At 71.7% G+C, this 115,343-nt stretch carries 96 protein-coding genes, 1 pseudogene and 1 riboswitch (1 of these 98 running past the window's edge); of the genes and pseudogenes, 50 read left to right on the top strand and 47 right to left on the bottom strand.

Going from position 1 to position 115,343, the window contains the following annotated elements; genetic code table 11:
• Nucleotides 1-1,075 carry the 3' portion of an RNA polymerase sigma factor gene (locus R2D22_RS09730; protein ID WP_318102689.1) on the top strand. It extends 473 nt beyond the left edge of the window, so only the last 1,075 of its 1,548 coding nucleotides appear in the window; its start codon lies beyond the left edge, outside the window; the stop codon is at nt 1,073-1,075.
• Between the two features lie 146 nt (nt 1,076-1,221).
• On the top strand, nt 1,222-2,133 hold the full coding sequence (locus R2D22_RS09725) for a S1 family serine peptidase (protein ID WP_318102688.1): 912 nt from the start codon (nt 1,222-1,224) through the stop codon (nt 2,131-2,133).
• A gap of 98 nt (nt 2,134-2,231) precedes the next feature.
• Here R2D22_RS09725 and R2D22_RS09720 read toward each other — a convergent pair whose 3' ends face one another.
• Nucleotides 2,232-2,462: a DUF7455 domain-containing protein gene (locus R2D22_RS09720; RefSeq protein WP_318102687.1), complete on the bottom strand. Its 231-nt coding sequence runs from the start codon at nt 2,460-2,462 to the stop codon at nt 2,232-2,234.
• Between the two features lie 436 nt (nt 2,463-2,898).
• Here R2D22_RS09720 and R2D22_RS09715 point away from each other — a divergent pair, with 436 nt between their 5' ends.
• From R2D22_RS09715 to R2D22_RS09700, 4 genes and pseudogenes are all read left to right on the top strand, one after another.
• On the top strand, nt 2,899-5,016 hold the full coding sequence (locus R2D22_RS09715; RefSeq protein WP_318102686.1) for a DNA gyrase/topoisomerase IV subunit B: 2,118 nt from the start codon (nt 2,899-2,901) through the stop codon (nt 5,014-5,016).
• Between the two features lie 95 nt (nt 5,017-5,111).
• Nucleotides 5,112-5,411 (top strand): annotated as a pseudogene (locus R2D22_RS09710) (response regulator transcription factor); the annotation flags it as partial.
• A 119-nt stretch (nt 5,412-5,530) separates the two neighbouring features.
• On the top strand, nt 5,531-6,070 hold the full coding sequence (locus R2D22_RS09705) for a DUF485 domain-containing protein (protein ID WP_318102685.1): 540 nt from the start codon (nt 5,531-5,533) through the stop codon (nt 6,068-6,070).
• Nucleotides 6,067-7,674, top strand: coding sequence for a solute symporter family protein (locus tag R2D22_RS09700; protein WP_318102684.1), 1,608 nt, complete (start codon nt 6,067-6,069; stop codon nt 7,672-7,674). The genes R2D22_RS09705 and R2D22_RS09700 overlap by 4 nt, the downstream gene beginning before the upstream one ends.
• A 48-nt stretch (nt 7,675-7,722) precedes the next feature.
• Here the strand turns inward: R2D22_RS09700 and R2D22_RS09695 are convergent, their stop codons facing one another.
• Together R2D22_RS09695 and R2D22_RS09690 are read right to left on the bottom strand one after the other, a co-directional pair.
• Nucleotides 7,723-8,403, bottom strand: a complete 681-nt coding sequence (locus tag R2D22_RS09695; RefSeq protein ID WP_318102683.1) for a response regulator — start codon at nt 8,401-8,403, stop codon at nt 7,723-7,725.
• Nucleotides 8,400-10,124 carry a sensor histidine kinase gene (locus tag R2D22_RS09690; protein ID WP_318102682.1) on the bottom strand — a complete coding sequence of 575 codons (1,725 nt, stop codon included), beginning with the start codon at nt 10,122-10,124 and terminating at the stop codon, nt 8,400-8,402. Before R2D22_RS09690 ends, R2D22_RS09695 begins: the two co-directional genes overlap by 4 nt.
• A 231-nt stretch (nt 10,125-10,355) precedes the next feature.
• On the opposite strand from R2D22_RS09690, the gene R2D22_RS09685 reads away from it, so the two are divergent.
• Nucleotides 10,356-11,414, top strand: a complete 1,059-nt coding sequence (locus R2D22_RS09685; protein ID WP_318102681.1) for a CobW family GTP-binding protein — start codon at nt 10,356-10,358, stop codon at nt 11,412-11,414.
• Here the strand turns inward: R2D22_RS09685 and R2D22_RS09680 are convergent.
• Nucleotides 11,411-13,867, bottom strand: a complete 2,457-nt coding sequence (locus tag R2D22_RS09680; RefSeq protein WP_318102680.1) for a DNA gyrase/topoisomerase IV subunit A — start codon at nt 13,865-13,867, stop codon at nt 11,411-11,413. The genes R2D22_RS09685 and R2D22_RS09680 overlap by 4 nt on opposite strands.
• 180 nt (nt 13,868-14,047) lie before the next feature.
• Between R2D22_RS09680 and R2D22_RS09675 the strand changes: the two genes are divergently transcribed.
• The 4 genes from R2D22_RS09675 (at nt 14,048) to R2D22_RS09660 (ending at nt 18,836) form a co-directional block, all read left to right on the top strand.
• Nucleotides 14,048-15,412, top strand: a complete 1,365-nt coding sequence (locus R2D22_RS09675; RefSeq protein ID WP_318102679.1) for a M16 family metallopeptidase — start codon at nt 14,048-14,050, stop codon at nt 15,410-15,412.
• Between the two features lie 26 nt (nt 15,413-15,438).
• Nucleotides 15,439-16,806, top strand: a complete 1,368-nt coding sequence (locus R2D22_RS09670) for a M16 family metallopeptidase (RefSeq protein ID WP_411977131.1) — start codon at nt 15,439-15,441, stop codon at nt 16,804-16,806.
• A gap of 200 nt (nt 16,807-17,006) precedes the next feature.
• Nucleotides 17,007-17,169, top strand: a riboswitch (cyclic di-AMP (ydaO/yuaA leader).
• 13 nt (nt 17,170-17,182) lie between these two features.
• Entirely contained in the window at nt 17,183-17,953 is a 771-nt protein-coding gene (locus tag R2D22_RS09665) for a M23 family metallopeptidase (protein ID WP_318102677.1), read from the top strand.
• A gap of 199 nt (nt 17,954-18,152) precedes the next feature.
• The gene (locus R2D22_RS09660; RefSeq protein WP_318102676.1) at nt 18,153-18,836 is read left to right on the top strand and encodes a GntR family transcriptional regulator; all 684 of its coding nucleotides are present in this window, start codon (nt 18,153-18,155) and stop codon (nt 18,834-18,836) included.
• Nucleotides 18,837-19,078: 242 nt separating this feature from the next.
• Here the strand turns inward: R2D22_RS09660 and R2D22_RS09655 are convergent, their stop codons facing one another.
• Nucleotides 19,079-19,360, bottom strand: coding sequence for an HPr family phosphocarrier protein (locus tag R2D22_RS09655; protein WP_318102675.1), 282 nt, complete (start codon nt 19,358-19,360; stop codon nt 19,079-19,081).
• Between the two features lie 175 nt (nt 19,361-19,535).
• Between R2D22_RS09655 and R2D22_RS09650 the strand changes: the two genes are divergently transcribed.
• The 7 genes from R2D22_RS09650 to R2D22_RS09620 all read left to right on the top strand — a co-directional run bounded on the left by R2D22_RS09650 (nt 19,536) and on the right by R2D22_RS09620 (nt 30,389).
• Nucleotides 19,536-22,751, top strand: a complete 3,216-nt coding sequence (locus tag R2D22_RS09650) for a bifunctional acetate--CoA ligase family protein/GNAT family N-acetyltransferase (protein WP_318102674.1) — start codon at nt 19,536-19,538, stop codon at nt 22,749-22,751.
• Nucleotides 22,752-22,807: 56 nt separating this feature from the next.
• Nucleotides 22,808-23,392 carry a DUF5998 family protein gene (locus tag R2D22_RS09645; RefSeq protein WP_318102673.1) on the top strand — a complete coding sequence of 195 codons (585 nt, stop codon included), beginning with the start codon at nt 22,808-22,810 and terminating at the stop codon, nt 23,390-23,392.
• Complete coding sequence (locus R2D22_RS09640) at nt 23,392-24,603, top strand: alkaline phosphatase family protein (RefSeq protein ID WP_318102672.1); 1,212 nt, start codon at nt 23,392-23,394, stop codon at nt 24,601-24,603. The genes R2D22_RS09645 and R2D22_RS09640 overlap by 1 nt, the downstream gene beginning before the upstream one ends.
• Before the next feature lie 49 nt (nt 24,604-24,652).
• A complete protein-coding gene (locus R2D22_RS09635; protein WP_318102671.1) occupies nt 24,653-25,306 on the top strand; it encodes a thymidine kinase in 654 nt (217 codons plus the stop codon).
• Between the two features lie 91 nt (nt 25,307-25,397).
• On the top strand, nt 25,398-28,013 hold the full coding sequence (locus R2D22_RS09630; protein WP_318102670.1) for a YfhO family protein: 2,616 nt from the start codon (nt 25,398-25,400) through the stop codon (nt 28,011-28,013).
• A 39-nt stretch (nt 28,014-28,052) separates the two neighbouring features.
• Nucleotides 28,053-29,018: a glycosyltransferase family 2 protein gene (locus R2D22_RS09625; RefSeq protein WP_318102669.1), complete on the top strand. Its 966-nt coding sequence runs from the start codon at nt 28,053-28,055 to the stop codon at nt 29,016-29,018.
• Nucleotides 29,019-29,060: 42 nt separating this feature from the next.
• Nucleotides 29,061-30,389, top strand: a complete 1,329-nt coding sequence (locus R2D22_RS09620; protein WP_318102668.1) for a polysialyltransferase family glycosyltransferase — start codon at nt 29,061-29,063, stop codon at nt 30,387-30,389.
• A gap of 27 nt (nt 30,390-30,416) precedes the next feature.
• Here the strand turns inward: R2D22_RS09620 and R2D22_RS09615 are convergent, their stop codons facing one another.
• Nucleotides 30,417-31,193 carry a VOC family protein gene (locus tag R2D22_RS09615; RefSeq protein WP_318102667.1) on the bottom strand — a complete coding sequence of 259 codons (777 nt, stop codon included), beginning with the start codon at nt 31,191-31,193 and terminating at the stop codon, nt 30,417-30,419.
• 295 nt (nt 31,194-31,488) lie between these two features.
• Here R2D22_RS09615 and R2D22_RS09610 point away from each other — a divergent pair, with 295 nt between their 5' ends.
• Entirely contained in the window at nt 31,489-32,316 is an 828-nt protein-coding gene (locus R2D22_RS09610; protein ID WP_318102666.1) for a sulfurtransferase, read from the top strand.
• A 61-nt stretch (nt 32,317-32,377) separates the two neighbouring features.
• Here R2D22_RS09610 and sepH read toward each other — a convergent pair whose 3' ends face one another.
• Nucleotides 32,378-33,460 carry a septation protein SepH gene (sepH, locus tag R2D22_RS09605; RefSeq protein ID WP_318102665.1) on the bottom strand — a complete coding sequence of 361 codons (1,083 nt, stop codon included), beginning with the start codon at nt 33,458-33,460 and terminating at the stop codon, nt 32,378-32,380.
• A 432-nt stretch (nt 33,461-33,892) separates the two neighbouring features.
• On the opposite strand from sepH, the gene R2D22_RS09600 reads away from it, so the two are divergent.
• Nucleotides 33,893-34,735: a hypothetical protein gene (locus R2D22_RS09600; protein WP_318102664.1), complete on the top strand. Its 843-nt coding sequence runs from the start codon at nt 33,893-33,895 to the stop codon at nt 34,733-34,735.
• 3 nt (nt 34,736-34,738) lie between these two features.
• Here R2D22_RS09600 and R2D22_RS09595 read toward each other — a convergent pair whose 3' ends face one another.
• Nucleotides 34,739-36,061, bottom strand: a complete 1,323-nt coding sequence (locus tag R2D22_RS09595) for a D-arabinono-1,4-lactone oxidase (RefSeq protein ID WP_411977130.1) — start codon at nt 36,059-36,061, stop codon at nt 34,739-34,741.
• Nucleotides 36,018-37,283, bottom strand: a complete 1,266-nt coding sequence (locus tag R2D22_RS09590; RefSeq protein WP_318102662.1) for an MFS transporter — start codon at nt 37,281-37,283, stop codon at nt 36,018-36,020. Before R2D22_RS09590 ends, R2D22_RS09595 begins: the two co-directional genes overlap by 44 nt.
• Nucleotides 37,284-37,433: 150 nt before the next feature.
• On the opposite strand from R2D22_RS09590, the gene R2D22_RS09585 reads away from it, so the two are divergent.
• Both R2D22_RS09585 and R2D22_RS09580 read left to right on the top strand, forming a co-directional pair.
• Nucleotides 37,434-38,561: a ferrochelatase gene (locus tag R2D22_RS09585; RefSeq protein ID WP_318102661.1), complete on the top strand. Its 1,128-nt coding sequence runs from the start codon at nt 37,434-37,436 to the stop codon at nt 38,559-38,561.
• Between the two features lie 8 nt (nt 38,562-38,569).
• Nucleotides 38,570-39,415: an inositol monophosphatase family protein gene (locus R2D22_RS09580; protein WP_318102660.1), complete on the top strand. Its 846-nt coding sequence runs from the start codon at nt 38,570-38,572 to the stop codon at nt 39,413-39,415.
• A 132-nt stretch (nt 39,416-39,547) separates the two neighbouring features.
• Here R2D22_RS09580 and R2D22_RS09575 read toward each other — a convergent pair whose 3' ends face one another.
• Nucleotides 39,548-39,721 carry a hypothetical protein gene (locus R2D22_RS09575; protein WP_318102659.1) on the bottom strand — a complete coding sequence of 58 codons (174 nt, stop codon included), beginning with the start codon at nt 39,719-39,721 and terminating at the stop codon, nt 39,548-39,550.
• 349 nt (nt 39,722-40,070) lie between these two features.
• Between R2D22_RS09575 and R2D22_RS09570 the strand changes: the two genes are divergently transcribed.
• From R2D22_RS09570 to R2D22_RS09555, 4 genes are all read left to right on the top strand, one after another.
• Complete coding sequence (locus R2D22_RS09570; protein ID WP_318102658.1) at nt 40,071-40,724, top strand: response regulator transcription factor; 654 nt, start codon at nt 40,071-40,073, stop codon at nt 40,722-40,724.
• A 4-nt stretch (nt 40,725-40,728) separates the two neighbouring features.
• Complete coding sequence (locus R2D22_RS09565; RefSeq protein ID WP_318102657.1) at nt 40,729-41,967, top strand: sensor histidine kinase; 1,239 nt, start codon at nt 40,729-40,731, stop codon at nt 41,965-41,967.
• Nucleotides 41,968-42,361: 394 nt separating this feature from the next.
• The gene (locus R2D22_RS09560; protein WP_003955561.1) at nt 42,362-42,658 is read left to right on the top strand and encodes a DUF4193 domain-containing protein; all 297 of its coding nucleotides are present in this window, start codon (nt 42,362-42,364) and stop codon (nt 42,656-42,658) included.
• A gap of 13 nt (nt 42,659-42,671) precedes the next feature.
• Entirely contained in the window at nt 42,672-43,610 is a 939-nt protein-coding gene (locus R2D22_RS09555) for a hypothetical protein (protein ID WP_318102656.1), read from the top strand.
• Nucleotides 43,611-43,652: 42 nt separating this feature from the next.
• On the opposite strand, the gene R2D22_RS09550 is transcribed toward R2D22_RS09555, so the two are convergent.
• The gene (locus tag R2D22_RS09550; RefSeq protein ID WP_318102655.1) at nt 43,653-44,123 is read right to left on the bottom strand and encodes a DUF3093 domain-containing protein; all 471 of its coding nucleotides are present in this window, start codon (nt 44,121-44,123) and stop codon (nt 43,653-43,655) included.
• A gap of 58 nt (nt 44,124-44,181) precedes the next feature.
• On the opposite strand from R2D22_RS09550, the gene R2D22_RS09545 reads away from it, so the two are divergent.
• The 4 genes from R2D22_RS09545 (at nt 44,182) to R2D22_RS09530 (ending at nt 46,945) form a co-directional block, all read left to right on the top strand.
• On the top strand, nt 44,182-44,766 hold the full coding sequence (locus R2D22_RS09545; protein ID WP_318102654.1) for a PaaI family thioesterase: 585 nt from the start codon (nt 44,182-44,184) through the stop codon (nt 44,764-44,766).
• A complete protein-coding gene (gene dut, locus R2D22_RS09540) occupies nt 44,766-45,278 on the top strand; it encodes a dUTP diphosphatase (protein WP_318102653.1) in 513 nt (170 codons plus the stop codon). Before R2D22_RS09545 ends, dut begins: the two co-directional genes overlap by 1 nt.
• Nucleotide 45,279: 1 nt before the next feature.
• A complete protein-coding gene (locus tag R2D22_RS09535) occupies nt 45,280-46,056 on the top strand; it encodes a DUF3710 domain-containing protein (protein ID WP_318102652.1) in 777 nt (258 codons plus the stop codon).
• A gap of 157 nt (nt 46,057-46,213) precedes the next feature.
• Nucleotides 46,214-46,945: an ABC transporter ATP-binding protein gene (locus tag R2D22_RS09530; RefSeq protein WP_318102651.1), complete on the top strand. Its 732-nt coding sequence runs from the start codon at nt 46,214-46,216 to the stop codon at nt 46,943-46,945.
• Nucleotides 46,946-46,969: 24 nt separating this feature from the next.
• On the opposite strand, the gene R2D22_RS09525 is transcribed toward R2D22_RS09530, so the two are convergent.
• Nucleotides 46,970-47,371 (bottom strand): YciI family protein, encoded by a 402-nt coding sequence (locus R2D22_RS09525; RefSeq protein ID WP_318102650.1) that lies wholly within the window; start codon nt 47,369-47,371, stop codon nt 46,970-46,972.
• A gap of 186 nt (nt 47,372-47,557) precedes the next feature.
• Between R2D22_RS09525 and R2D22_RS09520 the strand changes: the two genes are divergently transcribed.
• The 4 genes from R2D22_RS09520 (at nt 47,558) to R2D22_RS09505 (ending at nt 52,083) form a co-directional block, all read left to right on the top strand.
• Complete coding sequence (locus tag R2D22_RS09520; RefSeq protein WP_318102649.1) at nt 47,558-50,128, top strand: sensor histidine kinase KdpD; 2,571 nt, start codon at nt 47,558-47,560, stop codon at nt 50,126-50,128.
• Nucleotides 50,129-50,189: 61 nt separating this feature from the next.
• Complete coding sequence (locus tag R2D22_RS09515) at nt 50,190-50,876, top strand: response regulator (protein WP_318102648.1); 687 nt, start codon at nt 50,190-50,192, stop codon at nt 50,874-50,876.
• Between the two features lie 43 nt (nt 50,877-50,919).
• A complete protein-coding gene (locus R2D22_RS09510; protein WP_318102647.1) occupies nt 50,920-51,318 on the top strand; it encodes an OB-fold nucleic acid binding domain-containing protein in 399 nt (132 codons plus the stop codon).
• Nucleotides 51,319-51,321: 3 nt separating this feature from the next.
• Entirely contained in the window at nt 51,322-52,083 is a 762-nt protein-coding gene (locus R2D22_RS09505) for a DUF3159 domain-containing protein (protein ID WP_318102646.1), read from the top strand.
• 75 nt (nt 52,084-52,158) lie between these two features.
• On the opposite strand, the gene R2D22_RS09500 is transcribed toward R2D22_RS09505, so the two are convergent.
• Complete coding sequence (locus tag R2D22_RS09500) at nt 52,159-52,839, bottom strand: potassium channel family protein (RefSeq protein ID WP_318102645.1); 681 nt, start codon at nt 52,837-52,839, stop codon at nt 52,159-52,161.
• A complete protein-coding gene (locus R2D22_RS09495) occupies nt 52,839-53,507 on the bottom strand; it encodes a potassium channel family protein (RefSeq protein ID WP_318102644.1) in 669 nt (222 codons plus the stop codon). Before R2D22_RS09495 ends, R2D22_RS09500 begins: the two co-directional genes overlap by 1 nt.
• Before the next feature lie 234 nt (nt 53,508-53,741).
• Here R2D22_RS09495 and R2D22_RS09490 point away from each other — a divergent pair, with 234 nt between their 5' ends.
• Nucleotides 53,742-55,793, top strand: coding sequence for an APC family permease (locus R2D22_RS09490; RefSeq protein WP_318102643.1), 2,052 nt, complete (start codon nt 53,742-53,744; stop codon nt 55,791-55,793).
• Between the two features lie 58 nt (nt 55,794-55,851).
• Entirely contained in the window at nt 55,852-57,180 is a 1,329-nt protein-coding gene (locus R2D22_RS09485) for a class I SAM-dependent RNA methyltransferase (RefSeq protein WP_318102642.1), read from the top strand.
• 211 nt (nt 57,181-57,391) lie between these two features.
• On the opposite strand, the gene R2D22_RS09480 is transcribed toward R2D22_RS09485, so the two are convergent.
• The 9 genes from R2D22_RS09480 to R2D22_RS09440 all read right to left on the bottom strand — a co-directional run bounded on the left by R2D22_RS09480 (nt 57,392) and on the right by R2D22_RS09440 (nt 69,307).
• Nucleotides 57,392-59,017 carry a sodium:solute symporter family transporter gene (locus R2D22_RS09480; protein ID WP_318102641.1) on the bottom strand — a complete coding sequence of 542 codons (1,626 nt, stop codon included), beginning with the start codon at nt 59,015-59,017 and terminating at the stop codon, nt 57,392-57,394.
• Nucleotides 59,014-59,304, bottom strand: coding sequence for a DUF485 domain-containing protein (locus R2D22_RS09475; RefSeq protein WP_318102640.1), 291 nt, complete (start codon nt 59,302-59,304; stop codon nt 59,014-59,016). The genes R2D22_RS09480 and R2D22_RS09475 overlap by 4 nt, the downstream gene beginning before the upstream one ends.
• 155 nt (nt 59,305-59,459) lie before the next feature.
• Entirely contained in the window at nt 59,460-60,809 is a 1,350-nt protein-coding gene (locus R2D22_RS09470) for an NAD(P)/FAD-dependent oxidoreductase (protein ID WP_318102639.1), read from the bottom strand.
• Nucleotides 60,810-60,864: 55 nt separating this feature from the next.
• Complete coding sequence (locus R2D22_RS09465) at nt 60,865-62,412, bottom strand: long-chain-fatty-acid--CoA ligase (RefSeq protein WP_318102638.1); 1,548 nt, start codon at nt 62,410-62,412, stop codon at nt 60,865-60,867.
• 119 nt (nt 62,413-62,531) lie between these two features.
• A complete protein-coding gene (locus R2D22_RS09460; RefSeq protein WP_318102637.1) occupies nt 62,532-63,995 on the bottom strand; it encodes an aldehyde dehydrogenase family protein in 1,464 nt (487 codons plus the stop codon).
• 26 nt (nt 63,996-64,021) lie between these two features.
• Nucleotides 64,022-65,119, bottom strand: coding sequence for a Zn-dependent alcohol dehydrogenase (locus R2D22_RS09455; RefSeq protein WP_318102636.1), 1,098 nt, complete (start codon nt 65,117-65,119; stop codon nt 64,022-64,024).
• A 57-nt stretch (nt 65,120-65,176) separates the two neighbouring features.
• Nucleotides 65,177-67,516: an AMP-binding protein gene (locus R2D22_RS09450; RefSeq protein WP_318102635.1), complete on the bottom strand. Its 2,340-nt coding sequence runs from the start codon at nt 67,514-67,516 to the stop codon at nt 65,177-65,179.
• Nucleotides 67,517-67,681: 165 nt separating this feature from the next.
• Nucleotides 67,682-68,380, bottom strand: a complete 699-nt coding sequence (locus R2D22_RS09445; RefSeq protein WP_318102634.1) for a transporter — start codon at nt 68,378-68,380, stop codon at nt 67,682-67,684.
• Nucleotides 68,381-68,407: 27 nt separating this feature from the next.
• Nucleotides 68,408-69,307 (bottom strand): phytanoyl-CoA dioxygenase family protein, encoded by a 900-nt coding sequence (locus R2D22_RS09440; protein ID WP_318102633.1) that lies wholly within the window; start codon nt 69,305-69,307, stop codon nt 68,408-68,410.
• Between the two features lie 204 nt (nt 69,308-69,511).
• On the opposite strand from R2D22_RS09440, the gene R2D22_RS09435 reads away from it, so the two are divergent.
• A complete protein-coding gene (locus R2D22_RS09435; RefSeq protein WP_318102632.1) occupies nt 69,512-70,102 on the top strand; it encodes a TetR/AcrR family transcriptional regulator in 591 nt (196 codons plus the stop codon).
• A gap of 72 nt (nt 70,103-70,174) precedes the next feature.
• On the opposite strand, the gene R2D22_RS09430 is transcribed toward R2D22_RS09435, so the two are convergent.
• The 3 genes from R2D22_RS09430 to R2D22_RS09420 are packed head-to-tail and all read right to left on the bottom strand — an operon-like array spanning nt 70,175 to nt 72,973.
• Complete coding sequence (locus R2D22_RS09430; RefSeq protein ID WP_318102631.1) at nt 70,175-70,948, bottom strand: gamma-glutamyl-gamma-aminobutyrate hydrolase family protein; 774 nt, start codon at nt 70,946-70,948, stop codon at nt 70,175-70,177.
• Nucleotides 70,945-72,315 carry a glutamine synthetase family protein gene (locus R2D22_RS09425; RefSeq protein ID WP_318102630.1) on the bottom strand — a complete coding sequence of 457 codons (1,371 nt, stop codon included), beginning with the start codon at nt 72,313-72,315 and terminating at the stop codon, nt 70,945-70,947. Before R2D22_RS09425 ends, R2D22_RS09430 begins: the two co-directional genes overlap by 4 nt.
• On the bottom strand, nt 72,308-72,973 hold the full coding sequence (locus R2D22_RS09420; RefSeq protein ID WP_318102629.1) for a hypothetical protein: 666 nt from the start codon (nt 72,971-72,973) through the stop codon (nt 72,308-72,310). Before R2D22_RS09420 ends, R2D22_RS09425 begins: the two co-directional genes overlap by 8 nt.
• 172 nt (nt 72,974-73,145) lie before the next feature.
• Here R2D22_RS09420 and R2D22_RS09415 point away from each other — a divergent pair, with 172 nt between their 5' ends.
• The 4 genes from R2D22_RS09415 (at nt 73,146) to R2D22_RS09400 (ending at nt 78,022) form a co-directional block, all read left to right on the top strand.
• Nucleotides 73,146-74,117, top strand: coding sequence for an alpha/beta hydrolase (locus tag R2D22_RS09415; protein ID WP_318102628.1), 972 nt, complete (start codon nt 73,146-73,148; stop codon nt 74,115-74,117).
• Between the two features lie 201 nt (nt 74,118-74,318).
• On the top strand, nt 74,319-75,983 hold the full coding sequence (locus R2D22_RS09410) for a flavin-containing monooxygenase (protein ID WP_318102627.1): 1,665 nt from the start codon (nt 74,319-74,321) through the stop codon (nt 75,981-75,983).
• Nucleotides 75,980-76,342: a hotdog domain-containing protein gene (locus R2D22_RS09405; RefSeq protein WP_318102626.1), complete on the top strand. Its 363-nt coding sequence runs from the start codon at nt 75,980-75,982 to the stop codon at nt 76,340-76,342. Before R2D22_RS09410 ends, R2D22_RS09405 begins: the two co-directional genes overlap by 4 nt.
• Before the next feature lie 210 nt (nt 76,343-76,552).
• Nucleotides 76,553-78,022: an MFS transporter gene (locus R2D22_RS09400; RefSeq protein WP_318102625.1), complete on the top strand. Its 1,470-nt coding sequence runs from the start codon at nt 76,553-76,555 to the stop codon at nt 78,020-78,022.
• A gap of 83 nt (nt 78,023-78,105) precedes the next feature.
• Here the strand turns inward: R2D22_RS09400 and R2D22_RS09395 are convergent, their stop codons facing one another.
• The 4 genes from R2D22_RS09395 to R2D22_RS09380 form a co-directional block, all read right to left on the bottom strand.
• Nucleotides 78,106-80,499 (bottom strand): SpoIIE family protein phosphatase, encoded by a 2,394-nt coding sequence (locus tag R2D22_RS09395; RefSeq protein WP_318102624.1) that lies wholly within the window; start codon nt 80,497-80,499, stop codon nt 78,106-78,108.
• Nucleotides 80,500-80,887: 388 nt separating this feature from the next.
• The gene (locus R2D22_RS09390) at nt 80,888-81,286 is read right to left on the bottom strand and encodes a type II toxin-antitoxin system VapC family toxin (protein ID WP_318102623.1); all 399 of its coding nucleotides are present in this window, start codon (nt 81,284-81,286) and stop codon (nt 80,888-80,890) included.
• On the bottom strand, nt 81,283-81,567 hold the full coding sequence (locus tag R2D22_RS09385) for a hypothetical protein (protein WP_318102622.1): 285 nt from the start codon (nt 81,565-81,567) through the stop codon (nt 81,283-81,285). The genes R2D22_RS09390 and R2D22_RS09385 overlap by 4 nt, the downstream gene beginning before the upstream one ends.
• Before the next feature lie 263 nt (nt 81,568-81,830).
• Complete coding sequence (locus R2D22_RS09380) at nt 81,831-83,303, bottom strand: MFS transporter (RefSeq protein ID WP_318102621.1); 1,473 nt, start codon at nt 83,301-83,303, stop codon at nt 81,831-81,833.
• A 143-nt stretch (nt 83,304-83,446) separates the two neighbouring features.
• Here R2D22_RS09380 and R2D22_RS09375 point away from each other — a divergent pair, with 143 nt between their 5' ends.
• Complete coding sequence (locus R2D22_RS09375) at nt 83,447-84,016, top strand: TetR/AcrR family transcriptional regulator (protein ID WP_318102620.1); 570 nt, start codon at nt 83,447-83,449, stop codon at nt 84,014-84,016.
• On the opposite strand, the gene R2D22_RS09370 is transcribed toward R2D22_RS09375, so the two are convergent.
• On the bottom strand, nt 84,009-85,385 hold the full coding sequence (locus R2D22_RS09370; protein WP_318102619.1) for a class II 3-deoxy-7-phosphoheptulonate synthase: 1,377 nt from the start codon (nt 85,383-85,385) through the stop codon (nt 84,009-84,011). The two genes, R2D22_RS09375 and R2D22_RS09370, sit on opposite strands and share 8 nt — an antisense overlap.
• Before the next feature lie 220 nt (nt 85,386-85,605).
• On the opposite strand from R2D22_RS09370, the gene R2D22_RS09365 reads away from it, so the two are divergent.
• On the top strand, nt 85,606-87,159 hold the full coding sequence (locus R2D22_RS09365; protein WP_318102618.1) for an anthranilate synthase component I family protein: 1,554 nt from the start codon (nt 85,606-85,608) through the stop codon (nt 87,157-87,159).
• The gene (locus R2D22_RS09360) at nt 87,156-87,755 is read left to right on the top strand and encodes an anthranilate synthase component II (RefSeq protein WP_318102617.1); all 600 of its coding nucleotides are present in this window, start codon (nt 87,156-87,158) and stop codon (nt 87,753-87,755) included. The genes R2D22_RS09365 and R2D22_RS09360 overlap by 4 nt, the downstream gene beginning before the upstream one ends.
• Here the strand turns inward: R2D22_RS09360 and pdxR are convergent.
• Nucleotides 87,739-89,136 carry a MocR-like pyridoxine biosynthesis transcription factor PdxR gene (gene pdxR, locus R2D22_RS09355; protein ID WP_318102616.1) on the bottom strand — a complete coding sequence of 466 codons (1,398 nt, stop codon included), beginning with the start codon at nt 89,134-89,136 and terminating at the stop codon, nt 87,739-87,741. The genes R2D22_RS09360 and pdxR overlap by 17 nt on opposite strands.
• A gap of 170 nt (nt 89,137-89,306) precedes the next feature.
• Between pdxR and trpD the strand changes: the two genes are divergently transcribed.
• Complete coding sequence (trpD, locus tag R2D22_RS09350; RefSeq protein ID WP_318102615.1) at nt 89,307-90,365, top strand: anthranilate phosphoribosyltransferase; 1,059 nt, start codon at nt 89,307-89,309, stop codon at nt 90,363-90,365.
• Nucleotides 90,366-90,457: 92 nt separating this feature from the next.
• Here the strand turns inward: trpD and trpC are convergent, their stop codons facing one another.
• From trpC to R2D22_RS09300, 10 genes are all read right to left on the bottom strand, one after another.
• The gene (gene trpC / locus R2D22_RS09345) at nt 90,458-91,267 is read right to left on the bottom strand and encodes an indole-3-glycerol phosphate synthase TrpC (RefSeq protein ID WP_318102614.1); all 810 of its coding nucleotides are present in this window, start codon (nt 91,265-91,267) and stop codon (nt 90,458-90,460) included.
• Nucleotides 91,264-92,919: an FAD-binding oxidoreductase gene (locus tag R2D22_RS09340; protein ID WP_318102613.1), complete on the bottom strand. Its 1,656-nt coding sequence runs from the start codon at nt 92,917-92,919 to the stop codon at nt 91,264-91,266. The genes trpC and R2D22_RS09340 overlap by 4 nt, the downstream gene beginning before the upstream one ends.
• The gene (locus R2D22_RS09335; RefSeq protein ID WP_318102611.1) at nt 92,916-93,593 is read right to left on the bottom strand and encodes a DsbA family oxidoreductase; all 678 of its coding nucleotides are present in this window, start codon (nt 93,591-93,593) and stop codon (nt 92,916-92,918) included. Before R2D22_RS09335 ends, R2D22_RS09340 begins: the two co-directional genes overlap by 4 nt.
• Nucleotides 93,590-94,873, bottom strand: coding sequence for a flavin-dependent oxidoreductase (locus tag R2D22_RS09330; protein WP_318102609.1), 1,284 nt, complete (start codon nt 94,871-94,873; stop codon nt 93,590-93,592). Before R2D22_RS09330 ends, R2D22_RS09335 begins: the two co-directional genes overlap by 4 nt.
• Entirely contained in the window at nt 94,870-96,108 is a 1,239-nt protein-coding gene (locus R2D22_RS09325) for a monodechloroaminopyrrolnitrin synthase PrnB family protein (protein ID WP_318102607.1), read from the bottom strand. Before R2D22_RS09325 ends, R2D22_RS09330 begins: the two co-directional genes overlap by 4 nt.
• Before the next feature lie 79 nt (nt 96,109-96,187).
• Nucleotides 96,188-97,675, bottom strand: a complete 1,488-nt coding sequence (locus R2D22_RS09320; protein WP_318102605.1) for a beta-ketoacyl [acyl carrier protein] synthase domain-containing protein — start codon at nt 97,673-97,675, stop codon at nt 96,188-96,190.
• Nucleotides 97,676-97,757: 82 nt separating this feature from the next.
• Nucleotides 97,758-98,675, bottom strand: coding sequence for an SDR family oxidoreductase (locus tag R2D22_RS09315; protein WP_318102603.1), 918 nt, complete (start codon nt 98,673-98,675; stop codon nt 97,758-97,760).
• A 72-nt stretch (nt 98,676-98,747) separates the two neighbouring features.
• The gene (locus R2D22_RS09310; protein ID WP_318102601.1) at nt 98,748-100,169 is read right to left on the bottom strand and encodes an MFS transporter; all 1,422 of its coding nucleotides are present in this window, start codon (nt 100,167-100,169) and stop codon (nt 98,748-98,750) included.
• The gene (locus R2D22_RS09305) at nt 100,156-101,670 is read right to left on the bottom strand and encodes a 4-hydroxyphenylacetate 3-hydroxylase family protein (RefSeq protein WP_318102599.1); all 1,515 of its coding nucleotides are present in this window, start codon (nt 101,668-101,670) and stop codon (nt 100,156-100,158) included. The genes R2D22_RS09310 and R2D22_RS09305 overlap by 14 nt, the downstream gene beginning before the upstream one ends.
• 60 nt (nt 101,671-101,730) lie before the next feature.
• Nucleotides 101,731-102,972: an FAD-dependent monooxygenase gene (locus tag R2D22_RS09300; RefSeq protein WP_318102596.1), complete on the bottom strand. Its 1,242-nt coding sequence runs from the start codon at nt 102,970-102,972 to the stop codon at nt 101,731-101,733.
• A 127-nt stretch (nt 102,973-103,099) separates the two neighbouring features.
• Here R2D22_RS09300 and R2D22_RS09295 point away from each other — a divergent pair, with 127 nt between their 5' ends.
• From R2D22_RS09295 to R2D22_RS09275, 5 genes are all read left to right on the top strand, one after another.
• A complete protein-coding gene (locus R2D22_RS09295) occupies nt 103,100-104,032 on the top strand; it encodes an AraC family transcriptional regulator (RefSeq protein ID WP_318102595.1) in 933 nt (310 codons plus the stop codon).
• Nucleotides 104,033-104,498: 466 nt separating this feature from the next.
• Complete coding sequence (locus R2D22_RS09290; RefSeq protein WP_318102594.1) at nt 104,499-105,593, top strand: baeRF3 domain-containing protein; 1,095 nt, start codon at nt 104,499-104,501, stop codon at nt 105,591-105,593.
• Between the two features lie 46 nt (nt 105,594-105,639).
• Complete coding sequence (locus R2D22_RS09285) at nt 105,640-106,143, top strand: DUF1269 domain-containing protein (RefSeq protein ID WP_318102591.1); 504 nt, start codon at nt 105,640-105,642, stop codon at nt 106,141-106,143.
• A 179-nt stretch (nt 106,144-106,322) separates the two neighbouring features.
• Nucleotides 106,323-107,696: a cryptochrome/photolyase family protein gene (locus R2D22_RS09280; protein ID WP_318102590.1), complete on the top strand. Its 1,374-nt coding sequence runs from the start codon at nt 106,323-106,325 to the stop codon at nt 107,694-107,696.
• Between the two features lie 205 nt (nt 107,697-107,901).
• Nucleotides 107,902-109,410 carry an SDR family oxidoreductase gene (locus R2D22_RS09275; RefSeq protein WP_318102589.1) on the top strand — a complete coding sequence of 503 codons (1,509 nt, stop codon included), beginning with the start codon at nt 107,902-107,904 and terminating at the stop codon, nt 109,408-109,410.
• A gap of 11 nt (nt 109,411-109,421) precedes the next feature.
• Here R2D22_RS09275 and R2D22_RS09270 read toward each other — a convergent pair whose 3' ends face one another.
• From R2D22_RS09270 to R2D22_RS09250, 5 genes are all read right to left on the bottom strand, one after another.
• Nucleotides 109,422-110,429, bottom strand: coding sequence for a GNAT family N-acetyltransferase (locus R2D22_RS09270; RefSeq protein ID WP_318102587.1), 1,008 nt, complete (start codon nt 110,427-110,429; stop codon nt 109,422-109,424).
• A gap of 28 nt (nt 110,430-110,457) precedes the next feature.
• The gene (locus tag R2D22_RS09265; protein ID WP_318109667.1) at nt 110,458-111,711 is read right to left on the bottom strand and encodes an MFS transporter; all 1,254 of its coding nucleotides are present in this window, start codon (nt 111,709-111,711) and stop codon (nt 110,458-110,460) included.
• A gap of 50 nt (nt 111,712-111,761) precedes the next feature.
• Nucleotides 111,762-113,057 carry an MFS transporter gene (locus R2D22_RS09260; protein WP_318102585.1) on the bottom strand — a complete coding sequence of 432 codons (1,296 nt, stop codon included), beginning with the start codon at nt 113,055-113,057 and terminating at the stop codon, nt 111,762-111,764.
• Nucleotides 113,054-113,821: a 2OG-Fe dioxygenase family protein gene (locus tag R2D22_RS09255; RefSeq protein ID WP_318102584.1), complete on the bottom strand. Its 768-nt coding sequence runs from the start codon at nt 113,819-113,821 to the stop codon at nt 113,054-113,056. Before R2D22_RS09255 ends, R2D22_RS09260 begins: the two co-directional genes overlap by 4 nt.
• Nucleotides 113,822-113,898: 77 nt before the next feature.
• Nucleotides 113,899-115,191, bottom strand: a complete 1,293-nt coding sequence (locus R2D22_RS09250; protein ID WP_318102582.1) for an ATP-grasp domain-containing protein — start codon at nt 115,189-115,191, stop codon at nt 113,899-113,901.
• Nucleotides 115,192-115,343: the final 152 nt, after the last annotated feature.

Here is a 115,343-nt window from a genome sequence, read left to right as displayed (position 1 = left end):
CGCCTCCAAGAAGGACGCCGACGAGATCGTCGAGGGCGAGGAGCTGCTCGAGGACGTCGCGCCCGGCAAGGGCGAAGAGGAAGAGACCGAGGGCGAGAGCAAGGGCTTCGTCCTGTCCGACGAGGACGAGGACGACGCGCCCGCCCAGCAGGTCGCCGTCGCCGGAGCCACCGCCGACCCGGTCAAGGACTACCTCAAGCAGATCGGCAAGGTCCCGCTGCTCAACGCCGAGCAGGAGGTCGAGCTCGCCAAGCGCATCGAGGCCGGTCTGTTCGCCGAGGACAAGCTGGCGAACTCCGACAAGCTGGCGCCGAAGCTCAAGCGCGAGCTGGAGATCATCGCCGAGGACGGCCGCCGCGCCAAGAACCACCTGCTGGAGGCCAACCTCCGACTGGTGGTCTCGCTGGCCAAGCGCTACACCGGCCGCGGCATGCTCTTCCTGGACCTGATCCAGGAGGGCAACCTGGGTCTGATCCGCGCCGTCGAGAAGTTCGACTACACCAAGGGCTACAAGTTCTCCACGTACGCCACCTGGTGGATCCGTCAGGCGATCACCCGCGCCATGGCCGACCAGGCCCGAACCATCCGTATCCCGGTGCACATGGTCGAGGTCATCAACAAGCTCGCGCGCGTCCAGCGCCAGATGCTCCAGGACCTGGGCCGCGAGCCCACCCCGGAGGAGCTGGCCAAGGAACTCGACATGACCCCGGAGAAGGTCATCGAGGTCCAGAAGTACGGCCGCGAGCCGATCTCGCTGCACACCCCGCTGGGCGAGGACGGCGACAGCGAGTTCGGCGACCTGATCGAGGACTCCGAGGCGGTCGTCCCGGCCGACGCGGTGAGCTTCACGCTCCTCCAGGAGCAGCTGCACTCGGTGCTCGACACCCTCTCCGAGCGCGAGGCCGGCGTGGTCTCCATGCGCTTCGGTCTCACCGACGGTCAGCCGAAGACGCTGGACGAGATCGGCAAGGTCTACGGCGTGACGCGTGAGCGCATCCGTCAGATCGAGTCGAAGACGATGTCGAAGCTGCGTCACCCGTCGCGCTCGCAGGTGCTGCGCGACTACCTCGACTAGGAGCACCGCGCGCCGCGACGCGCCACGCTTCAGGGCCCGGTTCCCCGGAAAGGGGGAACCGGGCCCTTCGGTTGTGCGGGGGTGCGTGGACTGGGTAGCTGCACGACTCTGGGTGAACCGAGAACACCGGAGAGTCAGGAGCCTTCATGCGTCGTCCCATCGCTCGTGCCATGACCGGCGTGCTCGGCCTTGTCTCGGCGGCGGCCGGAGTGCTGGCCGCCCCGGCGCCCGTGGCCGCCGACAGCGTGATCGTCGGGGGCGAGCCTGTGGAGGTCGCCGACACGCCGTGGGTCGTGGCGCTCTCCAGTCGTGACCGGTTCGGAGGTACGCGGGCCGGGCAGTTCTGCGGAGGCGTGGTCGTCGCGCCGACGCGGGTGCTCACCGCGGCGCATTGCCTGGGCCGTGAGGTGCTGGGCGGGGCGCCGGAGGACGTGCCGGACTTCAAGGTGATCGCGGGGCGCACGGAGCTGACGGACCAGGGCGGTCAGGAGATCGGGATCTCCGGCACCTGGGTCAACCCGGAGTACGACCCGGCGACGAACGCGGGCGACCTGGCCGTGCTGACCCTGCGGAGCGCGCTGCCGAGCTCGTACGTGATCGGCACGGCCGGCGCGGGGGACGCCGCCTACAAGCCCGGCACGGGCGCGTCGGTGTACGGCTGGGGTGACACGACGGGGAACGGCACGTACGCCTCGTCACTGCGCGCGGCGCGGGTCCAGGTGCTGGAGGACGCGGCCTGCGAGCGGGCCTACCCGGGCAACGCGAACGGCGAGTACCTGGCCGCGGTCATGCTGTGCGCGGGCGATCCGCTGGGCGGCAAGGACGCCTGCCAGGGGGACAGTGGCGGGCCGCTGGTGGCGATGGGCCGACTGATCGGCCTGGTGTCGTGGGGGAGCGGGTGCGGGGAGGCGGCGAACCCCGGGGTCTACACCCGGATCTCCGCGGTGCTGCCGCCCGACCTCACGAAGGAGCCGGTGCCCGATCTGACGAAGGAGCCCGCGCCCGGCCCGGCGAAGGAGCCGGCGTCCCGCCCTGCCGGGAAGCCCGCCGCGCGATGACGACGCGGGCACGAGTACGGGCGGCCGCCCCCTGGAATGCGGGGGCAGCCGCCCGTCGTCCGGTCACGACCGGCTCTGCTCGTCGTGGACGCGAGGCGTCAGCGGTCCTCGTCGACCGTGTGGGCCGGCACATCGGTGAGCCGGTCCGTCTCGTCCTGTATCTCTGCGGCGATCTTCTTGAGTTCCGGCTCGAACTTGCGCCCGTGGTGGGCACAGAAGAGCAAGTCACCGCCGCTGGTCAGGACGACGCGCAGGTATGCCTGGGCGCCGCAGCGGTCGCAGCGGTCAGCGGCCGTCAGCGGGCTCGCGGGGGTCAGAACAGTAGTCACGTCGCCTCTTCTCTAGCTCGACGAGCTGTCGTACCAGGGTCAACATCCAACCAGGCCGAAAACGTTCCCGCTCGTGGCTTTTCCTCGAAATTTCTTGGTCAAGGTGGCTGTCTGCTGCCGGTTGGCGGCGAATGAGCCGTATTGCGTCGCTCTACGGGTTTCGCATTGCTGTGTGTCGATCGGTCCTCCCGGCGGGGTTGCCGGTTGTTCATGAGGACGTGCCCGGAGCCTAAATGGTTCATGCCTGGAAGGGAACGTGATGTTCACGTCACCCCTTCGAGGGATCGAACACGCATACGACTCTGGACTAGCATGGGAAATCACGAGGGTGGCGTGACAACGGCTCTACCAGGCCTCGGTACCCTCTGACCGGCGACCGACGCCGGGGCCTTTACCCCCACAGGGCCAGATTCAAATTCAGCGAGGAGCGAACCGCGTGACCGCCGAGACGTCCGTGCCGTCCAGTGCGCTGCTGACCGCAGACCGTGACGGTTCCAACTACACCGCGCGGCACCTGCTCGTACTCGAAGGGCTCGAAGCGGTCCGCAAGCGCCCCGGTATGTACATCGGGTCCACCGACAGTCGCGGTCTGATGCACTGCCTCTGGGAGATCATCGACAACTCCGTCGACGAGGCGCTCGGCGGCTACTGCGACCACATCGACGTCGTGCTGCACGACGACGGGTCCGTCGAGGTCCGGGACAACGGCCGTGGCATCCCCGTCGACGTCGAGCCCAAGACCGGGCTCTCCGGCGTCGAGGTCGTCATGACCAAGCTGCACGCCGGCGGAAAGTTCGGCGGCGGCTCGTACGCGGCCTCCGGAGGTCTGCACGGCGTGGGTGCCTCCGTCGTGAACGCCCTCTCGGCCCGGTGCGACATCGAGGTGGACCGCAACGGCGCCACGCACTCGATCAGTTTCCGCCGCGGCGTCCCGGGCATCTTCACCGAGCAGGGCCCCGACAGCCCCTTCGACCCGGCGAACGGGCTGCTGAAGGGCAAGCGCATCCCCAAGACCCGCACCGGTACCCGGACGCGCTACTGGGCGGACCGGCAGATCTTCCTCAAGGAAGCCAAGCTCAACCTGGAGACGCTGCACCAGCGCGCCCGCCAGACCGCCTTCCTGGTGCCCGGCCTGACCATCGTGGTCCGCGACGAGCGCGACCTGGACGGCGTGGGCAAGAGCGAGGAGACGTTCCGCTTCGACGGCGGCATCAGCGAGTTCTGCGAGTACCTCGCCCAGGACAAGGCCGTCTGCGACGTGCTGCGGCTGAGCGGCCAGGGCACCTTCAAGGAGACCGTTCCGGTCCTCGACGACCGGGGGCACATGACGCCCACCGAGGTCACCCGTGAACTCGGCGTGGACGTCGCGCTGCGCTGGGGCACCGGGTACGACACCACGGTGCGGTCGTTCGTGAACATCATCGCGACGCCCAAGGGCGGCACGCACGTCTCCGGCTTCGAGCAGGCGATCACCAAGACGGTCAACGAGGTGCTGCGCTCGGCCAAGATGCTGCGCGTCGCCGAGGACGACATCGTCAAGGACGACGCCCTGGAGGGCCTCACCGCCGTCGTGACCGTACGGCTCGCCGAGCCGCAGTTCGAGGGCCAGACCAAGGAGGTGCTCGGCACCTCGGCCGCCCGGCGGATCGTCGCCAACGTGGTCGCCAAGGAGCTGAAGGCCTTCCTGACGTCCACCAAGCGCGACGCCAAGGCGCAGGCCCGGGCCGTCCTGGAGAAGGCCGTGGCGGCCGCTCGCACGCGGATCGCGGCGCGCCAGCACAAGGACGCCCAGCGCCGGAAGACCGCGCTGGAGTCCTCCTCGCTGCCCGCCAAGCTCGCGGACTGCCGCAGCGACGACGTGGAGCGCAGTGAGCTCTTCATCGTCGAGGGAGACTCCGCGCTCGGCACCGCCAAGCTCGCCCGGAACAGCGAGTTCCAGGCCCTGCTGCCGATCCGCGGCAAGATCCTCAACGTTCAGAAGTCGTCCGTCTCGGACATGCTGAAGAACGCCGAGTGCGGCGCGATCATCCAGGTCATAGGAGCGGGTTCCGGCCGCACCTTCGACATCGACGCCGCCCGCTACGGCAAGATCGTGCTCCTCGTCGACGCCGATGTCGACGGTGCGCACATCCGCTGCCTGCTGCTGACCCTGTTCCAGCGCTACATGCGGCCCATGGTGGAGGCCGGGCGCGTCTTCGCGGCCGTCCCGCCGCTGCACCGCATCGAGCTGGTCCAGCCCAAGAAGGGCCAGGACAAGTACGTGTACACGTACTCGGACAACGAGCTGCGGCAGACCCTGCTCGAGTTCCAGCGCAAGAACGTCCGCTACAAGGACGCCATCCAGCGCTACAAGGGTCTCGGCGAGATGGACGCGGACCAGCTGGCGGAGACCACGATGGACCCCCGGCACCGCACCCTGCGCCGGATCAACATCGGCGATCTGGACTCGGCCGAGCAGATCTTCGACCTGCTCATGGGCAACGACGTGGCACCCCGCAAGGAGTTCATCACCAGCTCCGCGGCGACCCTCGACCGTTCGCGCATCGACGCCTGAGTCGTCGACGCCCGGGTCGTCGACGCCCGCGTCCGTCCTCCGTCGACCCCGTCCACCTGGGGGTGGAGCCGCAAGGTCCATCCCCAGGTGGACGGGACGGCGTGGAGGCCATCCGGCGTATCCGCGCCGAGCACCCCGGCACCGAGGTCGTCGTGCTCACCACGTACGCCGACGACGAGTCGCTCTTTCCCGCTCTGCGGCAGCGCCGCCTGCTGGAACAGCTCATGACCCAGTCGGGGACCTCCGGCGGACTTTCCAACCAGGAGATCGCCGGGCGGCTGCGCATCTCCACGGCGACCGTGAAGACCCACATCAACAACCTCTTCGCCAAGACCGGGGTGCGCGATCGCGCCCAGGCGGTCCGATATGCGCATCAGCGCGGGATTGTCAGGTGACCCCGGGATTCCGTCACCTGATGGGGTGAAGTGAGAGGGGAGAAGAGTCCGAGATCTTCCCGCTCTGTCCATCCTTGGGCACGCGGCCGAAACGGTTCGCTGACAAGGAGAGTTCACCGGTGGAGAAGCAGGAAGGGCCGAGCGTCCCGGAGGGGCGGATCGACGATCCCTGGTACGACGCGCTCGCGTCCGGATGGGGAGAGCCGGCCGCCACGGCCGCTCCGGACGAGGCCGCCGGGCCGCCCGGGCGAGTGCCGCGGCAGCACGTCCGCACCGCCGCCGACATCTACCTGGAAGTGCAGCGCAGCGCCGCCTTCCAGGAAGTGCGCGGCCGCTACCGGCGGTTCGTCTTCCCGGCCGCCGTCGCCTTCCTGGTCTGGTACTTCGCCTACGTCGTCGCGGCCACCGTGGCCCCGGACCTGATGGCCCGGCCCGTCGTCGGCGCGGTGAACGTGGCGATGGTCGCCGGACTCGGCCAGTTCCTCAGCACCTTCCTGCTGACCTGGGCGTACGCCCGGCACGCCCGGCTGCGCCGGGACCCGGCGGCGCTCGAACTGCGCTGGGACACCCAAGAGATGACACGAGGGATGGCGCACGGGGCGACGCCGGGCACGCAGCCCGGCACGACGCAGGGGACGGTACGGGGGACGGCGTCGTGAGCGGTTCCCATCAGACCCTGGCGCTGGTGCTGTTCAGCGCTTTCATCGCGGTCACCCTGGCCATCACCACCTGGGTGAGCCGGAACCGGCGCGGCTCGGCGGAGGAGTTCTACGCGGGCGGACGGCTGTTCTCGCCCATGGAGAACGGATTCGCCATCGCCGGCGACTACATGTCCGCGGCGTCCTTCCTCGGCATCTCCGGCCTGATCGCCCTCTTCGGCTACGACGGCATGCTCTACTCCGTCGGCTTCCTGGTCGCCTGGCTGGTCGTACTGCTGCTGGTCGCCGAACTCGTCCGCAACTGCGGCCGGTTCACCCTCGCCGACGTCGTCGCCGCCCGCATGGCCGAGCGGCCCGTACGCATCGCCGCCGGCACGTCCTCCGTCACCGTGTCGGTGCTCTACCTGGTGGCGCAGATGGTCGGCGCGGGCAGCCTGGTCGCCCTGCTGCTAGGTGGCACCAGCGGCGCCGCCCGCTCCTGGACCGTGATCGGCGTCGGCGCGCTCATGGTGATCTACGTGTCCCTCGGTGGGATGCGCGCCACCACCTGGATCCAGATCGTCAAGGCCGTTCTCCTCATGGCGGGCTCGGTCGCGCTGACCGTGCTCGTCCTGGTCCGCTTCCACGGCGACTTCGGGCAGCTGCTCCTCACCGCCGCCGAACGCAGCGGCCACGGAAGGGACTTCCTCGGACCGGGCCTGCGCTACGGAGGCGACTGGACGGCGAAGCTCGACTTCATCAGCCTCGGGCTGGCCCTCGTGCTCGGCACCGCCGGCCTGCCGCACATCCTGTCCCGCTTCTACACCGTGCCGACCGCTGCCGCGGCCCGCCGCTCGGTCGTCTGGTCGATCGGCCTGATCGGCAGCTTCTACCTGATGACGATCGTCCTCGGCTTCGGCGCCGCCGCGATCATCGGCCCCGACGCCGTCCGCGCGTCGAACGCCGCGGGCAACACCGCCGTGCCGCTGCTCGCGCTCGATCTCGGCGGCGGCGCGGGCTCCACCGGCGGCACCGTACTCTTCGCGATCGTCGCCGCGGTCGCCTTCGCGACGATCCTCGCCGTCGTCGCGGGCATCACCCTGGCCTCGTCCGCCTCCGTCGCCCACGACCTGTACGCGACGCTGCGCCGCCGCCGGGGCAACCACGCCGGGAAGAAGCCGTACAGCGAGGTCGCGGTCGCGCGGGCCGCGGCGGCCGGGATCGGCGTGGCCGCGATCGGCCTGGGGCTGCTCGCCCGCGACCTCAATGTGGCGTTCCTGGTCGGCCTCGCCTTCGCGGTGGCCGCCTCCGCGAACCTGCCGGTGCTGCTGTACTCGCTGTTCTGGCGGAACTTCACCACGCGCGGCGCGGTCTGGTCCGTGTACGGAGGGCTGGTCCCGGCCGTGCTGCTCGTGGTGCTCTCGCCGGTCGTCTCCGGCAGCCCCGAAGCACTGTTCCCCGGCGTGGACTTCCATGTCTTCCCGCTGCAGAACCCCGGGCTGGTCTCGATCCCGCTGGGCTTCCTGGCCGGCTGGATCGGTACGGCCACCTCGCCCGAGGCCCCGGACGCGGCCAAGCACGCGGAGACCGAGGTCCGGGCGCTCACCGGGGCGGGCGCGGTCTGACGGCAGCGGACCGCGCACGGCCTCGGGGGCACGCACCTCGGACGTGGCTCAGGCGGACGCGACCCAGACGTACCGGTGCTCGGGCCGGCCCGTCTCCCCGTACCTGAGCGACAGCCGTACGCGGCCCGAGCGCTCCAGGAGCTTGAGGTAGCGCTGCGCGGTCTGCCGGCTCACCCCCGCCCGCTCGGCGATGTCCTGCGTGGACAGCGCCCCGTCGGCGGACAGCAGTACCTGACGGACCAGTTCGGCGGTCGTCGGCGAGTGCCCCTTGGGCAGCTCGGGGGCGGTCGACCCGGCCGACAGGGCCCCGAAGATCCGGTCCACCTCGGCCTGTTCCGCCTCGCCGCCGCCGTCCAGGGTGCGGCGCAGCCCCGCGTACGCCTCCAGCCGGGCGCGCAGCCCCGCGAAGGTGAACGGCTTGACCATGTACTGCAGCGCGCCGTGGCGCATCGCCGCCTGGACGGTGGCCACGTCACGGGCGGCCGTCACCATGATCACGTCGGTGTGGCGGCCGTGACCGCGCAGTTCACGGACCACGTCCAGGCCGTTCCCGTCCGGCAGGTAGTGGTCGAGGAGGATCAGGTCCACCGGAGTGTCGTCGAGACGGGCGAGCGCCTCGGCGGCCGAGTGGGCGCTCCCGGCGACGTGGAAACCGGGAACCTTCTCCACGTACGCGGCGTTGATCCGCGCGACGCGCACGTCGTCGTCGACGACCAGGACCTCGATCACCGGGCCTCCTCCGCCGTGCCGACCACGGTGCCGGCCTGCGTGACGACCGCGGTCACCACGCCGGGAGCCGCAGGGTCCTCGCCCGGCGCCTCGGGCGCGTCCGTGAGGGCCTCCGGCAGGACGACGGTGAACTCGGCGCCGCCGTCGGCCGCCGCGCCCACGCGGGCGCTGCCGCCCCGCCGCTCGGCCAGCCGGCGCACCAGCGGCAGCCCCAGGCCGCGCTTGCCGTGCGACGGGGGTTCCTTGGTCGTCCAGCCCTCGGTGAAGATCAGCTCGCGGTGCGCGTCCGGGACACCCGGGCCGCTGTCCGTGACCCGCAGCACCGCCGCACGGCCCTCCGCGTGAAGCGCGACCTCGATCCGGGCGTCTGCGGTACCGGCGGCCGCGTCCAGGGCGTTGTCGACGAGGTTGCCGACGACGGTGACGAGCTCGCGCGGGTCGACCACGCGGTCCGGCAGCAGACTGTCGGCCGCGATCCGGAGCGAGACGCCCCGCTCGGCGGCCACGGTGGCCTTGCCGACCAGGAGCGCGGCGACCAGCGGATCGTGGACCCGCTCCGTCACCTGCTCGGCGGTGGCCCGGTGGACGCCGACCACCTCCGTGACGAACTCGACCGCCTCGTCGTGCATCTCCAGCTCCAGCAGCCCGAGCAGGGTGTGCATCCGGTTGGCGTGCTCGTGGTCCTGGGCGCGCAGGGCGTCGATCAGGCCCCGGGTGGAGTCCAGCTCGCGGCCGAGCCGCTCCAGCTCGGTGCGGTCGCGCAGGGTGGCGACGGCGCCGCCGTCGTCCGTGGGCATCCGGTTGGCCACGAGCACGCGGTGGCCGCGCACGGTCACCAGGTCCCGGCCGGTGACCCGGCCGGCCAGCACCTCGGCGGTCCGGCCGGCGCCGAGCACCTCCTCCAGCGGCCGCCCGGCCGCCTCCGGGCCGACGCCGAGCAGCCGCTGTGCCTCGTCGTTGACCAGCCGGATCCGGCCCGCCCTGTCGAGCGCGACGACGCCCTCGCGGATGCCGTGCAGCATCGCCTCGCGCTCGGCGAGCAGCGCGGCGATGTCGGAGAACGCCAGGTCACGGGTCTGCCGCTGGAGGCGGCGGGAGATCAGGTAGGCGGCGAGCGCGCCCACGGCCAGCGCGCCGCCCGCGTACGCGAGCAGCCCGGGGATCGCGGCCAGCAGACGGTCCCGCACGCTGTCGTACTCGATGCCAACGGAGACGGCGCCCACGATGTCCCCGCCGGCGTCGCGCAACGGGGCCTTGCCGCGTGCGGAGCGGCCCAGGGTGCCGCTGTCGATCTCCATGACCTCGTGGCCCGCCAGCGCGGCGCTCGGGTCCGTGGAGACGACCTTGCCGATCTGCGCGGGGTCGGTGTGCGACCACCGCACGCCTCGGGTGTCCATCACGACGACGTACTCGGCGCCGGTCGTCCGCCGGATCCGCTCGGCCTCCGCCTGCACCGGCCCGTCCGCGCGGGGCGGCGTCCCGACCAGCTCGGCGGCGGTGCGCGGGGACGCGGTGGTCTCGGCGATGGCGAGCGCGCGGCGCATCGCCTGGTCGTCCAGCTGGGCGCTGAGCGGGGCCAGGAACAGCCCGGTGGCCAGCACGGTCACGCCGGTCGCGATGGCCAGCTGCATGAGCAGGACCTGCGCGAACATCCGCCGCGGCCAGCCCAGCCGACGGCGCCGCGCACCGGTGGCCGCGGCGGCGGAGGCGGATGAGGTCATGGGAGGAACGGTAAAGGGCCGCAGACGACGACCGGAAATCTCCCGCCGAGGCCCGAGGCCCGAGGCCCGAGGCCCGAGGCCCGAGGCCCGGGCGCCTCTCGGTCCAGCCGCCCCCGCCCACGCCGTCGCCTCGCCCCGGAGCCTTCCCGGCCCCGGCGCCCCGCCGACCTATCCTGGAGCGTCCGGCCGCGGGGTCGGACGGATCCGTGGCGGAGAGTGAGAGGCACCCCTTTGAGCACGCAGCAGATTCCCGTCGTCGTCCTCGCGGGATTCCTCGGCTCCGGCAAGACCACCCTGCTCAACCATCTGCTGCGCAGCGCCCGCGGAACACGCATCGGCGTCATGGTCAACGACTTCGGCGACATCGGGATCGACGCGATGACCGTCGCCGGTCAGGTCGGCTCCACGGTGTCGCTCGGCAACGGGTGCCTGTGCTGCGCCGTCGACGCGAGCGAGCTCGACACGTACCTGGAGGTGCTCACCCGCCCCGAGGTCGGCCTCGACGTGATCGTGATCGAGGCGAGCGGGCTCGCCGAGCCGCAGGAGCTCGTCCGGATGGTCCTGGCCAGCGAGAACGAGCGGATCGTGTACGGCGGGCTGGTCCAGGTCGTGGACGCGGCGGAGTTCGGCGCCACCCGCGAGCGGCACCCGGAGACCGACCGCCACCTCGGCATCGCCGACCTCGTCGTGATCAACAAGGCCGACCGGGTCGGCGAGGAGGCGCTCGCGGTCGTACGGGACACCGTCGGCGGCCTCGCCGGGCGCGCCGCGGTGATCAGCGCCGCGTACGGACGCGTCGATCCGGAGCTGCTCTTCGACCGGGTCGTGCCCGAGGGCGAGATCGAGGGCCAGATGTCCATCGAGGACATCCTGTACGCGGACGAGGACGCGCACGCCCACCCCCACGCGGCCTACGAGACGCTCTCGCACGCCTCCGCCGTCCCGCTGCACCCCCGCCGCCTGATGGCCTTCCTGGACTCCCGCCCCGAGGGCCTCTACCGGATCAAGGGCTTTGTCGACTTCGGCGCCGCCGACCCGGCGAACCGGTACGTCGTGCACGCCGTCGGCCGGTTCCTGCGCTTCTACCCCGAGCCCTGGCCGGCCGGCGAGGACCGCCTCACCCAGCTCGTCCTCATCGGCTCCGCCGTCGACGCCGCCGCCCTGCGCAAGGAGCTGGCGTCCTGCGCGCAGAACGGCCCGCAGGACGCCCCCGACGAGCAGAGCATGTGGGGCGTCCTGCGGTATGTGCCTCGCTCGGAGGAGGAACCCTCCGAGGTTCTGCCGGACTAGCTCGCCGGCCCCGCCAGGACCGCGACCGAGCCGGCCAGGGGGGTGCCCGAGCCGTCCCGGCGCGGGTCGGGCTCGGGGAGCTCCGCCGGGGTGCCGTTCTGCTGGGCGGCTCGGGCCGGGGCCGCGCCCGCCCAGGCCAGGACCAGGACGTCCTCGCCCTTCAGGAAGCGCTGGCAGCGGACGCCGCCGGTCGCGCGGCCCTTGCGCGGGTACTGGTCGAACGGCGTCAGCTTCGCCGACGTGCCGGCCGAGGCGTCCAGCGTCCCCGTCGCGCCGGCGACCGTGAACACCACCGCGTCCGCCGCCGGGTCCACCGCGGTGAACGAGAGCACCTCCGCGCCCTCCGCGAGCTTGATGCCCGCCATGCCGCCCGCCGGGCGGCCCTGCGGCCGGACCTGGGAGGCCTGGAAGCGCAGCAGCTGCGCGTCGGAGGTGATGAAGACGAGGTCCTCCTCGCCGGTGCGCAGTTCGGTCGCGCCGACGATGCGGTCCCCGTCCTTGAGGGTGATGACCTCCAGCTCGTCCTTGTTCGCCGGATAGTCCGGCACCACGCGCTTCACCACGCCCTGTGCCGTGCCGAGCGCCAGGCCCGGCGAGGACTCGTCGAGCGTGGTCAGGCAGACGACCGTCTCGTCCGCCTCCAGGGACAGGAACTCCGCCAGCGGCGCGCCGCCCGCGAGGTTCGGCGCCGCCGCGGTGTCCGGGAGCTGTGGCAGATCGATCACCGCCAGCCGCAGCAGCCGCCCGGCCGAGGTCACCGCGCCGACGTCGCCGCGCTGCGTGGCCGGCACCGCCGAGACGATCACGTCGTGCTTGGCCCGCTTGGCGTCCTCCGGCGCGGACAGCTCCGCCGTCGCCGTGCGGGCGAGCAGCCCGGTGGAGGACAGCAGCACGCGGCAGGGGTCGTCCGCGACCTCCAGGGCCACCGCCGCGACCGGCGCGCCCGCCGACTCCAGCAGGACCGTGCGCCGGTCGGTGCCGAACTTCTTCGCCACCGCGGCCAGTTCCGCCGAGACCAGCTTGCGCAGCTCGGAGTCGGACTCCAGGATCCCGGTCAGCTCGTCGATCTCGCCGGTGAGCCGGTCCCGCTCGGTCTCCAGCTCCAGGCGGTCGAACTTGGTGAGCCGGCGCAGCGGGGTGTCCAGGATGTACTGCGTCTGGATCTCGCTCAGCGAGAAGCGCTCCATCAGGCGCTCCTTCGCCTGTGCGGAGTTCTCGCTCTCCCGGATCAGCCGGATGACCTCGTCGATGTCCAGCAGGGCCACCAGCAGGCCCTCGACCAGGTGCAGCCGGTCCCGCTTCTTGCCGCGGCGGAACTCGGAGCGCCGCCGGACCACGTCGAAGCGGTGGTCGAGGTAGACCTCCAGGAGCTCCTTCAGGCCCAGCGTCAGCGGCTGGCCGTCGACCAGCGCCACGTTGTTGATGCCGAAGGACTCCTCCATCGGCGTCAGCTTGTACAGCTGCTCAAGAACCGCCTCCGGCACGAAGCCGTTCTTGACCTCGATGACCAGCCGCAGGCCGTGCGACCGGTCGGTGAGGTCCTTGACGTCGGCGATGCCCTGGAGCTTCTTCGAGCCGACCAGGTCCTTGATCTTGGTGATGACCTTCTCGGGGCCGACCGTGAACGGCAGTTCCGTGACGACGATGCCCTTGCGGCGGGCCGTCACGTTCTCGATCGTCGTGGTGGCGCGGATCTTGAAGGTGCCCCGGCCGGACTCGTACGCGTCCTTGATGCCGGACAGGCCGACGATCCGGCCGCCGGTCGGCAGGTCGGGGCCGGGCACGAAGCGCATCAGCGCCTCGAGGTCCGCGTGCGGGTACCGGATGAGGTGCCGGGCGGCCGCGATCACCTCGCCCAGATTGTGCGGCGGCATGTTCGTCGCCATGCCGACCGCGATCCCGGAGGCGCCGTTGACCAGCAGGTTCGGGTACGCCGCCGGCAGGGCGACGGGCTCCTGCTCCTGGCCGTCGTAGTTCGGGGTGAAGTCGACGGTGTCCTCGTCGATCGACTCCGTCATCAGCAGCGCCGCGGCGGCCATCTTCGACTCGGTGTACCGCATGGCGGCCGGCGGGTCGTCGTTGCCGAGGGAGCCGAAGTTGCCGTGGCCGTCGACCAGCGGGACGCGCATGGAGAAGGGCTGCGCCATGCGCACCAGCGCGTCGTAGATCGACGCGTCACCGTGCGGGTGCAGCTTGCCCATGACCTCGCCGACGACGCGGGCGCACTTCACGTACCCCCGGTCGGGCCGCAGGCCCATCTCGGACATCTGGTAGACGATGCGGCGCTGCACCGGCTTCATGCCGTCGCGTGCGTCGGGCAGGGCGCGCGAGTAGATCACCGAGTACGCGTACTCGAGGAAGGAGCCCTGCATCTCGTCGACGACGTCGATGTCGAGGATCCTCTCCTCGAACGCGTCGTCCGGCGGCGGTGTCTTCGTGCTGCGGCGGGCCATCGCGGCTGCGGCTCCTTCACCAACAAGGTTGATCTGACGCGGACCATTGTGGACCGTCGCACCGACAACGCAGACCGCGACCCGGAAGAGGGACAGTCCGATGCCCCGGGAACTTCGCGAGGTGCCGGTGCGCTTGCATACAGTGGCAGGACTCTTCCACACGCGATCGAAGGGACGTACATGCCCATGGGTCACACGGCCACCGCCCAGGCCGGCTCCGGCGGCCTGACAGCGACCGAGCACCGGCTGGCCAACGGCCTGCGCGTGGTGCTCTCCGAGGACCACCTGACCCCGGTCGCCGCGGTCTGCCTCTGGTACGACGTCGGCTCGCGCCACGAGGTACCCGGCCGCACCGGCCTCGCGCACCTCTTCGAGCACCTGATGTTCCAGGGTTCGAAGCAGGTCTCGGGCAACGGACACTTCGAGCTGGTGCAGGGCGCCGGCGGCTCGCTCAACGGCACCACGAGCTTCGAGCGCACCAACTACTTCGAGACCATGCCCACGCACCAGCTGGAGCTCGCGCTCTGGCTGGAGGCCGACCGCATGGGCTCGCTGCTCGCGGCCCTGGACGACGAGTCGATGGAGAACCAGCGCGACGTCGTCAAGAACGAGCGCCGCCAGCGCTACGACAACGTGCCGTACGGCACCGCCTTCGAGAAGCTCACCGCGCTCGCCTACCCCGAGGGCCACCCGTACCACCACACGCCGATCGGCTCGATGGCCGATCTGGACGCCGCCACCCTCGAGGACGCGCGGAACTTCTTCCGCACCTACTACGCGCCGAACAACGCGGTGCTGTCGGTCGTCGGCGACATCGACCCGGAGCAGACCCTCGCCTGGATCGAGAAGTACTTCGGCTCCATCCCGTCCCACGACGGCAAGCAGCCGCCGCGCGACGGCACGCTCCCGGAGACCATCGGCGAGCAGCTGCGCGAGGTCGTCGAGGAGGAGGTCCCGGCCCGCGCGCTGATGGCCGCCTACCGGCTCCCGCACGACGGCACCCGCGAGTGCGACGCGGCCGACCTGGCCCTCACCGTCCTCGGCGGCGGCGAGTCCTCCCGGCTGCACAACCGGCTGGTCCGCCGCGACCGCACGGCCGTCGCGGCCGGCTTCGGCCTGCTGCGGCTGGCCGGCGCGCCCTCGCTGGGCTGGCTGGACGTGAAGACGTCCGGCGGCGTCGAGGTGCCGCAGATCGAGGCGGCCGTCGACGAGGAACTGGCCCGGTTCGCCGCCGAGGGCCCGACGCCCGAGGAGATGGAGCGCGCCCAGGCGCAGTTGGAGCGCGAGTGGCTGGACCGGCTCGGTACGGTCGCGGGCCGCGCCGACGAACTGTGCCGGTTCGCGGTGCTGTTCGGGGACCCGCAGCTCGCGCTGACCGCCGTGCACCGCGTGCTCGAGGTCACCGCCGAGGAGGTGCAGGCGGTCGCCAAGGCCCGACTGCGCCCCGACAACCGCGCGGTGCTCGTGTACGAGCCGGTCACCGCGGGCCAGGGCGACCAGGCCGGAGAGAGCGACAGCGACGAGGAAGAGGGAGCCGACCAGTGAGCGACGCTGCCGCGTCTTTGACCAGCATGGAGTTCCACCCGCAGCCGCAGCCGGGCGTCGCCCGCCCGTGGGCTTTCCCGGCCCCGGAGCGCGGCGCGCTCGACAACGGACTGACGGTGCTGCGCTGCCACCGCCCCGGCCAGCAGGTGGTGGCCGTCGAGATCGTCCTCGAAGCCCCGCTGGACGCCGAGCCGGACGGCCTGGACGGCGTCGCCACGATCATGGCGCGGGCGCTGTCCGAGGGCACCGACAAGCACTCCGCGGAGGAGTTCGCCGCCGAGCTGGAGCGCTGCGGCGCCACGCTCGACGCGCACGCCGACCACCCGGGCCTGCGGGTCTCCCTGGAGGTTCCGGTCTCCCGGCTGCCCAAGGCGCTCGGACTGCTCGCCGAGGCGCTGCGCGCGCCCGCGTTCGCCGACACCGAGATCGAGCGCCTGGTGCGGAACCGGCTCGACGAGATCCCGCACGAGACGGCCAACCCCGCCCGGCGCGCGGCCAAGCAGCTCTCCAGGGAGCTGTTCCCGGCCGGTTCGCGCATGTCGCGTCCGCGCCAGGGCACCGAGGAGACCGTCGGCGCGATCGACGCCGCCGCCGTGCGCGCCTTCTACGAGGCGCACGTCCGGCCCGCCACGGCGACCGCCGTGGTCGTCGGCGACCTCACCGACGTCGACCTGGACGCCGTCCTGGCCGACACCCTGGGCGACTGGACCGGCGACACGGTCGAGGCGCGTCCGATGCCGCCGATCACGGCGGACGACACCGGCCGGGTGATCATCGTCGACCGGCCCGGCGCGGTGCAGACCCAGCTGCTGATCGGCCGCATCGGCCCGGACCGGCACGAGCGCGTGTGGCCGGCCCAGGTGCTCGGCGCGTACTGCCTCGGCGGCACCCTCACCTCCCGGCTCGACCGCGTGCTGCGCGAGGAGAAGGGCTACACCTACGGCGTCCGCGCCTTCGGCCAGGTGCTCCGCTCCGACGGCCAGGGGCACGGCGCCTCGATGCTCGCCATCAGCGGTTCCGTCGACACCCCCAACACCGGCCCGGCACTTGACGACCTGTGGAAGGTGCTGCGCACCCTCGCGGCCGAGGGTCTGACGGACGCCGAGCGGGACGTGGCGGTGCAGAACCTGGTGGGCGTCGCGCCGCTCAAGTACGAGACCGCGGCGTCCGTCGCCGGCACGCTCGCCGACCAGGTCGAGCAGCGTCTTCCGGACGATTTCCAGGCGCAGTTGTACGCCCGGCTGGCCGAGACGGGCACGGTCGAGGCGACCGCCGCGGTCGTCAACGCCTTCCCGGTGGACCGGCTCGTGACCGTCCTCGTCGGCGACGCGGCCGAGATCGAGGAGCCGGTACGGGCGCTCGGCATCGGCGAAGTCACCGTCGTGACGGGCTGATTGAGCCGGTTCGCGGACCACGCGAGGACCCCGACGTCACGTTACGTCGGGGTCCTCCCCTTTGTCCGGTTCGATGTGGAACGTAATCATCTGCCCTGTGGGATGCGCTACAAACGGGCGTGTCTGTTTGGTGATTGAAAGATGGTCCGCTTAGCGTCGATCCGGCTGTTCGGCGTTGCACAAGCCGCATCCGCGGCAACGGACAGTCATCGCCGAGTCCCCGAAGGCGCGAGCCTGGGGAGCCGGGGACCCACGCAGTCCCTGGGGTGAATCGGACGCCTTCGCCTTCGGGTGGAGGGGCCCGTAGGAGACCTTCCTGCTCCGAACCCGTCAGCTAACCCGGTAGGCGAGAAGGAAGGAAAGGATCAGCCACTACATGGCGTTCACCCGTGCCACCGGGAAGCATCGTGGTCCGAGCCGTCTGGCGCGCCGCAGCGCGGGCATCGCCGGCGTCGCGACCCTCGCCACCACCGGCGTCATCGGAACCCTCGCCTCCCCGGCGCTCGCCGCCGACACGGACGTCCGCGCGCTCGAGGACACCGGCCTGACGCAGGCCATCGCCGTGGACTCGCTCGCGGACAGGATCGACGCCCAGGCCGCCGCCCAGGAGCGGGAGGCCTTCGAGGCCGCCGCCAAGGCGAAGGCCGAGGCCGAGGCGAAGCGCAAGGCCGAGGCCCGCGCCAAGAAGCTCCGCGAGGAGAAGGAGCGCGCCGCCCGCGAGGCCGAGCGCAAGCGCCTGAACTCCTTCCGGCTGCCCGTCGCCGGCTCGTACGTCACCACGGGCTACAAGGCCGGCGGCTCGCTCTGGTCCTCCGGTAGCCACTCGGGCATCGACTTCCACGCCGCCTCCGGCAGCACCGTCGTCTCCGTCGGCTCCGGCACCGTCGTCGAGGCCGGCTGGGGCGGCGCGTACGGCAACAACATCGTGATCCGGATGAACGACGGCACGTACACCCAGTACGGCCACCTCTCCTCGATCGGCGTCTCGGTCGGCCAGTCCGTCGTGCCCGGCCAGAAGATAGGAATCTCCGGCTCGACCGGTAACTCGACCGGACCGCACCTGCACTTCGAGGCCCGCACCAGCCCCGACTACGGCTCCGACATCAACCCGCTCGCGTACCTGCGCGCCCGCGGCGTGAACGTCTGATCCCAGGAGATCTCTCCTCTCCGGTCACGGAGAAAAGCCCCGGCTCGTACGGAGTCGGGGCTTTTTGGTGGCCAAAAGATATCCAGGGTTCACGGGGGCCCGTCGGAAATACCGCTCCGCTGCAATAGAGTCACCGAAGAGTCGGCGAACAGACGCCCGTCGGATGGGTTTCGCGCGGATCGAGGCGGAGGTCGGACACATGCGCATTCCCGCGCATTCGGTATGCACGGCGATCCGGGACGACATCGTCTCCGGGGTCTTCGAGCGCGGCAGCCGGCTGACCGAGGAGCAGCTCGCCCGTCGGTACGGGGTCTCCCGCGTCCCGGTCCGCGAGGCGCTGCGCACCCTGGAGTCCGAGGGCTTCGTGGTGACCCGGCGGCACGCCGGCGCGCATGTCGCGGAGCCCACCGAGCAGGAGGCGGCCGACCTGCTGGACGTCCGCGCGCTCCTGGAACCGCTGGGCGCCGCGCGCGCCGCCCAGCGCCGCACCGACGCGCACCTCAAAGTGCTGCGTGGCCTGGTCAGGCTGGGCCAGGAGCGGGCCAGGCGGGGCCAGGGCGAGGACCTGCGCTCGCTCGGCGGCTGGTTCCACGAGACGCTCGCGCAGGCCTCGGCCAGCCCCGCGCTCGCCGCACTGCTCACCCAGCTGCGGCACAAGATCGCCTGGATGTACGCGGTGGAATCCTCCGGCCGGCCGGTGGAGACGTGGGCCGAGCACGGCGCGATCGTGGACGCGGTGGCCCGCGGCGACGCGGAACGCGCCAGGGCGCTCACCGCGCTGCACGCGGAGCGCACCCTTCCGCTCCACCGGCTGCGGCATCCGGAGCGGACCCGTGTGAGGTCTTCGCAACATGCCGTAAACACCGCGGGCTCCGCGCATTAACAGGGGCACTGTATACAAAGAAGCATCATCGGGTGGGCCGGTATTTGGGCTGCCTGAATGCGGCTGCCCGAATGCGGCTGTCGGAATTGCGGCCGTCCGGAATTGCTCCTGGTGAATTCGTTGTGGACGGATGGGGCGTGCAGCGCAGTAGTCCGCACAGTCCGCGGAAAAGCGCGAGCCGCCTCGCCGGAATTCCGGTACGGGACGGCTCGCGATGCCGGGCGCGAAGGCCCGAGGGTGGGTCAGACGGTCTCGGGCAGCTCGTCGAGACCCTCGGCGACCAGCTTCGCCAGGCGGTCCAGGGCGGCCTCGGCGCCCTCGTCCTCCGAAGCGAGCACGATCTCCTCGCCGCCCTGGGCGCCCAGGCCCAGGACCGCGAGCATGGAGGCGGCGTTGACCGGGTTGCCGTCCGCCTTGGCGATCGTGACCGGGACGCCGGAGGCCGTGGCGGCACGGACGAAGATGGAGGCGGGGCGGGCGTGCAGGCCCTCGGCCCACCCGACGTTGACGCGGCGCTCGACCATGGTGTTGTCCTTCGGGTCTCAGGAGTTGTCTAGACCAGTCTCTCACGGGTCGCGCGGTGCCCGTGCCGACCCTCGTCCCGGTGTCGCCGGGCTCTGGCGATCCTCCTCACCTTGCACGGAGCCGACCGGGTGCGCGACCGGTGCCCGCGTCGTACCCCGGCCGTAGGCTGACGCCATGCAGACGCCGTCGGAACACGCGTACCCCGACCACTGGGAGGCCGACGTCGTGCTGCGCGACGGCGGCACCGCGCGGATCAGGCCCATCACCGTCGATGACGCCGACCGGCTGGTCAGCTTCTACGAGCAGGTGTCGGACGAGTCGAAGTACTACCGCTTCTTCGCGCCGTACCCGCGTCTCTCCGCCAAGGACGTCCACCGCTTCACCCATCACGACTACGTGGACCGGGTGGGGCTCGCGGCCACCGTCGGCGGGGAGTTCATCGCCACCGTCCGGTACGACCGCATCGACGAACGGGGCCGGCCGGCCGCGGCCCCCGCCGACGAGGCCGAGGTCGCGTTCCTCGTGCAGGACGCCCACCAGGGGCGCGGCGTCGCCTCCGCGCTGCTCGAGCACATCGCGGCGGTGGCGCGGGAGCGGGGCATCCGCCGGTTCGCCGCGGAGGTGCTGCCCGCGAACACCAAGATGATCAAGGTCTTCACGGACGCCGGCTACACGCAGAAGCGGAGCTTCGAGGACGGCTCGGTACGGCTCCACCTCGACCTGGAGCCCACCGACCGGGCCCTCGCCGTGCAGCGCGCCCGCGAGCAGCGCGCCGAGGCGCGGTCCGTGCAACGGCTGCTCGCGCCGGGCTCGGTCGCGGTGGTCGGCGTCGGCCGCGCGCCCGGCGGGGTCGGCCGCGCGGTGGTGCGGAACCTGCTCGAGGCGGACTTCGCCGGACGGGTGTACGCGGTCAACAAGGCGCTGGAGGAGGGCGGTGGGGCCGAGCTGGAGGGCGTGCCCGCGTTCCGGTCGGTCCGCGAGATCGGCGAACCGGTGGACCTCGCCGTCGTCGCCGTCCCCGCCGAGCGGGTGCCGGAGGTCGTCGCCGACTGCGGGGAGCACGGAGTGCAGGGCCTCGTCGTGCTCTCCGCGGGGTACGCGGAGAGCGGCGACGAGGCGGGCCGGCGGCGGCAGCGCGAGCTGGTCCGACAGGCCCGCTCGTACGGGATGCGGATCATCGGGCCGAACGCGTTCGGGATCATCAACACAGCGGCGGACGTCCGGCTCAACGCCTCGCTGGCGCCGCAGCCGCCGGCGGCGGGGCGGATCGGTCTCTTCACCCAGTCCGGCGCGATCGGCATCGCGCTCCTCGCCGGGCTGCACCGGCGCGGGGCCGGGCTCTCCTCGTTCATCTCGGCGGGCAACCGGGCGGACGTGTCCGGCAACGACTTCCTCCAGCACGGGTACGACGACCCGGCGACGGACGTCGTCCTGCTGTACCTGGAGTCGATGGGGAACCCACGGAAGTTCACCCGGCTCGCGCGGCGGACGGCGGCGGTCAAGCCGGTCGTGGTCGTCAAGGGCGCGCGGCACAGCGGCAGCGCGCCGCCCGGACACCGGGTGCCGGCGACGCGGATCCCGTACGCCACGGTCTCCGCGCTGCTGCGGCAGGCCGGTGTGATCCGCGTCGACACGGTCACCGAACTGGTCGACGCGGGGCTGCTGCTCGCCGGCCAGCCGCTCCCGGCGGGGCCGCGGGTGGCCATCCTCGGCAACTCGGAGTCCCTCGGCCTGCTCACGTACGACGCGTGCCTGACGGAGGGACTGCGTCCGCTCCGGCCGCTGGACCTCACGACGTCGGCGACTCCGGACGACTTCCGCGTCGCGCTGGCGAAGGCGCTCGCGGACCCGCTGTCCGACGCGGTCGTCGTCACGGCGATTCCGTGGGTCGGCGAGAACGGGGTCACCGAGTCCGGCGAGGGCGAGGTCCTGGCGGCCGCCCTCCGCACCGCCGTCGCCACCGCCCCGCCCCCGGCGAAGCCGGTCGTCGTCGTCCACGTCGAGATGGGTGCCCTCGCCGAGGCCCTCTCGGCCGCCGCAAGCACCGCGCCGCGCGCGGCGGGACGCGGTGGCGCGGACGCCCAGCCGCCCGCGGACGCCCAGTCGGGCCACGCCCCGGCGTCGGCGCCCGACACCGCAGGCAGCGCAGCGACCCCGCCGGCATCGGGCGGGGCCTCCGCCTCGGGTGCAGCTCCGAGGGCGGGCGACGGCTTTGCAGGTACGGGCGCGGGCGGCGCGTCGCCGACGGCGGGCGGGGCTTCCGCCTCCGGTCCGGCTTCGGGTACCGGAGACACCTCCGCCGGTACGGGCGCGGGCGGCGCGTCGACCCCGCCGGCGTCCGGCGGCGACTCCGCCTCCGGCGCGGCTTCCGCGTCGTCGCCCGGTGCCTCCGTCCCCGTCGGCGGCCCCACGCCGGGCCGGCCGCTGCCGCCTTCGCCGGGCATTCCTCCTCGCCCGACGTACGCACCCTCCGTCGGCGGCCCCGCCACACCCGCCGCCCCCGCCGCCACCCCCGCCCCCGGCAACATCCCCGCCTACCCCGCCGCCGAGCGGGCCGTGCGGGCGTTGGCCGAAGCGGTGCGGTACGGGCAGTGGCGGCGGCAGGCCGCGGAGCCGGGGCGGGTGCCCGAGTTCGAGGACATCGACGAGGCCGGCGCCGCCGCGCTCATCGAGCGGCTGCTCGGCGACGACCCGGGCGACAGCGGCGTGACGCTCGGCGTCGACGAGGCGAGCGAGCTGCTCGGCCGGTACGGAATCCCCGTACGGCCCACCCTGCCCGCGCCGACCCCCGACGCCGCCGTCGCCGCCGCGGCGCGGCTGGGCTACCCGGTCGCCCTCAAGACGACCGCCCCGCACCTGCGGCACCGCCCCGACCTCGGGGGCGTTCGGCTCGACCTGCCCGACGGGGAGCAGTTGCGCGCCGCGTACGCCGAGCTCACCGAGGTGCTCGGCAAGCCGGAGGAGCTGAAGCCCGTCGTGCAGGCGATGGTGCCCCGCGGCGTCGACACCGTCGTCCGCGCCGCCATCGACCCCGCCGTCGGCGCCGTCCTGTCCTTCGGACTCGCGGGCGCACCCTCCGAGCTGCTGGGCGACACCGCCCACCGCCTCGTCCCCGCCACCGACCGCGACGCCGCTGAGCTCGTCCGGTCCATCCGGACCGCCCCGCTCCTGTTCGGCTGGCGCGGCTCCGCCCCCGTCGACACCCCCGCTCTGGAGGAGCTGCTGCTGCGGCTGTCCCGGCTGGTCGACGACCACCCCGAGGTCGTCTCGGTCGCCCTCGAACCCGTCGTCGTCGCGCCCCGGGGCGTGTCCGTGCTCGGCGCCACCGTCCGGCTCGCCCCGCCCCCGGTCCGCTCCGACCTCGGCCCGCGCACCCTCCCCAGCTATTGACGAGCCCGCTCGCGAGCCAGCCGGAGCGGCCCCCGCGACGGATTAGGATGGAGTCCATGGCGAAGACCGGTACGACGACCCAGGGGCTGCGCGCGGCGATCGAGCGCAGCGGCTATTACCCGGCCCTCGTGGCCGAGGCGGTGGAGGCCGCTGTCGGCGGCGAGGCGATCGCGTCGTACCTGGTGCACCAGGAGACCACGTTCGACGCGAACGAGGTCCGGCGCCACGTCACCGTCCTCGTCCTGACGGCCAACCGTTTCATCGTCAGCCACACCGACGAGCAGGCCGCCGACGACAGCTCCCCGACGCCGTACGCGACCACCTCCACCGAGTCGGTCAAGCTGGACCGGATCTCCTCCGTCGTCGTCAGCCGGGTCGTCGCCAACCCCGAGTCGTACAAGCCCGGCACCCTGCCCCGCGAGGTCGTGCTGACCATCGGCTGGGGCGCCGTCTCCCGGATCGACCTGGAGCCGGCCGCCTGCGGCGACCCGAACTGTGACGCCGACCACGGCTACACCGGCTCCTCCACCGCCGACGACCTGAGCCTGCGGGTCAGCGAGGCCGGCGACGGCCCGGACACCGTGGCCCAGACGCTCGCCTTCGCCCAGTCCCTCTCCGAAGCCACCGCGGCGACCCGCTGATGGTCCAGCCCACCACGCTCGCCGCCGGCTGGCCCGACGAGCCCCTGCCGCTCGCGCTCGACACCGCGCCGGTCCCCGCGTACGGCTCCGGCTCGCTCGCCGACCTGCTGCCGACCCTCGTCGCCGGCCAGGGCGTGCCCGAGTTCGAGCCGCGCATCGCCGAACTCACGCCCGCCGACCGCAACTGCGTCTTCCTGATCGACGGCCTCGGCTGGGAGCAGATCAAGGCGCACCCGGACGAGGCCCCGTACCTGACCTCGCTCCTCGGCACCTCCCGCGGCGGCACCGGCCGCCCCGTCACCGCCGGCTTCCCGGCCACCACCGCGACCTCGCTCGCCTCGGTCGGCACCGGACACGTGCCCGCCCAGCACGGCCTGCCCGGCTACACCGTCCGCAACCCGGACACCGGCGAGCTGATGAACCAGCTCCGCTGGCGGCCGTGGACCTCGCCGCACGTCTGGCAGCCGTACCCGACGGTCTTCCAGCTCGCCCACGCGGCCGGCGTGCACACCGCGCAGGTCTCCGCCCCGGCCTTCCAGGACACCCCGCTCACCAAGGTCGCGCTGAGCGGTGGAACGTTTTTCGGCCGGCTCTCCGGCGAGGAGCGCATGGACACGGCCGCCGAGCAGCTCGCAGCCGGTGATCGCTCGCTGGTCTACACGTACTACAGCGAACTCGACGGCGCCGGACACCGCTTCGGCGTCGACTCCGACGCCTGGCGCGGCCAGCTGATGTTCGTCGACCGCCTCGTGCAGCGGCTCGCCGAGCAGCTCCCGCCGCGCAGCGCGCTGTACGTCACCGCCGACCACGGCATGGTGGACATCCCGTTCGACGAGCAGTCCCGCATCGACTTCGACGAGGACTGGGAGCTGCGCGCCGGCGTCGCCCTGCTGGGCGGCGAGGGCCGCGCCCGCCACGTCTACGCCGTGCCGGGCGCCGAGGCCGACGTGCTGACCTGCTGGCGCGAGGTGCTCGGCGAGCAGTTCTGGGTGGCGAGCCGCGAGGAGGCGCTCGAGGCGGGCTGGTTCGGGCCGCCCGGCGCCTGCGACGAGCGCGTGTACGGGCGGATCGGCGACGTCGTCGCGGCCGCCCACGACGACGTCGTGATCACCGCCTCCGTCAACGAGCCGAACGAGTCGGCCATGGTCGGCATGCACGGCTCGATGACGCCGGCCGAGCAGTTCGTCCCGCTCCTCGAAGTCCGTTCCTGACCTTTCCCGCCCCCTTTGCCTTCCAGACCCGAAAGGTCGTCGCATCCCCATGCCCGAGCTGGTGTTCTTCTCCGGAACGATGGACTGCGGAAAGAGCACCCTCGCTCTTCAGATCGAGCACAACCGCTCCGCGCGCGGACTGCAGGGCATGATCTTCACGCGGGACGACCGGGCGGGCGAGGGGAAGCTGTCCTCGCGGCTCGGGCTGGTGACCGACGCCGTGGAGGCGGCGGAGGGCTTCGACTTCTACGCCTACATCGTCGACCGGATGTCCAAGGGCGGCCGGTGCGACTACGTCATCGCGGACGAGGCGCAGTTCCTCGCCCCCGGGCAGATCGACCAGCTCGCGCGGGTCGTGGACGACCTGGAGCTCGACGTGTTCGCCTTCGGGATCACCACCGACTTCCGCTCCAAGCTCTTCCCCGGCTCGCAGCGCCTCGTCGAACTCGCCGACCGGGTCGAGGTGCTCCAGGTCGAGGCGCTGTGCTGGTGCGGTGCCCGGGCCACGCACAACGCCCGTACGGTCGGCGGCCGCATGGTCATCGAGGGCGCCCAGGTCGTCGTCGGGGATGTGAACGCCGGCGACGAGGTGGGGTACGAGGTGCTGTGCCGTCGCCATCACCGCCGCCTGATGACGGCCGCGACCGCGCGCGCCGCGGTCCTCTCCCCGGACGTCCTGCCCGTCGCCCACGACGAGGCCTGACGCACGCGCCGCACCCGGAGTTCATCTCCGGTGCGCCCGTGGCTCGCCCGGCGATCGGGTACGGGTCGCACGGCCGGGCGGTAATGTCCGGGTGCCCCCTGTCGTACAGACCGCTCCCGACCGCGACGCCCTCGCTCCCAGCGCGTCCCCGCCGGCGCCGGCCGAACCACAGCGGGGGCGGCTACGAGCTGCGGCCGGGGCCTCCGGGCTGACCTGCGTGGTGCTCTGCCTCGCCGGGCTGCTGGCCGGGACGTACCCGTTCGGGCCGACCACCCGCAACATCGTCGACCTGGGGCAGCAGTACCTGCCGTACCACGCGTACTGGCGGAAGCTGCTGCTCGGGGAGGCGGACGGGGACCTGTTCCTGAACTGGAGTTCCGGCTTCGGCTCGAACTTCCTCGGCGATGTCGGGACCTACCTGAGCAGCCCGTTCGACCTGATCGTGGTGCTCTTCCCGGCCGACCGGATCGAACTCGCCCTCTACGTCGTCACCGTCGCCAAGATCACCGCGGCCGGCGCCGCCATGGCGTACCTGCTGCTGACGCTGCGCCGCGGCCCCTGGCCGGTCGCGGCCGTGCTCGGCGCCGCGTACGCGCTGTCCGGCTGGACCTTCAACTACGGCGCGACCGTGCCGATGTGGCTGGACGGCCTGCTGGCCTTCCCGCTGCTGTGCCTGGTGGGGGAGTGGGCGCGGGCCGGCCGGCGGCCGGTGCTCGGGCCGCTCGTCGTGGCGCTGGCCTGGATCGCGAACTTCTACACCGCGTACATGGCGACCATCGGCGCGGCCGTGGTCCTGCTCGTCCGGCTGGTCACGACGGACGACGACCGGCGCCGTCTCGCGGGGCTGCTGCGGGCGGCCCGCAGTGTGCTCATCGGCCTCGGGCTCGCCGCCCCGCTCGTCACCGTCGTCTTCTTCGCCACCCGGGTCGCCGACCCGACGCCCCCGACCGCTTTCGAAGCGGTCCCGTGGAGCGAGGTGTTCGCCCGGCTGTTGCCGGCCACGGCGAGCGTGGCGACCCCAGCCCTGTACATCGGCACCGCGGCACTCGCGCTCGCGCTCACCCTGCCGTTCAACCGGGCCGTACCGCCCCGGGGCCGGGCCGTCTGGTCGGCGGCGGTCGTCCTGGTGGCCCTCTCCCTCCAGTGGGAGCCGACCCATCTGATCTGGCACGCCGGGGCCTCGCCCAACGGCATCCCGTACCGCCAGACCTTCGTCCTGTCCGGTCTCCTGCTGCTCGCCGCCTGGCTGTCCACCGCGCAGGGGACGCCGCGGCTCCCGGCGCTGCTCGGCGGGGCGGCGGTGCTCGCCGTCCTCGTCCTCGCGGCCCGTGACAGCGCGGACATCGACCGGTGGACCTTCCCGGCGCTCGGGGCCGCCGCGGGCCTCGCCGTCCTCGCGGCCGGCTGCGCGTTCCTGGCGTCCCGGCACACCGCGAGCAGGGTGCTGCCGCTCCTGGCCGTCGGTCTGCTGGTCGCGGCGCAGGCCGGCGAGGCGGCCGTCACCGGGGCGCGTATCGAGCGACAGCAGCTGAGCAAGGTGACCTGGGCGCCCCGGCTGGGCCCCTGGCACGAGGACGTCGCGCGGTCGGTCGGACGCGTGGACACCTGGCCGAACCGCCGCACGGACCCCGGCGAGACCCCGGGCGGCAACGACGTCCTGGTGGTCGGCGGTCAGGGCGCGGACTACTACAGCAGCCTGACGTCCAAGGTGTATTCGGAGACACTGTCCGCGCTCGGCTTCGGGTACTACGCCAAGGGTCGGCATCCCGTCAGCCTGGACAACCCGGTCACCGACGCGATCTTCTCCATCGGCGCGCGGACACGCTCCACACCCACCGCCCCGCTCCGTCAGGACGCCCTCCCCGAGGCCGCCGTCACCACGGTCGAGCGGGCCGTCCCGCCGCTGGTCACCGTCCGGCCCGGCCCGGCGGCCGGGGTCCGCTACGGCGACTCCGCCTTCGCCAACCAGGAGCTGCTGCTCGGCGCGCCGGTGTACGACATGCCGGCCGAACCGCGCCGTACGCCGGCGGGCCCGGGCGCCGTCACGCTGACCGGCAGCTGCCCGGCCGGCTCCGAAGTCTGGCTCTGGGCCCCCGAGTTCACCGGCAGCGCCGCGCTCGACGGCCGGCCGCCGGTCGACTTCGCCGGCAAGGCTCCCTCGGTGCGCGGCCCGATGCAGCCGCTCGGCACCGTCCCCGCCTCCGGCGCCGTACGGATCGCCCTGCACGCGCGGCACGGCGGCGGTCCCGCCCTGCCTCGGCAGCCCGTCGGCTGCCTGGTCGAGGACCGCCTCGACCGGGCCGTACGGGAGCTGACGGCGACCGGAGCCACCGGCGTACGGGTCACCGGCCACACCCTCACCGCCCGGCTGCCCGCCGGGAGTACCGGAACCGCCGTGGTCGCCGCGCCGCGCATCCCCGGCTGGCGCTGCGCCACGGACGGCGCCGAACCCGCCCCGGCCGCCCGCCACCTGGGCCTGATCGCCGTCCCCCTCGGCGCAGGCGCGTCCTCGGTCAGCTGTGTCTTCCGGCCGCCCGGGCTGCGGCTCGGCGGCGCGGCGGGCGCGACGGCGCTGCTCGCCATGACCGCCGTCGCCCTCCTGGACCGCCGCGGGCGCGGCTCCTCCGGACGCGGTTCCTCCGGACGACGGCAAGTGTTCACCGCCCGTGCGACTCGGGCTCGTTCCGCCGGAATCGGGGACGGCTAGCGTGCCGCGCGGAGTGCCGTTCGAGTGTGGGGAATCCGTGTGCCGAAGCTGTCCGTCGTCGTACCGTTCCACAACGTCGGGGCGTACGCGCCCGACACCCTGCGCAGCCTCGCGAACAACGCGGACCCGGACTTCGAGTTCCTGCTCGTCGACGACTGCTCCACGGACGACACCCCGTACGTCCTCGACCGGTGGGAGAGCCGGATCCCGCAGGCCCGGGTGATCCGGCACGCCACCAACCAGGGTGTGGCCCAGGCCCGCAACACCGGCATCGACGCCGCGACCGGGGACTGGATCACCTTCCTCGACGGCGACGACTGGTACGCGCCGGGCCACCTGCGCGCCATGGTGGACCGCGTCGAGGCCCTCGGCTGCGACTTCGCCCGCACCGACCACGTCCAGTCGAACGCCCGGAACCGGCAGATCCGGTACGCCCCGGCGAAGCTCCGCGACACGGTGATGAATCCCCGGGACGGGATCGCCCCGGCCAGCATGGTGACGATGGTCGACTACCCGTTCGTCCCCTTCGGGATCTACAGCGGACGCCTCTTCCGCGACGGCGCGTCCCGCTTCGAGACGAAGCTGCGCACCGCCGAGGACCGGCTGTGGGTCTGGCGGCTCCACCTGAAGGCCGATACGTACGCGGCGCTCTCCCTGCACGGCGTGTTCTACCGGCGCGGTGTCACCACCTCGCTCACCCAGATCACCGACAACCGGCAGCTCGACTTCATTCCGTCGTACGACCTCCTTCTGGAGGAGGTCGCCCGGGACCCGGAGGCCGACCGCTTCCTGCCCAAGGCGGTCCGCACCTACTGCGCCATGATCGCCTTCCACATGGCCAAGTCCGACCAGTACGAGCCAGCCGTGGCCCGGCGGCTGGGCCGGGACGTGACCGACGGGCTGGCGCGGATGCCGCAGGGGGTCCTCGACGAGACGCTCGCGTCGATGGACACCACCCGCTCGACCATGCTCCAGCGCCTGCGCGGCGCGCGAAGGGCCGCCTGAACCACGATGACGCCCGAACCACGCAAGAACCCGGAACCCGCCATGACCACACAGATCTTCCAGGTGTCCACGCTCTACGGCGCGGCCACCCTCGCCGCCGCCCTGGACGCCGGGCAGTTCGGCCCCCGCGACCGGGCGCGCCGCCTGATGCTCGTCTCCCACAACGCCGAGATCCCCGAGACCGCGCTCCGCCTGGACGAGATGACCGGCTACGACCGGATCGCCGCCCGCTTCGACGGCGTGATCGACTGGAACGACACCATCCGGCCGTACCACCCCGGCACCTGGAGCCCGCGCCCGGAGGAGGCCCCGCTGTGGCAGCGGGTCCTGCGGACCGCCTGGGACCTCGACGACGGCCCGGTCGAGCTGATCGTGGAGTCCATCCAGGTCAATCCCGCCCGCGCGCTCGCGGCCGCCTTCGCGGAGAGCTCCGTCCAGGTGTACGCGGACGGCCTGATGAGCTACGGCCCCACCCGCGACGACCTGCCCCAGTCGATCGCCTGCCGGATCCGCCGGCTGCTCCACCTCGACCTGGTGCCCGGGCTGCTCCCGATGCTGCTCACCGAGTACGGCGTCGAGCCCGAACTGGTCCCCGACGCGGCCTTCCGCCGGGTCCTCGGCGAGATCGCCGAGGACGCCGCGGGGGACCCGCAGGTCGAGCGCGCGGTCGCCGCCGCGCCGACCGCCCTGCTGCTCGGCCAGTACCTCGCCGCCCTCGGCATCCTCACCGCCGACGAGGAGGAGGAGCTGCACGTCCGGATGGTGCGCGGCGCCGCCGCGGCCGGGCACCGTTCCGTGGTCTTCAAGCCGCACCCCACCGCCCCGGCCCGGTACTCGCTGGCCCTGAACGAGGCGGCCGAGGCCGCCGGCCTGCGGCTGACCGTCCTGGACGGGCCGCTGCTCGCCGAGACCTTCTACGAGCGGTGCCCGCTCCGGCTCGTCGTCGGCTGCTTCTCCACGGCCATGCTCACCGCGTCGGCGTACTACGACGTGCCCGTCGCCCGGGTCGGCACCGGGACGGTCCTGGACCGCCTCACCCCGTACGAGAACAGCAACCGGGTGCCGCTGGTCGTCGTCGACCACGTGGTCCCCGACCTGGAGCTCGGCGAGGCGCCCGCCGTGCCCGGAGCGGCCCCCGCCACGCTGCCGCCGCTGGTCCGCGCGGTCGGGTACTGCATGCGGCCGGCGAGCCACCCCGGCCTGCGGGACCAGGTCAGCACGCTGCTGGCCGGCCTGGACCGCACCGAGCGCACCGAGCGCTGCTTCCCGCGCGAGCGGCTCACCGAGCTCGGGCTCCCGGGCGGCGGCGCGCTGCCCCGGCAGCGCTCGCCCCGGCTGCGCCGCGGCCCGGCCCGCACGGGGCGGGCCTGAGCTCGTAACAGGCGCCGGCTCGGGTCGTCAGTCCTGCCGCGACGAGTGGACGATGGTGAACACCGCGCCCTCCGGGTCGGCCACCAGGGCCAGCCGGCCCGCCGTGCCCTCCCGGGGCGGCCGCAGCACCTGCCCGCCCAGCTCGGTGATCAGCCGGGCTGCCCCGTCGGTGTCGGCGACCTCGAAGTACGTCATCCAGTGCGCGCCCCGGTCGCGCGGCAGCGCGGTGCCGACGCCGTGCAGGGAGGCCACCGGGCGGCCCTCCAGGTGCAGCGTCAGGTAGTCGAAGTCGGCGGAGACGACCGGCTCGATCCCGTAGCCGAAGACGGTCTGGTAGAACTTCCCGACCGTCGAGGTCTCGTACGTCAACAGCTCGTTCCAGACCGGGGTGCCCGGCGGCCCGGCCAGATTCGTGCCGACGTGTCCCGCGGCCTGCCAGATGCCGAACACCGCGCCCGCCGGGTCCGAGCAGATCGCGAGCCGGCCGGCTTCGTCGGCGTCCAGGGGCCCGACGGCGACCGTACCGCCGCAGCCGCGGATCAGCTCGGCGGTCTCGTCCGCGTCGTCGGTGGCCAGATAGGTCGTCCAGGCGATCGGTAGATGACGGTCGGGAGGGAGCTGGCCGATGCCCGCCACCTCCTTGCCGTCGAGCAGGGCGCGGGAGTACGGGCCGAGTTGCTGCGGGCCGGGCTGGAACTCCCAGTCGAACAGGGCGCCGTAGAACTCCTGCGTGGTGTCAAGCCCGTGCACCATGAGGCTCACCCAACAGGGTGTACCGGGTGTGCGCCGAGTCGCCTCGGTCATCGTCACTCTCTCCTCGGACCATCGCCGGTGGCCGTGCGGGGGGACAAGGGCGCACGCGGCGCGGCCGGCCGTGTGGGCGGGCCCGTCTCCCGGGCGCGGGGCCCGGGGCGGCGTGATGTCGCGTGTCCCGTGCCGATGCTCGCACCACCCGGCGGGTCGCGCGCCCCGGCCGCGCCGATTCCGGCGCGATCCGGTGGGAGGTTGCCTTGTTTGTCGCCTCCCGTCCGTTTCCCGGCCGGTTCGCGCTCGCTACGTTTGGGGCCGGGCGGGCCGCGGCTGCGCGAGGATGGCTCCCATGACACCCATCATCTCCGCATCCGAACTCGTGAGCGAACTTGCCGGGTCGCGTCCCCCGGTGCTGCTCGACGTCCGCTACCAGATGGGCGGCCCGCCCGGGCGTCCCCTGTACGAGGCCGGACATCTTCCCGGGGCGGTCTACGTCGACCTGGAGGCGGAGCTCGCCGACCCGCCCGGCGGCGGTCGCGGCCGGCACCCGCTGCCGGACGTGGCGGCCTTCGGGGCCGTGATGCGCGGGGCGGGCGTCCGGTCGGACGCCCCCGTGGTCGTGTACGACGGCGGCCAGGGCTGGGCCGCCGCGCGCGCCTGGTGGATGCTGCGCTGGACGGGCCACGGCGACGTACGGATCCTCGACGGCGGCCTGCCGGCCTGGACGGGACCGCTGTCGACCGAGGTCCCGTCTCCGGAGGAGGGCGACTTCGTGCCCGCGCCGGGTGCGCTGCGGCTGCTCGACGCGGAGGGCGCGGCGGCCCTGGCGCGTACCGGACTTCTGCTGGACGCGCGGGCGGGGGAGCGGTACCGCGGCGAGACGGAGCCGATCGACCCGGTCGCGGGCCACATCCCGGGTGCGGTCTCGGCGCCGACCATGGAGAACGTCGACGCGCACGGCCGGTACCTGCCCGCCGACGTGCTGACCTCCCGCTTCAAGGCGCTCGGCGCCGCGGACGCGGCGGAGGTGGGCGTCTACTGCGGCTCCGGCGTGTCCGCGGCCCAGCAGCTGGTCGCCCTGGAGATCGCGGGCATCCCGGCTGCGCTGTACGCCGGTTCCTGGTCCGAGTGGGTCAGCGACTCCGACCGGCCGGTGGCCACGGGCCCGAACCCGTAGCAGGACGCACAAGGAGAGGCCGGTACCCGACACGGGTACCGGCCTCTCCTCGGTGTACTGCTCAGTCCTGCTTCTTCCGGCGCGTGCCGAAGACGATCTCGTCCCAGCTCGGCACCGCGGCCCGGCGGCCGGGCCGGACGCCGTCCGCCTCCGCCTGCCGGTCGGTCGTCCCGATCAGGCGGTCGCGGTGGCCCGAGACCGCCCGCGGCATGAGCACGTCGGCGTACGCCGAGCCCGCCCCGGCCGAGGCCGCCGGGGCCGGCGGCTCCTCCGCATCCGGCTCCTGCTCCGGCTCGGTCGCCGGGTCCTCGTCGGAGCGGTCCGGTACGACCATGTCGCCCCGGAAGCTGGGCACGGCCTCCAGGAGGCTGGTCAGCGAGTCCCGCTCGCTCGGGCTCTCGTCCTCCGCGGGCGGTGCCGGCGGGAGCTGTCGTTCGCGCTCCAGCTGACGGTCCAGCGCGCGGTCGAGCGGCCGGTCGCGGGGGAGCCGGGCGATCCGGGGCACGAACGGGAAGCTCGGCTCCGGGGCGGTGATCGTGTCGTCGGTCTCGCCGATCAGCGAGCGCGCCTCGTCGTCCACCGCCTGCACGAGCCGCCGCGGCGGGTCGTACGTCCAGCTCGCGCTGTGCACCTCGCCGGCCACGCGGTATACGAGCAGCACCTCCCAGGTGCCGTCGTCGCGCCGCCAGGAGTCCCACTGCACGGTGTCCTTCTCGGCGCCGCGCAGCAGCAGACGCTCCTGGACCGCCTCGCCGAGCTGAGGTCCGGTGTTCTCGCCGGGCCGGCGCACGGGAGTCTTGCGGGCCCGCTCGGCCATGAACGCGCGCTCGGCGAGCACGGGGCCCTCGAAGCGGCGGACACGGTCGACGGGGATGCCGGCGAGCTGGGCGACCTCCTCCGCGGAGGCACCGGCACGTATGCGCGCCTGGATGTCGCGGGGGCGGAGGTGGCTCTCCACCTCGATCTCGATCTGACCGAGGCGCGCGCGGTCGTTGCGCACGGCGGCGCGGAGCCGCTCGTCGATCGGAAGCGTGTACTCCGTGCTGTCAGCAGCCTTCAGCACCAGTCGTGTGCCGTCGTTGGAGACGGCCACGACACGCAGTTCGGGCATGGGGACCTCCCGGGTGGTGCCTGCCGACGTCACGTGCGTCGCTGCTTCCGCTAGTCGAGTGTGGCCTGCCCGGGTGCAGCCTGCCACAACCTTGCCGAGTTGCCCGGCGTGTCGGGCGTGGACCCTGGAACGCCGTTATGGCACGGTTACCTATTTGCGACGCAGAGTGACCAGGTGGTCACGCTACGCAGCAGGCGCCGTGCGGTGCAGCGGCGCCGCCGGTTCGAGTGCCGCATTCGGGCCCCCTCCCGGTGCTCCGTGCGTCCATGAGGGAGCACGACCCCGGGTTCGTCACAGTACTCCATTCGGGCCACCTGGGTGGACCGCCGCGCCGCCGAACTTCTCCGCCGGTACGGGAGTTGAGTCTCCGCGATCTTCGCCGGTACGTGGCGCTCTTCACAGAATCGGCAGAAAGGGAACCATTCGCGGCTCCCAAAGGTCACTTCTGGGTGCAAGGCGGGACAGATGGGCGAGCAGAGGCCGGAGATGCGAGAGAAGCGGGACGACGGGACCGACGCGCGGGAGAAGGACGAGAAGAAGAAGCGCCTCGATCTGAGTGTGGCGCAGGTCTCCGGAAGCGCCGTCGCCGCTGTCGTGGCCGCCAAACTCGCCTCGAATCTGGGGGTGTACGGCACGATCCTGGGCGCCGGCGTGATCAGCGTCGTCGCCACCTGCGGCGGCTCGGTCCTGCAGTTCTTCTTCCGGCGCACCGGTGAGCAGCTACGCGAGGCCACGGTCCAGGCGACGAAGCCGAAGGGCCGTCAGGTGCCGCTCCCGGACCGGACGCAGGTCCTGGGCACAGTGTCCGCACCGCCCCCGGGCGACGGCACGTACGGCGAGGCCACCACGCACGGCACGCGGATCCGAGGCCGGCGCCGCTCCCTGGTCGCCGCCGCGCTGGTCTTCGTGGTCGCCATGGGGGGCATCACCACGTACGAACTGATCTCGGGTCAGGACTTCAGCGGGACCGAGGGGACGACGACCTTCCGTTCCGCCGTCACCGGCGGCGAGGACAACCGCGGCGGACAGAAGCCGTCTTCGCCCGGCGACGCCCCGGCCCCGTCCCGTACCCCCGGCCGGGAGCGGCCGGCGCAGAACGGCGACCACGGCTCCGCGAGCCCCGGTACGGGCACGACACCGGACCCGGGCCGGGATGCCACCGGCACCCCCGACCCGACCCCCACGCCCTCCGCGTCCGACGGCGGCACCCCCGAACCGGAGCCGACACCCAGCACCGGGACGCCCACCGCGCCGACCGCGCCCGCCCCGGACGCGTCCCCCGCCGAGGGGTCGGCCGTCGCCGAATGACCGTCAGTCGCCCAGGACGCGGCGCAGGTAGTCGTTGCCGAACCGGCGGTCCGGGTCCAGGCGGTCGCGCAGGGCGGTGAACTCGGCGAAGCGCGGATAGATCTCGGAGAGGTACGCGGCGTCCCGGGTGTGCACCTTGCCCCAGTGCGGCCGACCGCCGTGCGCCGTCATGATGCGCTCCACCGCGGTGAAGTACGCGCGGTGGGGCGTGCCCTTGTAGAGGTGCACGGCGATGTACGCCGACTCCCGGTCCGAGGCGGTGGAGAGCGCGATGTCGTCCGCGGGCGCGGTCCGCACCTCCACCGGGAAGCTGATCTTCAGCGGGGAGCGCTCGACCATCGCCTTCAGCTCGCGCAGCGCGGCCACCGCGGCCTCGCGCGGCAGGGCGTACTCCATCTCCACGAACCGGACCCGGCGCGGCGAGGTGAACACCTTGTACGGGATGTCGGTGTACGTACGGGCCGACAGCGCCCGGCTGGAGATCTTGGCGATCGACGGGACGACCGGCGGCACCGCGCGCCCCAGCGAACAGGCCAGCTGGAAAATACCGTTGGACAGCAGCTCGTCGTCGACCCAGCCGCTGATCCGGCCCAGCGGGGCCTCGGGGCCGGCGCTGCGGTTGTTGCGCTTGGTGTTGCAGTTGTCGGTGTGCGGGAACCAGTAGAACTCGAAGTGCTCGTTCTCAGCGTGCAGCGCGTCGAACTCCGCGGTGACCCGGTCGAAGCTCATCGGCTCCTCGCGGGCGGTGAGCAGGAAGACCGGTTCCACCGCGAAGGTGAGGGCGGTGATCACGCCCAGGGCGCCGAGCCCGATCCGGGCCGCCGCGAAGACCTCCGGGTTCTCCTTCGCCGAACAGGTCATCAGCCGGCCGTCGGCCGTCACCAGTTCGATCTCGCGGATCTGCGCGGCGATCGAGGCCGATTCCCGCCCCGTGCCGTGGGTGCCCGTGGAGGTGGCCCCGGCGACCGTCTGCTCCATGATGTCGCCCATGTTCGTGAGCGACAGGCCCTCCCGGGCAAGGGCCACGTTCAGCCGCTTGAGGGGGGTGCCCGCCTCCACGGTGACGGTCATCGCCTCGCGGTCGATCCGGCGGATCCCGGTGAGCAGGTCCGGCCGGATCAGCAGCCCGTCGGTGGCGGCGATCGAGGTGAACGAGTGGCCGGTGCCGACGGTCTTGACCCGCAGCCCGTCCTCGGCCGCCCGGCGCACCTCGTCCGCCAGTTCCTCGGCGGAGGCCGGGCTGGCCTCGCGGGTCGGCCTGGACTCGACCGTGCCCGCCCAGTTACGCCACGGGCTGCTGCCCGCCCTCGTGGTCACGCTCTTCAGCGCCTTCGGCGTCTCGCTCACGCTGCCCCTCCCGCGTCGGTACCGGCCTGCGCAGCCGGCGGAAGCCCAGGAGGCCCACCACGACCGCGACCGCGCCCGAGACCACGGGCACGACGTACCCCGCGGCCGCACCCGAGGTGTCGACCACCCAGCCGGCGGCCGAGGAGCCGAGCGCCACACCGATCGCCAGCCCGGTACCGGTCCAGGTCATGCCCTCGGTCAGCTTGGTGCGCGGTACGTGCGCTTCGACGAGGGCCATGGTGGTCACCATCGTCGGTGCGATGGACATGCCCGCAACAAAGAGCGCCACGGCCAGCAACGGCAGGTTCCCGGCCAGTAGGAGGGGGATCATACTCACGGCCATCGCCGTCACGCCCACCAGCCACCGGCGGGACGGATCGCCCTTGGGGCGCAGCATTCCGAAGACCGCGCCGGCCAGGCAGGAGCCCAGCGCGTACACCGCGAGGACCAGGCTGGCCGCCGCCTTCGCGCCGCGCTCCTCGGCGAAGGCGACCGTCACCACGTCGACCGCACCGAAGACCGCCCCCATGGCGATGAAGGTGAGGGCCAGGACCTGCAGGCCGGGGGAGCGCAGTGCCGAGCCACCGGTGTGCTCCTCGTGCGGATGCACGGCCGGCTCGGTGGCCCGCTGGGACGTCAGCCAGAACACGCCGATCGCCAGGAAGCCGGCCGCGAGCAGCGGACCCGCCTCCGGGAACCAGATGGTCGACAGACCGATGGAGATGATCGGCCCGAAGATGAAGCACACCTCGTCGACGATCGACTCCCACGCGTACGCGGTGTGCAGCCGGTCGGCCCGGCCGTGGTAGATCGCCGCCCAGCGGGCACGCGTCATGGCGCCGAGGCTCGGCACACAGCCGATGCAGGCGGTGAAGACGAAGAGCGTCCAGTCCGGGGCCTCGAACTGCACGCAGAGCAGCAGCCCCGCGGCCGCCGCGAGGCCGACCAGCGTCACCGGGCGCAGCACCCGGCGTTGCCCGTACCGGTCCACGTACCGCGAGACCTGCGGGCCCAGCACCGCCGCGGACAGCGCCAGAGCGGCCGACAGCGCGCCGGCCAGCCCGTACCGTCCGGTGACCTGGGAGATCATGGTCACGATGCCGATGCCCATCATGGACAGCGGCATGCGGCCGAGGAATCCGGCGACCGTGAAGGCCCGGGTGCCGGGGGCCTCGAAGATCGCGCGGTAGGGACTGGGCAAGGGGGTCTCCGGGCTTCTGCGCAACACGTGTAATTAATAGCTAAAGCTTATGCCTTCGAAGAGAGTGGGTCACGGGCTTTTCCGGACGGACGCCTCACACCCGGACGGCCCGGCCGCCCGCTGTCCGAGCCAGGTGGGAGGATCGGTGCCATGTCCGATCAGCGCGATCCCGCCCCGTACGACGCCCTGCTGCTGCTCTCCTTCGGCGGTCCGGAAGGCCCCGACGACGTCGTCCCGTTCCTGGAGAACGTGACCCGCGGCCGCGGCATCCCCACGGAGCGGCTCAAGGAAGTGGGGCAGCACTACTTCCTCTTCGGCGGCGTCAGCCCCATCAACGACCAGAACCGCGCCCTGCTCGACGCGCTGCGGAAGGACTTCGCGCAGGCCGGGCTCAACCTGCCGGTCTACTGGGGCAACCGGAACTGGGCGCCGTACCTCACCGACACCCTGCGGGAGATGGTCACCGACGGCCGCCGCCACATCGCCGTCCTCACCACCAGCGCGTACGCCTCCTACTCCGGCTGCCGCCAGTACCGCGAGAACCTGGCCGACGCGCTCTCCACGCTGGAGGCCGAGGGGCTGCCGCTGCCCCGGGTCGACAAGCTCCGGCACTACTTCAACCACCCGGGCTTCGTCGAGCCCATGGCCGACGGCGTCCTCGCCGCCCTGGCCGACCTCGACGAGTCCGTCCGGGCCGGCGCCCACCTCGCCTTCACCACCCACTCCATCCCGGACTCCGCCGCCGACTCCTCCGGCCCGGTCGCGGAGCACGGCGACGGCGGCGCGTACGTGAAGGAGCACCTGGACGTGGCCCGGGTGATCATCGACCGGGTCCGCGAGGCCACCGGCATCGAGTACCCCTGGCGGCTCGTCTACCAGTCCCGCAGCGGTGCCCCGCACATCCCCTGGCTCGAACCGGACATCTGTGAGCACCTGGAGGAGCTGCACGGCGCGGGCGTGCCCGCGGTCGTCATGGCGCCCATCGGGTTCGTCTCGGACCACATGGAGGTCCTGTACGACCTCGACACCGAGGCCACCGCCAAGGCCGCCGAACTCGGTCTGCCGGTGCGCCGCTCGGCGACCGTCGGCGACGACCCCCGGTTCGCCGCCGCCGTCCGCGGGCTCGTCCTGGAGCGCGCGGCCACCGAGCGCGGCGCGATCGTCGAGCGGTGCGCCCTCGGCGCGCTCGGCGCCTCGCACGACCTCTGCCCCATCGGCTGCTGCCCGGCCCGCGCGGACCGGCCCGCGGCGGCCGGCGCCGACAGCCCTTACGCGTAGGAGACGACATGACCGCCCCCACCGACAACGCCGAGCCGACCGACCCGCTCCTCGCCGAACTGCTGGAACTCGCCCTGGAGGCGGGGCGCCGGGCCGGCGCGCTGCTGCGCGACGGGCGGCCGGACGACCTGTCCGTCGCCAAGACCAAGTCGAGCCCGATCGACGTGGTCACCGAGATGGACATCGCCGCCGAGAAGCTGATCACAGGCTTCCTCGGCGAGCACCGACCGGACGACGGCCTCCTCGGCGAGGAGGGCGCGTCCAGCCCCGGCACCAGCGGCGTCCGCTGGGTCGTCGACCCGCTCGACGGCACGGTCAACTACCTGTACGGCCTGCCCACCTGGGCGGTCTCCATCGCCGCCGAGCTCGACGGGGAGGCGGTCGTCGGGGTCGTGGAGGCCCCGATGCGCCAGGAGACGTACCGGGCCGTCCGCGGCGGCGGCGCGTACCTCCGGGCCGGCGGCCGGGGCGAGTGGCGCCCGATGGCCTGCCGCCCGGCCCCGCCGCTCGACCAGGCGCTCGTCTCGACCGGCTTCAACTACGTCCACACCGTCCGCACCCACCAGGCGGACGTGGCCCAGCGGATCGTCCCGCGGCTGCGCGACATCCGCCGCAGCGGCTCGGCCGCCATCGACCTCAGCGACGTCGCCGCCGGCCGCCTCGACGGCTACTACGAGCGCGGCCTCGCCCCCTGGGACCTGGCCGCGGGCGGCCTGATCGCCCGCGAGGCCGGCGCGCTGACCGGCGGACGTCCCGGACAGGACGCCTCGGGCGAGCTGACCCTGGCGGCCTCGCCGGGCGTCTTCGGCCCCCTGCAGGCCCTTCTGGAGGAGTTCGGGGCCTGGCACGACTGACGGGCGTCCGGGGCGCACCGCGCGCCCCCAGGGCCCCGGACGGCACGAAAGCGGACGGACGGCCGAAGGGCCCCGGAGTCGATCGACTCCGGGGCCCCGCTGTGTTTCGGGTCGGCGGTGCGCCGGCCGAGCTCAGGCGCTGGCGGCGCCGACCTCGACTCCGTGTTCGGCGGCCAGGCGGCGCAGGTCGTCGAGCTCGGCCTGCTCGACCTCCGCAAGGAAGTCGTCGCCCGTCTCGCGAGCCCGTGTGAGGTCGGACTGCGTGGTCCTGATGCGCTGCAGCAGTCCTGCGGTGAAAGCGTCCATCGTGCGCCCCCTCGTCATGGGTCGGTGGCACGGGGGTGTGCCGCGGGTCCGGGTCGGATCACGCACCGCTGCCTCGGGGGACAGAGCGGCAGGTGGCTCGCCACATACAGGGCGTGATCACGGGGTGTGCAGTCGTCCTCCCCACCCCTTTCCTCAGGGAAACCTCAACTGGCCCGGGAATCAGGTGAATTCTCGGGGTCCGCCGAGCCGCACACCGCCGCGCGCACCCCTCGTGCATCCCGCCTTACAGCCGGTTTACGCACGTTAGGGGCAGGATGTATACGCACAGTCAGTGCTCAGGACCGCCCGTCCCCGTAGGGGAGCCGGGCTCGGAGGAAGGAACAGCGACGTGCGCGTACTCGTCGTCGAGGACGAGCAGCTGCTCGCCGATGCGGTGGCCACCGGACTGCGCCGGGAGGCCATGGCCGTCGACGTCGTGTACGACGGCGCGGCGGCGCTGGAACGCATCGGGGTCAACGACTACGACGTCGTGGTGCTCGACCGGGACCTCCCGCTAGTCCACGGCGACGACGTCTGCCGCAAGATCGTCGAGCTGGGCATGGCCACCCGCGTCCTGATGCTCACCGCCTCCGGCGACGTCAGCGACCGCGTCGAGGGCCTGGAGCTCGGCGCCGACGACTACCTCCCCAAGCCCTTCGCCTTCAGCGAGCTGACCGCCCGGGTCCGGGCGCTCGGCCGCCGCACCACCGTGCCGCTGCCGCCCGTCCTGGAGCGGGCCGGCATCAAGCTCGACCCCAACCGCCGCGAGGTCTTCCGCGACGGCACCGAGGTCCAGCTCGCGCCCAAGGAGTTCGCGGTCCTGGAGGTCCTCATGCGCAGCGAGGGTGCCGTCGTCTCCGCCGAGCAGCTCCTGGAGAAGGCCTGGGACGAGAACACGGACCCGTTCACCAACGTCGTCCGCGTCACCGTCATGACGCTGCGCCGCAAGCTGGGGGAGCCTCCTGTGATCGTCACCGTGCCCGGTTCCGGGTACCGGATCTGACCCGATGGCTACGACCCCCGCGCCGCACCCCCAGGCGCCCCCGAAACCCACCTGGGACCCCCGGGACCCGGTGCGCCCGCTGCTGCGGCCGACCATCCGGATACGGCTCACGCTGCTCTACGGCGGCATGTTCCTGATCGCCGGCATCCTGCTGCTGTCGATCATCTACCTGTTCACCGTGCAGGCGCTGAGCGACAGCACCTCCCGGCTGCCCTTCGAGGTGGTCGAGGGCAAGGTCACGCCGACCACATCCTGGTGCCAGCTGCCCGCCAGCTCCACCGGCAAGGAACTCAACGAGGCCGTCACCATCTGCCTGCGGCACCAGACGGACCTGGCGCTGGACGACGTCCTGCGCCGCTCGCTGTTCGCGCTGCTCGGCCTCAGCATCATCGCGTTCGCCTTCGGCTACGCGATGGCCGGCCGGGTCCTCTCGCCGCTCGGCCGGATCACCCGGACCGCCCGCCAGGTGGCCGGCTCCGACCTGGCCCGGCGGATCGAGCTGGACGGCCCGGACGACGAGCTCAAGGAGCTCGCGGACACCTTCGACGAGATGCTGGAGCGTCTGGAGCGGGCCTTCACCGCCCAGCAGCGGTTCGTCGCGAACGCCTCGCACGAGCTGCGCACCCCGCTCGCGATCAACCGCACCCTCCTGGAGATCCACGTCTCCGACCCCGGGGCCCCGGTGGAGCTCCAGCAGCTCGGCAAGACACTGCTGGCCACCAACGAGCGCAGCGAGCAGCTGGTCGAGGGCCTGCTGCTGCTGGCCCGCAGCGACAACCAGATCGTCGAGCGCAAACCCGTGGACCTCGCCGAAGTCGCCTCCCGGGCCGTCGACCAGGTGCGCGCGGAGGCGGAGGCGAAGGGCGTGGAGATCCGCGGGGAGCAGGAGCCCGCGGTCGTCCAGGGCAACGGCGTACTGCTGGAGCGGATCGCCCTGAACCTCATCCAGAACGCCGTGCGGTACAACATCCCCGAGGGCGGCTGGGCGGAGGTCACCACCGAGACCCAGCACGGGCAGGCGGTCCTCGTGGTCTCGAACACGGGACCCGTGGTCCCCGCGTACGAGATCGACAACCTCTTCGAGCCGTTCCGGAGACTCCGCCAGGAGCGCACCGGCAGCGACAAGGGCGTCGGGCTCGGCCTGTCGATCGTGCGGTCCGTCGCGCGGGCCCACGGTGGCCGTATCATCGCGGAGCCCCGCGAGGGCGGAGGTCTCGTGATGCGTGTCACGCTGCCGATCTGACACGCCGATCGAGTCGGCCGGCTTGTTCGCTTTGCGCGGAATTTTCGGGACCTGTTCCCGAGGGATCCGTGTGTGATCGATCACAGGAGCGAGTTTTCGGCCATCCACTCTCCGTGATCGTTCCGCCCGGTGAAAAACCGGGAAAAGTCCGGGTTTCCCGGGGTCCGAATCACGGGAAGTACACGGGGTGGCGCCCGTGAAGGACGGCAGGTGGACCGTGTACGGTCCCGTTCGCCACCCAAACCCGATCACTCTTGAGAGGTCGCGTTGGGTGTCGATTGAGTAACAGACCTTGATGTGAGGCAAAATCTCCGCCTCGGGTCGGGCACAAGTCCGGCCTCTCACGCGTTACGTGCGCTGGAGACACCGCAACCACCCAGAGGGGGAGAGCGACATGGCAACGGATTACGACACCCCACGCAAGACCGACGACGACGTCGACTCGGACAGCCTTGAAGAGCTGAAGGCGCGCCGGAACGACAAGTCGACCTCGACCGTCGACGTCGACGAGTTCGAGGCCGCCGAGGGCCTCGAGCTGCCCGGCGCCGATCTCTCGAACGAGGAACTGGCCGTTCGAGTGCTGCCCAAGCAGGCCGACGAGTTCACCTGCATGAGCTGCTTCCTCGTGCACCACCGCAGCCAGCTGGCGCGCGAGAAGAACGGCCAGCCGATCTGCCGCGACTGCGACTGAGGTCAGGTCGGCCGTGGCAGGCGACACCCCGTTTCGGAAGCGGCGTTTCCGGCTCCCCAGGACGCCGGACACGCGCCAGGGCGGCTCAGGCCCGGCCGAGGGCGCCGTCGAGGCCCCTGAGGCCGAGCACTCCGCCCTCCTGCCGTCCTCCGGTGCACGTGACGACGAGCGAGGCCATCAGGCCTCGCTCGAAGCAGCGGCATCGGCCGTCGAACCGGTCGAGCAGGAGCCCCGGCGCCGGCGTCTGGACGCCGTCCGGCGAGGCGTCCGCTACGACGCGGTCAAGCGGGGCGTGCAGAACGCCGGCGACAGGGCGAAGGCCGGCGTCGGCTACCTCGCCGACCGGATCATCGAAATCGCGCCGCGCGTCCCCGTACGGGACCTCGCGACGCTGCGCAGGCACTTCCCGGGGCTCGGCCCCGAGGAGATCGCCGACAAGCTGATCCGGGGCGCGGCCAACGCCACCTCGACCGTCGGCGCCGGCATCGGGGCGGCGGCCATGATGCCCGTACCCCCCGCCCTGCCGGCCGAACTGGCCGCGGAGATCACCGGGGTCGCGGCGATCGAGCTGAAGCTCGTCGCCGAGCTGTACGAGGTCTACGGCCTGCGGCCGCCCGGCTCGCTCACCCAGCGATCCACCGCCTACCTGACCGCCTGGGCGGAGGAGCGGGGCATCGACCCCACGAAGCCGACCACGGTCAACGCGGCGCTCGGCGGTCAGCTCAAGCGCGAACTGCGCCAGCAGATCATGAAGCGCATGATGCGCAATCTGCCCAACCTGATGCCGTTCATGGTCGGCGCCGCCGTGGGCGCGGTGATGAACCGCCGCGACACCAGAAAGCTCGCCGAGCACATCCGCGCGGACCTGCGCCGCCGCCAGATCCCCTGGGACGCCCTGCCCGCGCTTCCGCCGCTGGAGCAGCCCGAGAACCCCAAGGAGATCGGCTTCTAGCCGCTCGGGGGCCCTTGAGAGGCCCCGTGACGGTCCCCGGGCTCAGCTCTCGCGGGCCTCGGCCCGCACCGCCTCCAGCGCGGCCACCAGCGCCTTCGGGTCACGGGTGGACAGGTACACGTACGGAGTCGGGTCCGCCGGGTCCGTCACCTCGATCCGGACCGCCTCCGCGACGTAGCCGCGCATCACCATGAAGGCGCGCGGATCGGCCTTGTACGTGCGCCAGGCGCGCGCCTCCTCCGCGTCGAGCACCTCCGGCGCCCCGAGCGCCGTCACCGGGATCCGGGCCTCGCCCGCGACCAGCGAACCCGCCACCACGCGGATCCGGGCCGAGCCGTACGAGGAGACGCCCACGGCCGCCAGCGCGCCCGCGACGATCAGGCCGGCGAGCAGGGCGACATTGCCGAGCGGGAACATCACCAGACCTCCGGAGATCCCCAGCAGGGCGGCGATCACCCACCAGGAGCCGGGGGCGGTCAGACGTTCGTCGTAGGACGGGGCGGAAGGCTGCATGCGTCCAAGCTTGGCACGGCGCGACCTGCGGGTACCCGCGCGGGTAAGGTCTGCGGCTGTGACTGGAACATCTGCCGCCCTCACTCCGCCGGCCGACGCCATACCGCCGGTACGCCACCCCGAGGCGCCCGCCCCCGGCGAGCTGCTCGGCGCGCACTACGAGCACTGCTTCGGCTGCGGCGGCGGCCAGCCCCACGGACTTCACCTGGCCGCGCGGGCCGGCGAGGGCGTCACCGTCACGGCCGAGTTCACCGTGACCCCGGACCACCAGGGCGCGCCCGGCCTCGCCCACGGCGGCGTCCTGGCCACCGCGCTCGACGAGACCCTCGGCTCGCTGAACTGGCTGCTCCGGGTCATCGCCGTGACCGGCCGCCTGGAGACCGACTACGTGCGCCCCGTGCCGGTCGGCACCGTGCTGCACCTGGAGGCCGAGGTCACCGCCGTCAGCGGCCGCAAGATCTACTCCACCGCCACCGGCCGGATCGGCGGGCCGGACGGCCCGGTCGCCGTCCGCGGCTACGCCCTCTTCATCGAGGTCAAGGTGGACCACTTCATCGACAACGGCCGGCCGGAGGAGATCCAGGCCGCCATGTCCGACCCCGACCAGGTCCGGCGCGCCCGCGCCTTCGAGGTGAACCCCTGATGCGCAACCCTGTCGACGTACTCATCCGCCGCGTGGACCCGGAGGTGCCGATCCCGGCCTACGGGCACCCGGGCGACGCCGGGGTCGACCTGGTCACCACCGAGGCGGCCGAGCTGGCCCCCGGCGAGCGCGCCGTGCTGCCCACCGGCATCTCGATCGCCCTGCCGGACGGCTACGCCGCCTTCGTGCACCCCCGCTCCGGTCTGGCCGCCCGCTGCGGCCTGGCGCTCGTGAATGCCCCGGGGACGGTGGATGCCGGGTACCGTGGGGAGATCAAGGTGATCGTGGTCAATCTGGATCCGCGCGAGAGCGTGCGATTCGAACGGTTCGACCGGATTGCCCAACTGGTCGTCCAGCAGGTCGAGAAGGTGCGCTTCCACGAGGTCGCGGAGCTTCCCGGCTCGGCGCGGGCCGAGGGGGGCTTCGGGTCCACCGGCGGTCATGCCGCCGTGGACGGCACAACGGGTGGGAATCGATACGCTTCGGTCGTATCCGACCGGGAAGGACAGTGACGTGTTCGGACGTCGCAAGAAGAGCGGTGCCGCTGTGGACGCAGCGGGCGAGGCCGAGCAGGTCGTCGATGAGGTGAACCCCGGTGACGAGGCTGCATCGGCCGACGCGGAGCAGCCGCGCCGGGTGAACCTTCCGCCGGCGCCCCGGCCCGACGGTCCCTGGGACATTTCCGAGGTCACCCGGCCCGAGGAGGGCCGTGTGGACCTCGGCGGCATCTTCGTGCCCGGAGTCGAGGGCATGGAGCTGCGGGTGGAGGTGGCGGGCGACGCGATCGTCGCGGCCACCGTCGTACTGCGTGACAGCGCCGTGCAGCTGCAGGCGTTCGCCGCGCCCAAGAAGGAAGGCATCTGGGGCGAGGTCCGCGAGGAGATCGCCTCCGGCATCACCCAGCAGGGCGGTGTCGTCGACGAGGTCGAGGGCCCCCTCGGCTGGGAGCTGCGGGCCCAGGTCCCGGTGCAGCTGCCGGACGGCAACAGCGGCGTGCAGCTGGTGCGCTTCGTCGGCGTCGACGGGCCCCGCTGGTTCCTGCGCGGCGTGATCTCCGGGCAGGGAGCGGTGCAGCCCGAGGCCGCGGGCCTGCTGGAGCAGATCGTCCGCGACACCGTCGTGGTCCGCGGCGAAGGCCCGATGGCCCCGCGCGACCCGATCGTCCTGAAGCTGCCCAACGACGCCCAGATGGTGCCCGAGGGTGTGCAGCAGGAGGAGCAGGAGACCTCGCGGTTCTCCGGCGGCATGGGCCAGCTCCAGCGCGGACCGGAGATCACCGAGGTCCGCTGACCCCCGAGTTCCGTACGGCCGGTGGGCCGCGTCCCGTCCCCCGGGAGGCGGCCCACCGGCCGTTTGTCGTCCGCACGCCATTCCGGCGCGATCCCTGGCCCCGGGCGGTGTCGAACGCACATACTGGCTGGGACAGGGGATCAAGGGGGGACAGGACATGAACGAGAGCTCCGGCGCGCTGTCCGGCGCCACTGCGGTGGCGGACCCGGCCGACGGACCGATGGTCCGCGTCGAGGACCTGCGTCGCTCCTACGGGACGGGCGAGGCGGCCGTGCACGCCCTGCGCGGCGTCTCCTTCGAGATCCCGCGCGGCGAGCTGGTCGCCCTCAAGGGCCGCTCCGGCTCCGGCAAGACCACGCTGCTCAACCTGGTCGGCGGCCTGGACACCCCCGACGGCGGCCGGATCACGGTCGGCGGGACCGACCTCGCGGAGCTCGGCGAGGACGGGCTGCTCGAGCTGCGCCGGGACCGCATCGGCTTCATCTTCCAGTCCTTCGGCCTGATCCCGATCCTCTCCGCCGCGGAGAACGTCGGCGTACCGATGCGGCTGCGCAAGGCAGACCCCAAGGAGCGCGAGGAGCGGGTGGCCCTGCTGCTCGCCCTGGTCGGTCTCGCCGACCACGCCGCCCAGCGGCCCGGCGAACTCTCCGGCGGTCAGCAGCAGCGCGTCGCCATCGCCCGCGCCCTGGCGAACCGGCCGTCCCTGCTGATAGCCGACGAGCCGACCGGCCAGCTGGACGCCGAGACCGGCCTCGCGGTCATGCAGCTGCTCCGCGCGGTGGTGCGCAGCGAGGGCGTGACGGCCCTCGTCGCCACGCACGACGCGCAGCTCCTGGGCCTGGCGGACCGGGTCCTGGAACTGCGCGACGGCGAGATCATCGAGCACTGACGCTCGGAAGTACCGGGCGGCGGCTCAGAGGTCCGTCGGGGGCTCCGCCATCACCTCGCGGACCTCGATCGGCATGTTGATCGGCCGGCCGCCGGGCCCGGGCGCCGCCGAGACCTCCGCCGCGATCTCGATCGCCCGATCGGCCGTGTCGACGTCCACGATCCACCAGCCCGCCAGGAACTCCTTCGTCTCGGCGAAGGGGCCGTCGGTGACCAGCGGCGAGCCGTCCGCACCGGCCTTCACGATCCGTGCGGTGTCGGGCATCGCCAGCCCCTGCGCGTCCACCAGCTCACCGGCGGCCGCGAGCTTCTCGTTCGTGGTCTTCATGAACGCGATGTGCGCCCCGATCTCCTCCGGCTGCCACTCGCCGATCTGCGGGACGTCCAGGGTCTGCGAGCTGAACTGCATCAGCAGCATGTACTTCATCGTGTGCTCCTCGGGTCGTGTGACGGTGCCGCCACGTTCCTTCCACCCTGAGGTCGGAGCCGCCACCGCGTTCTCGACATCGGAATTCTCGCGATCCGAATCCTCGGCATCAGAATCCCGTCAAGGACGTCCCGAGGCTCGCTCACGCGTACGGAACGTCCCATGTGCTGGACGTATGGTCGTCCCATGGGACGCGGCAAGCTTCGGATCTACCTCGGTGCGGCACCGGGCGTCGGCAAGACGTACGCGATGCTCGCCGAGGCGCACCGACGCGTGGAACGCGGTACCGACTGCGTCGTCGCCTTCGTGGAGCACCACGACCGGCCGCGCACCGAGGTACTGCTGCACGGCCTGGAGCAGACGCCGCGCCGGAGCCTCGAGCACCGCGGCGCCGTGTTCACCGAGATGGACGTGGACGCCGTCCTCGCCCGCCGTCCCGCCGTCGCGCTGGTGGACGAACTCGCCCACACCAACGTGCCCGGCTCGCGGAACGCCAAGCGCTGGCAGGACGTCGCGGAACTGCTCGCCGCCGGCATCGACGTCATATCCACGGTCAACATCCAACATCTGGAGTCCCTCGGCGACGTCGTCGAGTCGATCACCGGCGTACGGCAGCGCGAGACCGTCCCGGACGAGGTCGTCCGGCGCGCGGACCAGATCGAGCTTGTCGACATGTCGCCCCAGGCGCTGCGCCGCCGCATGGCGCACGGCAACGTCTACAAGCCCGACAAGGTCGACGCGGCCCTCTCCAACTACTTCCGCCCCGGCAACCTCACCGCCCTGCGCGAGCTGGCCCTGCTCTGGACCGCCGACCGGGTCGACGAGTACCTCCAGCAGTACCGCGGCGAGCACGGCATCCGCTCCACCTGGCAGGCCCGCGAACGGATCGTCGTCGGCCTCACCGGCGGCCCCGAGGGCCGCACGCTGATACGCAGGGCCGCCCGGCTCGCCGAGAAGGGCGCGGGCGGCGAGGTCCTGGCCGTCTACATCTCCCGCAGCGACGGACTGACCTCCGCCTCCCCGAAGGAGCTGACGGTCCAGCGCACCCTCGTTGAGGACTTGGGCGGCACCTTCCACCACGTCATCGGCGACGACATACCGGCCGCACTGCTGGAGTTCGCCCGCGGCGTCAACGCCACCCAGATCGTCCTCGGCTCCAGCCGCCGCCGGACCTGGCAGTACATCCTCGGACCCGGAGTCGGCGCCACCGTCGCCCGCGAGTCCGGCCCGGACCTCGACGTCCACATCGTCACCCACGAAGAGGTCGCCAAGGGCCGCGGGCTGCCCGTCGCCCGCGGCGGCCGGCTCGGCCGCTCCCGGCGGATCGCCGGCTGGCTCGTCGGCGTCGGCGGCCCGGCGCTGCTCACGCTGCTGCTCACCCACATCGACGCCAACCTCGGCCTCGCCAACGACATGCTGCTGTTCCTGGCGCTGAACGTGGCCGCGGCCCTGCTCGGCGGGCTGTGGCCGGCCCTGGCCTCCGCCGCCCTGGGCTCCGTGCTCTTGAACTGGTTCTTCACCCCGCCGATCCACCGGATCACCATCGCCGACCCGCTGAACATCGTCGCCATCGCGGTCTTCTTCGGCGTCGCCGTCTCGGTCGCCTCCGTCGTCGACCTCGCCGCCCGCCGCACCCACCAGGCCGCCCGGCTGCGCGCCGAGTCGGAGACGCTCTCCCTGCTCGCCGGCAGCGTGCTGCGCGGCGAGCAGACCCTCGAAGCGCTCCTTGAGCGGGTCCGGGAGACCTTCTCCATGGACTCCGTCGCCCTCCTGGAACGGGCCGGCGACGTCGACCCGTGGGTCCGCGCCGGCAGCGTCGGGCCCCACCCGGCCGAGCGCCCCGAGGACGCCGACGTCGACATGCCCGTCGACGACCACCTCGCGCTCGCGCTGACCGGCCGCGTGCTGCCCGCCGAGGACCGCCGGGTGCTCGGCGCCTTCGCCGCCCAGGCCGCCGTGGTGCTCGACCGGCAGCGCCTCGTCGGCGAGGCCGAGGAGGCCCGCAAGCTGGCCGAGGGCAACAAGATCCGTACCTCGCTGCTCGCCGCCGTCAGCCACGACCTGCGCACCCCGCTCGCCGGCATCAAGGCCGCCGTCTCCTCGCTCCGCTCCGACGACGTCGAGTGGTCCGAGGACGACGTCGCGGCGCTCCTGGAGGGCATCGAGGACGGCGCCGACCGGCTCGACCATCTTGTCGGCAACCTCCTCGACATGTCCCGGCTCCAGACCGGCACGGTCACCCCGCTGATCCGGGCCATCGACCTCGACGAGGTCGTACCGATGGCGCTCGGCGGGGTCCCGGACGGCAGCGCCGAGCTGGACGTCCCGGAGACACTGCCGATGGTCCAGGTCGACAAGGGCCTCCTGGAGCGGGCCGTCGCCAACATCGTCGAGAATGCCGTCAAGTACAGCCCCGACGGCATTCCCGTCATGGTCGCCGCCAGCGCGCTCGGCGACCGCGTCGAGCTGCGCGTCGTGGACCGCGGCCCCGGAGTCCCCGACGAGAGCAAGGACGGCATCTTCGAGCCGTTCCAGCGCTTCGGCGACGCGCCCCGCGGCGCCGGCGTCGGGCTCGGCCTCGCCGTCGCCCGCGGCTTCGTTGAGGCCATGGGCGGCACGATCACGGCCGAGGACACCCCCGGCGGCGGACTCACCATGGTCCTCACCCTCCGCGCGGCGCGCGGCGCCCCGCCGGACCCCACCGCCCGGGCGGACACCGCCGCCCCGGCCGACCCCACCGCCCACGCCGCCCCCTGACGCCCGCGCGGGGCCCGCAGCACGCAGCACACACCCTCCGGCAGAAAGCAGGTAGCCCTTCATGACCCGGGTCCTCGTGGTCGACGACGAACCGCAGATCGTCCGCGCCCTGGTGATCAACCTCAAGGCGCGCAAGTACGAGGTGGACGCCGCGCCCGACGGCGCTACCGCGCTCCGCCTCGCCGCCGAACGCCACCCGGATGTCGTCGTCCTCGACCTGGGCCTGCCGGACATGGACGGCGTCGAGGTCATCAAGGGCCTGCGCGGCTGGACCCGGGTACCGATCCTGGTGCTGTCCGCCCGGCACACCTCCGACGAGAAGGTCGAGGCGCTGGACGCCGGCGCCGACGACTACGTCACCAAGCCCTTCGGCATGGACGAACTCCTCGCCCGCCTCCGCGCCGCCGTCCGCCGCGCCGAGCCGGTCGGTGGGGCCGAGGACGGGGCCGTACTCGTCGAGACCACCGGGTTCAGCGTCGACCTCGCGGCGAAGAAGGTGCAGAAGGACGGCAAGGACGTCCGGCTCACGCCCACCGAATGGCACCTGCTGGAGGTGCTGGTGCGCAACAGCGGCCGGCTGGTCAGCCAGAAGCAGCTGCTCCAGGAGGTCTGGGGACCCTCGTACGGCACCGAGACGAACTACCTGCGGGTCTACATGGCGCAGCTGCGCCGCAAGCTGGAGGCGGACCCCTCGCACCCGCGCCACTTCGTCACCGAGCCGGGCATGGGCTACCGCTTCGAGCACTGATGCGATTGGGGGCCGCGTCGGCGCGGCCCGGTAGGCTTTCTGTATGAGTGCTGCACCGCGAACGGAGAAGCCGGCCGGACGGTTCCGCCGGATGCTCGACCGCCTGTCCACCTCGCAGGAGGAGCTGGAGTCCGAGGAGCTCCAGGAGGACACCCAGGCGTCCGGGTGCACGCCCATCTCCGCCTGCTCCGACCGTCAGATCGTCAAGGTGACTGGTACCTTGCGCACGGTCACGCTGCGTCCCCGGGCCGGCGTGCCCGCGCTGGAGGCCGAGCTGTTCGACGGCACGGCGCCGCTGGACGTCGTATGGCTGGGCCGGCGGTCCATCGTGGGCATCGAACCGGGCCGCAAGCTGATCGCCTCCGGCCGGATCTCCTTGAGCCACGGCCGGCGGGTCCTCTTCAACCCCAAATACGAGCTCCGACCGCTCGGACAGGAGTAGCCGGTGACGTCCCTCGACAAGCCGCCGACCGACAAGCCGACGACGGATCAGCACGACCCGACCCCGGCCTCGAAGGAGGTCACGGAGGCCGCGCTGTTCGAGGCGTTCGGCGGCCTGCGCGGCATGATCGAGACGGTCGTGCCGGGGCTGCTCTTCGTCACGATCTACACGATCAACAAGAACCTGCAGCTCTCGGCGATCGCGGCGCTCGCCGTCTCGCTGGTCCTCGTCGTGGTCCGGCTGATCCGCCGGGACACGGTGAAGCACGCCTTCAGCGGCGTCTTCGGCGTGGCCTTCGGCGTCGTCTTCGCGATGATGACGGGCAACGCCAAGGACTTCTACCTGCCCGGCATGCTGTACACGCTCGGGCTCGCCCTCGCGTACATCATCACGACGCTGGCGGGCGTGCCCCTGATCGGCGTGATCCTCGGCCCGGTCTTCAAGGAGAACCTCTCCTGGCGGACCCGCAACCCCGGCCGCAAGAAGGCGTACGCCAAGGCGAGTTGGGCCTGGGGCCTGATCCTGCTGGCGAAGTGCGCGATCCTCTTCCCGCTGTACTGGTGGGCGGACACCACCCAGCTGGGCTGGGTCCTGGTCGCCCTGAAGATCCCGCCGTTCCTGCTGGCCGTCTACCTGACCTGGGTCTTCCTCGCGAAGGCCCCGGCGCCGATCGACGTCTTCGCCGAGATGGAGGCGGAGGAGCAGGCCGAGAAGGCCCGCAAGGCCGCCGCGGCGCAGGCCGCGCAGCAGCACCCGGAGGCGTAGCGCCTCGGCGTTGTGCAGACGAAGGGGCCCGGGGAAGCGAATCCGCTTCCCCGGGCCCCTTTCCCGTACGCGCCGCTACTCCGCCGTGGTGCCCTCGCGGCGCACCGACAGCAGGTCCTCCAGCTGCTCCTCGCGCGCCTGGGCCGCGACGAACAGCAGCTCGTCGCCCGCCTCCAGCGTCTCCTCGGCGCTCGGGGTGAGCACCCGGGAGCCGCGGATGATGGTGACCAGCGAGGTGTCCTGCGGCCAGGCGACGTCGCCGACCTGCGTGCCCGCGATCGCCGACTCCGGCGGCAGCGTCAGCTCCACCAGGTTCGCGTCGCCGTGGCTGAAGCGCAGCAGCCGGACGAGGTCGCCGACGCTCACCGCCTCCTCCACCAGGGCCGACATCAGGCGCGGAGTCGACACGGCGACGTCCACGCCCCAGGACTCGTTGAACAGCCACTCGTTCTTCGGGTTGTTCACCCGGGCGACCACCCGCGGCACGCCGTACTCGGTCTTCGCGAGCAGCGAGACGACCAGGTTGACCTTGTCATCGCCGGTCGCCGCGATGACGACGTTGCAGCGCTGCAGCGCCGCCTCGTCCAGCGAGGTGATCTCACAGGCGTCGGCCAGCAGCCACTCCGCCTGCGGTACCCGCTCCACCGAGATGGCGGTGGGCGCCTTGTCGATCAGGAGCACCTCGTGCCCGTTCTCCAGCAGCTCGCCCGCGATGGAACGGCCCACCGCACCCGCGCCCGCAATAGCGACACGCATCAGTGACCGCCCTCCTCGGGCCCCGCGGCGAACGCCGCCTCGACCTTCTCGATCTCGTCCGTACGCATCATCACGTGCACGAGGTCGCCCTCCTGCAGCACCGTCTGCGACGTCGGCAGAATCGCTTCGCCCAAGCGGGTGAGGAAGGCCACGCGCACGCCGGTCTCCTCCTGCAGGCGGCTGACCTTGTGGCCGATCCACTCCGTCGAGGTGTGCACCTCGGCGAGCTGGACGCCGCCGCTCGGGTCTCGCCACAGCGGCTCCGCGCCGGACGGGAGCAGTCGCCGCAGCATCTGGTCCGCGGTCCACCGGACCGTCGCGACCGTCGGAATGCCCAGGCGCTGGTAGACCTCGGCGCGCCGGGGGTCGTAGATCCGCGCCGCGACGTTCTCGATGCCGAACATCTCGCGGGCGACCCGCGCCGCGATGATGTTGGAGTTGTCGCCGCTGCTCACCGCAGCGAAGGCGCCGGCCTCCTCGATGCCCGCCTCGCGCAGCGTGTCCTGGTCGAACCCGACGCCGGTGACGCGACGGCCGCCGAACCCGGAGCCGAGACGGCGAAAAGCCGTCGGGTCCTGGTCCACGACCGCGACGGTGTGCCCCTGCTGTTCCAGGGTCTGCGCGAGAGCGGCTCCCACTCGCCCGCAGCCCATGATGACGATGTGCACGTCCCCTTACCCCGCACTCCTGATCGCCCTGCTGACCTGCGAATACACCCTGCTCACAACTTTCCTCGCCCGACTTGCCCGGGCCGCGGCGGGCAACGACCGGCCGTGCTGCCCGGTCCGAGCTTATGCGGCAACCCCATTCGGGACCGCATCCGCGGTGCTGGAGCGGGAGATTCCGTGCGCATCGGGGGTGCGCCTGGGCACGGCGGATTTCGAACGCTTACGATCCTCTGCGTGCCCAAACTGACCGACGTGCCCAAACGGATCCTGATCGGGCGGGCCCTGCGCAGCGACAAGCTCGGGGAAACGCTCCTTCCGAAGCGCATCGCCCTCCCCGTCTTCGCCTCCGACCCGCTGTCCTCGGTGGCGTACGCCCCGGGCGAGGTCCTGCTCGTCCTGTCGATCGCGGGGCTCTCGGCGTACCACTTCAGCCCGTGGATCGCGCTGGCCGTCGTCGTCCTGATGTTCACGGTCGTCGCCTCGTACCGGCAGAACGTGCACGCGTACCCGAGCGGCGGCGGCGACTACGAGGTCGCCAACACGAACCTGGGCCCGAAGGCCGGACTGACCGTCGCGAGCGCCCTGCTCGTCGACTACGTCCTCACCGTCGCCGTCTCCATCTCCTCCGGAGTGGAGAACCTCGGTTCGGCCATCCCGTTCGTGGTGGAGAACAAGGTCCTCTGCGCGATCGTGATCATCGTGCTGCTGACGCTGATGAACCTGCGCGGCGTGAAGGAGTCGGGCAGCCTGTTCGCCATCCCGACGTACATCTTCGTCGCCGGCGTCTTCATCATGATCGCCTGGGGCGCGTACCGGGGCATCGTCCTCGGCGACACCATGATGGCGCCCACCGCCGACTTCGAGATCAAGCCCGAGCACGCCGGCCTGTCCGGCTTCGCGCTGGTCTTCCTGCTGCTGCGCGCCTTCTCCTCCGGCTGTGCGGCCCTCACCGGCGTCGAGGCGATCTCCAACGGCGTCCCCGCCTTCCGCAAGCCGAAGTCGAAGAACGCGGCGACCACCCTCGCCCTGATGGGCGGCCTGGCCGTCACCATGTTCTGCGGCATCATCTTCCTGGCCATGGCCACGGACGTGCGGATGGCCGAGAACCCCGCCACGGACCTGATCAGCAACGGCAAGCCGGTCGGCGAGAGCTACGTCCAGGACCCGGTGATCTCCCAGGTCGCCGCCGCGGTCTTCGGCGACGGCACCTTCTTCTTCGTCGTGCTCGCCGCGGCCACGGCCCTCGTCCTGTTCCTCGCCGCGAACACGGCGTACAACGGCTTCCCCCTGCTCGGCTCGATCCTCGCCCAGGACCGCTACCTGCCGCGCCAGCTGCACACCCGCGGCGACCGCCTCGCGTTCTCCAACGGCATCGTGCTGCTGGCCGGCGCGGCGATCCTGCTGGTGTGGGTGTACGGCGCCGACTCGACCAAGCTGATCCAGCTGTACATCGTCGGCGTCTTCGTCTCCTTCACGCTCAGCCAGACCGGCATGGTCCGGCACTGGAACCGGCACCTGAAGACCGAGAAGGACCCGGCCAAGCGCCGCCACATGATCCGCTCCCGCGCGATCAACGCCTTCGGCGCCTTCTTCACCGGCCTGGTCCTGGTCGTCGTCCTCGCCACGAAGTTCACCCACGGCGCCTGGGTCGCGCTGCTCGGCATGGTGATCTTCTACGTGACGATGACCGCGATCCGGCGCCACTACGACGGGGTCGCCGACGAGATCGCGGCGGCCGAGGAGCGCCCGGACGAGTACGTCCGCCCCTCGCGCGTCCGGTCCGTCGTGCTCGTCTCCAAGCTGCACAAGCCCACGCTGCGCGCGCTCGCGTACGCCAAGCTGATGCACGCCGACGAGCTGGAGGCGCTGAGCGTCAACGTCGACCCGGCCGAGACCAAGGCCCTCAAGGCGGAGTGGGAGCGGCGCGGCATCAACGTACCGCTCAAGATCCTCGACTCGCCGTACCGCGAGATCACCCGGCCGGTCATCGAGTACGTGAAGAACGTCCGCCGGGACAGCCCGCGCGACGCGGTGATGGTCTACATCCCCGAGTACGTCGTCGGCCACTGGTACGAGCACCTGCTGCACAACCAGAGCGCGCTGCGGCTGAAGGGCCGGCTGCTGTTCACACCGGGCGTGATGGTGACATCGGTCCCGTACCAGCTGCGGTCCTCCGAGCTGGCGAAGAAGCGGGCGCGCAAGCGCCAGGAGTGGAACGCGCCGGGATCGGTCCGGCGCGGCCCGGTCGAGAAGGGCGCGAAGGAACCGGCCGGAAAGAGCAACTAGACTGGTGGGCTGCCGTAACAACGGCAGCCCACCTTTCTCTTCTCTGGAGCCCCCGATCATGCAGAACGCCCCCGCAGATTCGCTGATCGGGCAGGAGTACGAGGTCGAGGTCGGACCGGTGGCCCACGGCGGCCACTGCATCGCCCGCACCGAGGCGGGCCGGGTCCTGTTCGTCCGGCACGCGCTGCCGGGGGAGCGGGTCGTCGCCCGGGTCACCGAGGGCGAGTCGACCTCGCGGTTCCTGCGCGCCGACGCGGTCGAGATCCTGCAGCCCTCGAAGGACCGGGTCGAGGCCCCGTGCCCCTTCGCCGGTCCCGGCAAGTGTGGCGGCTGCGACTGGCAGCACGCCAAGCCGGGCGCGCAGCGCCGGCTCAAGGGCGAGGTCATCGCCGAGCAGCTCCAGCGGCTGGCGGGCCTCACCCCGGAGGAGGCCGGCTGGGACGGCACGGTCATGCCGGCCGAGGGCGACAAGCTCCCGGCGGGCGAGGTCCCGCAGTGGCGCACCCGCGTCCAGTACGCGGTCGACGCCGAGGGCCACGCGGGCCTGCGCCGGCACCGCTCGCACGAGGTCGAGGTGATCGACCACTGCATGATCGCGGCGGAGGGCGTCAGCGAACTGGGCATCGAGAAGCGCACCTGGGAGGGCATGGCCTCGATCGAGGCGATCGCCGCGACGGGCTCGCAGGACCGCCAGGTCATCCTGACCCCGCGGCCTGGCGCCCGCCTCCCCATCGTCGAACTCGACAAGCCGGTCTCGGTCCTGCGCGTGGGCGAAAAGGACAAGGCGATCCACCGCGTCCACGGCCGGGACTTCGTCCGCGAACGTGCCGACGACCGCACGTACCGCGTCGGCGGGGGCGGCTTTTGGCAGGTCCACCCGAAGGCCGCGCAGACGCTCATGCTCGCCGTCATGCAGGGCCTGACGCCGCGCAAGGGCGACACGGCCCTGGACCTCTACTGCGGCGTCGGCCTGTTCGCCGGCGCGATCGCGGACCGCGTCGGCGACAAGGGCGCGGTGCTCGGCATCGAGTCCGGCAAGCGCGCGGTGGAGGACGCCCGGCACAACCTGGCCGCGTACGACCGCGTCCGCATCGAGCAGGGCAAGGTCGAGCAGGTCCTCCCGCGCACCCGCATCACGGACGTCGACCTGATCGTCCTCGACCCGCCCCGCGCCGGCGCCGGCAAGGACACGGTCCACCACCTCGCGAGCCTCGGCGCGCGGCGCATCGCCTACGTGGCCTGCGACCCGGCCGCCCTGGCCCGCGACCTGGCCTACTTCCGCGACGGCGGCTACCGCGTCCGCACCCTGCGGGCCTTCGACCTGTTCCCGATGACGCACCACGTGGAGTGCGTGGCGATTCTGGAGCCTGCTGAAAAGGGCCGCTGACCTGCTGTTTCTCTGAGAGTGCATTATGGGCGTTACGTGCGTTAGGTGCGATATCTTGACGCATATTCGACGCACGTGACGCACGTTTGACGCACGAACGGCGCAGTTTCTGATGAGTCGTCATGCGTGGTTTGGTGGCCGCCGGGCAGAGCGTTCCTTTCCGCCATGGCACCAACCGCTGTACAGCTCCTTCGTCTTCGGGATCTTTGAATCAACGCCCCTGTTCGACTTCCTTCCCCGTCAGGAGCCTGTACTCAATCGCGGGAAATTCGGGTTCAGCATCATCTGGCGAGATGATGCTGCCGAGCCAACCGAGGAAGAATGCTGCCGGCACGGCAATCAGGCCTGGGGTCTGGAACGGAAACCAGTCGAAGCTCGCCTCCGGCCACAGCGCGTATTCGGTCCCGGACACGCTGGGAGAGAAGAACATGAGGACGGTGCAGAGCAGCAGTCCTCCGTAGACGGACCACAGAAGCCCCTTGTGATTGAAACTGCGCCAGAAGAACGAGTAGACCAGCGGGGGGAAGACGCACGACGCCGCGACGCTCATCGAGAAGGTGACCAGGAAGTCGACCGGGTATCGATGGGTGGCGGCGGACAGCGACAGGCCCACGACGCACAGGACGACAACGGCCAGACGGAGTACCAGCACTTCTCCGGTGTCGGTGCGGGAGTGCTTGCTTCGCCCGAAGACATCGTGGGCGAAGGAGACGGCGGCAGCGAAGGCCACACTGGTCGTGGTCGAAAGGACGGCCAGGAAGACGACACACGCCATGGCGGTGATGAGCGCAACGCGCCCTGTCGAGCCGTCACCGAGTACGCCCGAGGCCAGCAGGATCGGGGACGACTGTCCATTGCCGTCGACCGCGCCGATGACCTTACTGCCCACCACGGCCGCTGCCGCGAAGCCCGTCGTGATCAGGAGCAGGGCGAACACACCGACCAGTCCCACGGCGATGCTGACGGATCGTCGCGCCGAGCGCCCGTTGCGGGACGCGCTGACGCGCAGCAGCAGATGAGGCGCCACGGCCGTGCCGAGGATCAGGACCATGTGGTCGCCGAACGAGTTGAGCGGTCCGAGACCTTCTGTGTACGGCCACAGCCCCGGGCTCAAGTACGCATCAGGCGCCACGCTGTTGTTCACCGCGGCGGACAGCAGACTTCCGGGGTCCCAGGCGAATTTCCCGAGAGCCAGCAACGTGAGCACCGCCAGCGTCACCAACGTGATGGGCACCTTGACGACGTGCAGGAGGCTGGTGCCTCGCAGATCGGCCACGGCGGCGAAGCAGGCGACGAGACAACCCATCAGAACCGTGCACACGACCTGGGCCTCATCGGTCGACATGCCGATCACGAGCGCCGTGCTGATGCCGGCCGCGCGCAGCTGGATCAGGAGAAGGGGGATCGCGATGGTCAGTGTCACGATGGCCGCGGCGATGCGCGGCGCTGTTCCCGATGCGCGCAGGGAGAAGAGGTCACCGAGGGTGTAGCGGCCGCTGTTGCGTACCTTCTGGGACATCAGCATCGTCACCCCGAGGGTGATCAGGATGTCGACGGCATACCCGAATCCGTCGTAGCCGAACAGCGTGATGGCCCCGGGGATCGCCAACAGGGTGACGGCCGAGATCTGCTCGCCGGCCATGGCGAACCCGTTGAAAACCGGGGAGAGGGACCGGTCGGCGATGTAGAGCCGCTCCGGGTGGTCCTCCTGCGTGACGACGTTGAAGACCCACAGGAGAGACAGCCCGATGAAGACCAGAAAGGCAACGATCACCGGGCCTCTGGCATCGGAACCGATCGGGTCGACCTGGGCCGAGCTCAGGACGTGCAGGGTCATCCGCCCCACCGCCAGGAATCGTCGGCGGAAGAAGCATCCGACGTTCCGGCCTGGGGAAGGCCGGACGTCAGGGACTGTTCGATGGGATCGCACGAACGCGTCGATCGGTGCTCGTGCCACCACGTGGAGGCGACGAACAGGCCGCCTTGCAGCAGGCCCCACAGCACGCCCAGCGTGAGCCGGCCGTACACCGGCGCCGAGGCAACGTCCGTGAAGGGAAACACCAGGATGCCGACGGTGAGGGGAACGGCATTGACGACGAGGAATGTGAGCTGGGCACGATGCACGGCTGTGCGGAGACTTTCCCCGCGGTGCAACCGCGGGGAATCTCCCGGAAGACGGGGTGTCGGTGGGCGACCGGGGGGAGTCGGGGCGAAGTAGGAGTGCACGGAACCTTCCTGAATGGCAATCGGATCTGATGTCCCCTTGGCACCGGGCCTGGTCAGTTCACCGGGGCCGCGCCGCGTCGAGCGTTCCGCCGGCTTCCGTTGATCAGGTCGTTGAAACGGTCGACGGCCCAGATGGTCCGCAGCCCTGGAGCGCCCATCATCACGGGGCGTCCGAACTTCGGCTTCTTCATCCAGAGCGCCTTCAGGTCCTCGTGCTTCTCTCCTCCGTCCACGATGTGGTCGGCGATGAGCGAGCCGAGGTACGGCGCCTGGGCCAGGCCGTGGCCATTGCAGGCCACCGAGTAGAAGACGTTGTCGTCGATGTTGCCGGCGAGCGGAAGCCAAGACGTCGTGATCCCGATCCATCCGCCCCAGGCCCGAGCGGCCGCGACGTCGGCCAGCGCGGGGAAGCGGGTTTCGAAGCCGCGTGCGAGGTCGGCGACGACTGCCTCGTCCGGCTTCCTCAGGGGAAGCGGGTAGCTCTTCCCCCGCTGGATCCGACGGACTCCGAACACGATGGTGTTGCGCGGGGTCAGCCGGTAGTTCTCCATGAAGTTGTGCTGGGTCACCACCCCCGACCGGCTGGTCCAGCCGAGCGCGGCCAGGCGCGCGGGATCGATGGGCTCGGTCTCCACCTCGGTGACCCAGATCGGCACGGACAGTCGCTTCGGAGTGATCGACAGCTCGCCGCCGAAGGCGTTCGTCGCGAGCACCAGCTTGTTCGCGCGCACCTCACCGCCGGATGTCTTGATGGTGACGTGACCGCCGCCCCGCGTGATGTCGGTGACCCTCGTCCGTTCGAAGACCCGGGCACTCGACGCGAGGACGGCGCGGCGGATGCCCAGGCTGAACTTGCCGGGGTTCATCATCCCGCCGACGGACTCGCGGAAACCGCCGAGGAATCCGCGGGGGATGCCGAGCTCCGCGCTCGTGCCGAGTTCGACCTTCGCGCCGGCCTTCTGCAGGATCTTGGTGACGCGACGCACGCGGCCCATCTGTCCACGGGACACCGCGGCGCAGACGTTGCCCGTGGCTTCGTAGTCGCAGTCGATGCCCAGGCGTTCGATCAGGTGCTCCACGAAGTGCGCGGAGTTCTCGGCGAACCGGACGATGCCGGGGAACTTCTTGGGGTAGAGGAGGTTCAGGAACTGGATGTCGCCGCCCGGGGCGCCCGCCAGCTGCCCGGCGTTGCGCGAAGCGGAGCCGTGGCCGCAGAACTCGGCCTCGAGGAGCACCACGTCCTGGCCGCGCTCGGCCAGCCGCAGCGCCGTCGACATGCCCGCCAGGCCGCCGCCCACCACCGCGACCTCACAGGTGACGTCCTGGTTCAGGGGGGACCGGACGTCGCCGGGTGCGTCGACCCATCCGCTGAAGGTGGTGTACTCGACGTTGTTCGTCTTCATTTCTCGCTGCTCCTATGCGGTGGTCAGGGGTACGGCGGCGGCCGGTGGTCGGCCGTCAGGTCAGCCGGCGCTTGAGGATCTTTCCGGTGGCGGTCATCGGCAGGCTCGGCACGAACTCGACGATGCGGGGGTACTTGTAGGAGGCCATCTGCTCCTTGCCCCAGGCGACGAGCTCGTCGGCGGCGATGGTGGCGTCCTTCTTGAGGATCACGACGGCCTTGATCTCTTCGCCGTGGCTGTCGTGCGGAACGCCGATGACCGCCGCCAGGCTCACCGCGGGATGGGTGGCCAGTACCTCCTCGACCTCGCGGGGGTAGACGTTGAAACCACCGCGGATGATGAGGTCCTTCGCGCGGTCGACGATGTAGTAGAAGCCGTCGTCGTCCCGTCGTGCGAGGTCTCCGGTGCGGAACCAGCCGTCGCGGATCACCTCGGCCGTCGCCTCGGGGCGGTTGTAGTAGCCCTTCATGACGTTGTGGCCTCTGATCGCGATCTCGCCGACCTCCCCGGCCTCGGCGATCTCCGTCCAGTCCGGTCGGATCAGCTTCAGCCGCACACCCCAGATCGGGAGCCCGATCGAGCCCGGCCGGTTGCCGAGCCGGGGGTCGCTGAACGTGGCGACGGGCGACGTCTCCGACAGCCCGTACCCTTCGAGCACCTTGATGCCGAGGCGCTGCTCGACCTGGTTGATGATCTCGGCCGGCAAGGCCGCCCCGCCGGAGATCCCGATCCGGAGGTTGCCGGCGATCCGGTGGACGTCGATGTCGTCGGTGAGGGCGTTGAGCAATCCCCACCACATCGTCGGAACACCGGCGAAGAACGTGATGACCTCGCGGTTCATCAGCTCGACCACCTCGCGCGCCTGGAAGCGCGGCACGAGGTGCAAGGTCGCCGCGACCGAGAACCCCGCGTGCATCTGCACCGTCGCGCCGAAGGTGTGGAACAGGGGAAGGCACACCACGTGGCTGTCGGCGGCCGGTTCGTTGCGGAACAGCCGGTTGTTCGCCAGCACGTTCATCATCGTGTTCGCGTGGGAGAGTTCGGCGCCCTTGGCCTGGCCCGTCGTTCCCGACGTGTACAGGATGACCGCGGTGTCGGTCGGCTCTCTGACCACCGACTCGAACACGGGGCTCATGCCGGCGAGTGCCTGACCGAGCGTCTCGGTGCCGGCGATCGGGCTGGGCGCTTCCTGATCGGCGGTGATGACGAAGAAGTGCTCGACCGTTCCGACCGCTTCGTATCCGGCATGACCTTCCGCGGCCATGGCCAGCTCCGGAGTTCCCTCGAAGCAGAAGTACGCCGAGACGTCCGCGTCGTTCAGGTGGTAGGCGATCTCGCGGCCCTTGAGCAGGACGTTGAGCGGGACCACGACCGCTCCGGCCTTGAGCACGCCGTAGTAGACGATGGGGAACCACGGCAGATTGGGGCAGCTGAGTGCGACCTTGTCGCCGGGCTGGATCCCCCGGGACACCAGCAGGTTGGCGACCTGGTTCGCTGCCGCGTCGACCTGGCGGTAGGTCAGCCGGTTCGAGCCGAGCACGAGTGCGTCCCGGTCCGGGAACGTGCGGGCGGAGTCTTCGAGGAGGGTCGAGAGGTTCAGCATGGTGGTTCTCCAGCGGCTCTGGGTTGGGTCATCGGGCGATCTCGGCGGCTGAGTCCGGGGACGTCAGCTCTCAGCCGCTGCGTCCTTCGCCCGAATCCCGGTCACGACAGCGGCGCGTTTCACAGCGGAAGGTCCGGCGAGTCGACGCCGACCACCCGGTCGCCGCAAAACACACGCACCGACTCGGCGGGGCCGTGACCGCCGATTCCGGCCGGTCCCCAGAAGCCCTGTGCGGAGTCGTCGCCGAGGTCGGCGATCTTCGCGCCGTTGACCCGGACCTCGCCGGACAGCACGCGCGAGCCGACCTCGATCGCACGCTCGACGTCGCCGCCGAACACGTATGCGTCGAGTCCCGAGGGGTGGGCGTTCGCGATGCGCAGCGCCTCCTCGTCGGAGTCGACGGCGTGCAGGGACACGATGGGACCGAACAATTCCGCGGTCGCCTTCGCCGCGTCGGCCCCGGCGGCGACGGTCGGCGAGAGGAAGAATCCGCCGAGATCCGGCAGCCGGGCCGGCTGGTGGACGGTCGCTCCGAGGGCGCGCAGTCCCTCGATCCGGCTCTCCAGCGTCGCGAAGTGCGGTGCGTTCGAGATCGGGCCGAGCTCGGCGCTCTCGTCCAGCGAGTGACCGACCGCGACCTTGGCGATGCGCTCGGTCAGCGCTTCGAGCAGCGGTCCCACCAGGCTCCGGTGGGCGAGCACCTTGCCCGGTCCCTCGCACCACTGACCGTTCAGCTTGGTCATTCCCTCGAAGATGCCGTCGGCGGCGACCTCGACGTCGGCGTCGTTCAGGACCAGCGCGGGGTTGTTGCCGCCGAGCTCCAGCTGAAGGACCTTGAAGTCCTCCGCGGCGGCGCGGGCGATCGCCCGTCCGGCGGCCGGGCCACCGGTGAACGACACGATCTTGATCCGCGGGTCTCCGGTCAGCGCGGCGCCCATGTCACCGCAGCCGTGTACGAGCTGCAGGGCGCCGGAGGGCAGTCCGGCTTCGACGAAGCACTCGACGATGATCTGGGCGCTGCCCGGAGCGTGCTCCGACGGCTTCAGGATCACCGGGCAGCCTGCCGCGACCGCGCTCACGACCTTCGCCGCGGGGATGAAGCTCGGGCCGTTCCACGGGGTGAGGATCGCGGCCGGCCCCCACGGGACCTTGTACAGGCGGACGTCGCGGCCGCCCGCCGCCAGCGCCCGTACGCGGGGGATGCTCAGCAGGTCCGCCGCCGTCGCCCGGATCCTGGCGGGCAGGAAGGCCGCCACCTTCCGCGTGACGCCGACCGGCACACCACTGGTCAGGGAATCCGCGCGGGCGATGTCCTCGGCCCGGGTCTCGACGAGCGCGGCGACGCGTTCCAGCATGTCCGCGCGCTCGCGACGGGCCTCGTCGTCCCATCGGCCGACGCTGTACGTGCGCTCCGCGTGCCGCAACGCCCGTTCGACGTCTCCGGGGCCGGTCGTGACCATGCGGTGCACCGGTTCCCGGGTGTTGGGGTCGACGTTCCATTCGTCGCGAATGGTTTCGCATTCGCTCCAGTCGTCCGCGATGTAGTTCACCGGCTGGGGAATCGCCGTCTCGCCGCTCGACATGTGAGTCACCTCTGCATCCGTGTTCATCAGGCCTGGAGGTCGACGACGATGCGGGTCACGTCACCGCTGCGCATCGCCTTGAAGCCCTCGTTGATCTCGCCGAACGGGATGACCTGCGTGACCATCTCGTCGAGCAGCAGCCGCCCCTGCTGGTACAGGCGCGCGAGCTGGGTGATGTCCTGGCGTACCTGTCCCGAGCCCATGTACGAGCCGATGAGGCGCTTCTCGCCGAAGAAGAAGTCCGAGGCGGGCAGCGTGAGTTCGGTGCCGACCGGGGCGATGCCCACCAGGCACGCGGTGCCGGTCGCCCGCAGCACCGACAGGGCCGTGGCCGCGGTGCGCGCCGAGCCGACGGCCTCGAAGGAGTAGTCGACCCCGTCGCCCAGCAGGTTCCGCACCTCCGCGGCGACGTCCTCGGCGCTCCCGTTCACGACGTGGGTCGCGCCGTAGCCGCGGGCGGCCTTCAGCCGCGCGTCGTCCAGGTCGATCGCGACGACGGCCGAAGCCCCAGCGAGCCTGGCTCCCTGGATGATGGCCGACCCGATGCCGCCGCAGCCGATCACCGCGACCGTGCTTCCCGGGCGTACTTGGGCGCCGCGGAAGACGGCGCCCACGCCGGTGATGACACAGCACGCCAGGAGACACCCCACGTGCAGCGGCACGTCGTCATCCAGCTTCACCAGCGCGTTCTCCCGCAGGAGGGTGTGCCGGGAGAACGCGCCGACGTCGCCGAGCCGCTCGACCGGCCGGCCGTCCGCCAGCCGGAAGGCGGGCCGCGGGCGACGCCGGACCTCCTCGACCCGCAGGCACTGCGTCGACCAGCCCGCCTCGCAGTTGACGCACAAGCCGCACGACGGCGTCAGCGCCCCGACCACGCGGTCGCCCGGGCGCAGCCCGGTCACCGCGGAACCGACCGCCTCGACCACGCCGGCCACTTCGTGGCCCACCACCACCGGCAGTCCGGTCGGCACCGTTCCGGTCATGTAGTGCAGGTCGCTGTGGCACAGGCCCACGTTCGTGACCGCGACGCGCACCTCGCCGGGCTCGGGATCGTCCACATGGATCGCGGTCATCTCGAGCGGTTCGTTCACCGCGGTGAGCACCGCGGCCTCTGTGTCGATCATGTCTTCTCCTCTGTCGTTCCTTGCGGGCTTGGGCCGTACCGACCTCTGTCCCCGCAGCTACTTGCCGGCGCCCTTCGCGGTCCAGAAGCCGTCGATGCCGGCGCTGAACACCCCGCTCTCCCAGGCCCGCTGCGCGGCGACGTCCTCTCGGGCGAAGGCCTGCTCGATCTCGTCGAGCCGCGGCCGCAGGAGCGCGAGGTGAAGCGCCGTCGTGTTGTTCTCCGGCGTCCACTCGAAGATCAAGTCGATGGCGCGGTCGACCAGTTCGCCGGGCGCGACGATCTCGTCCAGGAGACCGATCCGCAGGGCCTCCTCGGCGCCGATCCGCGGCGAGCCGAGGACCATGCGCATCGCGTGGTTCCGGACGAGCCGGGTCAGCAGCAGGCTCGACGCGTTCGAGATCGTGATGCCCCGGCCGTTCTCCGGCTGGTAGTACTCCGTCGCCGGAGTTCCGATCCGCGCGTCGCAGCAGAGTGTGATCTCCGAGGCGCCGCCCACGGCCAGACCGTTCACCGCCGCGACGACGGGAACCCGCGTCTGGACGATGGCCCGGGTGATGTCGTGGAAGCTCTCGACGGCCGTGCGGACCTCCGCGTACGAGGTCGGTACGGACCGGAGGTCCTCGCCCGCGGAGAACGCCCGGCCCTCGCCGGTGAGCACGATCCCGCGCACGTTCTCACCGGTGCCGGCTTCCCGGACAGCGCTCGCCAGCCGTAGCCGCGTGGCGACGTCCAGGGCGTTCAGCTTCTCCGGACGGCGCAGGGTCAGTACGGCCACACCTCGGACGAGGTCGATGCCGAGGAAGTCCGCGGACGTGGACGGGGTGGCGGGTGTGCCGTCGGTCCTGCGTCGGGCGCCCAGGTCGAAGCTGACGCCGGGCTCGGTCGCGGCGCGGGCCTTGAGCGCGGGCTTGGACACGCGCTCGGACGGTGTCCGCGGGAAGTCGGTGACGAACTCGACGTAACGCGGCACCTTGAAGCGGGCGAGCTGTCGGCCGGCCCGCTCGACGATCCGTGCAGCAGTCGTACGGTCGGCCGCCACCCCGGCGGCGAGCTGGACGTAGGCCTTGACCTCTTCGCCGAACGTCTCGTCCGGTTCGGCGACGACCGCGGTGGCCAAGACCACGTCGTCCCGTTCGAGGGCGGCCTCGACCTCGGCACTCGCGATGTTCTCGCCGCCCCGGCGCACCATGTCCTTGATCCGACCGACCAGCTGAATGCCGCCGTCCGGCCGGCGGACGACCACATCGCCGGTGTGCAGCCAGCCGTCCCGCAGCACCTTGGCGGTGTCTTCCGGACGGTTCCAGTAGCCGAGCATCAGCGGCTTGCCCGAGACGATCAGCTCACCGGGCTCGCCGTCGGGCACGTCGGCGCCCTGCGGATCGACCACCCTGACCTGCTTCGTCGGCGCCGGAAGCCCCAGGCTCCCGCTCCCCACGGCATCGACGTCATCGACGGAGCTGAACAGGTCGACGCCCGACTCGGTCATGCCGTAGATCTCCCGCCACGGCGCGCCCCAGCGTTCCTCCAGCTGCGCGTGGATCCCGACCGGAACACCGGAACAGAGCACCAGGCGCACCTGGTTGTCCAGGTCGTCGGGGCTCGGCGGCTGCTTGAACAGCAGCGTCGGCATGGACCCGAGCACGTAGAAGAAGGTCGCGCGGTGGCGGCGGACATCGGCGAAGAAGCCCGACGCGGAGAACCGGGGCAGGACGACCAGCGGGGCCCCGATCGTCAGGGCGAGCGCGGTGTTCCACTGCGGATCCATGTACGAGAACGGCTGCGCGGTGAGCAGGACGTCGTCGGACCCGAGGCCGGTCAGCGCGGCGCAGGTCCAGCCCAGCCGCACCCAGTAGTCGTGGGTGAGCATGCACGCCTTGGGGAAGCCGGTGGTGCCCGACGTGTACTGCAGGTTCGCGAGGGTCTCGGCGGTGGGGCGCACCGCCGGAGCGGTCGCCGGGAAGGGCGCGGACCCGTCCGCGGCGACGTCGACGATGCGCAGGTCCGCCAACTCGGCTTCGGCTTCGGTGACTTCCTTCAGGAGGCCGGCCCGCTCGTGGTCGGTGAACACGACCCGCGCTCCCGAATCCCGCAGGAGGAACGTGAGATCCGCCCGCTTGTACGAGGAGTTGACCGGCACGGCCACAGCCCCGGCCTTCAGCGCGGACAGCCACACGACCGGCCAGTGCACGACGTTCGGAAGCATGATCGCCACGCGGTCGCCGGCCTGGACGCCGTCCACTTCTATCAGTCGATGCGCCAGCCTGGAGGTCCAGGAGTCGATCTCGGCAAAGGTCCAGGAATCGTCCCCGAAGCGCAGGAACTCCCGATCGGGTGATCCCTGCGCGCGCTCGGAAAGCAGCCCGGTCAGCGTCGCGGTGTGCGGGTCCTCTCCCATCTGCTCGGGCCGGACGGCCGGCTGCGGATGGCGAGAGGTTGCCTTTCCCTCTCGCTGACGTGATTTCTTCATGACCACGACTGCTTTCTCTGCATGGGACGTTCTCCTCGGTCATCTGCCTCGATCGCGGTCGGGAATTCCATCGCCGACCGCGATCGAGGATCCTCAGGCGTCTACGCGGCTCTGTTCGCCCAGGTCCGGCTCCGTAGCGGCCGACTCGTTGTGGTTGTGCAGGGCGCGGTAGGCGAAGTAGTACGTGAACAGCTGGAAACCCCAGGTGCTCAGCGCGCCGACGTAGAAGAGGGTGTGCGCAGCGTCGTCGCCCGGGATATGGACGAAGTCGTAGGTCGCGGCGATGACGCATGCGGCAGCGGTCGCCAGGGCGGTGCCCACGGACCATCCCTTCGCGCCGATCGCCCAGAGCCGCCTCATGAAATAGATGAGGAAGAGAGTGGTCAGGACATTGACCACGATGAGGGAGACCGCGACCCCGACACCCAGCCGCTCACCGAAGAGCAGCAGGGAGAGCCCGACCGCGGCAGCGAACGCGAAGACCCCGACATCCGTTCCCACGGACGGCTTGTACCGATGCGTCACACGCATCAGGCCCATCACGAGAATCAGGGTGATGCCGACCGACCGGGAGAACTGGTCGAAGAAGTACGCGACGGTGTACATGAAGCTGTTCTCGTCGGCTCCCACTACCGCGTAGACGAGGAAGTTCGACCCGGAGGTGGCAACGATGATCCATTCGAGCCCGAGAAGGTAGTTCCCGTAGCGCCGAATGAATTTGATTCCGAAGGTGAATCCGGCGAAGATCATCCAGACGTCGGCCAGCAGGAAGAGCAGGTCCTTGAGTTCCATCTTTTTCCTCGGTTCCTGATGATCGGGTCAGATCGTCGTGGGCAGGCCTGAGTCGATCGAGGTGTAGTCGTCCCGCTTGAGCAGGTCATGGGGATCGGACATCTGGCCGGCGACTTCGACCCAGCCGAGGTAGTGCTCCGAAGACCAGTCGAGGGCTCGCTGGATCTCTTCCGGGAGCTTTCGGATCTGCTCCAGGCTGTACGTGAGGAAGTGGTTTTCCTCGGTGCGCAGGAAGGCGAGATCCCAGCCCATCGACAGGCCGAAACGATGACTTTCCGTGGTCGTGTTCTCACCGCCGCCGTGATACGTCGATCCGATCCAGATGAGCGCGGAACCCGCCTTCATCTCGGTGGAGATCGTCTCCTCGTACCGGGGCGCCCGGTGGTCGTCCCAGAGGTGGGAACCGGGAATCACCAGCGTCCCGCCGTTCTCCGCGGTGAAATCGCTGACCGCGACCATGATCTGCACCCGGGCTTCGCGCTGGTAGTCCGGATGCCTCCACAGCCAGACGGAATCGTCGCGGTGGAGCGGCTGCGCACCCTGGCCGGGACCGATCTTGATGGCCATCGTGCCGCCGATGTGCATGCCCGCGGGAGCCGGCACCGCCTCTTCTCCGAAGAAGACGTTGAGCGGCTTGTTGAGAATGAGCTCGGCGACCCGGTGGTACAGCGGGTTCAGCGCCACGGTGACCATGTGCTCGGTCTTCGCGAACAGACCGCTCGCCCGGCGGGTGCGGTTGCCGGCGAACACCTCGTCGTGTCCCGTGTCCACCGCGTCGAGCACGGGATCCAGATCGTTCTTGAGACCCGCGATCGTCGTGTCGTCGAAGAGCCCTTCGACGATCACCCCGCCGTCTCGCAGGATGATCTCGACTGCCTCTTCGGGGGTCGTGTCGGCAGTGATCCGACAGAGTCCTGAGGTCGACATGGCAATTCCTTCCAGTCAGGACCGGCGACCACATCACGCCTCCGCAATGCGGTGAGCTTCATGCTGCTGCATCATGGTCACTCGATCAAGTCAAATGACTAACTTCTTTTACGGGGGAGCCGCTGCACGCGTCGATGCAGGTAGAGCCGCCTGTTAGCCTGGTTGTCGACTTGATCAATCGTCCAACTTCGACAGGGGGCACCTGTGGCACGCGTACCGACGGCCGAGCGACGCAACGATCTGGTGAACGCCGCCATCCAAGTGATCGCGACCCATGGCGTCGACGGCGCGACGACTCGCCGGATCGCCGAGAAGGCGAAGGCCCCGCTGGCGACGCTGCACTACTGCTTCCAGACCAAGGAGCTGCTGTTCGCAGCCGTTTTCGAGAAGTTGGCGGAGCGATACCGTGAGGTTCTGATCGAGAGCGATGTGCACGGCGACGTCGCCGTGTCCGCCCGCGCGATGCTCCGCGGACTCATGAACTGGTACCTCGAGTCCCCTACCGACGCGTCCGTGACCATCGAGCTGATCAGTTGGGCGCAGCGCCAGGAAGCGCATCCGGCCGTGACCGTGTACAGCGAGGCGGTCAATGTCGCGCGATCGATCCTCGCGAGAGCGGCCTCCGGACAGGACATCGCGCCCGAGATGATCGACCGGATCGCCTACGTCATCGGTGCCCTTTCGGACGGCTTCGCCGTGAACTGGCTGACGTACGCGGATCGTTCCCGGGCCGCCGAGCAGGCGGAGATCGTCGTCGACGTGCTCGACGCGTGGCTGGCCGCGAAGCTCGCCTGATCACAAGCAATCCGGCGAACCCAAGTGCGTCCGCCGGCGAGCCCGCGAGCGGACACACTCGGGTCGGCCTCGTCACAGGCGTTTGACGGCTTCCTCGACGATCCACGTCATCGTCGGATCGTCGCGCTCCATCCACTCCGGGTGCCACTGCACTCCCAGCACCGGTGCGTCCGGGAGCTCCACCGCCTCGACCACGCCGTCGGCCGTCCGGCCCGTCACGAGGAGGCCCCGGCCGCAGCGGTCGACGGCCTGGTGGTGCCACGAGTTCGTGACGGCCCTCGCTCCGAACAGTCCCGCCACGATCGAGCCGGGCTCGAACGTCACGAGGTGATCGGCCGTGCCGTCGGTGGGCGCGGTCTCGGGGGACAGATGGCGCACCTCACCGGGCGGAAGGTCGGGGACGAGCGTGCCGCCGAGCGCGATGTTGAGGATCTGCATGCCCCGGCACACGGCGAGCACCGGAATCCTCCGGTCGAGCGCGGCACGTACGAGTGCGAGCTCGTACGCGTCCCGCTCGGCGTCGTGGACCATCGGGTTCGCACGCGGGTCGACGTCGCGGACCACTGACGTGTCCCCTCCCCAGCACGCCGGGTGCACGTCCTGCCCACCGGTGATGACGACGCCGGCCAGCCAGTGGCAGACCGCCTTCGCATCCGTCTCGTACGCGAGGTTCACCGGGAGACCGCCGGCCCGTGCGATCCGGTTCGCGTAGTCGGACATGTAGCTGTCGGTGCAGCGATCGCCGTACCGGGGGTCCCCACCCCGGATCAGATCCAGCCGGATCCGCCGGCCGGTGATGCCTATCAGCGGCCGCACCGAAGTCGGCGTACCGTCCGTCGCGCTCACGGCAGTTCGAAGTATCGGGCCGACTCCCACTCGGAGAGCGCGGCGAACGGATCACCGCCCGCGGTGTGGAACTGCATCCACTCCCACCGGCGCGAACCGACCCAGTAGTCCACGAACTCGGCACCGAGGAGGTCGCGGAGGATCGGGTCCGCTTCGAGCGCGGCGGCGGCCTTCGTGATGGTGTCCGGGAGCCGGGTGATCTCCCCGGGCGGCATGCACCACGCCATCTCGGCGACCGGCTCCGGCGGTTCGATCTTGCGCTCCAGGCCCGCGATCACACCGGCCAGCACGCCGGCCAGCGCGAGGTACAGGTTCGAGTCCGCGCCCGGGACCCGGTATTCGAGGCGGGAGTACGACGGGTGTCCGCAGACGGCGCGGACCGCGGTGGTCTTGTTGCTGATGCCCCAGCTGACGGTGACCGGCGGGCCGCTGAGGTCCACCAGGCGCCGGTACGAGGTGATCTGCGGGAGCGCGATCGAGGTGTTGCCCTCGAGCGTCGCCAGCAGACCGCCGACGGCATGCCGCATCGTCTCGGACGGTCCCTCCTCCGCGTAGAACACGTTGGCGCCGTCCCGCTGGAGGGACAGATTGATGTGCGAGGCCTGTCCGTAGCCCTCGGTGGGCTTGGCCATGAAGGTGACCGTGTGGCCGAGCTCGAACGCGACCTCGCGCATGATCTGGCGGGTCCGCGCCCAGGCGTCGCACACCGAGATCGGGTCGCCGGGCGCCAGGTTGATCTCGATCTGGCCGGCCGCGTCCTCGTCGCTCCAGGCCTCCCACTCGATGCCGACCGCGTCGAGCCGGTCGGCGACGGCGTTCATGTACCCGGTCCAGTCCTTCGACTTCGCGAGGTGGTACGCCGTGCCCGCACTCCCGCCGAGCGGCGTCAGGTCGCGGTATCCGCGTGCGCGCGCCTCGTGGATCGATTCCTCGAAGACGGTCGCCTCGATCTCGACGGCGACGGTCGCGGTGAAGCCGAGCGAGGCGAGCCGGTCGACCATCCGGCGCGTGAGGTTGCGCGGACAGAGCGGGACCGGCGTGCCGTCCTTCAGCCAGTAGTCGCCGATCACGGAGTGGAGACCCGGCTCCCACTCGACCAGCGTGGACATGTCGGGGCGGAAGTAGACATCGTCAAGATGCCCGCGCCAAGCGGGATAGGCGAATCCGAAAGCCGGGACGTTGCCGAGGTCGAGCCCGAACAGGAGGTCGGCGAAGGCGAACCCCGAGTCCACGCCCGAGGCGAACTTCTTCGGGGCCACCGTCTTGCCGAGGAACGAGCCCTCGTGGTTCGTCGCCTCGAGCCGGACGGCCCGAACGTTGGCGTCTTGGACGTCAACTCCGCTGACGGGCTTGGTGAGTTCAGACATCGTAACGGACCTTCCAAGATGCGCCGATCATGACCGACAGCTGAGAGAGGGTGCCCTGGATCCCGAGCACGCCCGAGGACAGGACGGCGAGCAGGTCGTCGGCTCCGGAGAACACGCCGGCGAGAGTCTCCGGGGCTCCGGCGATCAGGTAGTGGGTCGGGCCTTCGCCGAGGACGACCTGCTCCAGTCCCTCGGGGCCTTCGGTGACCGCGATGAGCATGTCCGGAATCCCCGGCACGGAGCGCGCGGCATTCCAGAAGTGCTCGGCGGCCGTCCGCCAGTCCGGCACCGGCGGCGACAGCGCGAGCAGCGCGCCCGCGGCCAGGTCCGCGTCCCCCGAGGGCTCGGCGGCGGACGCGAACCGGGCGTTCAGGTCGACGGTGAGCGTGGCATCGGGTTCGACGAGGACTCCGCTCGACACGTCGACGGCGCCGCCGGAGAAGGTGATCGTCGCCGCCTGCGGCGTGTCGTGGGACCGGATCGCCACCGTGGCGGCCGACTCCTGCGGCGCCGGGAGCGCATGACCCGCGCGGGCGGCGTCCCGCAGGGTGCGGCCGATCAGCCGGACGAGCGGAGTCGCATCGTCCTCGATCCTAATGTCGACCTCTGTGGCGTGCGCTGCGCCGGACACCGCAGGGGCCGTCGTGGTTTCGGTCATCCCTCCAGTCCTTTCGACTTCGGGAGATCACGCGCGCCGCGAATCGGTCGCTTCGGATCTCGGATGGACCGTGATCTTCATGGCCAAATGACTCGATCAAATGACTAGATCAGGTGACTAGGATGGTGAGGTACAGCTCGCAACCTGTCAATGACTTCAGAGAGGCCACAGCGTGAATGAAGTGAAGCCCCCGTACTGGGACCAGCTGGATGCCGATGCGCAGTCCGTGGCGCGATCGCTCGCCGAAACCCTCACGAAGCCCGTACGCGAACTGGGCGCGGAAGTCGCACGGAAGCTCCTGGCGACCACACCGCCGGAGCGGCCCCTCACCCCACTTGATCTGGTCGAACGCCTGACCCTGCCGGCCCGCTCCGGCGAGCTCCGGGCACGCCTCTACCACCCGGACGGCACGCCGCCGTCCGCCGGTCCGTGCCCGGCGCTGGTCTACCTGCACGGTGGCGGCTTCGTCCTCGGCACCCTCGACGGAGTCGACGAGGCATGCCGCGCGATCGTCGCCCGATCCGGGTGGGCGGTGCTCTCCCTGGAGTACCGACTCGCGCCGGAGAATCCCTATCCGGCAGCCCTGGACGACTGCCTCGACGCCTTCGCCTGGTTGCGCCGCTCGGCTCCCGCGTACGGCATCGATCCGCACATGATCGCCGTCGGAGGGGACTCCGCCGGCGGTAATCTCGCCGCCGCGCTGTGCCTCAAGCTCCGGGACCTCGGGCTCCCCGGGCCCGTGTCCCAGGTGCTGGTCTACCCCGCCGTCGACGATGCGTTCGCCACCCCGTCCTGGACGGATTTCGCCGACGCACCCCTGTTGAACAGCGCGGATGCCCGCTGGTTCTGGGAGCAGTACGTCGGCCCGGACTGTGCGGGAGCGGTCGATCACTACGCGGCCCCCATGCATGCCGCATCGTTGCGGGACCTCCCGCCGGCCCTCGTTCTCACCGCCGAGGTCGACCCGCTTCGCGACGATGCCGAGGCGTACGCGGAGAGGCTGCGGCGTGACGGCGTCGAGGTCACCGTGACCCGCTGCGCCGGCGTGTTCCACGGCTTCTTCACCGAAGTGGGCGTCTTCGCCAGGACGGACGAGGCGATCGCGCAGGTGGCGCGCCACCTGCGAGGCGTCGCCGGCGCCTGAGCGCGCGCAGCCGGGCGAATCGACTCGCATTCCACTATTGACGGCCCTCGGGTCCGTGGCTAGATTCCGTTGGTCATACGACTAAGTCGGATGACCATGATGCGCGCGCTCGGCGCACCGAGGGGCGAACGGCTCCCCTCCGCGAGACGAAGCCCTGATGTCCAGACGGCACTCGCATTTCGACTATCCGAAGGCACTCACATGACTGAGACCGCTCCGCCCCCTGTTCCCGTCGTCGACCTCGTCTGTGTCGGCGCGGGATTCTCCGGCCTCTACGCGGCGTACAAGGCAGCCGAGAAGGGCTGGACCTTCGCCGGATTCGAAGCCGCGCCCGGCGTCGGCGGCACCTGGTTCTGGAACACGTATCCCGGTGCCCGGTGCGACGTCGAGAGCATCTACTACTCGTACTCGTTCAGCCACGAGCTGCTGCAGGAGTGGACGTGGACTGAGCGCTTCGCTCCGCAGGCCGAGATCCTCAGGTACATCAATCACGTCGCGGACCGCTTCGACCTGCGCCGGCACTTCAGCTTCGAGACCCGGGTGACGTCCGCGACCTGGCTCCCTGACGAGCGGCTCTGGGAGGTGACCCTCGACTCCGGTGGGACCCGGCGGGGTCGCCATCTGCTTGCCGGCTCGGGTGGCCTTTCGACGCCCAAGGACTTCGATGTGCCGGGCCTGGAGCACTTCACCGGGACCACGGTCTCGACGAGCCGGTGGAACATTCCGCTGAGCGACCTGGCGGGCAAGCGTGTCGCCGTGATCGGCACCGGGTCGTCCGCGGTGCAGTGCATTCCGCTCATCGCCGAGGTCGCCGAGCACCTCACCGTGTTCCAGCGCACCCCCAACTACGTGTTTCCGGCCCGGAACGCCGCGCTGGCGGCGGACTTCGTCGACGAGATCAAGAGCAGCTACGCGGCGATCCGCGAGGAGTGCCGCCACTCGCTCGGCGGCATCCCGGACCGCATTCCGGACGCCGCCGCGTTCGATGTCTCCGACGAGGAGCGGCATGAGCGCTACGAGCGGGCCTATGAGCGCAGTGGATTCAACGGCGTCGGCGGCGAGTTCTCCGATCTGCTGACCGATGCGAGGGCCAACGAGACCGCGGCGGAGTTCGTGCGCGGGAAGATCCGCGAGATCGTCCGGGACCCGAGGACCGCCGCCGTCCTCGAACCCCGCTTCCACCCGCTCGGCGCCAAGCGCAGCTGCTTCGGCACCGACTACTACGAGACCTTCAACCGCCCGAACGTGTCGGTGGTCTCCTTGCGCGACGAGTCGATCGAGACCATGACGAGCGACAGCATTGTCACGAGCGCCGGCTCCTACGAGGTCGAAGCCGTCGTGCTGGCGATCGGATTCGACGCCTTCACCGGCCCGCTGTTCGCGCTCAACGTCTCCACCCCGGAGTCCGGCAGGCTCCAGGACGCGTGGAGCGAGGGCGTCCGGACGTACTTGGGCATCATGGCCGCCGGGTTCCCGAACTTCTTCATGATCGCCGGACCGCAGAGCCCCGCGCTCGCGAGCAATGTCGTGGTCACGATTGAGCAGGCCGTCGACTGGATCACCGACCTGATCGGGCACGCGAAGGCCGAGGGCGTCGATGTCATCGAGCCGACGGTCGAGGCGCAGGGCGACTGGGTGAAGATCACCGAGGACACGGTCAACCAGACGCTCTACGCGACCGCCGACTCCTGGTACCGGGGGTCGAACGTGGCCGGCAAGCCGACGACCTTCCTCGGATATGTGGGCGGTGTCGGCAAGTACCGCCGGATGTGCACCGAACTCGCCAAGCGCGGCTACCCGGGCATCGAGCTCGACGGCGAGAGCGTCGCCCGCCGCCTCGGCCGCATCCATGAGGAGATCGCATGAAGGTCGTGCACCAGCGCTACGTCGCCCACTCCGAGGCGCACTACGCGGGGAACCTGGTCGACGGGGCCTTCGGGCTGAAGCTGTTCGGAGACGCAGGAACGCACCTGGCGATCACCATCGACGGCCACGAGAGCCTGTTCGCCGGCTATGCGTCGGTCGAGTTCCTCGCCCCGGTCCGCGGCGGCGACGTCGTCGAAGCCGAGGCGCGCCTGGCATCGAAGGGGACCCGCAGCCGGACCGTCGACTTCGAACTGCGCATCATCTGCCGCGGTGTCGACGACAGCGGCCGGGCCGAGGTGCTGGCAGAGCCCATCGTGGCCACCCGGGCACGAGGGACCGCTGTCGTCCCGGCGAGCTGAAACCAGCGGTAGTCGTCACGGCGGCTTGAAACCGCAGTTCACGGTGGTGGGCCCGAAGGCCCCCGCCGCACCGGGAGGCGCCGTTCGGGCGCCGACCGGACCTCCACCGCACAGGAGAGCGATACGTACGACGTTCGGCCTGCCGGCATCCGGCGGCAGGCCGGCCGATGGACGCGTGGTCCCGCCCCCCCCATCACATCGGAGACGAACATGACTGAGATCAATGAATCGACAGGCCTGGCCGGGGAGTCGAGAGCCGGCAAGGCGCCGCAGAAGAGGGCGCTCATCGGAATCGGCGCCCTGCTCGTCATCCTGACCAACGCGGTCCTCTTCATCCTGCCGCCGCTCCTGCCGATCATCCAGGCGCAGTACGGACTCACCACCGTGTCCGCGACCATGTGGATCTTCACCGCGCTCACGCTGGGAGGAGGCGCGGGCTACATCCTGCTGCCGCGACTCGCCGATGTGTACGGCGATCGCAATGCGTCCGTGTTCGCGTCCGCGTGTCTTACCGTCGGAGCGTTCGTGCCCGCCGTGGGCGACTCGTACCCGGCTCTGCTCATCGGTTCCACGATCATGGGCTTCGGCAGCGCAGCCCAGATGCTGCCTCTGGGCTTCCTGCGGCGGAACCTGGCGGAGCACGGGATCACCACGGCAGTCGAGGTGCTGGTCATCGCGACAGGAGTCGGGATTGTCGTGGGCATGATCGGCGGTGGACTCCTCGTCCAGGACCTGTCCCTGCGCAGCTTCTTCTGGATCCTTACCGCGGCGTTCGCGGCGACGACGATCGCCTCGTTCGCGCTCGTCCCTCACTCCCCGCCGGCGCAGTCCTCCGGTCGCGTCGGCGCGCTCGGCACGGTGTGGATGATCGCGTGGGTCGCGGCGGTGCTGCTGACGCTGACGCAGGGACTGGTGTGGGGTGGCGCGGCCGTCGCCCCGCTGCTCGCCGGTGTCGTCGGCGCGGCCCTGTGGGTGCGTGTCGAACGCAGGTCCTCTGCGCCGGTGTTCGACGCGGCGCTGCTGAAGGCGCCCTCCGTCACCGTGGCATCCCTGTCGATCGCCCTGTTCGGAGCTGTGAACGCGGCGTTCCTGTTGCTGCTGAGCACGTACAGCCAGGTCGTTCCCGCGTACCTCCCGCCCGAGGAGGCATACGGTCTCGGTCGCACCGCGCTGCAGACGGGCTTGCTCATGGTGCCCTTCGCGGTGATGTTCGTGGTCGGTGGCAAGGTGGTCAGGGGGCCGATCGAAAAGGGGCGCGGCACCGCTGTGCTCGTGAACGGTGCGCTCATCAGTGCCGCGGGACTCGCCTGGCTCGCTCTGGCCCACGACCACCCGTGGCACTATCTCGTGGGCGCCGGTGTGATCGGCCTCGGGTGCAGCATGGGATATACGGCCGGTTTCAGCATCGCCCAGATGGCGGTGCCCGAGGAGAAGGCCGGGATGGCGGCGGGGGTGGCCGGCACTGCCATGGCGATCGGCATCGCCTTCGGATCGGCACTGGTCACCGGCGTGCTGAGCGCCTCGGTCGTCCCCGTTCCCGGAACGGACATCGAGGTCGCCGAGGAAAGCCTCTACGGCACGGGCTATTGGATCTCGGTCGGCCTGGCCGCGCTGATCGTGGTCGCCGTGCTGATCTCACGAGCGCGCAACGGCCGGCGCGTGCCCGCCACGGCGTCCTAGACCGGCCGCCGTTCCCGGGCGGAGGTGTCGGCGGACCGACGGGGCGACCCGCCGCCACCTCAGTCGCGGGTCAGGCGTCGCGCTCACAGCCCGACCAACAGATCCAGCGGCACTTCCTGCTCCAGCCCGATCTCGGCCCAGATGGTCTTGCCCCGGTCGCTGTAGCGAGTACCCCACAAGCCGGTGAACTGCGCCACGAGGAAAAGGCCCCGTCCTCCTTCGTCCTCGTTGCCGGCGCGGCGGAGATGCGGAGAGGTGTGGCCTCCGTCCGAGACCTCGCAGATCAGCGTGTGGTCGGCGGCGCGGAGCAGGCGCAGCGAGACCGGGGGGCGGCCGTACCGGATCGCGTTGGTGACGAGCTCGCTGACGACCAGTTCAAGGACGAACGCCGCGTCGTCCAGCCCCCACTCCTCCAGCTTCCCTCGGACGAGGGCACGTGCTCCGGCCACCTCGGCCGGGTCGGAGGCGACGTGCCAGAACGCCATGCTGTCCGCGGGCAACGCGTGAATGCGTACCAGCAGCAGTGCGGCATCGTCGTCGACGGATCCCTGGACACGGAGAGAGACGATCTCGTCGCACGCCTGCTGCAGGGAGCCAGCCGGGGCGTCCAGTACGCCGCACAGGTCCGCCACTCCCTCGTCCACGTCCCGGCTGCGTGCCTCGACCATTCCGTCGGTGAACAGGGCGAGCACCGTGCCCTCGGCGAATTCGAACTCCTTGCTCTCGAAAGGCAGCCCGCCGATGCCGAGCGGGGGGCCCGGCGGCAGGTCGAGCGCTTCAGTCTGTCGGGCCCCCGTCCCACCGCCGGAGGCGACCGGCGGGAGGTGGCCCGCGCTGGCCATGGCGCAGGTGCGGGAGCTGGGGTCGTACACGGCGTACAGGCAGGTCGCCCCCAGTGCTCGGTCCGTCGCCTCGGCGCCCGGTGTCCGGTGTATTCCCACGCGTGCCTGACTCACCAAGTCGTCGAGCCGGGTCAGGAGTTCGTCCGGTGGCAAGTCGAGGGCGGCCAGCGCCCTCACGCTCGTGCGCAGTCGTCCCATGGTGGCCGCCGCGTCCACTCCGTGCCCCACCACGTCGCCGACCACCAGCCCGACCCGGGCGCCCGACAGCGGAATCACGTCGTACCAGTCGCCTCCGACTCCGAGAGGGCCGGTGGCGGGGATGTAGCGGTGCGCGAGCTCGATTCCGCTCGGTCGGGGAAGCACCTGCGGGAGGAGTTCGCGCTGCAGTTTCAGCGCCGTGCCGTGCTCGCGGATGTAGCGGCGAGCGTTGTCCACGCACACCGCGGTGCGCGACGCCAGTTCTTCGGCGAGTGCGCGGTCCTCCTCGGTGAAGGGTGCACGGGGTGGCTGCCGGCCGAGGGCGACCGTGCCGAGCGCGGTGCCGCCGAGGAGCAGAGGCAAGGCGAGCAGGCGTTGGCCCTCGGTCGTCGACGGACTGCCGATGACGCCCAACAGCGGATCATTTCGCGCTACTGGAGGGTCACCCGTGGTGCGCTCCACCATGAGTCGCAGCCCCGTCGGCGCGCCGGAGGCCGAGGACAGGGCTTCTTCTCCGGCCAGTACCGTCTCGGCGACCTCGATCCGTGCGGAGTCGGCGAAGTCCGGAACCACGAGCTCTGCGAGTTCCCGCACCGTCTGCCCGATGTCGAGCGTGGTACCGATACCGCCGGCTCGGCTGAGCAGTGCCAAGCGGGACTGTGCCTCGTAGCGTTCCGTGATATCGACGGCCGCCTCGCAGACGCCGAGGGGCCGGCCCGCGTCGTCCTGCAGACGGAAGTACGAGCACGAGTAGACCTGGTAGTGCGCGGAGGTGGCGGGGGTGGGCCCGTGCCAATGGAGGTCGAGCACGGCTTCGCCGGTGCGCAGCACCTGCTCCAGTACCTCGTCCATGTCCCGGTAACCCGAAGGGGAGAGGATCGTGCCGTGCGGAAAGACTGTGCTGTCGGGCTGTCCCACCCAGTCGTCGGTGCGCCACCCCATGACCTCCCGCACGATGGCATTGACCCACTTGAGGCGGAGATCGGGGCCGTAGACGCTCAGCGCCACAGGTGCCTGCGTGAAGAGGCCGGACAACATCGACTGTTCGGTCATCCACTGCCGATAGCGGGCGCCGGCCGCCGCCATCACGACCCAGGCGGGCTGTCCCCGGTCCTGCTCCACCGGGAAGATGCGCAGCACCGTCTCCACCAGCGACCCGTCCGGGCGTCGCACGGTACGGGTCTCGCTCCAGGCTTCCTCAGGTGCCGAGGCTCCCGCTGCCCAGAAAGTTTGCGTGTCACCCTGGGCGCGAACGTCTCGCAGAACCTCGCTCACCGAGCGGCCGAGCACATCTCGGGTGTCGGCACCGTAGAGATCCCGAGCCGTCGGGCTCCAGCCAATGACCTTCCCCTGCGCATCCACGATGATCATCGCTGCCGTGGTCATGCCGAAAGGGTTCTGATGACCTGTGTCGCGTGATGTATGCGTCGTGGCCATGTGACCTGCCCGGTACGGGATCGTCTGAAGCTAAGGCTACGCCTGGACGCCCTGGCGCGTCTTGGGTACAGGTCGCCACGATGGCGACGGCAGGGCATCGCCGGATTCTCGTCGCCGACCCAGGTGAGCAGCGTGCTGATCACCTTGCTGCGAGCCCGGTGAAGCCGGCAGCCGTCGACGCGGATGCAGAGCGACGGCCTCCGGCCGGCGCCCTCGTCCGCGCTGACCTCCCCGGGCCGAACGCCACCGTCATCGCCGCCGCAGTGCTCACAGCCGCCTCGGGCCTGCTCGGCGCCCGCTGGATTACCGAACACAGGCCCGGCCCCCGCTGACCCACCAGCTCGCCCGTCCCGGACAGCTCCGGCATGAGAGGCCGGGGCGACACGGATCAGACCTTCTCGGCGGAGACGTGTGGGTGGTTGGAGGTGATCATGGTGATGTCCTCGACGTCGGACGTCAGGATGGTGACGCGGCCTGGCTGGGCGAGGGCGGTGGCGCAGAGCATGGCGTCGATGGCGTACTTGTGGCCGTGCAGGCCGGCCGCACGTAGCAGACTGGCGGCGGACTGGGCGATGGCCTGGGTGACCGGCTCGACCCGCAGCCGGGACAGCGTCCACTTGAGGGCGGCGTCGTTGATCCGGGGGTGGATCACCTCGACAAGGACGGCGGCCGAGGTGATCACCGGAAGGTCGGTGTCGCGGGCGGCGGCGAGCCACTCATGGACCTCGCGGTCGCGCTGCACGGCCTTGGCCAGACCCTCGCTGTCCAGGATGAGCGCGCCGCTCACGCGGCCGCCCCGGCATCGGAGGAAGTGCGCCCGGAAAGCTTGGCCCGCTTGGCGGCTACGGCTTCTGGGTCGGCGGGGCCGTGGGTCTTGTCGAAGTCGGCGATCAACTCGTTGAGGTTGTCGCGCTCGATCTGCCGCTGCGCGGCCTTCTCCAGGTACGCGGAGACACCCCGCCTGCCGACCCGCTCACGGATCGCTTGCAAGGTGCCGGCCGTGAGGGAGACGGAGATGCCGCTGGTGGGGCCGTCGCCGGGAGGGAAGTCGGTGTCGTCGTCAGCCATGACGGAAGTATGGCATTTCGAATGCTATAAGGCGAGATCTTTGCCGGGGGCGGACTCGGAGCCCTTGTGTGCGGTTGGGATGTGCGTCAAGAGGGTGCACGTAGCGCCCATAGTGCCCGTAACGCACATTGATCTTGCGTCCGATTTGCGCCATACGAGTCGCTGACCTGCTGTTTTCTTTAACGTGTTTTCGTGTCGACATGTTTGCGATGACCCACCATGTCGAGTGCGTGGCGATTCTGGAGCCGGTGAAGTAAGGGCCGCTAGTTCGGGCTGTACGTGGAGGGTGCGTTCGAGGGGGTGGGCGCGACTGGGTCGGTGGGACGTTGTGGTGCCGCGGGGGCTTCCGTGGGCCTGGACCTCACCAGCCACAGGCCGGTGAACGCGGCGGTGGCCAAGGTGATGGCGCCGGCCGCGACGAAGGCGCTGTTGAGGCCGGTCTCGAAGGAGGCGCCGACGGATTGCCGGGTGCGGACGACGGCTCCGAGTACCGCCACGCCGAGCACCGCGCCGATCTGCCGGGTGGTGCTGCTGATGCCTGATGCGAGGCCGCCCTCCTGCGGGCTGACCGCTTGGATGGCGGCTCCTGTCAGGGGGGACATGGTCAGGGCGAAGCCGATGCCGACGAGTCCCAGCCGCCACCACACGTTCCCGTAGCCGGTGTCGGCGTGCACCGTGCCGAGCGCCAGGAGTCCCAGGCCGGCCAGGGCCAGGCCCGTGGTCACCAGGAGGCGGAAGCCGTAACGGGCGGCGAGCCGGCCGGCGTACGGGCTGACGATCACCATGGCGAGGGTGGTCGGCAGGGTCTGCAGGCCGGCGCGGAGGATCGAGCTGCCCTGGACGTACACGAAGAACTGGGAGAAGAAGAACGACGAACCCATCAGCGCGAATCCCACCACCACCATGGCGGTGTTGGACACGGTGAACAGGCGCTGACGGAACAGCCGCAGCGGCAGCATCGGAGCGGAACGACGCGCTTCGACGGCGACGAAGGCGCCGAGGAGGATCACCGCGGCGGTGAAGCTGCCCAGGATCAGCGGCGAGGCCCAGCCGCGGGCACCACCCTCGATCAGGCCGTAGGTCAGCGTCCCCACCCCCAGAACGGACAGCGCCGTCCCCGGCATGTCGATCGCGGGGGCGCTCGGATTGCGGGACTCGCCGAGGTGCCGCAGGCCGACCAGCAGCAGGAGTGCGCCGACGGGCAGGTTGACCAGGAAGATGGCGGGCCAGCCGAAGGCGTCCGTCAGCACGCCGCCGGCCACGGGGCCGACGGCCAGACCGATTCCGCTGAGTCCGGCCCACAGCCCGATCGCCTTGATCCGTTCCTGTGGCACGGGATGGGCGGCGACGAGCAGGGCGAGCGAGGCGGGGCTCAGTGCCGCCGCCCCGATGCCCTGCAGCACCCGGCCGGCGACCAGCCAGCCGACCGAGGGTGCGAGGCTGCACCACACCGACGCGACGGTGAACACTGCCACGCCGGTCAGGTACACCCGCTTCCGGCCGAACCGGTCGGCGAAGATGCCGCCGGACAGCAGCAGCATGGCGACCAGCAGGACGTACGCGTCGACGATCCATTGCAGACCGGTCAGTTGAGTGTGCAGCCGGTGCTGCATGTCCGGCAGCGCCGCTCCGACGATCGTGTTGTCGAGCAGGACCATGAACTGGCCCAGGCAGGTCACCGTGAGCAGCACGGCCCGGTTCGATCGACTGCCCACCGTCGCATGCGATGCGGCCATGGGACCCCCTTTGATCGTCATTTGTTCCCGTTCGGCGCGGGTGGCGATACACCTGAGCGCCCTAAAGCAGTCGGCGACTGCGTTAGGCGACTTTAGGGAGGTGGGCGCGTAAACGCAAGCCGCAACTGCGTTAAGGTGAGGGGATGAACGAGCGACAGCGAACCCGGCGGCCCGGCGGGCGCAGCGCCCGCGTCGGCGCGGAGGTGCACCAGGCCGTCACCGAGCTGATCGGCGAGCGCGGCTACGGCAACTTCACCGTCGGCGAGGTCGCGGCCCGCGCGGGCGTGGCCGACAGCAGCATCTACCGCCGGTGGGGCAACCTGGAGACCCTGCTCACCGACGTGGCGCTCACCCGCCTCAACGCGCGGTCGCCGATGCCCGACACCGGGAGCCTCGCCGGCGACCTGCGTACGTACGCGGCCCAGGTGGCCCGAGAGATCACCGGCCCGGACGGCCCGGCGGTGCTGCACCTGGCCGTCGCCCTGGCCGGCAACGGTCAGCAGGGCCTGCAGGCTCGTGACGACCTCCGCACCGAACGCACCCGGCAACTGCAGTCCATGCTCGATCGCGCCCGTGAACGTGGCGAGGACGCACCGGACGCGTTCGAGGTGCTGGACCACGTCCTGGCCCCGATGTACATCCGTGTCCTGTTCGGCATGGGCCCGCTCGCCCCGGACTACATCGACGGACTGGTCGACCGATTGCTCAACTGAGGGCCGCCGTCCCGTCGCGGTACCACTCGGCGAGGAGGAAGGCCAGGTCGAGGGCCTGTGCGGGGTTCAGGCGGGGGTCGCAGGCGGACTCGTAGCGGTGCGAGAGCATCTCGGGGGCGATCGTGTGGCTGCCGCCCAGGCACTCGGTCACGTCCTCGCCGGTGAGTTCCAGGTGGACGCCGCCGGCGTGGGTGCCCAGGGTCCGGTGGACCTCGACGAAGCCCTTCAGTTCGTCGGCGACGGCGTCGAGCCGACGGGTCTTCCGCCCGTCGTCGCCGGTGAAGGTGTTGCCGTGCATGGGGTCGCTCACCCAGCAGACCGGGGCGCCCTCGGACGCCGCCTTCTCCACCAGGAGGGGCAGTGCGTCACGGATCCGCTCGGCGCCCATGCGGACCACGAAGGTCAGCCGTCCTGGCTGGCGGTCCGGGTCGAGCAGGTCCACGTACCGCAGCACCTCGTCCGGCGTGGTGCTCGGGCCCAGCTTCACCGCGATCGGGTTGGCGATCCGGGAGAAGAACGCGACGTGCGGGCCGTCGAGTCGGCGCGTGCGCTCGCCGATCCAGAGCAGGTGCCCGCTGGTGGCGTAGGTGCGGCCGCTCTCCGGGTCGGTACGGGTCAGGGCACGCTCGTAGTCGAGCAGCAGACCCTCGTGACTGACGTGGAAGTCGGCGGTGGCGAGTGCCCGGGTGTCGCCGCCGCAGGCGCGCAGGAAGGCCAGGGCCCGGGTGATCTCGTCGGCCACCCGCTCGTAGCGGCGGCTCCCCGGGGTGGCGGCGACGAAGGCCCGGTTCCAGGCGTGGACCTGCGCGAGATCGGCGAAGCCGCCGGTGGTCAGGGCCCGTACCAGGTTGAGGGTGGTCGCCGACGCCTCGTACATCCGTCCGAGCCGCTCCGGGGCGGGGGTGCGGTCCCGGGCGGTGAAGCCGGGGCCGTTGACCGCGTCGCCGCGGTACACGGGCAGTTCGACGGATCCCTGCCGCTCGACGGGGCGGGACCGGGGCTTGGCGAACTGACCGGCCATCCGGCCCACCTTGACCACCGGCAGGGCGGCCCCGTGGGAGAGGACCACCGCCATCTGCAGCAGGGTGCGCAGCTTGCCCTCGACGGACTCCTGGGTGGCGCCCGCGAAGGTCTCGGCGCAGTCGCCGCCCTGGAGGAGCAGCGCCTCGCCCCGGGCGACGGCGCCGAGTCTTTCGCGCAGCCGGTCGCACTCCGCGGGGAAGACCAGCGGCGGCGCTCCGGCCAGCCGTTCGGTCACCTCGCGCAGCCGTGCCGGATCGGGCCAGTCGGGCTGCTGGTCGGCGGCCCCGGCGCCGGCCGACCCCGTCGGGTGCTCCGTGCCGGCCGCATGCCGTTCCGTGCTGTCCACATCGTCCTCCCCTGAACCGTGGCGACAGCACCCAATTTCCTCGGGGGTTCTCCCGTCAAGGCCGGACCGAATTGGTCCGGCCCGGTGCCCCGCATTTGGTCTGGACGTTCCCCGTCGAGCCCATTTGGTTGTTTTCTGGCACGGCCCGGCGGTTCTCCGGATTCCTTCCCGAGAACCGCCGGGAAACGCGAACGGCGCGAAAAGCGAGGAAGATCTCACGATGACGAGCAGCGCACCGGTCCGTGTCCGCATCACGGCGTCGGACGTACCACCGCACGATCCGCTCGACCTGTACGAGGAACTGCGCGGAACCTGCCCGGCCGAGGAACTCTTCCTCTTCGAGAACGCCTCCGGCACCGGCCGAGACCCGGACCGGGCCGTCGTCGGCTGCGGCCGGCTCCTCGACATCCGGGTCTCGGGCGGTCCCGGCCCCTCCACCCGGATCCGGGTGGAGGGCGAACCGCCGCTCGTCGAGGCGCTGTCGGCGGAGGCCCGGGAACTCGGCCTCCGGCAGGACGCCGCCCCGGCCCCTGCCGGACACGGCCTGCTCGCGGAGTTCACGGCCGGCGAACCCGGCGTCCTGTGGGCGTTCCTGGAGACCGCCCGGGGCGGACTGTGCGCGGTCGACACCGAACTCCCGCCGGACGGCTACGCGTTCGGCTTCCTCACCACGCTCGCGTACGAGTCGACCTGGTACATGGAGGAGCTGGGCGAACGCACCAAGCCCGTCCAGGGGCCCGACATCACCCTCACCCTCTTCCGCGACACCGTCTGGTACGACCGGGCCGACGGCACGGTGACCTGGCTGCGCGGCGACAGCGCCGCCTTCGCATCGCCCCCGCCCACGAGCTCCCCGGACGCCCCGCTGCTGTGGGCCGCGGCCCGACGGGCCGCGTCGCGGAAGCCGAGGACGCAGGCCCCGGACGTGCCGCCGCCGCTGTCGGTGCGGGACTCGGTGGACCGGGACACGTTCCTGCGGTGGGCGGACCGCTGCCTGGAGCACATCCGGGTCGGTGACATCTACCAGATCCAGGTCGGGCACCGCCTGGACGTGCGGACCGACGCCGCGCCGTCGGACGTGTACCGGCGGCTGCGTGCCCGCAACCCCTCGCCGTACATGTACCTGGTGCCCCGCGCGGAACGGCTGCTCATCGGCGCGAGCCCGGAGCTCTTCTTCCGGCTGGAGGACGACCGGATCACCATGCGGCCCATCGCCGGCACCGCACCCCGGAGCACCGACGAGGCCGAGAACGAGCGGCGCGTCAAGGAGATGCGGGAATCCACCAAGGAACAGGCCGAGCACATCATGCTGGTGGACCTGTGCCGCAACGACATCGGGCGGGTCTCGCGGGCCGGCACGCTCCCGGTGGACAGTCTCATGGACGTGGAGACCTACTCGCACGTCTTCCACCTGGTGTCCACGGTCTCCGGCCGGCCGGCCGAAGGCGTCACCCCCTGGGAGGTCGTACGCGCCACCTTCCCGGCGGGCACGATGACCGGCGCGCCGAAGATCCGGGCCATGCAGATCGCCGACGGCCTCGAACGCGAGCCGCGGGGCGCGTACGCGGGCGCCGTCGGGCTCCTCGACGTGCGCGGCTGGAGCGAACTGGCGCTGTGCATCCGCACGGTGGAGTACGACGGGGCCGGCACGTACTCCACCCAGAGCTCGGCCGGGTTCGTGGCCCAGTCCGAGCCGGCCGCCGAATGGCGGGAGACGCTGGCGAAGATGGGGGCCGCCCACTGGGCGCTCACCGGTGAGGAGCTGCTGCCGTGAAGGTGCTGCTGATCGACGCGTACGACAGTTTCGTCCACATCATCGACAGCTACCTGCGCGCCCTCGGCGCCGAGACGGTGGTGGTGCGCTCCGGGACGCGGTCCCCGGACGAACTGGCGGCGCTGGGCGCCGACGCGGTGGTCCTGGGACCCGGGCCCGGCCACCCGGCCGACTCCGGCCACGTCGAGCTCGTCCACAGGTTCGCCGGCGCCGTGCCACTGCTCGGGGTCTGTCTGGGACACCAGGCGATCGCCCTGGCGTACGGGGGCCGGATCGAGGTGGCGGAACAGGTGATGCACGGCCGCACCAGCATCGTGCGGCACGACGGCGCCGGCCTCTTCGAAGGGCTGGGCAACACGCTGGAGGCGACGCGCTACCACTCCCTGATCGTGACCGACCCCCTTCCCGAACCGCTGACGACCACCGCCGTCAGCGTCGACCACGGCTACGTGATGGCCCTCGCACACCGCGAACTCCCGGTCTTCGGGGTGCAGTTCCACCCCGAGAGCGTCATGACGACGGGCGGGCCGCGGCTCCTGGAGAACTTCCTCGCGATGGCGGCGGCCCCGCCCCGCGTCCTCACCGCCGGTTCATGACCTCGCCGATCACCTGGACGGCCTCGGTGATGCCCGAGAGGGGCAGGTGGGCATGGCCCACCACCAGCGCCGGGGCCGTCGGGCGGGGCGCCGCGGAGAAGGCCGCGCCGCCCCGCAGCAGGATTCCGCGCCGCTGCGCCCCGGCCACCAGCGCGGCCTCGTCCGTGCGCGGCGGCAGGCGCACCCAGGCGTGCAGGCCGGCGGCGGGACCGGCGACGACCGCCCCCGGCAGCCGGGCCTCCACGGCCTCCCGCAACGCCTCGGCGCGGTCGGCGCAGCGCCGGGCCAGCCGGCGGACGTGCCGGTCGTAGAGGCCGCTGCGCAGCAGTTCGGCGAAGGCCCGCTGGGTGAGGGAGTCGCCTCCCAGATCGTGCCGCGCACGGACCCGCAGCAGCTCGTTCAGCAGCTCCTCGGGGGCGGTCAGCCAGCCGAGCCGGAGCCCGGGGTCGAGCAGCTTGCCGGCGGTGCCCGCGTGGACCACGCGGTCGGGCGCGAGACGCTGGAGCGCAAGCGGGCGGGGTGTCCGCTCGTCGTACCAGAGCCCGCCGTAGTAGTCGTCCTCGATGATCCAGCCGTCGACCGCGCGGGCCCAGCGGACCAGGGCCTCGCGGCGCGCGGCTGAGAGCACGACGCCGGTCGGGAACTGCTGGTTCGGGGTGACGAGGACGGCCCGGGCGCCGGTCGAGGCGAGCGCGGCCACGTCGATGCCCTCCTCGTCCACCGGGACCGGCACCGGCCGGAGACCACCGCTGTCCTGGACGAAGCGCCGCTGACCGGGGTGGGAGGGGTCCTCCACGGCCAGCTCGGTGATGCCTCGGGCCGGCAGGGCGACACACAGCAGCGCGAGCGCCTGGGCGAAGCCGGAGACCACCAGGACCGTGGCCGGGGTGGCCCGCACCCCGCGGAACCGGCCGAGATGGCGGGCGAGTTCGGCGCGCAGCTCCGGCTCTCCGGCCAGCGGTGGATAGGCGGGCGCGGGCGGACGCGGGGAGGTCAGGGCCCGCTCGTAGGCGGTGAGCCACTCACGGTGCGGCACCCCGGGGGCGTTGTGGCCGCCCGGGCGCAGGTCCCACCGCGCCCGCCCGGCCGGGGCGTCGTCGAGCAGTACGGGCACCACGGTGTCCCGGGAGAGGTGCCCGGTCACCCGGGTCCCGGCACCGCGAGCGGCCTCCAGGTAGCCCTCGGCGGCGAGTTGGGCGTACGCCTCGACGACGACGCTCCGCGAGACGCCGAGGTCGGAGGCGAGCAGGCGGGAGGCCGGGAGGCGGGTGCCGGGATGGAGACCGCCCTCCCGGATCTCCTCGCGGATGAATTCCTGTATCTGGGCGGTCAGCGATTCCCCGGAATCACGGGAGACGTCGACAGCGAGATGAAGTCCCATGTTTCCCCTGGCCTTTCTGTGGACGCTCTTCTCACGGGTGAGGAGGGTGGTTTCCGTCTTCTCCGGGGACTTGGTCCGCAAGGGCACCCGGGAATTGGTCTGTCCGCTCCGGAGCGCACCCCCGCACACTGGGCGACGGCATTCATCCGGCGCCCGGGAGGGGAATTCGCGTGACCGTACGGCCGACGAACCGAGAATGGCCCGCACTGGTGGAGACGTTGCTGGAGGGCGGCGGACTGACGGCCGACGACACCGACTGGGCGATGGAGCGGATCATGGCGGGCGAGGTGGGACCGGCCGCGCTGTCCGGGCTGCTCGTCGCCCTGCGGGCCAAGGGCGAGAGCGTCGACGAGGTCGAGGGGTTCACCCGGGCCATGCTGCGCCGCGCCGTCCCGCTCGCCGTGAACGGCCCCGCCCTGGACATCGTCGGGACCGGCGGCGACGGCTCGCACAGCGTCAACATCTCCACCATGGCCGCGCTCGTCGCCGCCGGCGCCGGGGCGAAGGTGGTCAAGCACGGCAACCGCTCGGCCTCGTCCCGGTGCGGCTCCGCCGACGTCCTGGAGGAGCTGGGAGTCACGCTCGACCTGTCGCCCGAGGCGGTGGCGGAGATCGCCGAGGAGGCGGGCATCACCTTCTGCTTCGCGCCGGTCTTCCACCCGGCGCTGCGGCACGCCGCCGCCCCGCGCAAGGAGTTGGGCGTGCGCACGGTCCTCAACCTGCTGGGACCGCTGTGCAATCCGGCCGCGCCCGCCGCCCAGGCGGTCGGCGTGGCGGCGGCGGACGCCCTGCCGCTGGTCGCCGGGGTGCTGGCGAGGCGCGGTACCTCGGCGCTGGTCTTCCGCGGCGACGACGGCATGGACGAACTGACGGTGACCACCACCTCCCGGGTGTGGACGGTCCACGAGGGACGGACGCGGGAAGAGGTCCTCGACCCGCGCGACCTCGGGCTGCGCCGGCGCGGGCCCGAGGAACTGCGCGGCGGCGACCCGGCGGAGAACGCCCGGGCCGCCCGTCGGCTCCTCGACGGAGCCGAGGGGGCCGTACGGGACGCGGTGCTGCTGTCCGCCGCGGCCGGCCTCGCTGCGGCGAGCCCGTCCCCGGCCCCGCTTCTCGACCGTCTCGCGGACGGCCTGCGACGCGCGGCCGAGTCGATCGACTCCGGCGCTGCGGCGGGCGTCCTGGAACGCTGGAGCGCCCTGACGGCCAAGCGTGCGGAGCGCGCCTGACCGGACCCGCCGCCCCGGCACCGTCCGCACGGTGCCGGAAGGGCGGGTAGGCGGCTGTCGGGCCGGGGTGGACTGGGCCGGTCTGTGCGGGGTCATGCCGTCGCGAGCGGTGGCGTGCGGCGGCCCGCCGCGGTGAGGGCCGCGACGGCGCCGGCCGGGTCGCCATGGGTGACGAGGGAGGTGCCGACCAGGACGGCGTCGGCGCCGAGCGCGGCGCAGCGCGCCGCGTCCTCGGGGCCCCGGATGCCCGATTCCGCGACCCGGACCACGTCCTCGGGCAGCCCGGGCGCGACGCGCGCGAAGACCTCCGGGTCGACCCGCAGGGTGCGCAGGTCGCGGGCGTTGACGCCGACGACCCGGGCACCGGCGGCGAGGGCGCGCTCCGCCTCCGCCTCGTCGTGCACCTCGACCAGCGTGGTCAGACCGGCCTCCGCCGCGACCGCCAGCAGCTCCGCGAGGCGCGGGCCGTCGAGGGCGGCGACGATGAGCAGCACCAGGTCGGCGCCGTGCGCGCGGGCCTCCCACACCTGGTACGGGTCGACGACGAAGTCCTTGCGCAGGACAGGCACGTCGACGGCGCCGCGCACGGACTCGAGGTCGGCGAGGGAGCCGCCGAAGCGGCGCCCCTCGGTCAGCACGCTGATCGCGCCGGCCCCGCCGGCCGCGTAGGCGGTGGCGAGGGCGGCCGGGTCGTCGATCGCGGCGAGCGGGCCGAGCGCCGGACTGGCCCGTTTGACCTCGGCGATCACCCGCAGTCCCGCCGGGTCGCGGAGCCACGCGGTGGCGTCCCGCGCCGGGCCGAGCGCCCGCGCCCGGTCCCGTACCTCGTCGAGGGGAAGGGCCCGGCGGCGGGCGGCCGCGTCCTCGGCGGCGCCCCGCACCAGGTCGTCGAGGACGCTCACCGTGCGCTCCGGGGGGCGACGGGCGCCACGGGACCGGCAGGCCCGCCGGGTTCGACGGAGAGGGCGTGCCGGAAGACGTGGTGCGGGTCCCAGCGCCGCTTGGCCGCGCTCAGGCGGGGGAGGTTGGAGCCGAAGTACAGCTCCTGCCACGGGACGCCCGAGCGGTTGCGGGCGGGGTCCTTGAGGTCGGTGTCGGCGTAGTTGACGTACGCGCCGCCGGTGGCCGCGCCGGGGACCGGGGCGCCTCCGGTGGTCGCGTAGACGTCCTCGTACAGCTCGCGCAGGAAGCCGATGTGACGGGCGTCCTCCTCGGCGGCCGTCCACTCGCTGACGTACATGAGCATGAGCGCGCTGTCCCGGTGGACGAGGGCCGTGTCGCCGGGGGCGACGGCGTTGACCTGTCCGCCGTACGGGGCGATCAGCAGGCCGCTGCCGGGGTGGCCGTAGTCGGTGCGGGTCAGGTGCCGGTGGAGGGCGGTGACGTGCCCCTCGTCGAAGGCGCGGCGGTGGTAGGCGGACTTGCCCTTGATGCGCTTGCCGGTGGGCCGGTCCGCGAAGCCGCTCCACCGGGTGGACATCAGCCAGGGCAGACGGGTGCGCTCGACGGTGCGGCCCTGGACGCCGACTCCGCGCCCGAGGGCGGCGAGGAAGGCGTCTAGGCGGCGCTCGGGGTCGCCGGCCCGGGTGGACAGCTGCACGTTGAGGGCGACGGCCCCGCCGGAGCGGTGGAAGACGGCGAGGTGGCTGTAGAGGTCGGCCTCGGGGTCTCCGGGGGTGTTGTGCCCGGCGTGCCAGGCGCTGTAGTTGGTGAGCAGTCGGGTGAAGGAGTCCTGCCCCAGGTCGGCCCAGGGCCAGACCACGGTGGAGACGAGGAGCTCCGGCGGCGGGGCGGGCAGGGCGTGCCCGGGTCCGGCCGGCAGGTCGCCGGGGGTGCGGAAGAAGTAGCGGGTGACGATGCCGAAGGTGCCGCCACCGCCGCCGGTGTGGGCCCACCACAGGTCGCGCAGGGCGCCGCGGTCGTCGCGGGAGGCGACGACGGCGCGGGCGGTGCCGGAGGCGTCGACGACGACCACCTCGACCGCGTACAGGTGGTCGACGGTGAGGCCGAGGGTGCGGTTGAGGGGGCCGTAGCCGCCGCCGCTGACGTGGCCGCCCACGCCGACGGTGGGGCAGGAGCCGCCGGGCAGAGCGACGCCCCACCGCTTGAACAGCTGCTCGTTGACCTCGCCGAGCCGGGCGCCCGCCTCGACCACGACGGCCCTGCGGCGGGTGTCGTAGGAGACGGCGTTCATGGCCGAGAGATCGACGAGCGCGCGCACGGAGGCGTGGTCGACGAAGTCCTCGAAGCAGTGCCCGCCGCCCCTGACGGCGGGGCGGCGGCCCGTGTCGACGGCCCGCTGGACGGCGGCGACGACCTGGGCGGTCGTACGGGGCAGGGTGATCGTGTCCGGGGTGCCGGTCCAGCGCTGGTTGACGCCCCGGCTGAGGTCCGCGTACGGGGCGTCGCCGGGGCGCACGACGGTGGCGGGCTCGGCCGCCGGGCCGGTCGGCTCGGCGGCCGGCGCGGCCAGGGCGGTGGCGGGGGCGGCGGTGACGGCCGCGCCCGCGAGGGCGGCGGCTCCGACGAAACCGCGGCGGGACAGCGTGCTCACTGGTTCACTTCCTGGATGGGTGTCGCGGTGGTGGAGGCGGGCGCGGCGGCGGGCGTGCCGGTCAGGATGCGCAGGAAGACCGCGGGGTCCTCCTGGCGGCCTTCGACGACCGGCCCGTCGCCGAAGGCGACATGGGGAACGGTGGTGATGCCCCGGGCGCGGGCGGCCCGGTCCTCCGCCCGCACCTCGGCGACGCCCTCTGTGGAGGCGAGCAGCCGGGCGGCGTGCTCGCGGGGCAGGCCGGCCCGCTCGACGCGGTCGAGCAGGACGCCGTGGTCGGAGAGGTCGGCGCTCTCGGTGAACCAGGCACCGAAGAACAGTTCCTCGAGCCGGGACTGGACGGGCCGGCCGTGCGTGTGTCCGGCCCAGCGGAGCAGCCGGTGCGCATCCAGGGTGTTCGCGGCGAAGCCGGTCTCGTTGCGGAAGGCGATGCCGTGACGGGGTCCGGCGGCGGTGACCTCCCGGTTCATCGCGGCGGCCCGCTCCTCGCCGTACTTGCCGGCCAGCCAGGTGAGCATCGGCATCGGCTCTGCGGGCTGTTCGCGGTCGATGAGGAAGGGGTGGAGCACCACTTCCGTGTCGCTCCGCCCGGAGGCGGAGAGGGCGAGGTCGAAGGTCCGCTTGGTGATGTAGCACCAGGGGCAGGACACGTCGGACCAGATGTCGATCCTCATCGGGCACCTCCGGTGACGGTGGGGGCGGCGAGCGAGGGGCGGGTGTTGACCGTCTCCGGGTCGAAGCCGCCCAGTCGGGCGAAGTCCCGCGAGATGGACTGCAGTTCGTCGCCGGGGAAGACCTCGGCGGGGTCGTCGAAGCCTTCCGGGGCGCGCTCGTGGGCGAGGTCGATGACCACCTCGGGGCCGCGCCGCCGGGCGCTGGCCTGGATGCGGGTGAGCACCGGGAGCCGGTCGGCCTCGTAGGCGGCGAGGGCGTCGGCGGGGGAGTCGTGCCGGACCAGTTCGCGGGCGAGGACGCGGGCGTCGACGATCGCCTGGGTGGCGCCGTTGGAACCCATCGGATACATGGCGTGGGCGGCGTCCCCGAGGAGGGTGACCGCGCCGTGGGTCCAGCGCTCCAGCGGGTCCCGGTCGACCATGGGGTAGACGTACGCCTCGCGGGCGGTGCGGATGAGGGCGGGGACGTCGAGCCAGTCGAACGCCAGGTCGGCGAAGTGATGCAGGAACGTTTCTGGCGCGACGGCCCGGTTCCAGTCCGCATCCGCGAAGACCGCGCCCGGGTCCGCCGCGCGGGCGACGGCCCAGTTCACCAGGACCTCGCCGGAGGGCCCTTCGGGGGCGGACATCGGGTAGATCACGGCGCGCCGCCGGTCGTCCCCCGCGATGACCATCGACCGTCCGTCGAGGAACGGCGGGGCGGTGGTCGTGCCGCGCCACACCACGAGCCCGTTCCACGGCGGAGGGCCTTCCTCCGGGTGGAGGCGGGCCCGCACCCGGGAGTGGATGCCGTCCGCGCCGATCAGCGCGTCGGCGGTCGTCCGGCTCGCCCGTCCGGCCGCGGGGTGGTTCACCAGCACGTCGACCCGCCCGTCGGGGCGCGGCTCGAAGCCCTCCACGCGCGCGTCGGTGACGATCGCGTCGGGACCGAGCCGGCGGCGCACGGCCTCGGCGAGGACGGACTGCAGCCGGCCGCGGTGGATCGACAGCTGCGGCCAGCGGTAGCCCGCCGCCAGGCCGCGCTCCTCGCGCCAGATGAGCTGCCCGAACCGGTTGTGGTAACCGAGGGTCCCGGTGGGCACGGAGACGGCCAGGAGCTCGTCGAGCAGGCCGAGTTCGGCCAGCTCGCGCACGGCGTTGGGCAGGATGTTCAGACCCACGCCGAGCGGCTTGATCTCCGGTACGGCCTCCAGGAGGCGCACGTCGGTGCGGCCGGCGGCGTGCAGGCTCAGCGCGGTGGTCAGCCCGCCGATCCCCGCGCCCGCGATCAGGATGCTCACGCGCTCCTCCGCTCGGCCCGCTCCGCACCGGCGGCGGCGTCGGCGGCGGCACCGGCGGACGCGTGGGCGCAGCCGGAGGCACCCGCGGAGGCGTGGGCGCAGCCGGACGCCCGGGCGCCGGAGTCCTCCGTGGACGCCGCGGCCGCGCCGGCGGACCGCCGCCCGGTCAGCCGGGCGGTGGCCCGGGTGAGGTCGGTGATCCGGCGCAGCAGGTCGACGCTGGCGCCGCCGCTGCCCACCGGATAGAGCCGGAGGTCCGCGTCGTACGCCTTGCGGGCGATGCCCAGGTGCCGGCCGCGGAAGACGACGATCACACGCAGCAGCCGGGCGAGGGCCTCGCTGGAGGCCCGCAGGGCCGGGACCCGGCGCTCGGTCTCCTCCGGGTCGTCGCCGTAGGCGGCGACCAGCCGGCTCACCACGGACGGCACGGCCGTCCAGTGCTCGTACAGTTCCCGCCAGCGCGGCAGGCTGTACGGCACCGAGTCGCGGAGGAACTCCTGGTAGCCGGGCTCGCTGCGGTCCGAGGCCCAGACGGCCTGGTCGATCAGCCAGAGCGGGACCTGGGCGGCGGCGGGGCCGAGCAGCACCCGCCCGTCGACGGTGATCTCCTCGAAGTAGGCGCGCAGCCCGCGCGCGAAGAACACCGGGCTGACGTTGGCCACCACCATGTCGATCGACGAGACCATGGTCTCCACGTGACCCGTCAGTTCGTCGGTGAGGACACCGAACTTGGGGTCGTCGACGTCCATGTCGCTGAGGATGCCGGCCAGTTCGAGGCCTTCGCGCAGGTGCGGGAAGACCATGCGGACGGACTCCTGGAGGTACGCCTCCTGGATGTCGCCGCAGTACATGCGCTGACGGCCGCCGGTGGGGTTCCAGGTCGTGTAGTGGTGCACGGTGTCCCGGGGCACCATGTCGGTGCGGCGGCCGAGTTCCAGCAGGACCGGGGTCACCTCGGGGACGAACGGCACGGGTTCGGGACCGTGCTTCTTGATCGAGCCGAGGAACATGCCGAGGTCCCGCATGGCGGCGACGCACTCCTCGGGGGAGTAGCCGGCGACGTCGTCGAGGGTGGGCACGAGGGAACGCAGCGCGGAGACGAGCGCCGGGACGTCGGCGTCCTCGTTCTGCCGGCGCATGTCGAAGCAGAGCTTGTCGGCGGCGAGCGGGTCGAGTTCCCGGATCGCCGCCGAACGTATGGAACTGCCGAGATCGATGCCGAGTGTGCTGGTCACGGGTGTTCTCCGGAGAGTGTGGTCGAGCGTGGACATGGTCGAGCGCGCCCGGACGGGGCGGTGACGAAGAGGTCGGGAGTCAGGGGCCGGGCCGACGGGCCGGCGCGGCAGGGAAGGCGTGACGGCGGAGCCGCCAGGGCTGGGCGGGGCGACCCGCCGGCCGGCCCTCCGCGCGACCCGCCGGCCGGCCCTCCGCGCGGTCGGCGGACGGCCGGGGAGCGCGGGGCGGCGGCGGACCGAGGACGAGGTGCACGTTGGTGCCGGACATGCCCTGGCCGTTGACGGCCGCGAGCGCGGGCCCTCCCGGCGGGGCGGGCAGCGGGCGGAGCGAGGTAGGCACCACCAGTGGCAGCCGCTCCCAGTCGACCCGCGGGTTCGGGTTCTCGAAGTGGAGGCTGGGCGGGACCTCGCCGTGTTCCAGACAGAGGACGGTCTTGATGAGACCGGCGACGCCGGCGGCGGCCTCGCAGTGCCCGATGTTGCTCTTGACCGAGCCGACCAGACAGGGCCGGCCGGCGGGCCGGCCCTCGGCCAGCACCTCGGTGAGCGCGGCGAGTTCGACGGCGTCGATGCGGGTGCCGGTGCCGTGCGCCTCGACGTACCCGACGTCGCCCGGGCAGGTGCCGGCGTCCTCATGGGCCCACCGCACGGCCCTCGCCTGACCGGCGGGCGACGGGTCGGTGATCCGCTTCTCGTCCGCCCCGTCGTGGCTCATGGCGCTGCCGAGGATCACGGCCCGTACGGGATCGCCGTCGGCCAGGGCCCGGTCGAGTCGCTTGAGCACGACGACGCCGACGCCGTCGGAGCGGACGAAGCCGTCGGCGGCGGCGTCCCCGAAGCGGCAGCGGCCCTCCCGGGAGAGGACGCCGGCGCCGTCGAAGACCTCGGTGGCGGTGGTGCCGAGCACCAGGTTCGCCCCGCCGGCCAGAGCCGTCCGGGACTCGCCGGCGCGCAGGCTGAGGCAGGCCAGATGGACCGCGGCGAGCGAGGACGCCTGGGCGCAGTCGAGGGTGACGCTGGGACCGTGGAGGCCCAGGTGATGGGAGAGTCGTCCGGAGAGCATCGACCGCTGCTGGCCGCCGACCAGACAGTCCAGGTCGAGCGATCCGGCACGGGCGGCGCGCAGCCGGTCCCAGTGGTCGGCGTGCGACTGCCCGACGAACACCGCGGTACGGCTGCCGGCCAGCGCGCGCGGGTCGGCGCCGGCGTCCTGGAGCGCCTCCCAGGCGGTCAGGAGCAGCAGGCGCTGCTGCGGGTCCATGGCGTCGGCCTCGCCGTCAGGGATGCCGAAGAAGCCGGCGTCGAAGAGGTCGGCGCCGTCGACGAAGCCGCCGCGCAGACCGCCCGCGGGCGGTGCGGCGTCCGCAGGGAACCGGTCCTCCGGTGCGGGACCGACGGCGTCCCGGCCGGCCCGGAGCAGCTCCCACAGCCGCGCGGGCCCGTGGGCCCCCGGCAGCCGGCAGCCGATCCCGATCACCGCGACGGCGGTGGTGGTGTCTTCTCGTCCGCGCTCACGCGCGCTTTCGGTGGCGGGCTCCTGGCCGAGCTCGCCGGTGTGGTCGTACATCCTTGCTCCCCCCGTGGCTGTGTCGGCGGGCCGATCAGGGCCGTGCGGGCCGGCCGGTGTCCCGGTCCGGCCCGTGCCCGGATCAGCCCGCCGCGTGGGCCCAGTGCTCCCAGGGCTGCGCCTCGACCCACTCGGTGACAGGGGTGAGGCGCACGCCGAAGGCGGTCTCGACGTCGGCAGGAGACGGGGCGAGCAGGTCGGCCGCCCGGCCCGTGCCGGCGTAGTGGTAGATGCCGGCGACGCCGGCGGCGGCCTCGGGGCCGATCGCCCGGCCGAGGCCCTCCTCGAAGGCGGCGACGTCCAGGGGCAGGTAGGTCACCTCGCGGCCGAGCGCGCGCCCGAAGGCGGTGGCGAGCTCGGGACCGGTGAGGACCTCGCCGCCGCCCACGTTCCACACGCGTCCCGCCGGCACGTCCTCGTCGAGGGCGCGGGCGGCTACGCGGGCGAGGTCGGCGTGGGACATCCACGCGACCTTCTGGTCGGCGGGCAGCGGGTAGGCGAGGACGCCGTCGTTGACGATGGCGGGGCCGTTCCAGGGGCTGAAGAGGTTCTCCAGGTAGACCGGCGGCCGTACGACGACGACGGGGACCTTGCCGTCGAGGAGGATCCGCTCGGCGAGGCGGCGGGTCTCGAACCCGGCGTACGGGGTGGTCTCGTCCGGGACCGGCGTGTTGACGTTGTAGACCAGGCGGCGCACCCCGGCCTCGTGGGCGGCCTCGGCGATGTTGCGGGCGTACCCGGCCACGGTCTCCGAGTCGTACTCCAGCGGCATCACGACGACGGCGTGGGTGACGCCGTCGAAGGCGGCGCGCAGCGCCTCGGGGTCGCCCAGGTCGCCGTGGACCGGGGTGACGCCGGGGGGCAGGGTCGCGGCCTTGGCCCCGTCCCGGACGAGCCCGCGCACGTCGTGCCCCTCGGCGGCGAGCAGCCGGGCCACGGCCCCGCCCTGGAAACCGTTGGCGCCGGTCACGAGGACGTGCCTGCGGTGCTCCTGTGTCATGTCGTGCCTTTCATCAGGTGGTTCGGTGGGGTGGCGGCCCGGCCCGCTGCGGTGCGGTGGGTGCCGGGTCGGTCAGGAGGCGGTCCGCTGATGCTCCGGAGCGCCGGCCACGGGCGGGGCCGGCAGCCGCAGCCGAAGCGTGAGCAGCGCGGCCAGGACGGCGGGCACGGCTCCTACCAGCAGGGCCGTGCCGAAACCGTCGGTGAGCGCGGGACCGCGTGCCTCGGCGGAGGCGCCGGTGACGGCGGCGGCCACGCCGGAGAGCACGGCCAGGCCGATCACGGAGCCGAACTGGAGGCTGGTGTTGACCAGCCCGGAGGCCAGCCCGGACTCCTCCTCGCGGGTGTCGAGGGTGGCGGCGATGTTCGTGGTGATGGAGACGAGAGGCAGCGCGACGCCGAGCAGCAGGCTCGGCGGCAGCACGTCGACCCAGTACGTTCCGTCGGAGGAGAGCAGCGACTGCCAGGCCATGCCTGCGGCGACCAGCACGAAACCGGCGCCCATCACGGCGCGCAGGCCGAACCGGGCGATCAGCCGGTCGGTGCGGCCCGCGACGGCGATGACGACGACGCAGAGCGGCAGCAGCGCAAGGCCGCCGAGCACCGGCTCTTGGCCGAGCACGGCCTGGAGGTACAGGCTGACCAGGAAGAACATCGGGAACAGCGACATCTGCCAGAGCGCGGCGAGGATGTTGGCAAGGCGCAGCGACGGCCGGCCGAGCACGGAGAGCGGCACCAGCGGATGCGCGGCCCGGCGCTCCACCAGGACGAACAGGGCCAGCAGAACGAGGGCGGCGGCCCCGGTGGCGAGGGTGGCCGTGGAGCCCCAGCCGGCCTCGCCCGCGTTCACCACCGCGTAGGCGAGCAGGGCGAGTCCGGCGGTGACGGTGGCGGCGCCGGGCACGTCGAAGCCCTGCCGGGCGCCGGCCGCGCCGCCGGCCGGCAGCAGGCGCGGCACCGGCAGCATCAGCGCGATGCCGGCGAGGACGTTCAGGGCGAAGGTGGACTCCCAGCCGAGCCAGCTGGTGAGCACCCCGCCGAGCACGGTCCCGGCCGCGCCGCCCGCGCCGGCCATCGCGGCGAACACGCCCAGCGCTCGGTGCCGCTCGGGTCCCTCCGGGAAGAGGGTGAGGAGGAGCGCGAAGGCGGCGGCGCCGGCCATCGCGGCCCCGACGCCCTGCGCCGCGCGGGCCGCGATCAACAGCCCGGCGTCACCGGCGAGGGCACCGAGCAGCGAGGCCGCCGCCAGGACGCCGAGGCCGGCGACGAACACCCTGCGCTGCCCGAGGAGGTCGGCGGCCCGCCCGCTGAGCAGCAGCAGTCCGCCGAAGGACACCAGGTAGGCGTTGGCCACCCAGGACAACGCGGCCGGGGAGATCTCCAGGCTCTCGCCGATGGACGGCGCGGCGACGTTGATGATCGACGTGTCGAGCAGCAGGACGAACTGGGTGCCGGCGAGCAGCGCGAGGGCCCGCCCGCGGTCAGCTACCGCCATGGTGCTCCCCTCCCGCACCGGGGACGGGGAAGTTCTCGTGGGTGTCGAGCCCGTAGCCGTCGAGGCAGGACTGGGTGAAGGCGGCCAGGTGGTCCGGGTCGCCGTCCCGGACGATCCCGGGCAGGTAGACGTGGGGCGCGCCGTGGTAGAAGCGCTCGTACTGCTCGTGGCGGGAGGCGAATTCGGAGCCGAGGGCGTCCCAGGCCAGCTTCATCAGCTTGATCCGCTGCTCGGCGGGGGTGCCGGTGGAGCGGACGTACTTGGCGACGAGCGGGCCGAGTTCGGGGTGCGTGAGGTCGAACCCGGAGGCGGGGAGCTGGATGAGGCCGCCGCCGGCGAGCAGCTTGAGCTCGGCGAGCACCTTGGGGTAGATGTCACCGGCCATGGCCCGGTGCGCGGAGGCGATCGCCCGGTTGAGGTGGACGGCGCCGTTCTCGCCGGGGACGCGCTCGTACTCGGCCTCGGCCGCGAGCACCATGGACTTGGCGATGCTGAGCCAGCCCATGATCCGGCCGAGCTGCATCTGCACCGGCGGCAGCTGGTAGGTGTTGTTCGAGCGGGCGATGAGGATGGCGAGCCCGGCGAGGAACTCCAGCTTGGTCCAGAAGCGGGTGGCCGCCTGGTGGACGAAGTTGTTGTAGGCGGGCGTCAGCCACCACATGCCGAAGGTGGTGTCGGTGTCCCGGTAGGTGAGCACCCGCTCCCAGGGGACGAAGACGTCGTCGCAGACGAGGAGGGCGTCGTTCTCGTCGAAGCGGGAGGAGAGCGGATTGTCGAAGACGCTGCGGGCCTGAGCCTCGTAGGAGGTGCGGGAGATGAACTTCAGGCCGGGCGTGGAGAGCGGCACGGAGAAGGTAAGGGCGTACTCGATGTCCTGACGGGGCAGCGGCTCGATGGTGCCGACGATGATCTCGTCGCCGAACACGGCGCCGGTGCCGATCATCTTGGCGCCACGCACGATGATGCCGTCGTCGCGCTCCTTGACCACGCGGACGAAGAGGTCGTCCTGCTCCTGCTCGCTGCCCGCCCGGGTGCGGTCGATCTGCGGGTTGGTGATGGTGAAGGCGGGGTACAGGTCGCCCTCGGACATCCGCCGGTGGTACGCGGCGAGGTTGTCGCGCCCGTCGAAGTCGGCCCCGGCGAAGATGTCGGGGGACGAGACGAAGCCGGCGATTCCGGCGGCCATGTAGTCGGGCGAGCGGCCGAGGAACCCGAAGCTCGCCTCCGACCAGGTCTTGAACGCCTTGCGCCGCTCTATCAGTTCGGCCTGGGTGCGGGGCACGTGGTACGCGCGGAGCACCGGCCGCTGCTGCCCCTCGGGCGTCACCGTGAGGACGTCGCGCCACCCGGGATCGCGCGCCATGTCGTAGAGGCGGGCGACGGAGCGGGCGGTGTTGCGGAACGCCGGGTGTTCCGTGACGTCCTTCACCTGCTCGCCGTCGAGCCATACGGAACGGCCGTCGCGCAGTGATTCGAGGTATTCCTGGCCGCTGCGGGTCATGGTTCTCCTGCCGGGTGTGTGTCGATCGGGTGGGTGGTCGTGGGAGGGCGCGGCGGGCGGTCAGGCCGCGGCGGGCGGCCGGTGCGGCAGCCCGTAGGGGGACGGGGCGTTGGCGGCGTCGGCGTCGAAGCCGGCGGCCCGCGCGTAGCCGCTCGTCACCTGGGCGAGCAGGGCTGCGGGAACGACGTCCTCGACCCGGCGGAAACCGCGCGGGGCGCGCTCCTGGACCAGGTCGATGACGAGCTCGGGCCCCTTGGCCCGGTTGAGGAGCTGGAGGTGGTTCATCCGGGGGCGGCGCTCCCGGTCGTACGCGGCGAGGGCGTCCACCGGGTCGGCGTGACGGGCCAGCGCGTGGGCGAGGCTGCGGCCGTCGACGACGGCCTGCGTGGTGGCGTTGGAGCCCATGGGGGCCATGGCGTGGGCGGCGTCGCCGAGCAGGGTGACCGGGCCGAAGGACCAGCGGGGCAGCGGGTCGCGGTCGAGGAGCGGGAAGGAGCCGACCTGTTCCGCCTCCCCGAGCAGTGCGTCCAGCCGCAGATCGCCGCAGGTCCAGCCGGTGACGGCGGCGGGGAAGCGGGCGGTGCACCCCGCCGCGGTGCGGGAGACCGCCCAGTTCACCGGGACGAGGCCGTCGGGGTCGGGCGCGGTGGAGAGCGGGTACACGACGGCCTTCCAGCGCCCGTCGCCGAGGACGGCCATGGCGCGCCCGCCGTGGAAGGGGGCGACGCGGGTGATGCCGCGCCAGACGGTGGTGCCGTCGGCGCGGGGTTCGCCCTCGCGCGGGTAGAGCGTCCGGCGGACGGCGGAGCGGATGCCGTCGGCGCCGATCAGCACGTCGGCGCCGATCCGGCGCGGCGCGCCGTCGGGGCCGGGGGCGAGCTCGACGGTGACGCCACCGGGGTGCGGGGTGAAACCGGTGACGCGGGCGCCGGTGGTGAGCGCGGCGGCGCCGAGCCGCTCGCGCACGGCCGTGACGAGGGCCTGCTGCAACTCGCCCCGGTGCACGGCGAGTTGCGGCCAGCGGCAGCCGTCGGCCCGGCCGCGGGGCTCGCGCCAGATGGTCTGGCCGAGGTGGTTGTAGTAGCCGAGCTCCGTCAGGTCGGCACCGATGCCGGAGAGGGTCTCGGCCAGTCCGAGGGCGGCCAGTTCGCGTACGGCGTTGGGCAGCAGGTTGACCCCGGCGCCCATCGGGCGGATCTCGGTCACGGTCTCCAGGACCTCGATGTCGCGCAGTCCCGCGGAATGGAGACTCAGCGCCGCGACCAGACCGCCGATGCCGGCGCCGGCAATCACGATGTTCATCGGAACGCGTTCCCCCAGTACTGCAACCCCGTTGACGGGCCGAAGTTCTCAGCCTCTCCCTCTCATCGTTCTTGGCCCGCTGACTACGATCAATTAAGCAAGAGCCGAATCGGTTTAAGGAGAGTCCGTGGGTGACGACGTGCTGACCGCGTTACTGCGCCCGCTGTGGCTGATCGACATCTTCCACAGCGTGTGGGAGGCGGGCGGGACCTGGGGGGTGAAGGGTCACGAGGACAGCTGCGCGATCGTGCACCACATGGTCCAGGGCGGCTGTGTGATCACCTTCGAGGACGGCTCCGACCCGGTGGAGCTGCACGAGGGGGACCTCGCGATCTTTCCGCACGGCACGGCCCACTCGTTCTCCGGCGAGCGCGGGGCGCGCACCACTCCTCTGTCGGCGCTCGTGCCGAACGTGAGCCCGGGCGAGTCCGGGCTGGTCAGGGTGGGGACGCCGCCGTACGGGACCCGGATGCTCTGCGCGAGTCTGCGCTACAGCCCGGTGACCGACCCGGGCCTCTACGGCGAGCTGCCCCGCATCATCGTGCTGCGTCGGCGCATGCTGGAGGGCGAGCCGCTGCTGATGTCCACGCTGGCCGCGCTGCCCTCCGAGATCGCCCGGACGGCCCCCGGATCGCGGCTGGTGGCCCTGCGGGCCTTCGAGACGGTCTTCGTGCTGTCCCTGCGGATCGCCCTGGAGCAGCTGACGGAGGAGTCGCCGGCCCTGCGGGCCCTGCGCCACCAGGGCATCAGCAAGGCGCTGATGGCGATCCACGGCTCGTACGCCGAGCCCTGGACGGTGGAGACGCTGGCGAGGAGGGCGGGCATGTCGCGCTCGGCCTTCTCCCACCAGTTCAAGGAAATGGTGGGAGACACGCCGATGCGGCACCTCACGGCGCGTCGGCTCCAGGAGGCGAAGCGACTGCTCGCGGACACCTCGGTGGCGCAGCAGGAAATCGCGGAGCGCGTGGGCTATCGCAGCCAGGTCGGTTTTCACTTGGCGTTCCGCAAGGAATTCGACATGACTCCGGGCGCATTTCGCTCCGAGCGGGAAGGCGGTTGATCCGAGGAAACTCCAAAGGAATTCATCGTTAATATCCGTGACCGGGAGGCCGTCGCGGAGCGCGAAGCGCAGCCCGGCCCGGCCCGGTCTGTGGCGGGCCGTGGCGGGCCGTGGCCCAGGCCCCCGGAGGCGACGGAGCCGAACCGGGGCTGCCCGAGAGGGTGCGTCGAGAAGGTGCGTTGCACCCGTCGGCCATATTGATCTTGAGCCCGAAATGCCGCGCACGTGCTAATCGCCTGCGATTTCCGTCAATCCGTTCTGGAGAGTCACGATGCATGGCGCGGAAGTCCGATCCGTCGATCCCGGCTCCGGATTTCGGTACGACCCTCGGTGGGGGCGGTGACTCGTTCGGCTCAGGGTCGCGTGGCGGTCGGGTGGGGTTGGCGGCTTACTGGGGGAGGTCGCCGGGTCGGCTCGCCGGCCGCGGTGGCCGTCGACCCCGGACGTCACGACGAAAGGTTCAGCCATGCATCCCGCGCTCAGCACCGATGTGCTCGCGAAGCTGCGGCAGCCCCGCCCGTATCCCGCCTTGTCGCTCGTCATGCCGACGCACCGTCGCGAGCCGGACAACGCTCAGGACCCCGTACGGCTGCGCAACCTCCTCGCCGGTGCGCAGAAGGCCCTCCAGGAGGATCCGGGCGTGACCCGGGAGCAGCGTACCGACGTGCTGGACCAGTTGGAGCGGGCCGTGGCCGAGATCGATCTCGCGCACGCGGAGGACGGACTGGTGGTCTACGCGGCGCCGGGTGAGCACCACGTGTGGTCCGTGGCCCGGACGGTTCCGGAGCGGGTGGTCGTCGCCGACACCTTCCTCACGCGCAACCTGGTCGCGGCCCAGGCCGCCGAGCAGCCGTACTGGGCGCTGGCGGTGGCCGCGGACCGGGTGTCGCTGTGGAGCGGCGGGCCGGAACGGGCCGTCGAGTACACGGGCGACGGCTTCCCGCTGGTGCGGAGCCTGGAGGACCCCGACGCGGAGCGCAAGGAACGCATCGGCGACCTGGCGAGCACGTTCCAGGACGAGGACACCCGTACCTTCTTCCGGGAGGCCCACCAGGCTCTGCGTACCGCCCTCGCCGCCGCGCCCCGGCCGCTCTACGTGATCGGTGACGCTCCCGCGCTGGCCCTCCTGGAGGAGACCGGCCCACTGGAGCAGGGCACGCTGACCGTCCAGCGCGGCGGGCTCGCGCATGGACCGGCCGAAGCGGTGCGCCAGGCCGTCGAACCCGTCCGGCGCGCCCGGGACGAGGCGCTGGCGACCACCCTGACCGCGGAGCTGGACGCGGCCCGGGGGCGGCACGAGTTCGCCGGCGGTCTCGACGAGGTGTGGCGGGCCGCGAAGGACGGCCGGATCCGGCTCCTGGTGGTCGAGGAGCACTACCGCGCCGTGGTGCGCGACCAGGGCGACCACCTGGAGCCCGCGGATCCCTCCGCTCCCGACTCGCGCGACGACATCGTGGACGAGATCATCGAACAGGCCCTGGAGACCGGTGCCGAGGTCCGGTTCGTACCGGACGACACGCTGACCGGCCAGGAGCGCATCGCCGGAGTGCTGCGGTACTGACTGCCACCTGCCACCTGCCACCTGCCACGCCTCGAGGAGAACCCGAATGTCCGAACTCATCGTCCTCGGCTACGAGGACCGCGCCGGCGCCGACAAGGCGTTCGAGGCGGTGCAGCGGCTCCGGGACGACCACATCGTCGAACTGAACGGACTCGCCGTCGTCTCGGTAGACGCGGACGGCACGACCCACGTGGACACGCCCGCCAAGCGAGAGGGGGAGGTCGCCCTCTCGGCCACCGCCGGAGCCTTGTGGGGCATGGTCTTCGGCATGCTGATCCTCACCCCCGCGATGGGCGTCGTGGGTGCCGCCGTCGGGGGGCTGGTCGGCAAGCTCAACCAGATGGGCGTCGACAGCAAGTTCCGTGGCAAGGTCCAGGAACTCCTGCGGCCCGGCTCCTCGGCCGTCGTGATCATGGCGTCCAAGGTCACCGAGGACAGGTTCGCCGCGGCGCTGGGCCCCTTGGGCGGAACCGTCCTCAAGACCTCCCTCCCGGAGGAGAGCGAGCGGGAGCTCGCGGAGCAGCTCGCGGGCCCCGAATCGGCCGGGTGAGCCGGGGGACCGAGAGGGGCGCCGGTTCGAGGCCCTGCTTCGAGGTGCCCCTCCGTCCTCGGCCGTCCGTCGCCGCCGCATGCATCCGGCAGGTGCCGTCCCTCGGAACTGCTGACACAGGAGTGTGAAAGCAGTACGCCGGCGACCCGCGCGCCCGGCGGCCGAGCAGGGAGGGCGCGATGACCGTCTCCGTCGTTCTGTACACCTCTGACCTCCGGGTCCACGACCACCCGCCCCTGAGGGCGGCGCACGAGGGTGCGTGGGAAGTGGTGCCGGTGTTCGTCCGCGACCCCGCCGTGGACCGGGCGGGGTTCGCGGTGCCCAACCGGCTGGCATTTCTCGCGGACTGCCTCGCGGACCTCGACCGGGGCCTGAAGGACCGAGGCGGACGTCTCGTGGTGCGCGAGGGCGACACGGTGACCGAGGTCCTGGACCTCGTGCGACAGACCGGAGCGGGCGAGGTCCACATGGCCGACGGCGTGACGCGTTTCGCGAGGGCGAGGGAGGCGCGGTTGCGCCGGGTGCTCGAGGCGGACGGATGCCGGTTGTACGTACACGACGGTGTTACCGACGTGGTCCCGGCCGGTGACCTCACCCCGCACGGTTCCGACCACTTCGCCGTGTTCACGCCCTACTACAAGCGCTGGGCCGACGTGCCCTGCCGGATGCCGCTGGCCGCCCCGGGGGCGGTGCGCGTCCCCTCGGACGTACGGTCGGAGCGGATGCCCCGGCGTTCCGCGCTCGCGGACGTGTCGCCGGGCCTCGCCGCGGGCGGGGAGCGCGAAGGACGCAAGCGGCTCGGTTCCTGGCTGTCGGAGCACGTCGACGCGTACGAGGAGCGCCACGACGACCTGGCGGGCGACGTCACGTCCCGCCTCTCGCCGTATCTGCACTTCGGTGCCGTCTCCGCTGTCGAGGCCGTCCACCGGGCGCGGAAGCGTGGTGGTGCCGGGGCGGAGGCGTTCGTGCGGCAGTTGTGCTGGCGCGACTTCCACCATCAGGTGCTGGCCGCCCGGCCGGAGGCGGCGGACGCGGACTACCGTCCGCGCCACGACCGCTGGAGGAGGGGTGCCGACATGGAAGCGGACCTCGCGGCCTGGCGCGAGGGGCGAACCGGCTACCCCGTGGTCGACGCCGCCATGCGGCAGCTCGCGCACGAGGGCTGGATGCACAACCGCGGCCGGCTGATCGCGGCCTCCTTCCTGACCAAGACGCTCTACATCGACTGGCGCGAGGGCGCGCACCACTTCCTCGGTCTGCTCGTGGACGGCGACGTGGCGAACAACCAGCTCAACTGGCAGTGGGTCGCCGGTACTGGCACGGACACCAGGCCGCAACGCGTCCTGAACCCGGTGCGGCAGGGCAAGCGGTACGACCCCGAGGGCAGTTACGTCCGGCACTGGGTCCCGGAGCTCGCCGGCCTCGACGGACCGGCCGTCCACGAGCCCTGGCGGCTCACCGCGCTCGACCGGGCAGCCTTCGACTACCCCGACCCGCTGGTCGAGCTCTCCGACGGGCTGGCACGGTTCCGCCGGGGCCGGGGCGTCGCCTGACAAATGTCGACGCACGAACGATGCGGGTGGCGGGGCAAGGCAGCAAGGCGGCAGAGCGGTACATACGCTGCGAAAACGATGCGATCTCAGAGAAGACGCCCCGATCAGAGCCTCCACCACCCGCGTCCGCATCCAAAAGCGTCGCCCCCGGCGAAGTATGGACAGAGGACACACACGTTCTGGGATCGGCGAAACGGATCGGCGCATGGCTACTTCCTCACCGTCCGCGGGCGTCCGCTGCCTGGTCACCGGCGCGAGCGGCTACATCGGCGGACGTCTCGTACCGGAGCTGCTCGACAGCGGTTACCGCGTGCGCTGCCTCGCACGGCATCCGGACAAGCTCCGCGACTTCCCGTGGGCCGGCCGGGCGGAGACCGTGCGCGGTGACGTGACCGACGCGGCGAGCCTCCGCCGGGCTTTCGTGGGAGTCGACGTCGCCTACTATCTGGTCCACTCGATGAGCTCGACGGCGGACTTCGAGAACGCCGACCGGCTCGCCGCCCGCACCTTCGCCGCCGAGGCCCGCTCGGCCGGCGTGCGGCGCATCGTCTACCTGGGCGGCCTCACCCCGCGCGGAGTGCCGGAGGAGCGTCTCTCGCCGCACCTGCGCTCCCGTACCGAGGTGGGCCGCATCTTCCTCGACTCGGGGGTCCCGACCACCGTCCTGCGGGCCGCCGTCGTCATCGGCTCGGGATCGGCCTCCTTCGAGATGCTCCGGTATCTGACCGAACGGCTGCCCGTCATGGTCACGCCGAGCTGGGTCGGCAGCCTGGTCCAGCCCATCGCAGTCCGCGACGTGCAGAAGTACCTGGTGGCGGGCGCCGGCATGCCTCCGTCCGTCAACCGGACCTTCGACATCGGCGGCCCCGACGTGCTCACCTACCGGGACATGATGACGCGGTACGCGGCGGTCGCCGGGCTCCGGCGGCGTCTCATCGTTCCCGTTCCCGTCCTGACCCCCCGGCTGTCCAGCAGCTGGATCGGCCTGGTCACACCGGTCCCGGCGTCCCTGGCCCGGCCCCTCACCGAATCGCTCCGGCACGAGGTGATCTGTACCGAGAACGACATCACGCGGTACGTTCCCGACGGCCCGGGGACACCGATCCCCTTCGAGAGATCTCTCCGGCTCGCCCTCCGCCGGGTACGGGACGCCCAGGTCACCACCCGCTGGTCCTCCGCCTCGCCGCCCGGGGCGCCGAGCGATCCGCTGCCGACCGACCCCGACTGGGCCGGCGGCAGCCTCTACACCGACGAGCGCACCCGTACCGTCGACGCGAGCCCGGAGTCGTTGTGGCGGGTCATCGAGGGCGTGGGAGGCGAGAACGGCTGGTACTCCTTCCCGCTCGCCTGGGCGGTCCGCGGGTGGGCCGACCGGCTCGTCGGGGGCGTGGGGCTGCGCCGGGGCCGCCGGGACGCGCAGCGCCTCCGCGTCGGCGACGCGCTCGACTTCTGGCGGGTGGAGGAGATCGACCGGGGACGCCTGCTCCGCCTCCGCGCGGAGATGCGTCTTCCGGGCCTCGCATGGCTGGAGATGGCCGTCGATCGCGACGAACAGGGCCGCGCCGCGTACCGGCAGCGGGCTCTCTTCCACCCGCGGGGCCTCGCGGGCCAGGCGTACTGGTGGAGCGTGGCGCCGTTCCACGCCGCCGTCTTCGGCGGCATGGCGAGGAACATCGCCCGGACGGCCGAGACGGAGAGCGCCCGACGCTCCTGATCGGGCTCGGCTCAGGCTGCCGCTCCCGGTACCGCCCACAGCGGTGAAGCGATCGCGCCCCGGAGGGTCTTGGCCCTGAGGGACTCCATGCCCAGGTGGAGAGTGGTGGCGCCGTGGGCGTAGGCGTGGTCCACGGGGAGGTAGTAGACGAGGTTGAAGTACTCGTGGGCGTTGCGGAGCCGGGTGTAGTCGTAGCCGGTGGAGCGGAGCCAGATGGTGTTCGCGTGCTGGTAGAAGAGGCTGAAGGCGACCATGTGGCCTTCGGTGTACGCGGCGAGGACGAGGCCGGTGTCCGCCATGCCGGCTGCCTGGTCGTGGAACAGGGCGGCCATGAAGGCGGGGTCGGTCGGGTGGCCGTGCCGCTCCTGGAGTCGGGCCGCCAGTGCGCCGACGGCGTCGGCGCATTCGGAGAGCCGTAGGGTGCGCAGTTCGTAACCTGCCTCGGCGAACGCGCGGCGTTCGCGGCGGATGGTGACGCGGCGCTTGGACGGCAGGGCGGCGAGGTAGTCGTCGAAGGTGCTGCCGGGCAGCGGGATGCGGGCGTCCTGGTTGAGCTGTGTCGGCCGGCTACCGCAGGCTGCCGCGAGTTCGGCGACCGCGTCGTCCGTGACGTACAGCCACCATGCGTGTGCCCGTTCCGCGGCGGCCAGGGAACTGGCCGCTTCCACCAGGGTGTTCAGGGCCTTGCGACGCCGGTCGGCCGTCAGGGCGGGGTGTACGAGGGGTGCGTTGACGTAGCCGCGGCGGGCGCCGGCGAGCACTGTTCGGGCCGGTGAGCGGTCGGGGAGCAGTTCGTGCACGCGGTACAGGTCGTTGGGCTCGGACTCGACCACGTACAGCGGCGCTGCCGCGATCAGTCGGTCCTCGTCGTGGACGAGGGCGTAGTGGACCCGGGCCGTGGGGTCGTGCTGCTGGGCCGCGAGCCAGCGGTGGGAGAGGTAGAAGCCCGCCTGCGCGGACAGTGCGTCCCACGCGTCGGCGTGGATGTGAGTGATGTCCGGTTCCAGGGTGAGGATCACGGCAGGGTTCCTTCGGGCGGTTCGCCGGTCAGCCGGTGGCCAGGGTCTCGGGGGTGTCCGTGGCCCGTACGTGCGCCGCGCGGTGGCGGTCGATGGGCTTGGGTCGGACGAACGTCCAGGCGACGCAGACTGCCGCGGCTCCGGCGGCGCAGCTCAGGACGAACGCGCTGTGGTGTCCGGAGCGCTCGGCCCACTGCCCCGCGGCCAGCGCGGCGATGCCCTGGCCGACGATCAGGCCGCTGCCGAGGAGGGCCATCGCCTCGCCCATTCGCTCCAGCGGGGAGACCTGTTCCGCGAGGCTGAACACCGCGATGAGGTGCGGGGCCACGGCGATCCCGATCCCCGCGACGGCGGCGGCGGCGCCGAGGAAGCTGTCGACGACGAGCAGGGGGAGCAGCAGCACCGCCTGCGCGGTGATGGCGATACGGAGCTGGAGCGTCGGGTCCAGGCTGCTCGGCCGCATCGTGACGAGCAGGCCGGCCACCGAACTGGTCACGGCCATCGCCCCCCAGACGAAGCCGGCCATGCCGGTGTCGCCGAGGTGCGCGGAGAGCGCGCTGGTGCCGGCATTGGCGCTGCCCCAGATCATGCCCTGCAGCAGGGCCATCGCGAAGAGTGTCATGAGCGCGGGATGGAGCAGCCGAACCCGTGAGGCCGCCCCGGCCGGGGTGCCACCCGGTGCCGTGGGATGGAGCGCGAAGAGGGTGCCGAAGACCGCGATGACGAGCCCCGCCAGAACGAGCCCGGCCGTGGGGTGGATCAGGACCACCGCCAGGCCCGCGAGCGCGGGGCCGGCCATGAAGCTGACCTCGTCGATCGCGGTGTCGAAGGAGAGGGCTCGGCGGGTCAATTCCCGTGTGCCGGTGGCGCCTTCCTTGGTCACCGCCTCCGTCAGAACCACCAGGCGGGTACGCGACAGCGGGCCGATCTGCGGCACCGTGAGGCCGACGACGGCCGCGAGCGCGGCCTGCACGGCGAGCGGCAGATCCGTGATCGCCGACGTGACGAAGGCGGCGATGGCGACGGCGTTCGCGAGGGAGGCCGCGAGGATGACCGGGCGGTGACCCCGGCGGTCCGCGGTGCGTCCGAGGAACGGTCCGCCCACGGCCTGACCCGTCCACAGCATCCCGGCGGCGATGCCGGCCGCCCCGATGCTGTTGAGCTCCGTCAGCATCAGCAGCGCGCCGATGGGACAGATCGCGGCGGGCAGGCGCGCCGCGAACGAGATCGCGGGGAGCGCGGAGCCCGTGACCTGCGTAACTGCTCTGAGCCCCATGACCATTGACACGTACGCGTTTCCAATCCTCGGGTGACATGCACGGAGAGCCGTCGTTACGACGTGGCGCTCTGTTCGGTGGGCGCGGCGGGAAGCACGGGCTCCTGCCCGGTCTCGTCCTCGGGGGCGGAGTCGCCCAGACTCAGCACCAGCGGTACCGCCAGCAGGTTCAGCGCCCCGAGGACCACCCACGGCCAGACCGGCCCGTGGCTCAGGAGCATCGTGAGCAGGGCCGGGGCGATGGTGTTGCCGACCGTCCAGGAGAGCTGGAAGACGCCGAGATAGCGGCCGCGGATGTGCTCCGGCGCCAGGGACGCGCTGAGCTCGCTGCTGGGCGGCATGCTGAGCATCTCGGCCAGGGTGAACAGCGCCATCGCCGGCAGCAGACCCGCCGCCACCACCCAGCCGGGCACCGCGAGCAGCAGCCCGAAGACGGCGAACGCGGCCGCGTTGGCCACGGCCGCCAGGGCCAGGACCCGGCGCGGGCGGCGGTGTTCGGTCACCCGGGTGACCAGCGTCTGGACCAGGGCGACCAGGACCATGTTGCCGACCAGGCACGCACCGGCCAGCCAGGCGGCGGCGTGCAGGACCTCGGTGATGTACACGGCGAGCAGCACCGGCAGCACGGCCGCGGCCAGGACGAACGCCAGGTTGGCCAGGACCAGCCGCAGATAGCGCCGGTCGCGCAGCACCGCGCCGTAGCCCCCGCCCGCGCCCTCGCCCGCCGTGGAGCGGTTGGCGCGGGGACCTTCCGCCGCTCCCGCGGGCGGCCGCCAGCCGGCGATCAGGCCCGCCGCGACCACGAAGGTCAGCGCGTTGACCAACACCAGGAGGCGCACGCCGCCGGTGTCCAGCGCGATCGCGAGGGACGCCGCCGCGGCTCCGAAGCCACCGCCGATGTTGCGCAGCGCGCCGATGAAGCCGAACCAGCGGGCCTGGTCACCGGGGCGGGAGGCGAGCAGGACGAGGCCGCGGCTCGACGTCCAGTACAGGGCGGAACCCGCCTGGACGACGAACTGGACCGCGACGATCTCCCCGACCGTGTCCGCGAACAGGAACGCGCAGAACCCGCAGGCCGAGACGAGGTTCGCGGCGACGACCACCTTGCGGGCGCCGAACCGGTCGATCAGCAGGCCGGCCACGACCGGAGCGGGCAGCGCGACGAGCTGGCCGAGCGAGAGTGCGGCACCGATGGAGCCGAGCGACAGGGACGTGGTGGTGGTGAAGTAGAGGACGGTGAAGGCCAGGACGAGCCCGTTGCCGAGGCTGTCCATGACGTTGGCGGTGACGAACCGGCCGTTCCCCGCCAGGTCGGGAAGTCCCCACTTCGCCAGTAACCCCCGCCCGTTCATCGGGACTCGGGGTGATCCGATGCGTCCTGCTCCGCCCTGCGCGGGAAGAAGTCCACCAGCATCATGTCCCGGACTCCCACCGGCGTGCCCTCCGCCACCTCCACGGCCGAGACGCCGTGGAAGACCCGCCGGTCGTCGATGACGACCGTCTCGAACGGCTCGGTGAGCAGCGTGCGGAACAGCGGGTTCTTTTCCCGGTCGTACACCTGGGAGACGCCGCCCTCGACGTTCTCGCGGCGCAGGAGCACCTGGGCGACGAAGTGGTGGCCGTCCTCGTGGATGCCCTCCGGGGCCGGCAGGCCCTCGGCTTCGCGGGAGGCGACGATGCGGATCTGGTGGATGCCGATGCCGCCGGTGGCGCTGTCGAAGCTGCCGGGGAGCCGGGCCAGCAGCGTCCGGACGAGGGCGGTGAGGAGCGGGGACTCGGCCACCTCCTGCTCGACGGGCTCGAACTCCCGGGCGACCCCGCCGTGCAGCGGGTTGACGGCTAAGGACTGCCGGAAGGCACCGTGCGGTGCCCGCACCAGGCCGCGGTCGGTCAGCTGGAACTCGCTGTACCGGCGCCGGCGGTACGAGGCCCCGCCCTTCATGAAGCGGTCGACCGGCAGCCCGTCCCAGGACTGGCGCAGCTGCTTGATCTCGGTCTCGCCGTACTCGCCGTACGCGGCGACGGACTCGAGCACGTCGGTGGCGGACAGGTGGACGTACGGCGCGGACGTGGACGGTGCGGACATGGAGGGCTCGGGCATGGACGGCTCTGGCATGTACGGCTCGGGCATGGAACGAAGAGGCCTTTCGTGCGGGGTGGAGCGTGGAACGTGGGGGGTGCGGCCTGCGGCGGTCAGCGGACGGCCTGCGACGCCGGGCCGGTGAGCAGCTCCTTGAGCTGCGACAGCATGTCTTCCGAGAGGACGTGGTGGGTGGCGTCCAGGGTCATGAGTTTCTGGAGGAACGCGTCCTCGGCCCCGAACTCGCACGTGACGATCGCCAGGCCGCCGTACTCCTCGCCGTCGACGACCAGCGAGGGCGTGATCTGGACGACGTCCAGGGCCTCTTCGGCCTCCCGGACGAAGGCGTCGGTCACGTCGTTGACCGGGAACTCCAGGGACCAGCGCTGCCGCGGCAGCACCGGATCGGCCGGGGCCCGCCACTCGCCGAGCAGGATCTCGGTCATGCCCAGGTACGTGTTCCGGCCGGACGCGGCCACGCCGAGGGCGGTGGCGCCGGAGACCCGGGGGTTGATCTCCAACACGTAGTACGTGCCGCGGCTGTAGATGATGTCCAGGTTGATGACACCGGTGATGCCCAGCGTGGTGCAGAGCTTCTTCAGCTTCTCCGCCACCGGAGCGAAGGCGGCATCGTCCGCGGCCCGGGGGGCGGACGACCGCAGCTCCCAGAAGGCGAAGGTGGGCCGGCCGCCGGTCGGTCCGGTGAAGCACAGCGGCTGCACCGCGTACTCGCCGTCGGCGCCGACGAGTTCGACCGTGCAGAGCTCACCGGTGATGCACTGCTCCATGACGAGGGTGCCCTCGTCGGGCGTGGCCAGGAAGACCTCCAGGTCCGTCCGGTCGCGGAGGAAGCGGATGCCGCTGCCCGAGCTGCCCCAGACCGCCTTGGTCAGCAGCGGATAGCCGAACTCCTCGGCCTTGAGCCGGATGATGTCCGCGTACGCCGGAACGGCGGCGGCGTTCTTCAGCAGCGTGCCGTCGATCAGCATGCCCTGCGGGACGTCCAGGCCGTGGTCGACCAGGATCTTCTTGGTCTCCCCCTTGTCGCCCAGGAGCCGGGCCGGCTCCACCCCGTTGGAGACCATGGGGATGCCGTGCTCGGCCAGTCTGGCCTTCACCACGGCGTCGCGCAGCGCGGCCTCGTCCGGGAAGGACAGTGAGACGACGCCGTCGGCGCCCCAGGCGAGGATGCGGTCGACGATCTGGTCGGGGGTCGCGTCCTCGGGCAGCGCCTCCCAGGTGCCGCCGGGGAAGTCCTCGGGTCCGCAGTCGCCGTCGGTGTAGAAGATGCGGGCCTCGCGGCCGGAGTCGGCCACGGCCCTGGCCAGCTCCGGGATGTAGGGGCCGGCACGCGAGATCGGGATGGAGCGTATGTAGGCGATGCGCTTGATGTCCGAGGCGGTCATGGGCAACTCCCGTTCGATCGTCCGCTTGTGCCGCCGGCGCCGCTAGATCGGCCTGTCGCGGGCGGCGGCACGAGGCGGCTCGGCGCGGCCGGCACGTCCGGTGGAAATGCGATCCGATCCGGATTCGCGTATTCCTCAACTCGGCCTGGATC

It is taken from the genome of Streptomyces sp. HUAS YS2 (assembly GCF_033343995.1).
Taxonomy (GTDB): Bacteria; Actinomycetota; Actinomycetes; order Streptomycetales; family Streptomycetaceae; genus Streptomyces; species Streptomyces solicathayae.
Note: the sequence above shows the minus strand (reverse complement) of the source record. Positions and strands in the feature narration are given on the sequence as shown.

What these genes read in the sequence shown, in the direction of transcription:
- R2D22_RS09315 (WP_318102603.1), bottom strand. Translation starts at nt 98,675, where the DNA reads ATGACACAGGAGCACCGCAGGCACGTCCTCGTGACCGGCGCCAACGGT.
- dut (WP_318102653.1), top strand. Translation starts at nt 44,766, where the DNA reads ATGCGCAACCCTGTCGACGTACTCATCCGCCGCGTGGACCCGGAGGTG.
- R2D22_RS09320 (WP_318102605.1), bottom strand. Translation starts at nt 97,675, where the DNA reads ATGTACGACCACACCGGCGAGCTCGGCCAGGAGCCCGCCACCGAAAGC.
- R2D22_RS09550 (WP_318102655.1), bottom strand. Translation starts at nt 44,123, where the DNA reads ATGCAGCCTTCCGCCCCGTCCTACGACGAACGTCTGACCGCCCCCGGC.
- R2D22_RS09615 (WP_318102667.1), bottom strand. Translation starts at nt 31,193, where the DNA reads ATGACCGAGGCGACTCGGCGCACACCCGGTACACCCTGTTGGGTGAGC.
- R2D22_RS09385 (WP_318102622.1), bottom strand. Translation starts at nt 81,567, where the DNA reads ATGGCTGACGACGACACCGACTTCCCTCCCGGCGACGGCCCCACCAGC.
- R2D22_RS09600 (WP_318102664.1), top strand. Translation starts at nt 33,893, where the DNA reads ATGGGCGAGCAGAGGCCGGAGATGCGAGAGAAGCGGGACGACGGGACC.
- R2D22_RS09610 (WP_318102666.1), top strand. Translation starts at nt 31,489, where the DNA reads ATGACACCCATCATCTCCGCATCCGAACTCGTGAGCGAACTTGCCGGG.
- R2D22_RS09645 (WP_318102673.1), top strand. Translation starts at nt 22,808, where the DNA reads ATGGCGAAGACCGGTACGACGACCCAGGGGCTGCGCGCGGCGATCGAG.
- R2D22_RS09400 (WP_318102625.1), top strand. Translation starts at nt 76,553, where the DNA reads ATGACTGAGATCAATGAATCGACAGGCCTGGCCGGGGAGTCGAGAGCC.
- R2D22_RS09560 (WP_003955561.1), top strand. Translation starts at nt 42,362, where the DNA reads ATGGCAACGGATTACGACACCCCACGCAAGACCGACGACGACGTCGAC.
- R2D22_RS09575 (WP_318102659.1), bottom strand. Translation starts at nt 39,721, where the DNA reads ATGGACGCTTTCACCGCAGGACTGCTGCAGCGCATCAGGACCACGCAG.
- R2D22_RS09265 (WP_318109667.1), bottom strand. Translation starts at nt 111,711, where the DNA reads ATGGTCATGGGGCTCAGAGCAGTTACGCAGGTCACGGGCTCCGCGCTC.
- R2D22_RS09690 (WP_318102682.1), bottom strand. Translation starts at nt 10,124, where the DNA reads ATGACCTCATCCGCCTCCGCCGCCGCGGCCACCGGTGCGCGGCGCCGT.
- R2D22_RS09335 (WP_318102611.1), bottom strand. Translation starts at nt 93,593, where the DNA reads ATGAGGATCGACATCTGGTCCGACGTGTCCTGCCCCTGGTGCTACATC.
- R2D22_RS09450 (WP_318102635.1), bottom strand. Translation starts at nt 67,516, where the DNA reads ATGGGAGAGGACCCGCACACCGCGACGCTGACCGGGCTGCTTTCCGAG.
- R2D22_RS09365 (WP_318102618.1), top strand. Translation starts at nt 85,606, where the DNA reads ATGACGAGCAGCGCACCGGTCCGTGTCCGCATCACGGCGTCGGACGTA.
- R2D22_RS09485 (WP_318102642.1), top strand. Translation starts at nt 55,852, where the DNA reads ATGCAGAACGCCCCCGCAGATTCGCTGATCGGGCAGGAGTACGAGGTC.
- R2D22_RS09500 (WP_318102645.1), bottom strand. Translation starts at nt 52,839, where the DNA reads ATGCGTGTCGCTATTGCGGGCGCGGGTGCGGTGGGCCGTTCCATCGCG.
- R2D22_RS09455 (WP_318102636.1), bottom strand. Translation starts at nt 65,119, where the DNA reads ATGATCGACACAGAGGCCGCGGTGCTCACCGCGGTGAACGAACCGCTC.
- R2D22_RS09515 (WP_318102648.1), top strand. Translation starts at nt 50,190, where the DNA reads ATGACCCGGGTCCTCGTGGTCGACGACGAACCGCAGATCGTCCGCGCC.
- R2D22_RS09460 (WP_318102637.1), bottom strand. Translation starts at nt 63,995, where the DNA reads ATGTCGAGCGGCGAGACGGCGATTCCCCAGCCGGTGAACTACATCGCG.
- R2D22_RS09585 (WP_318102661.1), top strand. Translation starts at nt 37,434, where the DNA reads ATGTCCGATCAGCGCGATCCCGCCCCGTACGACGCCCTGCTGCTGCTC.
- R2D22_RS09465 (WP_318102638.1), bottom strand. Translation starts at nt 62,412, where the DNA reads ATGCTGAACCTCTCGACCCTCCTCGAAGACTCCGCCCGCACGTTCCCG.
- pdxR (WP_318102616.1), bottom strand. Translation starts at nt 89,136, where the DNA reads ATGGGACTTCATCTCGCTGTCGACGTCTCCCGTGATTCCGGGGAATCG.
- R2D22_RS09725 (WP_318102688.1), top strand. Translation starts at nt 1,222, where the DNA reads ATGCGTCGTCCCATCGCTCGTGCCATGACCGGCGTGCTCGGCCTTGTC.
- R2D22_RS09525 (WP_318102650.1), bottom strand. Translation starts at nt 47,371, where the DNA reads ATGAAGTACATGCTGCTGATGCAGTTCAGCTCGCAGACCCTGGACGTC.
- R2D22_RS09635 (WP_318102671.1), top strand. Translation starts at nt 24,653, where the DNA reads ATGCCCGAGCTGGTGTTCTTCTCCGGAACGATGGACTGCGGAAAGAGC.
- R2D22_RS09380 (WP_318102621.1), bottom strand. Translation starts at nt 83,303, where the DNA reads ATGGCCGCATCGCATGCGACGGTGGGCAGTCGATCGAACCGGGCCGTG.
- R2D22_RS09520 (WP_318102649.1), top strand. Translation starts at nt 47,558, where the DNA reads ATGGGACGCGGCAAGCTTCGGATCTACCTCGGTGCGGCACCGGGCGTC.
- R2D22_RS09420 (WP_318102629.1), bottom strand. Translation starts at nt 72,973, where the DNA reads ATGACCGAAACCACGACGGCCCCTGCGGTGTCCGGCGCAGCGCACGCC.
- R2D22_RS09640 (WP_318102672.1), top strand. Translation starts at nt 23,392, where the DNA reads ATGGTCCAGCCCACCACGCTCGCCGCCGGCTGGCCCGACGAGCCCCTG.
- R2D22_RS09255 (WP_318102584.1), bottom strand. Translation starts at nt 113,821, where the DNA reads ATGCCAGAGCCGTCCATGCCCGAGCCCTCCATGTCCGCACCGTCCACG.
- R2D22_RS09445 (WP_318102634.1), bottom strand. Translation starts at nt 68,380, where the DNA reads ATGGAACTCAAGGACCTGCTCTTCCTGCTGGCCGACGTCTGGATGATC.
- R2D22_RS09405 (WP_318102626.1), top strand. Translation starts at nt 75,980, where the DNA reads ATGAAGGTCGTGCACCAGCGCTACGTCGCCCACTCCGAGGCGCACTAC.
- R2D22_RS09655 (WP_318102675.1), bottom strand. Translation starts at nt 19,360, where the DNA reads ATGGTCGAGCGCCGCGTCAACGTCGGGTGGGCCGAGGGCCTGCACGCC.
- R2D22_RS09250 (WP_318102582.1), bottom strand. Translation starts at nt 115,191, where the DNA reads ATGACCGCCTCGGACATCAAGCGCATCGCCTACATACGCTCCATCCCG.
- R2D22_RS09670 (WP_411977131.1), top strand. Translation starts at nt 15,439, where the DNA reads ATGGAGTTCCACCCGCAGCCGCAGCCGGGCGTCGCCCGCCCGTGGGCT.
- R2D22_RS09680 (WP_318102680.1), bottom strand. Translation starts at nt 13,867, where the DNA reads ATGGCCCGCCGCAGCACGAAGACACCGCCGCCGGACGACGCGTTCGAG.
- R2D22_RS09510 (WP_318102647.1), top strand. Translation starts at nt 50,920, where the DNA reads ATGAGTGCTGCACCGCGAACGGAGAAGCCGGCCGGACGGTTCCGCCGG.
- R2D22_RS09675 (WP_318102679.1), top strand. Translation starts at nt 14,048, where the DNA reads ATGCCCATGGGTCACACGGCCACCGCCCAGGCCGGCTCCGGCGGCCTG.
- R2D22_RS09285 (WP_318102591.1), top strand. Translation starts at nt 105,640, where the DNA reads ATGTCCGAACTCATCGTCCTCGGCTACGAGGACCGCGCCGGCGCCGAC.
- R2D22_RS09480 (WP_318102641.1), bottom strand. Translation starts at nt 59,017, where the DNA reads ATGACCCTGCACGTCCTGAGCTCGGCCCAGGTCGACCCGATCGGTTCC.
- R2D22_RS09280 (WP_318102590.1), top strand. Translation starts at nt 106,323, where the DNA reads ATGACCGTCTCCGTCGTTCTGTACACCTCTGACCTCCGGGTCCACGAC.
- R2D22_RS09665 (WP_318102677.1), top strand. Translation starts at nt 17,183, where the DNA reads ATGGCGTTCACCCGTGCCACCGGGAAGCATCGTGGTCCGAGCCGTCTG.
- R2D22_RS09530 (WP_318102651.1), top strand. Translation starts at nt 46,214, where the DNA reads ATGAACGAGAGCTCCGGCGCGCTGTCCGGCGCCACTGCGGTGGCGGAC.
- R2D22_RS09470 (WP_318102639.1), bottom strand. Translation starts at nt 60,809, where the DNA reads ATGAAGACGAACAACGTCGAGTACACCACCTTCAGCGGATGGGTCGAC.
- R2D22_RS09300 (WP_318102596.1), bottom strand. Translation starts at nt 102,972, where the DNA reads ATGAACATCGTGATTGCCGGCGCCGGCATCGGCGGTCTGGTCGCGGCG.
- R2D22_RS09440 (WP_318102633.1), bottom strand. Translation starts at nt 69,307, where the DNA reads ATGTCGACCTCAGGACTCTGTCGGATCACTGCCGACACGACCCCCGAA.
- R2D22_RS09310 (WP_318102601.1), bottom strand. Translation starts at nt 100,169, where the DNA reads ATGGCGGTAGCTGACCGCGGGCGGGCCCTCGCGCTGCTCGCCGGCACC.
- R2D22_RS09305 (WP_318102599.1), bottom strand. Translation starts at nt 101,670, where the DNA reads ATGACCCGCAGCGGCCAGGAATACCTCGAATCACTGCGCGACGGCCGT.
- R2D22_RS09620 (WP_318102668.1), top strand. Translation starts at nt 29,061, where the DNA reads ATGACCACACAGATCTTCCAGGTGTCCACGCTCTACGGCGCGGCCACC.
- R2D22_RS09565 (WP_318102657.1), top strand. Translation starts at nt 40,729, where the DNA reads ATGGCTACGACCCCCGCGCCGCACCCCCAGGCGCCCCCGAAACCCACC.
- R2D22_RS09660 (WP_318102676.1), top strand. Translation starts at nt 18,153, where the DNA reads ATGCGCATTCCCGCGCATTCGGTATGCACGGCGATCCGGGACGACATC.
- R2D22_RS09580 (WP_318102660.1), top strand. Translation starts at nt 38,570, where the DNA reads ATGACCGCCCCCACCGACAACGCCGAGCCGACCGACCCGCTCCTCGCC.
- R2D22_RS09395 (WP_318102624.1), bottom strand. Translation starts at nt 80,499, where the DNA reads ATGGCCACGACGCATACATCACGCGACACAGGTCATCAGAACCCTTTC.
- R2D22_RS09260 (WP_318102585.1), bottom strand. Translation starts at nt 113,057, where the DNA reads ATGAACGGGCGGGGGTTACTGGCGAAGTGGGGACTTCCCGACCTGGCG.
- R2D22_RS09425 (WP_318102630.1), bottom strand. Translation starts at nt 72,315, where the DNA reads ATGTCTGAACTCACCAAGCCCGTCAGCGGAGTTGACGTCCAAGACGCC.
- R2D22_RS09650 (WP_318102674.1), top strand. Translation starts at nt 19,536, where the DNA reads ATGCAGACGCCGTCGGAACACGCGTACCCCGACCACTGGGAGGCCGAC.
- R2D22_RS09375 (WP_318102620.1), top strand. Translation starts at nt 83,447, where the DNA reads ATGAACGAGCGACAGCGAACCCGGCGGCCCGGCGGGCGCAGCGCCCGC.
- R2D22_RS09275 (WP_318102589.1), top strand. Translation starts at nt 107,902, where the DNA reads ATGGCTACTTCCTCACCGTCCGCGGGCGTCCGCTGCCTGGTCACCGGC.
- R2D22_RS09290 (WP_318102594.1), top strand. Translation starts at nt 104,499, where the DNA reads ATGCATCCCGCGCTCAGCACCGATGTGCTCGCGAAGCTGCGGCAGCCC.
- R2D22_RS09410 (WP_318102627.1), top strand. Translation starts at nt 74,319, where the DNA reads ATGACTGAGACCGCTCCGCCCCCTGTTCCCGTCGTCGACCTCGTCTGT.